Genomic DNA, 115,343 nt, shown 5'->3' on the forward strand with positions numbered 1-115,343 from the left:
TCGGCTATGTGCCACAACAGCTTTCGATCGAAGGTGCACTCACCGGCCGGCAGAACGTCACCTGGTTCGCCCGCCTGTTCGACGTGCCTCGCCGCGAACGCGCCCAGCGAGTGGAAGAAGTGCTGGCCGCCATGGACCTGCTCGAGGTGGCAGATCGACTGGCCGCCGGCTACTCCGGCGGTATGGTCCGCCGACTGGAACTGGCGCAGGCCCTGGTCAATCGCCCCGCCTTGCTGATTCTCGACGAACCCACCGTCGGCTTGGATCCCATTGCCCGCGACAGCGTGTGGGACCGGGTGCGCGACCTGCGCCACCGCTTCGGCACCACGGTGCTGCTCACCACCCACTACATGGCCGAGGCCGACCTGCTGTGCGACCGAGTCGCGCTGCTGCACAAGGGAAAACTGCAGTCGGTCGGCTCCCCCACCGAACTCAAGGCCGCCCTCGGCCCCGACGCCACCCTCGAAGACGTCTTCCGCCATCACGGCGCCGCCCTCGACGAGGACTCGACCACCGAAGGAGGGCTGCGTGGTGTCCGAAGCACCCGTCGAACCGCTCAACGTGCAGGCTGACTATCCGCCGCTGCGCCTGGCCCCGCACGGCCTCGGCCGACTGCGCACTCTCGGCTCCCGGATCAACACCTTCGCACTGGTCGAACTGCAGAAGCTGCGCCACGACCGCACCGAACTCGTCACGCGCGCAGTACAACCCGCGCTCTGGATGCTGATCTTCGGCACCACCTTCGCCCGCCTGCACACCATCCCCACCGGGAACATGCCCTACCTGGACTTCCTCGCCCCGGGCATCATCGCGCAGTCGGCCCTGTTCATCGCGATCTTCTACGGCATCATGCTGATCTGGGACCGCGACGCGGGCATCCTCAACAAACTGATGGTCACCCCCACGCCCCGAGCCGCGCTCATCACCGGCAAATGCTTCGCCGCCGGAGTACGCGCGGTTTCTCAGGTGCTGATCATCGTGGTGCTGGCGCTGGTCATGGGCGTGCACATGACGATGAACCCGCTGAAGCTGTTCGCCGCGATAGTGGCCGTGCTACTCGGCGCATCGTTCTTCGCATGCCTGTCGATGACCATCGCGGGCTTGGTCGTGAAACGCGACCGCCTGATGGGCATCGGCCAAGCGATCACCATGCCACTCTTCTTCGCCTCCAACGCTCTCTACCCACTGGACCTGATGCCCAGCTGGCTGCGCGTCATCAGCCACATCAACCCGCTCAGCTACGAAGTCGACGCCCTGCGTGGACTATTGGTCGGCGGCACCTACCACCTCTGGACCGACATGGGCGTTCTCGTCTTCGCCGCCGTCCTCGGAATCGCCTGCGCCTCGGCGCTTCTCGGTCGACTTACTCGATAGTCGTCCAACGGGCACCTTGACCGGTCTTGTACCGGACGACTCTTCGCAGTACTGTCCAGACACATGTCCAGCAGATATGTGGACAGGCTTGCGGAGAGGATTTCCCTGATGACACTGGTCAAGCCGCAGCGAGTGTCCGGCGGAGCGGATGAGCACGGGCACCTCGAGGAGTTCCGCACCGATCCGATCGCACTGATGCGACGCGTCCGCGCCGAATGCGGCGACATCGGAACCTTCGAACTCGCCGGACACGATGTCGTCCTGCTGTCGGGCGCGGAGGCCAACGAGTTCTTCTTCCGAGCCGGCGACGACGATCTCGACCAGGGCGCGGCCTACCCGTTCATGACACCGATCTTCGGCGAAGGCGTGGTCTTCGACGCGAGCCCGAAACGCCGAAAAGAGATGCTGCACAACCAAGCTCTGCGCGCCGACGCCATGCGCGGGCACGCCGCGACCATCGCCGCCGAGGTGGACCGGATGCTGGCCAGCTGGGACGACGAGGGCGACATCGACCTACTCGAGTTCTTCGCCGAGCTGACCATCTACACCTCCTCGGCCTGCCTCATCGGCGTGAAGTTCCGCAACGAGCTCGACGCTCGATTCGCGCAGCTCTACCACGAACTCGAACAGGGCACCGACGCACTGGCCTACGTCGATCCCTACGCGCCGATTGAGAGCTTCCGCCGCCGCGATGAAGCCCGCGAGCAACTCGTCGAACTGGTGCAATCGATCATGGCGAGCCGTGCGGCAAATCCGCTGTCCGGCAAGGACTCTCGCGATATGCTCGACATCCTGATCTCGGTCCGCGACGAGACCGGCGCACCACGCTTCTCGGCGAGCGAGATCACCGGCATCTTCATCTCGATGATGTTCGCCGGACACCACACCACCTCGGGCACCGCGGCATGGACGACCATCGAACTACTGCGACACCCTGACGTATTGCGCACGGTGGTCACCGAACTCGACGAGCTCTACGCCGACGGTTCGGAAGTCAGCCACAACGCCTTGCGTCAGATCCCGAATCTCGAAGCGGCACTGAAGGAATCCCTGCGCCTGCACCCGCCGCTGATCATCCTGATGCGCATCGCCCGGGACGAATTCGAGGTGTGCGGGCACCGCATCGCACCCGGCGACATGGTGGCGGCGACGCCCGCGATCTCCAACCGCATCCCCGAGGACTTCCCCGACCCGGACGCCTTCGAGCCGAGCCGCTACCTCGATCCGCGGCAGGAAGACATCATCAACCGCTGGACCTGGATTCCCTTCGGCGCGGGCCGCCACCGCTGCGTCGGCGCGCCGTTCGCGCTCATGCAACTGAAAGCCATCTTCTCGATCCTGTTGCGGGACTGGGAATTCGAGCTGTCCCAGCCGTCGGACACCTACCGCAACGACCACTCCAAGATGGTGGTGCAGCTGCAGCAGCCATGCCGTGTCCGCTACCGCCGACGCTCAGCTCATGGCTGAGTGAGGAAATTCGCGATGAGCGTGCTCGCCAGCTCCGGCATCCCGTTGTTCTGCCGTTCCGCGGCGGTGACCACGTCGTAGTGCCGGTAGCCGGGAATGATTTTGGCGTTGGCGGGCAGCAGGCCGCCGTAGCCCGCGTTCTGCAGGGGCGAGTCGCCCGAGAGCAAGGTGAGGTTGCGCCTGGCCGAGGGCGTGCTCTGCCAGCGGTCGCCGTGCAGCAGGAAGTTCAGGATGCCGCCGCTGCGGTTCTGCAACTGCCGCAGCTCACCGTCGCGCCCGAGCCCGAGCGCGAAGATCGTGTCGGTGATGATGCGCAGCGGGGTGTACTCCTCGAAGAAGTCGGTGGGCTGCCCGCCGGGGTTCATCGCCCGCGCGAACTCGCGCACGTCGGTGACCTCGTGGTCGCGGTCGGTCGGCTGGCCGCGCACCGGATCGATGCCGTCGATCGTGGACGCGGGCATCTGGTCGTAGTTCTTCCAGCCGCACAGCTGGTTGTGGTCGACCGGGGTGTAGTTCTGGCCGTAGCCGACCCGCAGCGGAATGATGAACAGCGTCGGCCCGAGGACCGGCACCGAAGCGAGCCCGTTGGGAATCGGGTAGGTCTTGCCGACCGTCGGGCAGTCGTAATATCCCAGCCCCGCCTGCAGGACATATTCCGCCGAGTTCTGGTCGAACAGCATGCCGAGTGCCGCGGTGTTGGTGAGCCGGAAATCGCGCGGCAGATTCTGGCCGGTGAACAGATCCAGATAGTCCTTGCCGTAGAACGCCCGCATCCACGGTTCGGTCCGCAGATCCGCGGGCACCAGGGTCTTCAGATCGCTTTCGCCGTCCGGGTTCTGGTCCGCGGCCATGCCCGCCAGCTGATAGGCGTTCATGATCTCACTCGCCGCGAGCACCGGCCATTGCGCGACACCGAGGCCGTTCTTCAATAACCAGTCCACGCCGTTCTTCACCGCGCCACCCACGGCGGAGAAGAACATGTCCAGCGGCGGCGCGCCCGCGAAACCGGCGGGGTCGGTCATGGCGAAGCCGTCTTCGGGGATGATGCCGCCACCGCACAGGTTGAAGCCCGCGTCCTCGGTGGTGGCCGCGTTCTGGTCGAAATCCCACGCCATCATCGGCCCGGTCAGGAACGCCCCCAACGAGTGACCGCCGCAGAAACTCTTGGTCCGGCTGCCGGGATCAGGCAGCAAATACTCGATGACCACCCGCCAGTCGTCCATGGTCAGCGCCAAGCCGTACTCGCCGAGATAGTTCAAATCCTGCGGCGTTTGATAGTGGTAGGACTTGCCATCGATCGCCTTACCACCGAAGTAGTAGTCCGCAGCGACGTGATAGTCCCCCGCCTTGTCCGCGGCGTCCCACCCCGTGCGATCCTCAGCGCAGTTCGCCCGGCGATCCAACGATATGTATTCGACGAACTTGCCGGTCGCCGCGGCCTTCCGAACCACCTGCGGGGCTTGCGGATTCATGTTCGCCGCACCCGAGAAGGTGCCGGGCTGCACAGTCAGCACCGCATCCGCGTCGGAGCTGCGCTCCGGCCCCTTCTTGGACCGATACCGCACAAACGAAATCCAGTCGCAGGCTTCCGGATGCGCCATGGTGGAGTACGGACTCGGATAGTGCAGCCGGACATACGTGGCCTCGACATCGTCGCCGAGCGCCGGATCACTGACCGGGCTGACCTCCGTGCGATCCGCCCCCGCCGAAACCGCCGGTGCGGCAGTCGATACCGGGACCAGTATGCCCGCCACTGTCGCGGCGACCGCCAGGATCACCGACCAGCGCAGACCATCCCGGACAGCGCGTCCCCAGCGGAGATGGGCAATCGAAGCCACGATTCGGCTCCCTTCGTCTGTCCGAATGGCGCGATCGCAGCTCAGTACTGCCGACCGCTTCGTCGATGACGAGCACACCATTCGCACAGAACAGCCACCATTGACATATGCGAGAAGATTCGCGATCGGCACTAGTGCACGTGCACGGCGGCCGAGAGGAGCGGGTTGATCACCTGAGCGCAGCCGCTCCTGATGGGTGTGTGGCCCGCCCAGCAGGGTCGAACTCCACTGGGCGGGCCACTTCCCCGTTCACCCAGGGACGCCGCCACGTCCGCTTGGGCCGGGACGATCTTAACCCGTCCGAGGCCCCGTGGCGGGGAGGTCGGTGTCGGTGTGCAGGGCGCGGAAGACCCGGTGGAGGTCAGCCTTGTCTTCGAAGCCGATGCCCGGAGTGTCGGTGAGTCGCAGGCGGCTGTGTTCGATGACGGCGGCGTCGGCGAAGCCGCCGGTGGGCTGGAACTCGCCGGGATAGGACTCGTTGCCGCCGAGGCGCAGGGCCGCGGCGATGTGCAGCGAGAACTGGTGGCCGCCGTGCGGGATGCAGCGGCGGGCGGACCAGCCGTGCTGGCGCAGCATGTCCTGGATCCGGAGGTATTCGACGAGGCCGTAGCCGAGGACGGGGTCGAACTGGAGATAGTCACGGTCGGGGCGCATGCCCGCGTAGCGGATGAGGTTGCGGGCGTCCTGCCGGGAGAAGAGGTTCTCGCCGGTGGCCAGCGGGCCCGGGTAGCGCTCGGAAAGCGTTGCGTGCAAGGCGAAGTCGAGCGGGTCGCCGGGTTCTTCGTACCAGAACAGGCCGTACGGCGCGAGGGCTCGGCCGTACTCCAGCGCGGCGTCGAGGTCGAATCGGCCGTTGGCGTCCACGGCCAATCGCGATCCGTCGCCGTCGAGTACGTCGAGCACCGCCTCGACCCGTTTGACGTCGTCGGCCAGGCTCGCGCCGCCGATCTTCATCTTCACCACGTCGTAGCCCTGGTCGAGGAAGCCACGCATCTCGTCCTGGAGCTGGGTCAGCCCCTTGGCCGGTGCGTAGTATCCGCCTGCGGCATAGACGAATACGTCGTCGTCCGGTGCGCCGAGATCGTAGTGCCGGGTGAGCCATTGATAGAGCGGCAGTCCGGCGAGCTTGGCGGCGAGATCGAACAGCGCCATATCGACCACGCCGACGGCGACCGATCGTTCCCCGTGCCCGCCCGGTTTCTCGTTGCGCAGCATGATGTTCCACGCTCGAGCGGGATCAATGGCGGCACCGTCGTCGGTCAGCAGTTCGTCGGCCTCGGCTCGCAGCAGGCGCGGAATGATGCGGCGGCGCAGGATCTCCCCCGCGCTGTAGCGACCATTGGAATTGAAGCCGTAGCCGACGACCGGCTCGCCGTCTCTGATCACGTCGCTGACGACCGCGACGATCGAACAGTCCATCGCACTGAAATCGATGAACGCGTTGCTCATCGAGGAACTGATCGGCACAACACCCTCGTGGATAGCGACGATTCGTGGCATTACTTCTCTCCTACTGTGGTTTTCGGGCGGGTCAGCCCGATGGTGCGGGCGGCGAGTTCGCGATCGAGGCCGTCGGGTTCCCACCGCGCGATGACGACGGTCGCGACCGCATTGCCGAGGACATTGGTGAGCGCGCGCATCAGCGACAGGAAGCGGTCGACCGAGAGCACGAGCGCGAGTCCGGCGACGGGCACCAAACTGGTCGCCGCCACCGTGTTGGCCAGCGTGATGAAGGCCGAACCACTCACTCCGGCAGTGCCTTTGGACAGCACCAGGAAGATCAGGAACAGTCCGAGCTGGTCACCGAAGCTGAGCGGGATGCCGTACACCTGACCGATGAAGACCACGCAGATAGGCACCACCACCGCCACCCCGTCCAGATTGAACGAAAACCCGGTCGGCACCACCAGACCGATCACGCTGCGGCGGCAACCGACCTGCTCCAAGCGCTGCATCAGTTGCGGCAGCACGGCTTCCGAGGACGAGGTGCCGAGCACCACCGCGAACTCCTTGCGCAGCACCTTGATCAGCCGCCACAGCGAGAAGCCCGCGAGCAGCGAGACACCGCCGAGCACCACGACCACGAACGCCAGCAACGCGACCGCGGACACTGCGACCAGCTTCATCAGTGCGGTAAGGGTTTCCGGCCCGTACTTGCCGACCGTCGCGGCCACCGCACCGAACGTGCCGATCGGCGCGAGCAGCATGATCATGCCGATCATCCGGAAGAACACGTCGCTGAGCTTCGCGCAGCCGTCCACGATCGGTTGCGAGATCCGATCCGGCATCCGGAGCAACGCGACGGCGAAGAGCACCGCGAAGATCAGCACCTGGATGATGCTGCCGGTGGCGAACGCGTTGACGGCGTTGTCCGGCACCATCTTCGAGAGGAATTCGCCGAACGAGTTGTGGTCGGCGCCGCCGGTCACATAGGTGGACAGGTCACCGGAGGCGTGGGCCGGCGGCGCGACACCCGAGCCGGGCCGGAACAGGTTCACCGCGAGCAGGCCGAGCAGCATGCCCACCGTCGTGACGATCTCGAAGTAGATCAGCGCCCGCGCCGCGATCCGGCCCACCGCCTTCATCCCGCCGGTGGCGACGATCCCGGTCACCATCACCAAGAACACGATGGGCGCGATGAGCATTTGAATCAGCGCGATGAACGCCTTCGCGATCGGCTGCATGGCGGCCGCCGCATCCGGCGCGACGATGCCGAATATCGCAGCGACAATCGCTGCGACGAGCACCTGGAAACTAGTGTTGGTGGCCAGTCTGCGCCACCGTGGATGAGGCACAGTCGACTCTGACGTGGCCTCAATTGCCGTGTCGCTCATGGGAATCGCCGCGCATCAATGGTCGCGCACAAGGGTGTCGCGCAGAGCCGCGCGATCGACCGTCAGGCCTAGACCAGGCCGGTCCGGCACGGTGATCCGGCCGTTCACCGGTTTCGGCGCGTCCGGGAACAGCAGTTCGCCGACCTGCACCATGCCGAGATGCCATTCGAGGATCCAGCCGTTCATCAACCCGGCCAGGGTGTGCAGGTTGAACAGCGGCCAGCCGCCGCCGTGGGCCAGCGGCAGGTTGTAGATCTGCGCGAGATGGGCGGCCTTGCGCGCCTCGGTGAAGCCACCGCAGTAGCAGACATTGGGCTGCAGGATGTCCACGGCTTGCTTTTCGACCAGTTCGCGCAGCCGCCACCGATGTCCCTCCATCTGCCCTGCGGCCAGCGGAATCCTGGTGTGCCTGCGCAGATCCGCCATCGCGCGGGCGTCGTTCTGGTGCAACGGTTCCTCGAACCAGGTCAGGTTCGCGTCTTCGACGGCGCGGCACAGGCAGGCGGCCTCGGTGGGCGTGAACAGGTAGTTGGCGTCGATCATCAAGTCGATGTCGGGGCCGACCGCGTCGCGGACCGCGTGAATGCGCGCCGCGTCCTCGCGCCAGCCGCCCTCATCCACCGCCACCACCAGCTTCAGCGCGGTGACGCCTTGATCCAACTGCAGTTGGGCTGCGGCGCAGAGGGTTTCGCGGTCGTACTGCGGAAAGCCGAACGTCACGTATACCGGCACCTCGGTGCGCGCGCCACCGAGCAGGCTGGCGACCGAACGCCCCGCCGCCTTGCCGTTGATGTCCCACAGCGCGATGTCCAGCAGCGACAGGGCGCTGGACACCACGCCGGTCATGGTGCGCGGGTTCAGTTTTCGCCACACCCGCTGATGGATCGCCTCCAGCTCACGCGGATCCATATCGACCACGACGGGCAGGAAGTGCTGCTCCAGCGCGACGACCACGGCTCTGGCCAGGAAGTGACCGGTCAGGGCGACACCGGTCAGGCCCTCGTCGGTTTCGACCTCGCAGAACACGAACTCGCGTTGTTCCTCGCGGCCGTAGCCGCTGACCCGTTCGCTCAGTAGTGGCACATCGATCGAGGTGGTGTGCACGCTGGCCCGGATGTCTTTGATTCTCATTTCCGTCCTCCTTTGTTCGCTCGGGACGGTGGATCGAGTCTGCGCGCGCGAATCGTCAACTGTCAACGATTTGCAATTGACGATTGACTATGCGAAACTGCGGAGCTGTTGACTGGGTGTGGGCAAGGGAGACGGTGATGACCGAACAGGCACAGGCGATGACCGCGCTGCAACGCCGGGTGGCCGAACATCAGTCCAGTTCGCTCCTGCAGGTCATCGCCGAGGAACTCGAGCAGCTGATCATCGCGGGCGCCCTCACCGGCGGCGACCGGATCAACGAGTCGTCGCTCGCCGCCCGGCTCGGCGTCAGCCGCGGCCCGGTGCGCGAGGCGCTGCGCCAACTGGAACGCGGCAAGCTCGTCGAATTCCGCACCAACAGAGGCATGTTCGTCCGCGAGGTCTCCGTCGCCGAAGCCGCCCAGCTCTACGACATCCGCGCCAGCCTGTTCGGCCTGGCCGGTCGCCTGGCCGCCGAACGCATCACCCCCGACCAGCTCACCGAGCTACGCGCAAAGGTCGACCGACTCCAAGCCGCCGTCCCCACCGTCGACGACTACTACCCCCGCAACGTCGACCTGCACCGCACCCTCGTCGCCCTCTCGGACAACCCCCGCCTGGCCGACCTCTACGACGACGTCTCCAAAGAACTCCACCTCTTCCGCCGCCACGGCCTCGAATCCGACACCGCCCGCACCATCTCCAACCACCAGCACACCGAAATCCTCGACACCATCGCAGCGGGCGACCACGCGACCGCCGGACGACTGATGGAGGCGCACATCCTTTCCGGCAAGGAGCGCATGCTCGCCGCACTGCACGACTGAGCGGCTATCCGCCGCGGGAGTCCGGCGCCGCCGTCGGTGCAGGCAATGCCGCGTCGATGACGCGAACGATGTCGCCGACAGTCCAGCACGAGAGCAGTTGGTGCACGGTCAACCGGACACCGAGGCGTTCCTCGATGGCGACGATTCCGATCGCGACCGCCACCGAATCGAACCCCAGATCGCCGATCAGGATCGCCTCGGGCTCGGGCCGCCGGATGTCCATGCCGAGGTCGGTCTCGAAGATATCGAGCACGATGGGCAGCGTCTGATCGGACACAGTCCGAGCGTATCGGCGGCCGCCGCGCGGGTCTTGCATCGAACGATCGGACCGCGCTCAACGAACGGCGAGGTGGCCTGCACAGATCAACTTTCGGCCGAAGAGCGGATCGCCTCGCGGAAAATAGACTCGCCGCCATGATGACGAGTACGCCGCGGGTTCTGGTGGTCGGCGGCGGCATCGCGGGCCTGACGCTCGCTGCGGCGTTGCGGTGCAACGGTATCGAGCCGACGGTCGTGGAGCGGGTCGCGCGCTACGGCGACGTCGGGTACGTCATCACGCTGTGGCCGATGGGCCGCCTGGTGGTGGACCACCTCGGCTTGGGCCGGCGTTTCGACGCGCTCACCGTGCCGATCAACACCTACTCGACGCACGTCGACGGCGGTAGACAACTGCGGGACTTCGACTTTCGCGGCCGACTCGGCGACGGGGTCCCGCGCGCGCTGAGACGGTCCGAGCTGATCGAGTTGCTCGGATCCTATGCCGGGGGCACCGACGTGCGGATGGGCCGGACGGTGGCGGGAATCGAGCAGGACGGTCGCGTCGTCGTCGTCCGTTTCGATGACGGGCGGATCGCCGAATACGATGTGGTGGTCGGCGCCGACGGCATCGATTCGGGCATACGCGGACTGGTCGCGGGCGACGTGCCGATGCACCGCACGGGGCTTCGGCTGTGGACCTGGTGGACGCGGGGCAGCGGTGTCGCACCCGACGAATCACACGAATTCTGGGGTACGGCACGGTATTTCGGCTACAACCCGACGACCGGCTCGGTCGGCTGCGCGGCCGCCCTACCCGCCTCGGGCGCCCCGACGACCCCGCGCCAGCTCCGCGACCGCCTCTATGGTGTTGCGGGCCCGATGGATTGGATGATCGACACACTCGACGGCATCGACCGGGTCGGCAGCTTCGACCTCGACGATCTACGGCTGCCGAGCTGGCTGTTCGGCCGGGTAGTGCTGCTCGGCGACGCGGGCGCGGCCTTCCTGCCGACCGCGGGCGTCGGCGCCTCGATGGCGATGGAATCCGCACTGGTGCTGGCCGAGGAGCTGTCGAAGGTGGATGCCGCGCAAGTACCGGATGCGTTGCAGCGGTATGTGCAGCGCCGCCGAACCCGAGTCGACGCGGTGCAGAACCGGTCGCGGTGGCTGATTCCGGTGATGCTGCGCCGGACCAGGTTCGGCACCGCCCTGCGCAACGCGATGATGCGTGCGATGCCCGAGAACATGGTGATCTCCGAGATCACGCGCTGGAATCCGTGAGCCGGGTCAGCTCGACACCAGCGACAGCTCCGCCCCGTCCAACAGAAGGCCGCGCAGGCAGTCGGCGAATTCCGGAAGGGCGCAGGGCAATACCCGAGGATCGGCAACCAGACCAACGGTCAGCTGGTCGCGCATGATCAACGTGGTGACCATGAGCTCGTCGGCCATCAGCGGCGACAGCGGCAGCGTGGCGGTCACCGCACGACCGAATACGGTGTAGCGCAACGCGAATCCCGGTGTGATGCTCACGCTGAGCTGACAGGTGTCGCGCACCATCCGCGCCATCAGGCGGGTCTGCGCCCGCCACGGCAGGTATTGCAGATCAACACCCGCCGAAGCCAGCGCGCGGGCCTGGGCCACCGGATCGATGGCGCTCAGTCGTTCCCGCACCGCCCTGACCCGATCGGCCATCCGCGCACCCGACATATCGACATCGAGGAACGCCGACCCGGTGGCATTGCCGGTGTGCCGCAGTTCCTGGTCGAAGGTGACAGGCAGCATGATCCGCAGATCACTCTCCGGAACCCGCTGCGTCACCTGACGATACGCTTCGGCGACGGTCGCGAGGAGGTACTCGGTGCTCGACCCGGCGGCGTTCGCCGCGTGCTGCCGTAACCGCCGCACCGGAACCGAGAACGTGATGACCTGACGGACGCATTCCCGCGGCGGGAAGGGCAGTACCCGCCCACCCTGGCGCACCGAGCGCGCCGCGCGATACTGCCTGGGTACCTCGGTGCAGGTCCGCCAGGTGAGCGCCCTGGTGAACGGAAACCGTTGCGCGGTAACGAATCTGTCGTAGTCCGTCGCGCCGACGGTATCGACGATCAGCGCGGCGAAGCCCGGCGCGGCCAGTCCGTCGCTCAGGCAGTGATGCACTCGAAGCAGCACCGTCTGGCCGCCACGGTCCGTCTCGTCGACGAGGGTGATGTCCCACAGCGGCGCGGTGCGGGTCATCGGAGTCGCCATCAGCCGCTCGATCACGCGCAGCAGCCCGCTCCGGTCCGCCACCGCGGCCTCGTGTACTCGTTGGCCCGGATCCACTTCCGCACCAAGGAATCTCGGGCGCCGACGGAGGCGATCAGGCAGGCGCCACCGATACATCTCGTGCTCGCGAGCACGCTCGGCCACCCGGGCTCGCAACTGCTCGATGGTGATCGGATCACCCGGTTCGAGCCGGAGTCCGAGCATCCAGTGCATCGGGTGCCCGATGCTGTCGAGGCGCAGATGGATACAATCCAACTCGCTCAACCGATTCCGGCGCTTCATGAGCCGAGCTCCCCCGGATAGCCGAAGTACCGCACCGTCGGCGCCGACTCGCCCCGGCCGATCGATTTCGCGAGCACCCTGCTCGGCCCGACCTCGACCAGCCGCGCACAACCGAGTCGGGTCAAGGTGCGAAGGACGTCGGTCCACCGCACCGGCGCGGTCAGTTGCCGTTCGGCCAGTTCTCGCCACCGCTCGGCGGTGAACAGCCCCGCGTCCACATTCGCGACCACCTCGACGCCGGTCGACCGGAATTCGACCTCGTCCAGGGCCTGGCGCAGCAGCGGTGCCGCGGCCGCCATGAGCGGGGTGTGGAACGCGCCGCCGACGGGGATTCGCACGACCTTCAGCCGGGCCTTCCTGGCCTGCTCGGCCACCGCGTCGACCCCATCGACGGTGCCGGACACGACGACTTGCCGCGGCCCGTTCATGTTGGCCACCCAGACCTGAGCACCACCGGAACGCACTGCGGCGGTGAGCTGTTCGACGATGTCGCTGCTCGCGCCGAGGATCGCGGCCATCGTCCCTGGCCGCTGCCGGGTGGCCGCGCGCATCGCCGCACCGCGCGCCGCGACCAGTCGCGCACCGGCTCGCGGCGTCAGCGCGCCCGCGGCCACCAGCGCCGTGTACTCCCCCAGGCTGTGCCCGGCACACGCGAGCACCCCGTCGACCATCCGATGCTCGATCAGGTAGTCCATCGCCATCAGCGACATCGTGAAGATCGACAACTGCGCCGAATCAGTGCTCCGCAACCGCTGTTCGCCGGTGCGCAACACCAGCTCGGCGAGGTCATATCCGGTCCATTCGGAGACGTCGCAGACGATCCGCCACTGCGGCGTATCTCGCCATCGTTCGCCCATGGCGGGTCGCTGCGCGCCTTGACCCGGGAAGATCAATGCACATCCGGTCGGCTCGCCGGACCGGGCCCGTACCGCCACCCAGTCGTCGCTCTCGAGCACTGTTTGAGCGTATCGCCCGCCGCGGCACCGGTATTCGGTCAGACGTTGAGATCACTTCACCGAACGCACGATGATCCGCGCTGGTCACGTCGATACGCTCGCGGTAGCTCGAAACACGAGGCCGGAGAGGCAACCGTGGACGAAACCGCAGTGACCACCCGCCCTTCACCGGATGGCGACCGAAAAGCATTAGCCGAGTTGAGCTTCGAGCAGACGGTGCCACGTTCCCTGGTGCATCGCGCCGCGGTCAACGAGGTATTCCTCACGGACTCGGCCGTCATCGGCAAACGCGAATGGGCGGTGGCGGCCATGCTCCCCCGCAGCCACATGCTGTTCAACGACGGCGGCAATCCGGACTACCTGGACACCATCGCCATCATGGAGGTCACCCGGCAGGTGACCGAGTATGTGGCACACCAGTTCGTCAATGTGCCGGACAACCAGTTCCTGGTCTTCCGCGACATGCGGATCGATGTCTTCGCGCCGGAGTGGTTGCGCGCCGGTCCGGATCCGGCCCGCGTGCTGACCATCGTCAACGCGCGCACGTCCGAGCGACTGGCGCAGCATCCGGTGACCATCATTGTCGACGGCCACGAGTGCGGCCGGGCGGGCGGGCGCTGGCTGCCGTTGCCGTTGCACTACTACGAGTACATTCGCGAACGGGCCCGGCAGAAGACCATGAAGCTCGGCCCGGAGCCCGCGCGTCCGGTCGACCCCGCCGCCCTGCTCGCCCCGGGCCAGGCCGGCCGGCACCATCCGCGAAATATCCTGCTCGCCAACGGCATTGCGACCGGCGCGGCGGGCATGACCTTCCTGCTGACCTTCGACCCGGCCCATCCCGTGTTCTTCGACCATCCGATGGATCACGTGCCGGGCATGTTGATGCTGGAGGCGGCCAGGCAGGCTTGCTTGGCGACGCTGGCCGAACACCGCGACACCGACCCGCGCCGGGCCCTGATCGTCGGCTGCGACGTCGATTTCGGCAATTTCTGTGAGCCGGACCTGCGTACCGACTGCCATGCCGCGATCGCCGATTCCGGCGCGGCGGGTCCGAGCACGCGACATCGCGTTCGGGTCGCGTTCGAGCAGGCGGGCGAGTCGCTCGGCGCCATCACCCTCGAGGTACTCGACGAATCCGGTTCGGGCTGACGGGAGAACCACGTGACGACACCGGAACGCGTCGCGGTGGTCGGGGCCGGAGTCTCCGGTATCGCGGCCGCGCTGACGCTGCATCGCGCGGGCTGCGTGGTCGAGATACTGGAGGTCGAGGATCGGCTCGGTGGCCGCCTCGGTTTCGCCGTACTCGGCGATCGCGAAGTGATGCTCGGCGGCAAGAACATCGGGCGCGCCTACGCCCACTTCCGGTCCTTGCTGGAGGTGCTCGGCGGCACCGGATACGAACCCTTCGGCATCAATACCTCCCGGATCGTCGCGGGCCGGCTCGTCAGCCTCGACAGCGACAACCGCGCGGAGACGATGAACGGCATTCTGCGGATGTGTGATTGGCGGGACCTGGCCAAGCTCGACAGCATCGCCCGGAAGGTGAAGGCTGCGGACGCGGCCCGATTCCTCGGCTCCGATCTGGCCAGAAAGCTGGGCCGCCACGACGATCGGCCTCTGTCCGGCCATTTCGGCAGGCGCACCACCACTAACTTCCTTCGCCCGATCACGGTCAGGATGAACGGCGCCGAGCCGGACGAGGCGTATTACGGCAACTTCGCCACCAATATCGGGATGCTGATCGACAAGTTCGACCAGCCGACCGCCGGTCTGCCGGCACTACTCGGCCGCATCGCCGAACTCATCGAAATCCGTTACCGCACTGCGGTTACCGGCATCAGTCAGGTTCACGATGGAGTCGCCCTCGACCTCGTCGACGCGGCAGGCCGATCGCGGCAGGAACGCTACGACGCAGTCGCCGTGTGCACCCCCGCCTACGCGGCCGCGCCGCTGCTCGCACCGCTGTCGGAAACACTGGCGAGCCTGGTGCGTTCGGTGCGCTACTTCCCCGCCACCGTCGCAGTGGTGCGTTACGCGCACGACGTCTTCGCCGCCGATGTCCGCGCCATCGCCCTGGACGATCAACCGTGCAGCAACGCGGGCAGCTACGGCAAGGAGACGCGAAACGTTGTCCGATATACCTTTTCGGGCCGACACGGCCGCTTGACCGATCCCGCCGAAGCGGACGTGCTCGACCTGGTCACCGACACCGAAGAACAGCTGCGCGCCCACCTCGGGGTAGTGCGGCAGCCGAGAACCGCGGTGGCGGTGCGTCATTGGCCACGCGCCTACTGCGGCTACCTGCCGCACTACGGCGACTTCCTCGACGCATTGCGCGCGGCGGCCGCGCCCTACGCCGGTATCGCCCTGGGCGGCGACTATCTCTTCGGTGGCTCGATCGAGGCCTGCTGCCGCTCCGGCGAAGCCGCGGCGGCGGCGTTGCTTTCGGCGACGGTGCCGCGGGGAGCCATTCGGTGAGAATCCTGATCGTCGGCGGCGGGATCGCCGGGCTCACCCTCGCGGCGCGCTTACGCCAACGCGGACTGCGCCCCACCGTCATCGACACGATCAGCAGCTACAGCCGGGCCGGACACGCGATCACGGTGTGGCCGACCGGCAGTCGGGTCCTGCACGGCCTCGGCCTGTGGAATTCGTTCATCGACATGAGCGCGCCGTTGCGGCGCTACGTCGTGCACGGTCGCGACGGCGCGATACTGCGTAGCTTCGACCTCGAGCGCCTCGACGCGTGCAACGGACCGCCCCGCGCGGCACCCCGCGCCGAACTGCTGGCCATGCTGGAGTCGGCGAACGGCGGAACACCGGTCGATCTCGAGACCGAAGTGGACCGGATGCGCCAGATCGGCTCGACCGTGCGGGTCCGGTTCGACGACGGCCGGGAGCGCGACTTCGACCTGGTCGTCGGCGCGGACGGCATGCGCTCCCGAACGCGCGGGCAGGCCGAGCTGGACACCGCCGAACACCGGTTCGGTTGGCGCATCTGGTGGTGGTGGGCGCGCTGCGGCATCACCCCACCGGGCGAACTGCATGAAATGTGGGGGCTGCGGCGGATCATGTCCGCGTATCCGACGCAGGATCGGGTCGCCTGCTTCGTGGCGATCGCCGGCGCGTTCGACAGCGCGGCACCCGATCCGGCGACCAGGCAGTGGCCGCCGGGCGACCCACGCCGCACCGACGAGTGCTGGATCCTGCGCACCCTGCCGGACGCCGACCGGGTCGAATGCTCGGACCTGGTGGAAGTCACTGTACCCCAGTGGATTCGGGGTCGGATTGTGCTACTCGGCGACGCCGCCGCCGGGCTGGTGCCGAGCACGGGTATCGGCGCGTCGCTCGCGATGGAGTCGGCGGCGGTGCTCGACGACGAACTGGTGCGCGTCGATACCGCGCACATCGACATCGCCCTGACCCGGTTCGCTCGCCGCCGCATGCCGCGGGTCGATGCGGAGCAGCACCGCGCCAGGGTGTTCGGCGATGTCATGATGCTCGAATCCCCGATCGCACGGCACCTTCGCGACCTCGGCCTTCGATATTTCCCGACGCCGGTGATCTGCCGCGAACTCAACCGCTGGACCAGCATTCCGATGTGAAACCGAGGGAGTACCGATGAACACGCAGCTGGACGATATCCCCGGACTGTTCCGGTGCGAAACGGTCGCACGCACCGACGCGACCAACCAGCTGCTCACGCTGACCCGGCAGTTGCGCGGCGCCGCCACCGACAGCGAGGTGTACACGGTGCATCAGCACGTCGACTGTCCGCCCGCCATGCTCTACGACTATCTGCTCGATATTCGCAGCGTCGCGGAATTCACCTACAGCATGCGTAATTTCCGGCCGGACGGCGCGGACGGCCGGTATGTCGGCGAGGACGCGACCGACCCGGAAACCAAGATCCACCTGCGCATCAGCGGCAATCGCGAGGTCGGCACCGTCGATTATGAGTCCGCGTTCGATCAGGGCGACGATCTGTGGATGGTGTTCTGCGGTCGAGTGCTGTCCGCCCAACGGGTGCAACACCGTAGCGGAGCGCTGGTGTCGTGGACGATTTGGCGCCATCCCTACTACGCCAAGAATCCGTACCCCCATCTGTCCCCGCGCCGCGGCCGGGTGTGGCCCGGGTCGTTCTGGCCGCTCTTCCACGCGTGCGACGTGCTGGAACTGCGCAATATGCAACGGATCCTCGAACATCGCGTGCGGACGCAGACGACGCTCGCCGCCGGGCGGTGACCCGGCATGACCGATATCTACGGTGCGGCGGCGGAGTTCTACGATATCGCGGGCCGGCCGTACTGGAAGCCGCGCTCGGCCGCGCTGACGCGGGCCATGTCGCCTGCCGCACAGACGAATTCGCCGATCGTGGATGTCGGAGCCGGCACCGGTCTGGTCGCCGAGATCATCGGCGCCGCGCTGCCGGGAGTCCCGATCATCGCGATCGAACCCTCCCCGGCCATGCGAGCCGCACTCGCCTGCCGGGTGCTGGCGAGTGCGCTGGCGCCGCGGGTGACCATCGTCGCGGGCACCCTCGAGGACACCACCCTGCCCGACCGAATCGGCGGCCTGGTCGCGTGCGGGGTGCTCGGCTATCTCACCCCTGACGATCGGCATCGGCTGTGGCGACTGCTCGCTGACCGGTTGGCCCCGGGCTGCCGCGCGGTCGTGGACGCCGCGCCGTTTCCCGCGACTCGAACGGTCCGGCCGATCCGGGTCGGTGTCGCGAGATTCGGTGTGCGACAACACGAGATCTGGCTGAGCTCACGGCCCGCCGATATCGCGGGGCGGATCGAATTGACCACCCGGTGTCGAGTGTTGCAGGACGGGCGGACGGTGCGGGAGACAGTCGGCACGGTGCAGTGGTGGGCCCTGGATATGCGGACCATCGCCGACGAGGCCGCCGAGGCGGGTCTCGTGTGCCGCCGCGCCGGATGGGACCTCGCGACAGTGTCCGCCGCCCCGACGGCGTCTCTCGATACTCAGCGGAGCAACGCGGCGACCTCCACCAAGTGTTGAGCCAGGTGTGACCATTCGGCCGAGGAAACAAGGCCGTACCCAAGGATATCGTCGTCTCAGACGGAGCCGGTTCTCCCCGGAACATCTTCCTCCCCGGCCCGTTCCCGAAGTGGCGACGCGAGGAGTGTCATGCCGAATCAGATTGCGTCGGAAATAGATTCGACATTCTGGCACGGATTCACCAATATGCGCGGTTTTCGCAGGCGCGGCATCAGTATCGCCTCGGCCGAGGGCGTGTGGGTGGTGGACACCGAAGGCAACACCTATCTCAACGCATTCGGCGGACTGTGCAATTTGAGCCTCGGCGGCGCCCATCCGGAAATCATCGAGGCCATCCGCGAGCAGGCGGGCAAGCTGCTGTACTTCCCCATCGAGCGCGCGACCCATCAGGCCGCCGACGAATACGCGCGCCGCCTTGCCACGGTGACCCCCGACGGCATGAACACCGTGTTCTACGCGTCCACCGGATCGGAGGCCAACGAAACCATCATCAAGATGATGCGCCAGTATCAACGCCTCCGTTTCGGCGCGGACACCGGCAAGCTCGGCGTGATCGCGCTGGACCGGGCCTACCACGGAGTTACCTACGGCGCACTGAGCGCAACCGGCTCCGCGTTTCGCCGGTTCCGCAAACAGTTCGAGCCGCTGGTGCCGGGATTCCACCACGCGCCATCGCCCTACGCGTATCGATGCGAATCCGGTTGCGCCGGAACGTGTACCCTCGCCTGCGCCGACGCCGTCGAGACGATGGTCGACCGACTCGGCGCGGCGAACATCGCGGGTGTGCTCGTCGAACCGGCGCTCGGAGTCGGCGGCGCCATCGTGCCGACCCGTGAGTATCACGAGCGACTGCGCGACATCTGCGACAGCAACGACCTGCTGCTCGCCTACGACGAGGTGATCACCGGATTCGGCAGGCTGGGCGAATGGTTCGGCGCCGACTACTTCGGCGTGCGACCGGATTTCATGGCACTGTCCAAGGGGATCAACAGCGGCTACCTGCCGTTCGGCGCCGTCGTCGTACACGACGCCGTGTACCGCGAATTCCTGTCCGCGGTAGACGGTTTCATCGCCACCGGCAGCACAACCAACGGAAACCCGCTGTGCTGTGCCTCGGCGCTGGCCACCCTCGACATCATGGCGCGCGACGGCATCGTCGATCAGGTGCGCCAGACCGGCAAGTACATGTTCGACAAATTCGCGAACCTGCGCGAGCATCCGATCGTCGGCGATATCCGCGGCGCGGGACTGCTGATGGGCATCGAGCTCGTCAAGGACCGAACCACCAAAGAGCCTATCCCGCAGCAGCAATGGCAGGTGATCGAGGACCGGCTCGCACTGAGCGGGCTGATCATCGGCAGCCAGGGCGCCGAGGGCCTGGGCGGCACCATCGGCATCGTCCCGCCGCTCACCATCACGACCGACGAGGTCGACGAGCTCTACCGACGCCTCGACGGCGTGCTCGCCAGGTACTCCCGGCTCACCGCCAAGGGCTGAAACCCGTTACCGCAGAAAGAAACCCACCATGTACACCGATCCGAGGAGGAACGCCGTGGGGTCCATGCTGAGTTCGCACGAACTCGACGACATCGTACGCAGCGCGGTCGCTTTGGCGCTCGCCGTCGAACTCGACGACGTGACGCCGGACAAGTTGCTGATCCCGGAGCTCGGCGCGGAATCGATCGACTTCCTCGACATCACGTTCCGGCTCGAACAGTTCCTGCCGATCTCCGTGCCGCGCGACGACCTGAACGAACAGGCCGAGGACGTATTCGGCGCCGGGGCGGCGGTCGACACGCTCCGCAGGCTGACCCCGCTCGGCGCCTACCTGGTGCGCGAACGCCTGCTCGGGGTCGACCTGAGCAAGGTCGAACCCGGGATGCGCGTCGAGGACGTCGCCGCGCTCTGGACCGTGCACACCTGGGGCGGCCTGTGCCAGCGACTGCTCGACACCATCCCGGCGCAGTGCCAGGTCTGCGGCGGCGGCCGCACCTTCGTACGCAACGAGGACGGCGAGTTCCATGCCGAATGTGACAGGTGCGCAACCGAACTCACCGCGATTCCGGGCGACGAGCTGAACCAGATCTGGTTCGAGGAGATCCGGGATCTCGACGAGGTCGCGCGACTACTCGAGCAGAGCCGCGCGCAAGCCGCCGCAGCCGAGGCCGCGACCGCCCAGGCGGGCGAGCCCGCGACCGTCGACGCCGTCGCGGAGTGACCGGTGTTCGGCGAGGCGCGCCAACGGCGGGTGGTCATCACGGCGGCGGAGATGGTGACGCCGCTCGGCGGCGACGCCGAGACGACCTTCCGTGGCCTCGTCGACGGTCGCTCTGGCGTGCGCACCACCTCACGATTCGACGCGTCCGGACTCGGCTCGCAGGTGGCCGGCGAGGTCGATGACGGGTTTCTCGCCGCGGCGACGTCGGCGGGGTACCTCGCGGGTTTCGAGGAGTTGTCGAGCACGGCGCCACGCGCGGTTCAACTGGGTCTGGCGGCCGGTACCGCAGCGAATCACCGTGCCGGGCTTACCGATACGCCCGCGGAGCGGTTCGGGGTGTGTGTCGGCACCTCCGGACAGATGTACGACATCGGCGCACTGGACGGGCTCATCCACAGCAGGCAACTCGCCACCGGCACAGCGGGTCCCGGCCGGGAGTTCGTCGGCCTGCTCGCCGCGCAACGCCACAGCATGCGCAAGAACGCCAGCGCGGCGGCGCTGGCCAATGCCTGCGGCGCGGCCGGGCCGACCATGACGGTCTCGGCCACCTGCGCATCGGGCACCCAGGCGATCGGCGAGGCCACCCTCTGGATCCGGGAGGGCGACGCCGACGTGGTGCTGGCCGGTGGCTGCGATTCGCTGCTCAGCTTCCTCGGGATCTCGTCGTTCGACCTGCTCACCGCGCTGGCCACCCGGTTCAACGACCGGCCTGCCTCGGCAAGTCGCCCGTTCGACCGCAGGCGCTGCGGCTTCGTGATGGGCGAGGGGGCCGCCTTCGTCGTGCTGGAGGAGCTCGAGCACGCGCTGCGGCGCGGCCGCGAGCCGCTCGCCGAGGTGGCCGGGTACGGCGCGTCCTGCGACGCCTACCGCATCACCGACAGTCCCCCGCACGGCGAGGGCGCCGTGCTCGCGATGTCGGGCGCGCTCGTCGACGGCGGGCTGTCGGCCGAGGACATCGACTACATCAGCGCGCACGGCACCTCGACGCTGATCAACGATCGCGCCGAAACACGCGCCGTGCACAAGGTTTTCGGCGACCGGGCGACCTCGATACCGATCAGCTCGCAGAAGTCGATGATCGGTCACACGATCGCCGCCGCCGGCGCGATCGAATGCGTCACCTGCCTGTACGTGCTCCGCACCGGCCTGATTCCGCCCACCATCAACTACGAATACCCGGACCCGGACTGCGATCTGGACTATGTGCCGAATACGGCGCGCGCGCAACAGGTTCGAGTCGCCATGAGCAACTCGTTCGGTTTCGGCGGCCAGAACGCGAGCATCGTGCTGCGGCGCTGGCCCGGCCCCGCGGACGGTAACGGTCATGCGTGAACGCGTGGTGGTGACCGGTCTCGGCGCGGTGTCCGCGCTGGGCAATGATCCACGGACACAATGGAACGCACTGCTGCGCGGGGAATCCGGCGTCGCCCCGCTGCACGGCCTCGCCGAAGACATCGCGCTGACCGCCGGTGCCGACCGGCCGCTCGCCGGAGGCCGGGTACACGGCATCGACCCATGGGACTGGATCACCGACCGTAAGGCCGCGCGGGCCATGCGGCTGCACACGCACATGGCGTTCGCCGCGACCGGACAGGCCATGACCTCGGCGAAGATACACCGGGGCAACGTGGACGCCGACGCGACCGGAATCACGCTCGGCGTCACCATGATCGACTACGACATCGCCGATCTGGAACTGGCCGCACGGCGGTCACTGCACGATGCGACCGGCTTCGACATCGACCGATTCTGCCGCACCGGGTGGCGCGCCATCTCCCCCATGGTGTCGATCGTGATGCTCAACAACGCGACGCTCTGCCAGATCGCCATGCAGTACGGCCTGCACGGACCGAACGCTTCGTTCAGCCCGTTCGGCGAGGCGGGCGGGCAGGCCATCGGCGCCGCGCTGCGCATGCTGCAGGAGGGCGACGCCGAGGTCATGCTGGCGGGCGGGGTCAGCCCGCGACTCAATCTGTCCGCGCTGCAACGCATGCTCTACCTCGGCATCGTCGCGGAGACCACCGATCCGGCGGCCCGGTCGTGCCGGCCGTTCGATCGGGACCGCACCGGGACCGTGCCCGGCGAGGGCGCGGCCGTGCTGGTGCTGGAGACGCTCTCGCACGCCAGAGCCCGAGGTGCGCACATCCTCGCCGAGGTACTCGGTCACGGCGCCGCGGTGGGCATTCCGCCTGGGCGGCAACCACATCCACCGCGCGAGGCCATCGAACACTCGCTCGCCGCGGCGCTCGACGACGCCGCGGTGACGCCGGATCAGCTCAGTTGCGTGTATGCCGACGCGCCAGGACTACCGACCGGCGACGCGGTCGAAGCGGCCGCGCTCTACGCCGTACTCGGCAGCCGCGCGGCCGATGTCCCCGTGACCTCCGTCAAGGGCGCCACCGGCCACCTGCTGGCGGCCGCGCTGCCGCTACACAGCGTCTTCGCGGTGCACAGCCTGGTCGAACACTGTGTACCGCCGATCACCAATCTTCGTCATCCCGAACCGCTTTCGGGCCTGAATCTCGGGTACGCCGGGCCGCGCCGGATCGATACCGGCCATGCCGTCGCGTGTCTCGCCGCCGGGTTCCGCGGGCAGAGCGAGTGCGTCGTATTCGGCGAGTTCGAGGCGAAGGGAACCTGATGCGATTCCTGCTCTACGACCGGGTGCTCGACGCGACCAAAGGCGAATCCATGATCGCGGTGAAGCAGGTCTCGCTCACCGAGGACCATTTGGCCGCGGGCTACGCGGGCCGCAGGCTGCTCAGCGGTTCGCTGCTGCTCGAGTCGATGGCTCAGGTGGCAGGCTGGCTGGTCCATCTGAGCACCGATTTCACCGTCTCCGCCTTCCTGTGCCTCATCGATCGGGCCGAGATCGTCGGCGAACTCGCGCCGGGCCGGGCGATGCGGGTCGAGGCCAGGATGCTCGGTCTGAGCAAGCGCTGGGCGCAGCTCAGCTGCGCGGCATATGACGAGACAACGCCCATCGCCCGCATCGCCCGACTGAACTACGTCCTGCAGGACATCCGCGACCCGGCCGAGGTCGCGGCCGAGGAGAACCGATTCCGCTACTACTCGGGCTGGCCGCTCGAGCGGATCCGCGCGGTACCGACCGGGCCGGTGACCCGGTGAACCGCGTGGTGGTGACCGGCCTCGGCGCGGTGACCCCGATCGGGCTCGGCCACCGCCGATTCTGGGACAATCTGGTCGCGGGCACCTCGGGCGAGGCGCCGATCACGCTGTTCGACGCGTCCGCGCTACCGACCAGGATCGCCGCCGAGGTCGCCGAATTCGACGTGCACGACTACTGGGACGGCCCCTTTCCGGCTGAGCTGCGCGGCGACCGGCAGGCCCGCTTCGCGCTCGCGGCCTGCGCCATGGCACTGGCCGACAGCGGCCTGACCCGGGCGGGCGCGCCGATCGCGGTGACCTCGGCCGACCGCGTCGGCCTGGTGCTCGGCGCGGGGCTCGGCATCGTCGGCATGCACGACATCGCCCGGCATCTCGACGCCGACGGCCGATTCCGCCTGCCCGCCCCGCTGGCCGACGCGACCACGATCGATCCGGTGTCGCTGATCCGCGACCCACAGGACCTGGTGATCGGGCTATTGGCCGGACATCTCGGCGTTCGGGGACCGACCACGGTGATCACCTCGGCCTGCGCTGCGGGCGCGCACGCCATCGGCACCGCGTTCCGGCTGCTGCGGCGCGGCGGCATCGACGTCGCGCTGTGCGGCGCAATGGATTCCATGATCAACCCGCTCGGCATGGCAGGCCTGGTCGCGCTCGGCGCGCCGTCCACCGACAATCTGCCCGGCCGAACCGGCCGGCCGTTCGACGCGACCCGGACGGGTTTCGTGGTCGGCGAGGGCGCGGGCATGGTGGTGCTGGAGACCGAGGCACACGCCCGCCGCCGGTCGGCGCCGTGGTACGCGGAGGTCGCCGGATTCGGCAGATCCCTTGACGCGCACCGGTTCACCGAGCCGCATCCGGACGGCGCGGGCGCCGCGCTGGCGATGCGCGCCGCCATGGCCGACGCGCGGGTGACCCCGGCTCAGGTCGGACTGGTCAATGCGCACGGCACCGCGACCATCCTCAACGATCGGGTGGAGACCACCGCCATCAAACACGTCTTCGGCAGTGCGGCAGCGCAACTCGCGATCACCGCGAACAAGTCGATGACCGGCCACCTGATCGCCGCCTGCGGTGCCGTGGAATTCATCAGCACCGTGCTGAGCGTGCACACCGCCACCGTGCCGCCGACGGTCAACTATCGCCACCGCGATGCCGAATGCGATCTCGACTACGTGCCGGGCACGGCACGACACCTGCCGGTGGAGGTCGCGCTGACCAACTCGTTCGGCCTCGGCGGGCAGAACGGCAGCCTGGTGGTGCGCCGCGCCACCGACGACGCGATGACACCAGTCTGAGGATGGGATCGGCGCATATGCACGTGTTACTGGTGAACCCCGACGTCCGGGACAAGAGCGTGATCTACGGCAACCGCATGCTCAATCCAGTTCCGGTCAACCTCGCCTATCGCGCGGCCATCACCTCGGTCGAGCACCGGGTCACCGTGATCGACGAAAACTCCACGCCCATCACCGATTTCGCCGCATTCACGGATGTCGACCTGGTCGCCGTCACCTCGAAGTTCTTCGGCGAGCGCCGGACCGGCGAACTGGTCCGCGGTTTCGCCGGTCTGGGGACACCGGTCGTTATCGACGGATACTTTCCCAGCTACGACCCCGACGCCGAGCGCATCGGGGCCGCCGCGATCATTCTCGGCGAGGTCGAGCAGGTATGGCCGCAGGTCCTCGCCGATGCCGAGCGCGCACACCTGCGCCCGCGCTATTTCGGCGGTCCCGTCGACCTGGCGACCCTGCCCCGGTACGGTCCCGAACACCTACCGCCGCACGACTATGTCTTTCCGGTCGAGGCCACCAGGGGGTGCCCGTTCTCGTGCAACTTCTGCATCGAGACCCGCTACCACCACGAGGAGTTCCGCACCCGCCCGATCGATCAGGTGCTCGCCCAGATCGACACGCGCACCGGTGATTTCGTGCAGTTCTCGGATATCAACATCGTGGGCAACCCGCGCTATGCGCGGACGCTGTTCGCGGAGTTGGAACCGCTACGGGTGCTGTGGGGTAGTCAGGCGACGATAACCATCGCCCAGCGGGCGTCGCTGGCGGAGGCGGCCGGGCGGGCGGGCTGCATGCTCGTGTTCCTCGGTCTGGAATCCGTTCGCCCGGAGAACCTGATCTCCTCGGACAAGGGCTGGAGCCGCCCCACCGACTATCGCGCGCACATCGCCCGCCTGCACGACGCGGGCATCGGGGTGATCGGCTCGTTCGTCTTCGGTTTCGCGGGCGATACGCCGGACGTGTTCGAACGGACCTTGGAGTTCGTCGTCGAGAACGAGATCGAGATCGCCCATTTCAACCCGCTCGGCAGCGGACCGGGAGTTCCACTGTACGAAGAACATCGGCGCGCAGGACGCATGATCGACCCGGGCCCGGGCGGGCCTTCGCACCTGCGCGCCTCGGTGGCACCGGTGTCGATGACCGTCGGGCAGCTCGAAGACGGCCTCGAATACCTTTACACCAGTACCTATTCCCGCGCGCTGACCAGGCAACGACTACGCCGCTACACCGCTGACCACGCACTGCCCGGCCCGCAGTCCGCCGCGAAGAAGCGAGCCGTCATCGGCCTCAATCTGGCCTATCGGCGCGCTGTGGAGCGACACTATGGATCGGCCGTCGGCGTCGGTATTCAGGGTGACTCGGAGCGACGGTCGTGACCGCCGCAACCAGGCTCGCCGCGACTTCGCTGCTGCTGCCTGCGATCTCGGGCCCGACGACGATGACGGTCGGTGTCGATATCGCGGCGGTCGGGCGGGTGCGCGCACTGCTCGCCGCCGGCAACACGTTCGCCGAGCAGGTGTTCCAGCCGGCGGAGATCTCCTACTGCGCCGGATTCCGCGATCCGGCACCACATTTCGCCGCCCGGTTCAGTGCCAAGGAAGCCACCCTGAAGGCGCTGCAGGTCGGCCTCGGATTGCCACCGGCGCTGCGGCGGCTGCGCGATATCGAGGTCTGCCGGTCGACCGGAGTACCACAACTACTCCTGCACAACCGGCTGGTGACACTCGCGCGGCGGCTCGGCATCAGCGGTGCCGCAGTGTCATTGAGCCACGATGGCGAATACGCCGTCGCCTACGTGCTGCTGGCCACCGAGGCGGTGCGCGGATGAACAGGCTCGCTGACTCCGTCGCACTGGTGACCGGCGCCGCAGGTGCGTTCGGGACGGCCATTGCCACCCGATACGCCGAGGAGGGTGCGTCGCTGGTGCTGACCGATGTCGACGAGACCCGGCTGCAGGCAACGGTCAAGGCGGTCGAAGCCGTTGCCGCCGTACCGATTTCCGCGTATGTCGCCGACCTCACCGAACCCACCGTCGTCCTGCGACTGTTCGAGCACACCGACGAGACCTTCGGCCGCATCGACATCCTGATCAACAATGCGGGCGCCGCGCTGCGCTCGCCGCTGGTCTTCCACAACGACGCCGACTGGCACCGGATGCTCCAGGTCAACCTCGATACCGTCTTCTATTGCAGCAGACAGGCGGTGCGCCGGATGCTGCCGCGGCGCAGCGGCCGGATCGTCAATGTCGCGTCGGCCCTCGGCTTGACCGGCGGCGCCGACGAGGTCGCGTACGCGACCGCGAAGGCGGCGGTGATCGGCTTCACCCGCAGCGTCGCCCAGGAGGTCGGCCGGCGTGGCCTCTGCGTCAACGCCATCTGTCCCACGCTGGCCGACAGCGGCGTCAGCCGGGAGTATTTCGGCGGCTTCGACGTCGATATCCAGGCGGTCGCCGGTTATCTCGCCCGGCGTGCGGCGATGCCGCGTCCGATCGTGCCCGACGATGTCGCCGCTATCGCGGTCTTTCTCGGCGCACGAGAAAGCACGTACCTCAACGGGCAGGCCATCCTGGTCGGCGGAGTGGGATAGGAGTACCCGTGCGGTTCCTCATGGTTGACGCGATCACCGAGCTGGACGCCGGCCGCCGCGCCGTCGGCGTGAAGAATGCCGCGATGAGCGAGGACTACTTCGCCGATCACTTTCCCCAGCAGCCGGTGCTGCCCGGCGTGCTGGTCCTGGAGGCGATGACTCAGCTGGCGCGCTGGCTGGTGATCACCGGCAGCGACTTCGGCACGACCGTGGTACTGAGCGCGGTGCAGCACAGCAAGTTCATCGACTTCGCGGTGCCCGGTGATCGGCTGACCATCGAGGTGGCCAAGCTGGACGGGGGTGCCACGCCGGACCCGTTGGCAGAGCTGGACTTTCGCGGCATCGCACAGGCGCACGGGCGCAAGATCGCCATCGCCACCTTCCGCTGCCGCAGCTACCCGCTCGCCGAGTTCGAGGATCCCGAGAGCACCCGGCGGCACTATCAGGTGCTGCGACTCAACGGCACGAAAGTGAACGGGAAATGAGGCGCCGCGTCGTCGCGGTCGGCGCGGGCATACTGTCCTGTCTCGGCACCGACTATCGCGCGCAATGGCGGCGAATTCTGGCTGCCGAGACCGGATTACGGCGCCGAGACGGCGAAGGTCCGCCGGAGCACGGCTATTTCGGCGCGGTCGACGACACCGAGCACGCCGTCGCACCCGCCGACCGCAAGCACCTCAAACGCCTCACCAGAGCGTCCCGGCTCGGCGTGTTCGCGGCCGATCTTGCGGTGGCCGACGCGGGTCCGGTCTTCCGTGCCGCGGCGGCCCCGCGGCGCGGAATCTATATCGGCTCCAACGAGAACGAGGATGAGCAGAACTACCTCGAGCGGTTCGCCCCGGTATTGGCCACCGCGCGGCGCGCGGACGGCACCCTCGACTACGAACGACTCGGCTATGCGGCATTGCACCGCGCCAAGCCGGATTTCCTGCTGTCCGGACTGCCCAACGCGGCACTGTGCCAGATCACCATCCGGCATGAGATCTGCGGCGCGAACAGCACTTTGGTCGACGGTTCGGCGATGGGTCTCTGCGCGGTCGGCCGGGCCTTCCGCGCCGTCCGGGACGGTCGGGTCGATGTCGCGGTGTGCGGCGGAACCGATGCGGGCGCTGACGAATTCGCGCGACTCGCGTTACACGAATTCGGGCTGACCTCGGCCTGCGTGGCCGGTGCGCGCTCGGTCCGGCCCTATGACCGGGACCGCGACGGATATATCTGCGCGGAGGGCGCCGCCGCGCTCGTCCTCGCCGACCTCGACCTGGCCCGCGCCAACGACGCGAATGTCCTTGCCGAGATCGTCGGTTTCGGTGCGGCCACCGATAGCGGCAGGCCGCTCGCTCCCGACCCCGAGGGCAGCGGCGTCCGCGGCGCGATCACGCGCGCCGTCGCGGACGCCGACCTCGATCCAGGACAGCTCGGCTACGTCTACGGTCACGGCGACGCCACCGCGGCAGGCGATCGCTCGGAAATGCGCGGCATCGCGGAAACTCTTGCGCGCCACCGACGTATGTGGCTCACCGGGACCAAGGCCGCCACCGGTCACATGGGTCCGGCCACCGACGTCGCCGAGGCGGCATTCGCCTGCCTGAGCGTGCGCGACGGCGTCATCCCGCCGACGCTCAACCTCGGTCGGCTCGATAGTTGCGCCCGCGAGGTCGACGTCGTCTCGGCGCGGCCCCGCGCACTGAGCGCTCGGTACGCAGTCACGCTCAGCCGGAATGTGGACGGTCCCGAAGTCGCCGCGTTGGTGCTCGGCGCACCGTAGCAAGAGAGGTGAGGTGCCATGTCAGCGGATCTTGCGGGACGCTCCGTCCTGGTCACCGGCGGTTCCCGGGGCATCGGCCGGGCGATCGCGCTGGAATTCGCCGATCGCGGCTCGGACGTGATCCTGACCTACTGGCGCAGGCGCTCCGCCGCCCGCGACGTCGTCACCGAGATCGAACGCAAGGGCAGGCGGGCGCTGGCGCTGCGCGTCGATGTCGGCGAAAGAGACCAGCTGAAAAGGCTTTTCGCGGACATCGAAGAACAGTGGGGCGCGGTGGACTTCTACGTCAACAACGCCGCGTCGGCCATCATGAAACCACTGTTCGCGCTGGAGACTCCGCACTGGCGCTACACCCTCGACACCAACATCACCGCCGCGTTGTTCGGCTGCCGCGCGGCATATGAGCTGATGCCGGACGGGCGCGGCGCCATCGTGCTGCTGTCGAGCATGGGGAGCCGCCGCTATCTCCCCAGCTACGGCGGCCTCGGCGTGTGCAAGGCGGCGATCGAATCGATGGGCCGATACCTGGCCGTCGAACTCGCGCCCGGGGTCAACGTGAACACCGTCTGCGGCGGACTCATCGAGACCGAGTCGGTCCGGGCGCTCGCGGGTGCGCCGGAGTGGCTGCGCCAAGCCGCCGAAACCGGTCCGATGCGGCGGATCGGGCGGCCCGAGGATCTCGCCAAGGTCGTCGCGTTCCTGTGCACCGACGACGCGAGCTGGATCAGGGGCCAGACCATCGTGGTCGACGGTGGCGCCTCGCTGACGTCCGGATAGCCAACGACGAGAAGGGATTCGGGATGCGCACCGTCATCGAGGAAACCCGGGAGATCTACGATCTGACCCACCGCCAGATCACGCTCACGCCCGCCGGTCAGGCCATGATGGCCTATCTCTGGCAAGACTGGGGCGGCTACGTCGGCCAGCTGAGCTGGACGACCAGAGATCAGCTGCGCGGGCTGACGCGGGTCAGCGCGTTGGCGCCGCGAACGATGGGTCTCGATCTGTGTTGCGGCACCGGCGGAATCGCCCGCTATCTGGCCGAGAGCACCGGCTGCGCGATGACGGGCATCGATTACTCCGAGCCTGCGATAGCCATCGCCCGGCGCGCCGCGACCGCCGTCGATCCGCCGATCCGATTCGATCATGGCGATGCCCGCGAACTGCCTTACGCCGCCGCGACATTCGACGCCGTGATAAGCGTGGACAGCCTCGTCATCGTGCCCGATCGCCATCGGGTCATCGCCGAATGCGCCAGGGTGCTGAAACCCGGCGGGCGCCTCGTCTTCACCGACGAGGTGCTGACCGGCGCTTTCCCACGGGACGCGGAGACGTTGCGCGCCTTGTCCGTCTACGGTCGCCTGTTCCCCCAGACGCCATCCGGATATCGGCGACTATTGATACACGCCGGTTTCGTCGACATCGACATCCGAGACAGCACGGCGATGTTCGTCGCGATCAACCGGCGCTGGGCCGAATCATATCGGCGGTTCGAGGCGCAGGGGCGAGAGGTGCTCGGCGACAAGCTTTTCGATGATGGTCTGGCCTTCTTCGAGACTCTCGGCGAGCAAGGGGCAGCGGGTCGGCTCGGGCAGGTCCGGGTACTCGCCACCCGCGGGCCCGGGTAGCCGATGTTGCACTCCGCAGGCCGCGCCCGGCGCGAGCACCGCACGGCCACCATCCCCGACGCATCCGCACTCGCTGTGCTGCAGGGTGTTTCGAAGACATTCGGCAGCGCGGACACCGCCGTGCACGCGCTGGCACCGTTCGACCTGACCATCGCCACCGGCGAATTGCTCGTGGTACTCGGCCCTTCGGGATCGGGCAAGACCACGCTGCTGAACATTGTCGGCGGCATCGAATCCCCTACCACCGGTTCGATCAGCATCGACGGCCGCGCGCTCACCGGCCTCGACGCGAAGGGAATGTCCGTATTGCGCCGGGAATCACTGAGCTTCGTCTACCAGTTCTTCAACCTCGTGCCGACCCTCACCGCCTACGAAAACATCGCCGTACTCGCCGAATTGACCGGCGGCTCAGTCCGTACCCGGGTGGCCGAAGTACTCGGCGAGGTCGGACTGACCGAGTGCGCGGACCGCTTTCCGGCCCAGCTGTCCGGCGGCCAGCAGCAGCGCGTCGCGATCGCGCGGGCACTGGTGAACCGGCCGCGGTTGCTGCTGTGCGACGAACCAACGGGCGCACTCGATCTGGACACCGGGCGCAGCGTACTCGCCCTCTTGCAGGAACTGTGTCACCGCGACGATCGCGCCGTCGTGCTTGTCACCCACAACCAGGCCATCGCCGCCATCGCCGACCGGGTGCTGCGCATGCGCTCCGGTCACATCGTCGAGGACGTGCGTCAAGGCACACCGCTGGCGGCGAGCGAGGTCTCCTGGTGAACCGGCATCCGACATTGCGGCGGAAACTGTTGCGCGACATCCGAACCCAATGGCCGCAGTTCGCCGCGCAGACGATGATCATCGTGCTCGGCGTGGCACTGTTCACCGCGTCCTACGGCGCGTACCGAAACCTGACCGCCTCCTATGACGGAACGTTCGAGACGCAACGGTCCGCCGATGTCTGGGTGACCGGCGGCGATTCGACCGCCATCGCGGCCGGGACACGCGCGGTGCCCGGCGTCGCCGACGCCATCGTGCGCAGGCAGGCCGACGTGCCGCTGCGCGTCGGCGCGGACAAGCTCCGCGGCCGGATCGTCGGCATTCCGCCGGACCACCCACCCGAGATCAACGCACCGGCCATCCTGTCCGGACACTATCCGGCCGCGAACGAAGTCCTGGTCGAACACCACCTGGCCGACCACTTCCGATTGCGCGCCGGCGCAACGCTTTCGGTGCTCGGTGCCGACGGCTGGCGCGACGTGCCGATCGCAGGAGTGGTGTCCTCGGCCGAGTACCTGTGGCCCGCCCGCAGCCGACTGGACATGTTCCCGCTGCCCGACAACTTCGGCGTGATCTTCGCCGCCGAACCATTGGCCACCGCGGTCACGCCCGGCGCGACCGATCAAACCCTGATCCGATTCGCCGGAACGCCCGGCCCGGCGGTGAACCAGATTCGGGATATCGCGAACAGTCACGGTGCGCAGGAGATACTCGATCGCACCGACCAGCCGTCGAACTGGTTGCTGCGCTTGGACATCAATGCCTTCGGTCGCCTCGCCTACCTGTTTCCGCTGCTGTTCCTCAGCGTCGCAGGACTGGTGGCCTACCTCCTGCTGAACCGGCGAGTGCGGACCGATCGGCCGGTGATCGGCGTGCTGCTGGCCGGCGGAATGGACCGCGCGACGATCCTGTGGCATTACCTGCAGTACGGGATCGTGGCGGGGCTCACCGGCTCACTCGGCGGAATCCTGCTCGGGCTGGCCGGATCCGGCGCGCTGAGCAGTGTCTACCTGCGGGCGATCGACCTGCCGCAGTCGGCGGCGGTCGTCGAGGTCTTGCCGATCACCCTCGTCGGCGGGCTGGCCTTCGGCGTCGCGGCGGGCACGCTCGGCGCACTCGCACCGGCGCTGCTCGCGTTCCGTACTCCGCCCGCAGCGGCGATGCGCGGGCCCGCACCACCCGGTCCCGGCCGAATCAGCCTGCCGGAAAAGGTGATTCCAGCACTGGGCCGGCTCCCGGCCCGGTGGCTGCTCGTGCTGCGCAACATCGGCCGCAGTCCGCGCCGCACCTGGAGCACGGTACTCGGCACGGCCTTGTCGCTGCTGGTCATCCTCACCTCCTGGACGATGCTCGACACCATGACCGCGGCCTTGGACGTGTCCTTCCATCAGGTGCAAACCGCTGACGCGCGAGTCGATTTCACCACTCCTGCCGACCAGAGCCGCCTGACCGAGCTGACTCGCGCCGAGGGGGTGGTGGCCGCCGAGCCGATGGTGCAACTGCCTGTCACCATGACCGCAGGCGGACACACCTATTCGACCGCACTCATCGCATTGCCCCGCGCCACCACGATGCACGGACTTCGCCCCGTCGCCGGTTCCACGGTGTCCGGGTCCGCCGACGGGATGCTGGTCGGCAAGGGCATCCGGAACATGCTGCGCGTCAACAGCGGCGACACCGTCGAGGTGAAAGTGCCCGGCGTGCAGGCTGTTCGGGTGCCGATCGAGGGCGTGCTCGATGAGCCGATCGGCAGCTTCGCCTACCTTTCGATCGAACAACTCGACGGGCTGGCGGGTGCACCGCTGCCGGTCAGTTCGGCGCTGCTGCGATTCGCGCCGGGCACCGATCCCGGCCAGCTCAAGCGCGAGCTGACCAGCCGCCCCGGCGTCGCGGCCTACGAGGATCTGGCCGAGCTGAACCGGCTGATCGACCGCTACGCCAACCTGTTCTTCGTATTCGTCGGCGTGATGCTGGCATTGGGCAGTGCGATGGCTTTCGCGATCATCTTCACCACGATGTCGATCAACATCGTCGAGCGGCGCCGCGAGGTCGGCGTGCTGCGGGCGGGCGGTATGCCGCCCGGGATGGTCGCGCGGCTGATCACCGGTGAGAATCTGCTGATCACGCTGCTCGGTGTCGGGCCGGGCCTGGTGCTCGGGGTGCTCGGTGGCCGCAGCTTCCTGTCCACCTACACCAATGACCAGTTCCAGCTCGACCTCGTCGTCCGTCCGGACACGCTGGGCATCGCGGCGCTGGCGGTCCTTGCCGTCGCGACCGTGTCGCTGCTACCGGGGCTGCGCGCCGTTCGCGGCCTCGACCTCGCCGCGATCATGCGCGAACGATCCGATTGAGCGGGAGGTGTGCTGATGGACCACGCCGCGTTCGTCACCGGCGGCAACCGCGGCATCGGTCTCGCCATCGCCCGCGAACTCGCGGGCCGCGGCAAACCGGTGGCGGTGTCGGTGCGTTCGGGTGCGCCGCCCGACGGATTGTTCGGTGTGGCATGCGATGTCACCGACGAGCGACAGGTCGACCTCGCCTTCGCGACGATCGAGCGGCGGCTCGGCCCCGTCGACGTGCTGATCGCCAACGCGGGCATCACGAAAGACGTGCTGCTGGCGTCGATGACCGAGACCGACTTCGCCTCCGTGCTGGACACCAACCTGGTCGGCACGTTCCGGGTGATCAACCGGGCCGCCAAGACCATGATTCGACAGCGGCGCGGCCGGATCATCCTGGTGTCGTCGGTGACAGCGCTGCTCGGTTCGGCGGGGCAGACGAACTACGCGGCGTCCAAGGCGGGCCTGATCGGCTTGGCGCGCTCCCTCGTGCGCGAGCTCGGCGCCCGCAACATCACCGTCAACGTCGTCGCGCCGGGATTCGTGGACACCGATATGACGGCTTCGCTGACACCTCAGTGGCGGGCCGAGGTTACCAGGAAGATTCCGCTCGGCCGCATCGCCGGTGCCGCCGAGATCGCGCGGGTGGTGGGCTTTCTCGCCAGCGATGACGCGGGTTACATCACCGGCGCGGTGATTCCGGTGGACGGCGGGCTCGGCATGGGCCACTGACGACCGCGGCGCACGCCGTTGGCCTGTTGCGGCGCGTGCGCCTGCCCGTTGTCCGCGCCACCGTCGAGCAGCGCGATCAAGCCGGTCTCGTAGGCCACCGCGACGGCCTGCCCACGCGTCCCGACCGCCAGTTTCTGCAGGACATGATGCACGTGGCTGCGCACGGTCGTCGCCGAAACCGACAGCTGCCGTGCGATTTCCGCATTGGAGCGGCCGTGCGCGAGCAGCCCGAGGACTTCGGCCTCGCGACGAGTCAGGCTGCCTGCCACTTGAATATCCAGATTCCGGGTGACGCTGGACGCCACGACATGGTCCAGCCCTCCGACGATCTGTGGCGGAACCACCAGCCGATTACCCACTGCGACAACCCGAATGGCGCACAGCAGCTCGAACGGCGAGCAGCCCGAGGACAGCAGGGCGCGCACGCCGGTCCGGACGAGCTTGACGGCGCGAGCCACGTCCTCCTCCGTCATGACCATGATGACCTTCGAGGCCGCGACAATCTCCGCGAGGCGATGTTTTCCCTCTACCGCGCCGACGAGCAGGACGACATCGGGTGCGTGCGCTTTGATGGCACCGAGCAGGCTGTGCCCGCCGGCGACGTCGTCGACGACATCAATATCCGGCTCGCGATCGAATTGCACGCACAAACCCGAACGCATCAAGGCGCTGTCCGCACAGACCACCAGCCGAATGCTCGCCGATCTGTGCGCCGACATGCCCGTTCCTCGGCACTCACTCACCGATCCGAGGATCGGTGCCGTGACGGGTTCGGTAATCGGGCCGCGAGCGTGCGGGGCACGCCATTCCGCGTGATCAGTTCCATTGCGTGACAAAACATCTCACGCTCCTATCGGTCCCAGCGAATGCTCACCAGGGTAGCACGTTAATGATGCATGACTGCGCAGTTTCATCCGGAATACATTGTGCAAATCAACGATTCTTCATGTGCACACTGTCGATTTGCATTAGCCTCGTTGGAACCAATTTCAATCAAGCGTTCTATCCTTTCGGTCGCCATAGGTCTCACGTACCCGAAGCAGTGCGGCGGCAATTTCGCGCCCTGCGGTTCCCACTAATGAGCTCAGCGTCGTGCGATCCACCGTCCAGCGCGGCAGCTGCTCGAGAAACTCGCCGACCTCGGCCATGGTCGTGATCAACTCGGCTGCCCCGGCGCCTGCCGTGCTCGGCGCGATACGCATTTGCAAAGTAATTGCGCCACAACGTTTTCCGATAAGCCTGGCGACCACCGCCTCCGCGTAATTCTGCACCGACGGTCTCGGTCGCGCGCCGATCGCGCGCGGCGAAAGCACCAATCTGCCGAGCAATCCGGTCCGCCGATACTCCGCGAACAGTGGTGAGCGCACCGCCCGGCGCAACATTGCGTCCATGGCCGCCTCGATATCGGCCGCGCCGCGCCGATCGTGTTCGGCGGCGTCGATCGCCATGCGGGCGAGCGCCGCCGCCATATCGTTGCGGTAGTGCGTGCGCAGCCAATACGCCATATCAGGCGCCGCGCGCGACATCCGCTCGAAGACCTCGGCCGAGATCAGCGCCGCCCCGATCGGGACTAGCGCATCGCTGAGCGCCTTGGACAGCGCCACCAGATCCGGCCGCAAGCCGCGACCGGTACAGGTCAGGAAGTTGTCGATATCGCAGCGCCAGAAACCGGTGAATATCTCGTCGACACCGACCAGGAAACCGGCGGCCGCACGCCGCTGCTCGATTTCGTCGAGTATCGATTGCGGTATCTCGACACAGTCGTAACCTTGCACGACTTCCAGCCAGACGAGGGCGATGTCGTCGCGCCGCAGGGTTCGTCGCAGGCCGTCGATATCGTCGAGGTCGACCTCGATCACGTCGACCGGATACGGGCTGAAGGCATGCTGATCACGGTCGCGGAAGAACGAACTCGTCCGGCTCACCGCGAGCGACATCGGTCCTTTACCGGAATAGTTTCCCCGACAGGTGATTACCGTTGCGCGACCGGGCCGACAGCACAGGGCAGCCAGTATCGCATTGTCGACCGCGCTCTGCCCGCTCACCGCGGGCAGCATGATCGGCAATCCGGTCAGCTGCGCCAACTTCGCTTCCAGCCTGGGCGTTTCGTCGCCGACCGTACCCGCCGTCAGTATCGCGTCGGGCGACTGCACATTGTGCCCACGAAATGCGGGACCGGTACCGGACGCAAGGTCGATATAGGTGCGCTCGCCGAGCCGATACGTGACACCGTCGGCTTGGTCGAAGGTCAAATTGATGGCCGCCAGATCGATCGCCCGAGTCTGCCAGGTGTTGCTGTGCATGCGCAGTCGCGCACTGCGCACCACGCGGCTGCGCCGCATCCGCGCTATCGCCGCACGCTCGTGGCGATCCGTCGGCCGCCAGCGCATCAAGGTCTCGGACAACATGTGCATGGCCAGCCCGTTGCCGCCGAAGGTCGACACGTGCGCGATGCTGTCCATCGTGTTGTTCCACAGCGCGAACATCTCGCGGGTGAACGACACAGTGCCACAGGGCATCTCATTCCCCGCCGTAACCTCGCCCAGAAACACCAGATCGGCCACGGCCACCGCGCCACGCAGGGTATCGAGTGCGCCCTCGTCGCCGAGCAGGCCCAAGGCCACCACCGCGCCGTGCTCGCGGGCAACGCCGAGCGCGGCCCACATCGGAGCCACCACCTCCGGCGCGAGACCGTCGGCGACCACGACATACGATTCCCAGCCCGCATCGAGCCGATCCGAAAATTCCTCGACGGTATCGACAATCACCAAGCCGTCCGCGACCACCTCTTGCAGCCCCGGAACCGCGTGCCCGAATGCGTACCGCGCGGTCCCCGTCGGATCGAGCATCAGGATGCGGCAGGCCCCCTTGCTCGCACCACGATTGTGCCGGTTACGCAGGTACTTCAGCACCGTCCCCAGCGCCTCGACCCCAGAATTCACAAACACCGAATGCCACGCGGCCCCACTGGAATCGCCGCAACTGAACATCCGATGCAACAGATACGCCGCAACAGCACCATCCGGCGGAACATACGTACTCGCCAACACCATGTTCGGCGACTTCGCCGCCACCCGCTCGGCCAATACAGCACGCACCCGCTCATGGTTACCGACAAATGCAGCCAGAACTTTCGGCCGCGCCCACCGCGAGTCTTCCGGAGCCACCTCAGTCGGCATCGCCACGCTCCTTGCTGAAACTCGAAAGATTGTGGCGGTTCAGGCGAAAAGCCACCAGCCCTTATCCGGGGCATGCTCGAGTCACGTCAGGATAGCGTCGGCAACACCGACTGATCATCGGTCGAACGCTGATATGAATATCAACGCTTGTCGGAGCAGCATTTCGCTCGGCAGCATTTCGCTCAGCTGAGCGGGACGTCGAGGATGGCCTTCTTGTGGCTGAAGGTTTCCAGGGAGTGGCGGCCGTGGTAGTGGCCCGTGCCGCTGGCGCCGACGCCGCCGAAGGGGAGGTCGGAGTTGCGGAGTTGGGCCATGGGGAGGCCGAAGGAGATTCCGCCGGAGGTTGTTTCGGTGGTCAGGCGTTCTCTGGTGGTGTTGGAGTCGGTGAAGGCGTAGAGGGCGAGGGGTTTGTCGCGGTCGTTGATGAAATCGATGGCGTGGGTGAGGTCTTCGACGAGGACGATGGGCAGGATGGGTCCGAAGATTTCCTGTTGCATGACCGGGGAATCCGGTGCCACATCGGTCAATACCGTTGGTGCGATGTAGTTCTGGGCGCGGTCGTGCTCGCCGCCGGTGACCAGGCGGCCGGAATCCAGCAGTGCGACAAGGCGGTCGAAGTGGCGTTGGCTGACGATCCGGCCGTAGTGCGGCGAGGTCGCGGGATCCGAGCCGAACCGCTTCGCGATGGCCGAGGGCAGGGCCGTCTCCAGGGCGGTGGCGGTGGCGGGGTCGGTGAGCACGTAATCGGGTGCGACACAGGTCTGTCCGGCGTTGGAGAACTTGGCTGAGGCCAACCGGGTCGCTGTTTCGGTGAGGTCGGCGTCGCGGTCGACGAATGCCGGGGACTTGCCGCCGAGTTCGAGGGTGACGGGGGTGAGATGCTCGGCGGCGGCGGTCATCACGACGCGCCCGACGGTGCCGCCACCGGTGAAGAAGATGTGGTCGAACCGTTGGGCGAGCAGCGCGGTCGTCTCGGCCACACCGCCCTCGACCACAACGAGGGTGTCGGCATCGAAATATTGCGGCAGCAGCCGAGCGAACAGCGCCGAGGTCGCCTGCGCGATATCGCTGGGCTTGGCCAGCACGGTGTTGCCGCCCGCCAAGGCGCCCGCGATGGGCGCGAGCAGCAGTTGCACCGGATAGTTCCAGGTGCCGATGACCAGCACCACCCCGAGCGGGTCGTATCGAGTGCTCGCGGTGGTCCCGTCGGGATATCCGTAGCCCGCCGTCGGGACCGGTTCGGGAGTCAGCCACGACTCCAGGTGACCCAGCAGATGGTCGATCTCCCGGACCACGAAGTCGATTTCGTAGTCGTAGCACTCCTTTTCGGGCTTGTGCAGATCGGCATACAACGCAGCGGCGATATCAGGCCCGCACTCGGTCAGCAACGCACGCAACTGCCGGAGTTGCCGGGTGCGCCAGCCCAGTGGCCGGGTCAGCCCCGCGCGGACCGGAACGCGAAGACGGGTCACGAGATCGGTCGGGTTCATGGATGCGGGCTTCCTTTCGGACACCCGGACGCCGCACCGCGATCGACGGTCGCCGAGCGAACCTCGATGGAGAAATGAGCCGAACAAGTCGCTACCAGTGTGCCCGTGCCCCAGCGACACGGTCTATACAACGTTGGTATTGATCGGCTATCGAGGCGTCAGTCCGCATCCACCTCACCTTCGAGGATCAGAGCGTGAGGTGCGGCGAGGCAGGCGGCCCAGTAGTCCTCGCCGTACTCGGCGAGGCCTGCCGCGGACACGGTAGGTGCCGTCCAGCGCAAGTTGACGAATCCGCTTGCCCTCGCGGCGATTTCATACGCTTGGCGGGACCACCAGTATGCGGTCACGCTGAACTGCGCACCATCGGGCATCGTGCCGCCCATCGTGACCGGCGCGCCTTCGCGGTCGGCGTCCTGAGTGATGGTGAATCCGTAGCGTGCGAAATAGTCGCGGCCGAGTCCGTAGTCCGGGTTCAGTGTCATGGCGACTATCCGGCCGGAGTCGTGCAGTGCCGCACGGGCGGTCGCGAAGAACCCGGCGAGTTCGGTCGGCGTGGTCGCGTAGCACAGCACGTACACGGCGGTGACGAGGTCGAATCGGTTGTCCAGCAGGGGATCACCTGCGGCGGCCGGATGCGCGGCGTCGCGGAGAAAGTACTCGAGCGTCGCCGGACCGGCGCTGGATTCCGCCCGCGCGGTGGCCAGCATCCCCTCCGAAATGTCCACGCCCGCAACCGATGCGGCCCCAGCCTCGGCGTAGCGGCGAGCGTAGAGCCCGGACCCGCAGCCGAGGTCGAGCACGTCGAGTCCGGTCACATCGCCCACTACCCGATGCATCGAGTAGCGCTCCAGATGTTCCCGGAACGGCAGTTCCGTCGCGGAACGCTGGTAGATGTCGCCGAGAGTGTCGAACACAGACATGACGGTCTCCTGTTCTGCGCGAATACTATTCGGCGGATCAGGCCTGCGGCACTATGCCACGGCACTCCGCTCAAGTGGATTCTCCTGGACCACAGCACTATTGAGCAGTTCCGCGAATGCACCGAACACTTCACCGACGGCACCCGCGGCGGCCGGGGAGACGGCCTCCAGATTGAGGAATCCGTGAATGAGTCCGGGATAGTCCAACATTGTGACCGGAACGCCCGCGGCGGTGAGCGCGTGCGCGTAGGCGAGGCACTCGTCGTGCACCGGATCGAACTCGGCGGTCGCGATCACGGCCGGGGCGAGGCCGGTGAAGTCCGTCGCCAGCAGCGGCGAGGCGGGCGCGCGATCGCAGGCTGTCGGATCACTGGAGAGATACAGCTTGGCGAAGTCGGCCGCCTCGCCCGGCGCCATCACGTCGCCGGTCACGTAGACGCTGTACGACGGGTAGTTGACGCGGTGGGACAGATCGAGACTGGGATAGGCGAGCAACTGCCCGGCCAGTGGCCTGCCCTCGTCCCGAAAACCGAGAGCCACCCCCGCCGCCAGGTTTGCCCCCGAACTGTCCCCGGCCACCGCGAGATTCGCGCCACCGTACTCATCGATGTGGTCGGCGATCCACCGCGTCACGGCCAGGCAGTCCTCGTGTGCGGCGGGGTACAGATGTTCCGGCGCGAGCCGATAGCCGACGCTGACCACCACCGCACCCAGGTCCCGGCACAGCCGCCGAGCGACCTCGTCGTGGGTGTCCAGATCGCCGTAAACGAAGGCGCCACCGTGGCAGTAGGCGACGGTCGGCACCCGTCTGGTAGCTCTCGGCCGGTAGACCCGCACCGGCACACCGGCCAGATTGTCGTCACCGATCGAACTGACCTGAAGCGGCGGGTTCGGCGACATGGCAAGCGCCAGTAGCGCATTGCGGGCCCGCTTCTCGGCGATGGTCAGCTCCCTGGCCGGCTTCGGCACGGCCGCCAGCTGCTCGACGAGGATTTCGATGGCTGGATCCAACGGCATGACGGTCCCCTTCAGTTCGGATAGGAGCGTTCGGGTTGACTGCCGGTAATCCATTGATCCGGACCGCGGACCACGCGGTCGTCGACGTACCCGATGATCGGCGTAACCACCGGCGCAGGCCGGAATTCGCGAGCTCTCGTCGGCCGATCGGCCTGCGGCAGTGGGGCTCTGGGGAGATCGAGGGTGACGTGCACGAACTTGCCGTCCGCGACGACATAGTGTGCGGCGAAGGTGGTCGTTCTGACCTGCCCCGGCGCCAATGGCCCGGACGCCAACCGTTTCACGGCCTCCAGCGCCACCAAGGTCTCGCGGACCCGTGCGTAGATGTCACGACCGTTCGCACTGACCCGGAGGCCGTCGACGATCATGATTTCGAGCAGGCCGACATGAGTGGACTGCAACCAGTGCAGGGTGTCCGCCGCGCCACGGGTGAAGTTCACCCCGTAGATGTCGATCCGAACATTCTCGTGGTAGTAGCTGTCCACCACGTCGCGATAGTTACCGGAGTTGTACAGCTCTACGTATCGCGCGAACTCGTCTTCGTTCATCAGTCCGACCTCTTCTGGAGAGTGGAGCGATCTACCGAAACGGAATACCGAAACTAAGCGATTGCTTACCTCTAAGCGCTTGCTTAGTTTGCCCTGGAGTTGCCATACTCGTCAATAAAGGAGGCCTATGACCGACACCACACATTCCTCGGCCAACCCCAAGGACCGCTTGCTCGCCTCCGCGATCGACGCGTTCGGCATCAAGGGCTACCACGGCACCACCACCCGCGACATCGCCGCGGGCGCAGGCATGAGCCCTGCCGCGGTGTACGTGCACCACAAGTCGAAGGAAGACCTGCTCTACCTGATCGCACTCGAGGGCCACCAATGCACGGCCCGCGCGTTCGCCGAGCAGATCGCGGCGACCGACGATCCGGTTCAGCAGCTCACCGGGCTGGTCCGCAGCTTCGTGCTCGACTACGCGGTGAACCACACGCTCGCGCGCATCGTCAGCTACGAACTGGGCTCACTCGAACCGGAACATCGCGCAGAGATCCTCGCGATCCGGCGCGAGGTGCTCACCATGGTTCGCGGGGTACTGCACGCCGGCAACGCGAGCGGCGTGTTCGACGCCGTCGACGCCGACATGACCTCCATCGCCGTGCTCTCCCTCGGCATCGACGTCGCGCGCTGGTTCCGCGACAACGGACGCTTCACCCCCGAAGACATCGCCGACCACTACGCCTACCTCGCCCTCCGCATGGTCGGCGGCACTGCCGGACAATAGATTCAGCCGGCGGTACGTACCCGTACCGCCGGCACGTTCATCCGATCAATGCGGACTCAGGCCGCCGATTCCGCTGTCTCGCGGAGCTTTTCGAGCCAGACGTGCATGGAGTTGGCCAGCCCGTCGCGCTGATTGTCGAGGTCGGCCCGGACCGGGTCGCCATCCCAGGACATGGTGCTGTGCACGAGGGTGCCGTCGTCGTCGGCCTCGAAGGTCCACAGGTGGATGCCGGTGATGCCGTGCTGGGACCCGCCCCAGAGGATGCGGTGCGGGGCATCGACGGCATAGATGGTGGACTCGATGCCGATCCGCGGGGTGTGCCAGTGGAAGGTCGAGCCCGGCTTCAGCGGTTCGTCCATGGTGGCCTCGGTGATGTCGGTGCGCCAGGTGGTCCAGGCGCCGATAGCGGTGTGCAGGGCCCAGACCCGCTCGATCGGCGCGCCGATGCGGATGCTCTGCTCGACGACGACCGCGGCGTCGGTGTCGGGGTGTTCGGGGTAGTCCATGTCAGTTCTCCTCAGGCGGAATGGGAATCGGGAACGAATTGAGCGGGCCGGCCATGCCGTACCGGTCGAGGTTTTTCCGGATATTCCGGATGCACGGTGCTCTCACAGGCGAGTGCGCACAGTGATGACCGCTCGAATGCGGCCCGACTGTCATGAATTCTCTTGCGGGCCCGTGGAATTCAGAACATCCAACAATTACGCTAATTCAGCCGTGAAACCTGGTCAACGGATTGCCACTAGGCCGATGGTCGCAAAATAGGCGATGGGATCGAAGGACGGATAAGCGTTGTTACCGCAGTAGCCGGACCGCGCGAATAGGTGCCTGCGCTGCGACCGCCACACAGTCGGCAAGTCGGACACACAGCCGACCAATCCAAACCGGCTGGATTGCTTGGGATTACAGTCTCCGGAGTGACCGCCGCCAACTTAGCCGACCCCGCCCACCGGGCCACCGCAGCCGCAATCGCCGTCGATCTCATCACGGCCATCCATAACGGTCACTACCAACCAGGGGACAGACTTCCCTCGCAATCTCAACTAATGACCACCTACGGCGTCTCCATGGCCACCGCGGCAGCGGCCTTGCGCAAACTCCGCGAGCACGGTCTCACCACCACCCAGCCCGGTCGCGGCGTCTACCTCGCCACCACCATCCCGCACGGACAATTCACCCAAACCACTACCGACACCGGCGAACTCAGCACACCCGACGGCGAACACTTATCGAGCGACGACAGCACGCCGCAGCGCTGGCAACAGCGCTACACCGACATCACCACGCTCTACCACGCGGCCAGCCATCTCAGCACGCTCGCCCAGCGCACCGAACAGTCGAACGACACCAGGAATCCTCTGCGCAATCTGCACCCCGCCGTGCTGCAGACGCTGGCGCACACCCTCACCAGCACCGCGCACCACATCATCAATCACGGCCCGACGCCGACCACTCACGTCACCATCACCGCCGCGCACCACATTCTCGGCCACGAGGGGCGACGGCAGAACTGAGCCGCCCCGGCCCGCTCAGATCGGTGAGTAGTTCGGACCGTCCCGCAGGGCGATCTCCCGGCAGTGCGGGATCGAATCGATGAGAGTGCCCGCTCCTTGGCGCAGCAGATCGGATCCGACGAAGAAGCCGAGCGCGAGCGGCTCGTCCGGCACGCCCCAGTGGTGCGAGTCGAGCCAGCGCGCGCCGTCCAGATCGAACACCTTGCCGTGCAAGGAAAGTCGTCCGGACGGATCGGTCGTGCACAGACCGGCGATCGGCGAGTTGCAGTGCCCCTGCAAGGCGTGCAACATGGCGCGCTCGGCGTCCGCCTGCCGGTGCGTGTCGGGGTCGTCGAGCATCGCGGCCAGTTCGACCAGCTCGACATCGTCCGTCCGGCAGACCAGGGCGATGGTCGCGGCGCCGATCGGCGGGCACATCACCACGATCGGCAGCACCTCCGCGATCCGATGGCCCAGCTCGACGCGGTGCAGGCCCGACACCGCCGCGATCAGCGCGTCGAAATGCCCCTCGTCGAGCCGCGCCAACCGGGTATTGACGTTGCCACGCAACGGTTTCACGCGCAGATAGGGATAGTGCAGGCGCAGCTGCGCGGTGCGCCGGACGGAGCTGGTGCCGACCACAGCCCCCTCCGGCAACTCCGCGAGCCGCGCGCCGCTGCGGGTGACCACCGCATCGTGCACATCACCGCGCGGCGGAAACGCGGCGAACGACAGCCCGGCGGCGAGCGGGACGTCGCCGGGGATGTCCTTGAGACAGTGCACCGCGAGGTCGGCCCGTCCCTCGCACAGCGCGTCGTCGATCTCTTTCACGAACGCGCCCTTGCCGCCTAGCCGAGCCAGGTCGCCCATCCACCGGTCCCCCGCGGCGGTGACCGTGACCAGTTCCGTTGCGGCCCCGAGCTTTGCCAGGTGGTCGGCCACGTGCGCGGCCTGCACGAGGGCCATCGGACTCGACCGAGTGGCGATCCGGATGATGCGCGACATGTGCCGGACCTACCGCTGCCAGGTCCGGGCGCCGATGACCAGACCCGAGTCCCAGTTGAGCAGCGTCACGTGCATGCCCTCCTGGGTGGGGATCTCGGCCAGGAACTGGCCGACCCTGGTCGGCTGCCCGGCCGACCACATCGGCTGCGGAAGCAGATCGTCGCCGATGAACAGTCCGCCGGGCAGCAGCAACTTGAGCAGGTCGTCGCGGCGGCGGAACTTGCCGGGCCGGCAGTCGGCGAAGACCAGGTCGAACCCGGACCCGGTGTAATCGTCGAGCCAGCTGTCGGCGTCGGTGGTGTGCACGGCAATTCGAGCGTCGTCGCCGAGTACACCGCGGGCCAGCGCGGCGATCGGGCGGTCGGCCTCGACCGTGATCAGCTGCGAGTTGATGGTCATCCCGGACAGCAGCCAGGCGGACCCGACGCCGACACCGGTGCCGAGCTCGAGCACCCGCCCGTTCGGTTTGGACGCGGCGAGGGTGCGCAGCAGCGCGCCGGTCCGGTTGGTGCACGACATCACGAAACCCGCGTCGGCGGCGGCCTTCTGGGCCTGCACCACCAGCGGCGGCACCACGGAGGGTTCATCGTTCATGGCTGTCCTCCAGAGCTCGGGCCAGGCGCAGCGCGCCGTAGGTCAGGATCAGGTCCGCGCCCGCGCGTTTGAGCGCCCGCGCGTATTCGAGTTGCACGGCGATCGGCGCCGACGCGAAGAGCTGGTCCTCACCGGAGACGCTGAACGCGGTCAGCGGCATCCTGGTCATGCCGCGCAGCTGGGTGAGCAGATCGATGGCGGTCATCGCGGGCTGCACCAGCAAACCGTCGGCACCCTCGTAGATCCAGCGGACGGCCTGGTCGAGCGCTTGGCCGGGCTGGCAGGCGTCGATCTGGAAGCCGCGGCGGTTGCCGCGGCCAGGATCGGTGTTCATCGTCGACTTGTAGACACCGAACAGCGCGGAATCGAAGATCACCGACGGCGTCACGCTCACGTCGGTGAACCCGGCCTCGTCGAGCTCGAACCGGATCGCCTGCACCGAGCCGTCGAGCACGGCCGCCGGGCCGACCATGTCGGCACCGGCCTGCGCGTGCAACACCGACATGCGTGCCATCAGTTCGTAGGTGCCGATGATGTCGGTGTGCCCGCGCGAATCGAGCAGCACACATTCACCGGTGTCGGTCCAGGCGCAGCCACACACCTCGGTGGCGATCACCATGTCCGGCACGGTGTTTCGGATGGACTGGATCGCGTCCACCATCATGTTGTCGGGTTTCAACGCGTCGGCGGCGTCGAGGGTCTTGTGCTCGCCGTAGACGAGCACCCGGCAGGCCCGCACGCCTGCCGCGTTCAATTCCTCGGCGTAGTCGGCGATCCCGGAGACCGGCACCGCGCCGGGCAGGTACCGGTAGCGGGCCAGGTCGCGGTGGTCGGGCTGCACCAGGATCGGCGCGACCAGATCGGCGGGGGTGAGCAGGTCGCGGTGCAGTAGCTTGCGCATCCGCGATCGGGCGCGCAGCGGGTTGACGCCGGTCACGTCCAGCCTGCGGCGGACGGGGGTGATGGTGGGGCTCTCGGCCTTGGTCATCAGTGGTCGCCCAGCCCGACCACGAGGTGCCGGGGAAAGCCTTCCGGCCCACGCACGAGTTGGCCTTCCGGTCCCGGCAGCGGCCACGGATCGCGCAGGAACAGCTGCCGCACCGACTCGGCGACCGTGGCCGCGCCGAGGCCCCACCCCACACAGTTGTGGTGGCCGAGGCCGAAGTGCAGCTGGTAGATGTGCGGCGGCCGGTCCAGGCGGAAGGCCATCGGATCGGCCACGTGATCCTCGTCGGACATCGCCGATTCGAGGGCAACCAGCACCAAGCTGCCCTCGGGGATGGTGGTCTCCCGAGCCGTGCCCGCCGCCACGGTGTACTCGCTGCCGGTCACCCGGGAAACCATCTTGAAGAACGGGTTCAGCCGCAGCGCTTCCCACACATACGGGTCGAATTGCTTCGGATCCTGCGCGACGTCTTGCAGCGGCAGCTCCGGGCGGCGCAGCAACTGCTCCACCAAGTGCGTGGCCGAACTCATGCCGTTCTCCACGAAGCCGAGCAGAATCCCGCCGAGGTTGATCGCCGCCCGCTCGTCGTCCATGTCGAGGCCCGAACCGATGCTGGTGTTCTGCAGCCTGGTCAGCAGATCGCGGTGTGGCACAGTCACTCCCGCGCGCCGCTGGGCCACCAGGTCGCGCAGGCAGCCCATCAATTCGCCGCCGGCGTGCTCGGTCGCCTTGCGCATCTCCGGGTCATTGCCGAAGTTGGTCACCATGTCCGCGAGAATCGGCCGCACCCAGGCCGACAGGTCGTTCGGGTCGGCCCCGCGGAAACCGAGGTATTCCAGGCACATTCGGATGATCACCTTCCGGACGAACCCGGTGGCGACATCGATGCGGCGGGTCGGCCAGGCCTCGTCCAGGGCTTCGGCGGCGAAGCGGCCCGCCACCTCCCTGAGCCGGGGCAGATCCTCCGGGGCGAGCATCACCTGCAGCATCCCGCGTTCGCGCCAGTTGATGACTTCCCCGTCGGAAGCCAGGATGTGGCGTCCACCCAACGCGGTGGCCAACGCGGGGTCGTAGCGGACGTTGAAAATCTCATGGCGCAGCAGCACTTCGGTCACGTCGGCATATCGGGTCACTACGGTGAACGCCGGCGTCACCAGGATCGGCCGATGGGCGCGGAGCTCGGCGAACAGCTCCTGCGAGTCGCTGAGGAACCATTTCTGTAGCAGTTCCACCTGTCCCATCGGACCGGCGGCGTCGTACTGTTCCAGATAACCGCCTGCGATCGTCTCGGTTGTCGTCATTGGATCAACCTCCATCTAGTTGTTGGTGCGGTATGCGGTTGGTCGTTCAGGAAAGGCGACGCGGGGCGAACGCGAAAGCCGCTGCGGGAACTGCGATCCCGTGGCTGCGCAGCTGCTGCGCCCGGGTGAGCACGGCGGCGCCTTCGAGCAGATTCCGGGCGATCTGGACGACGGAGCGGTCGGCCGGGTCGGACAGGAAACCCGAGCCGGTCCACTGGTTGAACGCGCCCATCGCCGGCCCGCACCAGATCTGGTAGTCGCCGCGGCGGGTGTCGTCGCCGCGGATCGCCCACCGGCTGGACATGCCCAGATACCAGCGGAACACCAGGGCCATCCGGTGCTGTTCGTCGCGTTCGGCCCGGGCCACCTGGGCCGGCTCCCGCTCCTGCCAGAAGGCGCGGGTACCGGCCCACACTTCATCGAAAGAGGTTCGGAACAAATCTTTTTCGACCTTGGCGCGGAGCTGCGCCGGGACCTCCGCCCACGCGGCGTGATTCGAATAGATCTGATGCAGACGCTCGGCGCGAAAGGGGAACATGGTGCCGCGACGCAGTACCTGCAGCTTGATCCCCAACTCGAACATGTCCGCCGCGGGCGCCATCGCCACATCGGCCACCCCGGCCCCGGCGAGCATGCGTTTGCCGTCGGCGGAGAGGCCGGACTCGATCGCGGATTGGTTGATGGAGCCGGTCAGCACGTAGGCGGCGCCGAGGGCGAACGCGGCCGCCACCGCGCCGGGGGTGCCGAGACCACCCGCCGCGCCGACCCGGATCGGCCGGTCGTACCGGTGACGGCGAGAAATGGTGTCGCGCAACGTGAGAATGACCGGGAGCATCGCGGTCAGCGGACGGTTGTCGGTGTGGCCGCCGCTGTCGGCCTCCACGGTGATGTCCTCGGCGACCGGCACCTGGGCGGCGAGTTCGGTCTCCTCGGGGGTCAGCTGTCCGCGCTCGACCAACTCCCGCAACAACTCCGCGGGCGCGGGAGCCATGAAATGCGCGGCCACCTCGGGCCGGGACACCTTCGCGAAAACACTGCGCGGGCGGTGAATTCGGCCGTGCGCGTCCGTGGTCAGTCCCTTCGCCGCGATGCGCACCACCGCGGGGGTGAGCTCCATGAACGCCGAAAGAGACACCGCCGGTACGTTGTTCGCAATCAGCAGGTCGGCCACCGCGTCTTCGGTGGCGGGCTCGGCGGGTGAATGGATGAGGTTCACCCCCCAGTTGGCCCGGCCGGGCAGGGCCGAAACCAGTTCCGCGACAGCGGCGGCCACTCGACCGGGCGAGAGTCCGGCGGCGCCGAAGAAGCCCATCATGTCCGCTCGCGCCATCGCGATGACCATGGCGGTCGTCGCGATGCCATTGGCCATTTCCCCTGCGACATAAGGAAAGCGGACGCCGTGCGCGTCGCCGAAGGAACGATCGCCGAGCCGTTCCGGGTAGAGCGGCGGCAGCAGACCGACGACCGAATACGGGCCGGTTCCCGGTTCCACCACGCCGCCGCTGCCGACACCGATCGCCGACCCGCGGTCGCCGGTGAGCAGGTAGAGCGGCTGACGGATGCGCGCCGCGAAGGCGGCTATCCCCGGCCCGCGGAATACCGGCGGTTCGCCCTCGGAGTGCCACGTCAGCGTCGCACCCTCGGTCCAGCGCGTTCGGGGCAGCACTTCAGGTTCCATGCGCACGGCCTTAACTGTCGGCGTCCGAACGGAATATCCGTCCGCAACCAATTCTTGGGCAGCACGATCGCCGATTCCATGAGAAGAAAGTAATAGGACCGGACCGGTACACAATGGATCCGAAGGTTGCAGTGCCCGAGTATTGACCGACTCGACCGGCCTTGTCCAGACTGAATGCGTTACCGGTGTTCGACATCCGACCCGAGAAGGAATTCATGTCCGCAGGTCACAGCCTTGCCCAACGGCTCGACTGCCAGCTGGGAAATTATCCGAAATTCATCGAGAGGGTTCTACTCACTATTCGCCGGTCGATCCCGTCGAACCTGCACCATCGATTCGACAGAATCGTGGCGAGTAGCCCCGCTGCGGCTATTGCCATGGTCGTTTTATCTGCCGCTCTCCCCTTTCTGGGGATAGTGCTCGTTTCCGGCAAGAAGCGAACGGCCTGTTCCACGAAGAGAAACACGGAGGTATGAGAATGAAAGCCCGGAGCATCGCCACCGATGGCGCCGCGAACCGCCTGCGGTACCTAGCACTGACGAACGGCAAGCCGGTATGGGATCTGGCCCAGCGCTACGCGCCGGTGCGGGAGGGTCTCAACACCTATCTCATCGATCACGCGATCCGCGAGATGCCGCCGCGGCCAGAGCCGTTGAGCACCATGGCGCCGTACACCTCCTGGTCGTCGCTGAACGACCGCACCTACAGCGGGCGGCACCTGCCGCCGATCGATGACGCGGAGACCGGCAGGCCGCCGGTCAAGGCGACCGAGAGCCTGTTCACCCGCGCGGGCGGGATGATCCCGTGCCGCCGCTCGACGGTCATGCTGGCCTATTTCGCGCAGTGGTTCACCGACGGCTTTCTGCGCAGCGACAGTCACGTACCGCCGGACCCGCGCAAGAATTCGTCCAACCACAGCATCGACCTGAATCAGTTGTACGGACTCACGGATGAGGCGACGGCGCAGTTGCGCAGTCACGAGGCCGGCCGGCTCAAGAGCCAGTCCATCAATGGCGGTGAGTACCCGCCGTATCTGTGCGAGAACGGGAAGATCAAGGCCGAGTTCTCGGCGCTGGGTGTGGTGCACTGGAACGAGCTCACCAAGGGCCAGCGCGACACTTTGTTCGCCACCGGCAGCGATCGCGGCAACAGTCAGATCGGCTTCACCATGCTCACCGTGTTGTTCCTGCGTGAGCACAATCGGCTGGCGCGGCTGCTGGCCGACGAACACCCGGACTGGGACGACGAACGGCTGTTCCAGACGACCCGCAATATTCTCATCGTGGTGCTGCTCAAGCTGGTGCTGGAGGAGTACATCAACCACATCACGCCGTACCATTTCCAGTTCAAACTGACCCCGCGGCTGAGCAACGATGTGGCGGATTCGCCGTGGCAGCGACAGAACTGGGCCTCGGTGGAATTCAATCTGGTTTACCGGTGGCACAGTCTCATTCCGTCCATTCTCACCGTCGGCGGGCGCGAGCTGCCCGTGACACAGACGCTGTACGCGGGCCCACTGCTGCCCAAGGCCGGTCTCGGCCGGACGTTCGAAGAGGCCTCACGGCAGGGCGCCGGCCAGATCGGGCTGTTCAATACCGACCCCTCGCTGGTCCCCACCGACCTGGCCAGCATCACCCGCTCCCGGCAGCTGCGGCTCGCGCCGTACAACGCCTACCGCAAGCACCTGAAGATGCGCCCGATCCACGACTTCCGGCAGCTCTCCAGCGACCCGAAGGTGTACAGCGCGGTCCGCGACCTGTACCGCAGCGTGGACGACATCGACCTCTACGTCGGGCTTTTCGCCGAGGAACGCGGCTCCGACGTGGCCATCCTCGGGCCACTGCTCACCAAGATCATCGCGATCGACGCGTTCTCCCAGGCGCTCACCAATCCCCTTGTCGCGCCACGCATCCTGAACCAGGAGACGTTCACCGAGATCGGCATGGAGGTCATCGACACCACCCGGACACTGTCGGATGTGTTGCACCGCAATGTTCCCGAGGATCCCCAACCCCGGCTGGTGACCATGACCCGCCAGGACGTCCAATGACCGTGGCCGAAAAGGCGCAGACGCTGATCGCGGACGCCGCGACCCTCCAGGAGTGCGCCACCCGACTGGAGGAACTGGGCACCCGCCTGCAGGGATCGGTCGGCGTCTCGTCCGAGTTCTGCGCCTTCATGACCACGTACGCGGCCCGTTGCCGAACTGCCGCAAAGGATCTCGAACTGATCGTGGCGCGGCTGACCGGCACGGCCTCGGCCGGTCAGCACGCGGCGGCCGGGGCGGTGCCGATGCCGCCCGGTGTGCAGACCCTGCTGCAGTACTCGCAGATGGCCGTGAGCAGGCTCCCCATCCCCGGCAAATCGTTCATCGTCGGCCGCCCGCCCGACTCGGATCAACACTGAACAGTTAGCCGTCGCCAATGGCACCGCATCGACTGCGGTGCCATTGGCGCGTGGCCGCACGGTCGACGTATTCCGATCCAAGGTCCCCGTCATAACGAATAGGTGGACAGGCGATCCGCCGACCGGCGGGTCCACCTCGAAGGATGGGAGAAACATGCGTTTCGATTCGGCCGTGGCCAGGACGGCGCGCGGTGCGGCGTTGGCCGCGATCGTGCTGACCGCCGGTGTCGGTACCGCGGGCGCGTCCCCGACTACCGACTCCGAGCTGTCGAAACCGGTCGTTGTGTGCACCGACGCGGAGGAGGCGGCCGGCGCGACGGGCAACACCGCCGACGACGCCACCGCACAGCAGTGCCATGCAACTCGCGCCAAGAGTATGGCCGTTCGACTCTGTGTCCAGAATGGCGTGGTTGCCGAGGCGAAGAAGGAGGAGCTGTCCCCGGACGTGAAAAAAGCCGACAACGACATATGTAAAAAGGCGGTGGCCCGCGCCGACGCGGCCGCTGCGGCGACGAGTGCGGCCGGCGCGATCGGCGCCGCCTCCGGAGATGCCACCGACGACTACGAATCCGCTGAAATCGACGCCATGGTCGTCAAATACGAGCAGGCTGTCGCGGACGCCAAAACTCCCGAGGACCTCGTCTGGGCCACCAGCTATGCGGCCAATGCCGCCATGCTGGCCGCCGAGAGCGCCGGGGCACGGGACGTGCAGAAGAACCAAGCGGCCGACGCGGCCGAGCGCAGGGCGGTCGAGGCGTTGAAGAAGGACGGCTGGAAACCTCCGCAGGGCTGATCAGCTCGTCGACCAGGTTGAGACTGGATCGACGTCGTTGTCGGTCCAGGCTCGGTCCGGGCGTCGTTGCCCGGTGGCCGATCAGCGGATGGGATAGTCCCACTCGCGGACGGTCACACTGTCGTCGGACACTTCGGTGTGCACGAAATAGAGCTCGCCGGAACGGTTTCGGATCTGGGCCGAGCGCAGATCCGCGGCGGGCACGACCTGTCCGGGATGGACCGCGGCGCGTTGCGCCACGTGGTCGCGCACGGCTACCTCGATGAGCCTGCGCATTTCGGTGCAGTCGGCGGGCAGGTCGTACAGATCCGCGACCGCGTTGGGGAACCAGTCGAGGCTTTCCAGTTCCAGTAGCGTGAGATGCGTTGTGCCGTCGTGGAATGTCGACAGGCCGAAGCCGGGGACGTGCTGCCGATCGCGCAGGAAGGCGGTCCGCTCGTCGAGCGACGGCCGAGCCAGCGGGCCCATCGGCAGCAGCAACTCCACCAGCCGGAAGCACACCAGCGGTCGATCGGCCGACGAAATACGGACGTCGAACATGGGCAGCATGTCGTTGTCGCCGTCGAAGCCGGCGAAGCGCGCGTCCACCCGGAGCAGGCCGGTGTCGGGGAGCGGGTCGTAGAAGTCGGCGGTGGCCACTCGATAGGGGAACCCGACCTGGCCGGGATCGATCCGGTCCGACCACAGCCACAGCTCGGCGTGCGGAACGACGTGGATCGCCGCGTCCAACAACCCGGGGTGCAGGTGGCCGCGCGGTACACCGCCGCGGCCGGCGTCCAGGATGCCGGACGCGCCGAGCTGACCTTCGCGCAGCTCGGTCAGATACTGGAAGGCCTTGCCGTGGAACACTCTTCCGCGCGCGTAAGGCAGCTCGGTGGGCCGCAGCGAGGTCAGCGGCAGTAGCGTCGGCGGCTGCGGTGGTGGAGTGCCGACGAGGGCCGTCCCCGTCGCGACGGTCACGTCGTCGGTGGATCCCTCCCGTCGGCACCGGAGTTCGATGTGGATGGAGTTGTCTGGTGCGGCAGTCACTTTCGTGCTCAACCGGACCGGCCGATCGATCAGGAGCCATTCGCGGACCCGGACGTCACGCAGGCCGGTGACGGGCTTGCCGCTGTGTTCGGTGGCGGCGCCGGCGATCCGGTCGAGAATCGACATCATCGGCAGGGCCGGCGCAGTCCAGATCGGGCGGTGGTCGGCGAGCCAGGTGTCGACCGCGGGGTCGAGCACCTCCTCCTCCGAAATGGTATTGGTGCCACCGGTTTCGGCCGCGACGATGCGCATGGCGAGGTTCGTCGCGTGGTAGATCCGGCGGCCGTCCACCCAGAGCCAAGCGTCCGCGACCGCGAACGGGCCGCGGTCATCGACACCTACCTCGACGACCTCCAGCTCGACCGTGACGACGCCGTCCTCGGGAACGACCTGCCCGCGGAACTTCCAGGTCACCGGATGTTCGTCCATCCTGGTCTCGAAGTGCGGCTCGGCGAGCCCGGCCGCCATCCCCCTGCCGATCAGGTAGCACTGGAGCAGCTGCAGCATGGCCTCGAGGCCGAGTGAGCCGGGCTGTACCGGGTCCTGGAAGAAGTGCGCGCGAAAGTACCAGTCATCCGGACGAACCGTCTTCTCGGCGCGAAGTCTGCCGAGTCCGGCCCGGCCGCCTTCGGGCCAGTAGCCGGTGATCCGGTCCAGCATCAGCAGCATCGAGCCCGCCAGTCGCGGTGGACCGGCCAGCAGGCTGTCCAGCTCGACCGTGGTGGCGGGCGGCAGCTGAGTTTGCTCGTGGTCGGCGGGCGGCAGTCCCGGTTGCTCGGCGAACGCGCCCGGCGGGAAGAACCCGAAGACGCAGTGCAACTGGGCAACTCGGCGATCGTCGGCGAACACCGTCAGCTCGAACGAGTCGATGATCATGTCCTCGGTCCGCGAGCGGCGGACCAGTTCGAGTTCGGTCCGCAGCACCCGGGTGGCCGAGGTGATCGCCCCGTCCAGGGTGCCGTGTCCGTCGAGATTGCGGAACAGGAGCTCCTCGGTGCCGGGTCCGGAGTCGCCGGTGTAGAGCGCGAGCCAGCCGCATGGTTGCAGCGCGACCTCGAGCAGCACGCAGCACGGCATCGCGTGGTCGCCGTTCTCCGACCAGTACCAGGCCGTGGCCGGGACGTCGTATTCGACGGTCATCGTGCTGCCTACCGCGTCGCCGGGCAGGCGGGCGAGGTCGGTGATCCTGGTCATGAAATGGTAAGGCGGACCGGGCAATCGGGCGGTTCGGGTCGCGCCGTCCAGGCCTGCGAGCCGGGCACCCATCATGTCGCTGGGGCGGCCCCACGCGCACGCGAGCAGCGACGCGTAGCCGAGCTCGGCGTCGGCGGCCACGGCGACGGTCTTGCTCTCCCGATGACCGGCCAGTCCGCCGAGGCTCGACAGTGGCACCGGCGCACCGGTCTGCTGCACGGCGGGCGGCCCGAGGTGCCGCCAGTGGTCGAGCGGCCAGTCCGGCACCAGCCGAAGGGCAAGGCCCGCAACATGAAACGCCTTCACCCCGTCGACGCTGCAGAGCAGGTCGGCGGTCACAGTGGGGTGCGGGCCGGCCGTGGCGTGATCGACGAACAGCTCGTACACAAGGATCTGGCTGGCCGGAGTGGCCTGGCCGCGGCAGCGCATCTGGTAGCACTGATCCGGCACGGTTTCGAAGCGCCAGCCGTCTTTGTCGAGCGTGTACCCCAGTGCGGTGAGGTAGAACGCCATCGTCTGCAGGCAGCCTTCGAGCATCAAGGTTCCCGGCATGCACGGGTCATTCGCGAAGTGCCCCTTGAAGAACCAGCTATCCGGTGTGATCGGCAGCTCGGCGCGTAAGTAGCCGCGGCCGTGCGGCCCACCATTGCGATCGAATTCGGTTACGGTCTGGAACATTTCGAGGCCGGGATGCATCAGGCGCGGCGTGCGCACGTGCGCACCGGCTTTCGCCCACTGGGGACCGAAGCAGTCGGCGAGTCGACCTGCGGAGAAAGCGGCCACGTCGTCCGGTCCGAACGGACGCGGCTCGCTGCGCACGACCGGCGGATCAGACGGCGGCACCGGCGCAGCGAGATCGGCGGTACGCCACAGCACTCCCTTGGCGTCGCCCAACTCCGCGTCGGTGAAGAATCCCGCCTGGCCGTCCCGAACACTCAGCCGCAGTTCACCATTCACCCAGCAGTCGTAGTGAAAGAAGAACAGCCGAACCCCGTCGTGTTCGGCGTGGCCATCGATGGTGATCTTGAAGGTGAGCGTCTCACCGGGGACGGCCGGCCGGCCGTGGTAGGTCGGCGTCATGCCGAGCAGCCGATAGACCCGCTCCCCGTCGTTCCGCAGATCGACCCCGAGCCAGCTGATCAGCAGCAGATCCGCCTGCCCCGCCTCGATCATGATGCCGCCCGGCATCTGCCCGGCCGGGTCGAGATACCAGGAATCCAGCCGCACATCGGTCTGGGTCCAAATGCTGCCGGTGCCCATGGAACCCGGCGTCGCGTCGATGCGCAGGACGCGGTCGGCGAGCAGCATGGGCGGCGCGGGCATTCTGGTCTGCCGACGATGGCCGTCCTGCGCGGCGAACATGGGCCCGAACACGGCCGAGATGGGACCGGTGGCCAGGAACTCCAAATCGCTGCGGTCGAATGCCGTGTCTCGAAATGCCCCATGCGGTAACGGATCAGCGGCACTACGACCGAGCAGCTCGATCGCTGATTCTCGGTGACTGAGGAACCGGTGCTGGAAATCGTGTTGGAGGGCAAGGAAATCGCGATGGGCCCGGCTGACAGTCTCGTGGTGGACGACCAGGGCCGCGCCGAGCGCAGCACCCGACCGACCGGATGATCGTGGCAGCACGGTGACGCGCTCGGCACGTGTGGGCAGTGCCGGGTCCGCCCCGGTGAGCTCCGAATGAGCTTGTTCGAGAACGTGATCGGCGACGGCGGACGGTTCGGGGGCCGTCCGCTCAGCCGACTCGGGCAGCCGGATGGCCGGTGGATGCGCGGCGAACCGCAACAGCCTGCCCTCCTCGACGCTGCCCTCCTGATAGCACTCCGCCAATCGCGCATACAGGGCTTCGTCGTCGACTTCCACACCGGCGGCGATCAACTCGGCCACGCACCTGGTCAACTGGTGCACTCCCGACCGACCTGTCTTGTCCAACGCGACCGCGAGGTGCTCTCGATCGCCCAGTGTCTGTCCGATCCAGTCGGTACACACGCCCTGCGGTCCGTGCTCGATGAAGATCCGGACGCCGTCCGCCCAGGCGCGCTCGACTGTCCCGCGAAAGTCCACCCCGTGCACCGCGTGCGCGAGACTCGCGTCGGCGGCCGCGTCGGCGTCGGCGGTGAACCAGTCCGCTCTACCGCAACTGTAGAACCGGACGCCGGGCACCGACGCGGTCGGCCGCAGATGGAGGCTGCGCCACTCGTCCTGCACCTCCGCGAGCAGTGGTGCGTGCACCGCGAGGTCGTAGTCCAGTGGCAGCGCGTATTCCGTGTCGAGTCGCGCGAGCACCCGGGTGCAGGCCGTCGTTTCGCCGCCGATCGCGCAGGAGAAGGGCGAGTTGACGGCCATCAGATAGACCGCGGGCTCGTCTTCCAGTACCTGCCGCACCCGATCCGGTTCCACCGCAACGACATAGCCCGACCATCGCTTGCCTTCGATGCCTTCGCGCTCCCATACCCGGCGGACGGCGTCGAACTCCCCGGCGAGTTCCGTGGTGAACAACGGCGATTCCCGAAGGTCTTCGATCAGCGCCGCCAGGTCGTGCCACGCGCCGAGTGCGGTGAGCGCCGTGCTCTCCCCCGACGAATAGCCGAGTGCCGCATGCGGAGTGACGCCGAGGACGTATCGGGTGAGGTGAGTATGCAGATGGCTGAGGTAGGCCGCCCCGCAGATCCGCAGCACCGCGTCGTTGGGCCTGGCATCGCCGTCGTACACCCACGAGATCGCGTCGACCAGCGGCGGACACTGGGCAATCAGCTCGGCCACCGGCTGCGGAAAGGCAAGGCCGAGTTCACGTCCCATCCCTGCATAGGCGGCCGCGCCGCCGGTGTAGACGAAGGCGATCTCACCGTGGACGGGTGTCTCTCGAAACACCGCCCAGTTCGGCTGCGGCGCTCCCCCGCACAGCCACCGGGCCGCCTGCCCGGTGCGCTCGGCAAGCTGCTGCTGATCCGTGGCGAGCACGACCAAACGAGCTGGGCCGGAACGGGATCGATGACCTCGCTGGACCGCCTCGATGACGTCGGCTCGGTTCGCGCCGGAGAACACGTACGGTCGAGGCGCCGGTTCGGCAAGCCAGCCCGCGGCATCGCCGGCTCGCAGGCTGGTCCGAACCGGCGCCGCTCCGATCGGGTCCGTCGTCACCCGCGCGCCCGTGCCCGCGAGCCAAGGGCGGGCCGACGCGGCGAGGGACGGCCGGGCCCGATGATGCAGGGCCAGCACCGCGGCGGCCACGGACACCAGCCCGCTGGCCGCGTGTGCGGACCCGAAAAGAGCGGACATCTCGGTGCCGAACTCCGGTGCCGCGGCGTTGTCCGGCCCGAGGATCGCCAAGACCGGTTCGCCGTCGCGCCGGGCATGGTCGAGGTTCTTCAGGGCGAGCACCACGGCGGCGTCCCCGGGTTCGCGGCCGAGCGCGTCCATGGCGGCGCGGTGCACCGGTTCGTCGGACAGGTCGACGGCGCCGACCAGTGCGGCATCGGCCTCGCCCGCCCGAATGGCCCGGGCGGCCACGTCCAGAGCCACCGGCCCGGAGGCCTCCTCGGCGGAGATCGCGAAGCTCGGGCCGGAAAGGTCCAGCTGCCAACTGATTCGGTTGGCCACCATGTTGGCGAGGCAGCCGAGCACGGCGGCGGCATCGAGCGGCGGCACGATCGAGTCCGCCGACTCGGGCTCGATGCCTGGCATGCCCGCCTGCACGCGCCAGCGCAGGTTGAAGCGCGCCACCTCCGGATCGCAACCCATGCCGACCAGGACGAGGGTTCGGTCGCCGACCAACCGAATCCCTCGTGCCGCCTCGCGCGCCGCCTCCAGGACCAGCAACTGCTGGGCTTGTGCCGCATCGAGATCGGCGGGCGGAAAACGCAGTTCGTCGAGTTCCACGTCGACGGTCTCCCTGGTCGCGGCCCCTATGCCGGTCAGCAGCGCCCTGGTGAAATCGGCGGTGTTTCGACCATCACCGACCCTGGCGCCGATCGCGACAACGGCCACCTGCGGCGCGGCCGGCCTACTGCCGCGTGGCTTCCGCAACGCGGCGGCCAGGTCGTCGGGACCATCCGTCCAGGAGTCCACGATCAGGTGGGCGTTGTTTCCGCCGAAGCCGAACGCGCTGATCGCAGCCCGGCGCGGTCCCGGCCACGGCTCGTTCGCGCGCAGCACCCGCAGCGGAGTTCCGGCCAGCGCACGCAGCGGCTGCTCCACCCCCGGCGTCTGGGGCCGCACCCCGGCCTCGATCGCGCCGAGCATCTTGAGCAGACCCGCGGCGCCCGCCACCGTCATCAGGTGACCGAAGTTCGCCTTGGCCGAGCCGATCGGAAGATCGTCCGAGTCAGCGAAAACGCGCGCGTTGCTTCGTACTTCGGTCGTATCACCGATCGCCGTCCCGGTCGCGTGACACTCCAGCAAGGACACTGTTTCCGGCGCGAAGCCCGCGGTGGCATAGGCCTGCCGCAGCGCTCGTTCCTGGCCCGCCTGATTGGGGACGAGCAGCCCGTCGCGCCGCCCGTCGTTGCCGACGCCGATCCCGCGCAGCACACCGAGGATCGGCACGCCGCGCTTGACGGCGTCGCGCAGGCGCATCAGCGCCACTATCCCCGCGCCCTCGGCGGGGACGAGGCCGTCCGCGTCGGTGTTGAAGGGACGTGATCTGCCGGTGGGACTGAGTGCCGACAGCGCGGTGAATCCGATGTGCACAAACAGATCGTCGGCACTGTTCACCGCACCCGCCAGCATCAGATCCGCAGTGCCGTCGTGCAGCCGATCGCACGCCAGCTTCACCGCGTACAGCGATGACGCGCAGGCGGCGTCCAGCGCGAACGCACCCGCGCCGAGGCCGAGCGCGCGGGCCATCAGGTGGGTGGTCAAACCAGGCCAGCACCGGCCACGCGGTCCGGCCGCGAATTCGCTGCCCAGCCAGATACTTTCGGCATAGCTCGCCATCGTGACGCTCGGCAGTGTGAGGTTGCCGAGCACTAGTCCGCACCGGTCGAGCTCCGGCACACCCTCGCCCGCTTCGCGCAGCGCCTGCCTTGCCGAATCGAGGCCCCACCGGAAACCGGGGTCCAGGGTGTTCAGCTCGTCAGGTGCCAGCGCGAAGCCGTTCGGGTCGAAGGTCTCGTCGAATCCCGTGACGTAGCCGCCGATTTCATGCAGGGCTAAGTCGGTACTCGACGTCAGCACCGATGCAGGAGGCACCCGCCACCTACCGGCGGGAGCGGTGGCCAGGCTGGTCCGACCGGCAATCACCAACTCCCACAGGGCCGCTGGTGACAGCGCGCCGGGCAGCACACAGCCGCGGCCGACGACCGCGATGGGAGTAGCGGGAAACAGCGACATCGATGTACCTCCAGATCAGTTGCGGCGATTAACGGGGACGTGCGACCAACTGCAGCCCGGAGAACTCGGCGACGGTCGTGCCGTCCGCCCTGGCCAGCACGGCGTCACATACGGCATCGGCATCGTTGACGGCGACCGCGCGCACCACACAGCGCAGCGGCTCGTCGGTGGGTGCGGCCGGATGGAATCGGCACTCGCGGACGGCCATCGGCAGCGTCGTCGCGCCGAGCGCCTGCTCGGCCCAGAGCACCGCGAGCTGGAACACGCCGTCCACGGCGGCCGGGTCGATCCGCCACGGCTCGCTGGGCCAGCCGAGCTGGCGTACCCCCACGACCGTGCCGATGGCCGTTGCCGCCGTTGCTCCTTCGATGTCGGTGATCGCTTGGAAGCGTGGTCCATGGAACAACGCGGCGCCTCCGTACGCGGTGGCGCGGTCCACCGGGATGAGTCCGGAACTGCTGTCGCCGAGGTGTGGTGCCCGCGGCATGGTCTCGGCGTCCGGGAACACCGTTGCGCGACAATGATGTTCGCCGTATTGACCGGCCAGCTCGAACGACGGGGTCTCCCCCGCCGTCCGGCGAGTGCGGACGACGAAGGTGGCGCGACCTGAATCCGGCACGGTGGCCTTCGCGAGCACCTGCACGTTCTGGGCTACCAGGACGCGCTCCGACAGACCCGCGTCGGCGTCGACCGCGGCCCGCAGAAACCAGTCGAGCATCATCGCCAACGGGACGACCCGGCGTCCGACGATCACGTGGTCGCCCAGCTGCGGGTGGGACGAGTCACTCACCACGATCTCCGCGGTGTGCTCCGCCGGATCAGGATCGATGGCAGCGGCGTCGCCCGCGGCCAGAAGCACACGGACGTCCGGCGAACCCGAGGTCAGCTCCGCAACGAAAGCCTGTGCCCCTGCCGCCAATTCGATCAGCTCGACGTTGCGCTGCCGGAATTGCCCGGCGAGCTCGGGTCCCACCATCCCGCCCTGCCACGGCCCCCACGCCAGTGATTTCACCACGATCCCTTGATCTTTCGCCCGCCACCCGGACGCCAAGTGCTCCAGGATCCGGTTGGCCATGGCGTAGTCACACTGGCCGGGATTGCCGTAACTGGCCACCACGGAGGAGAAGACACAGATGAGCCGCACCGGATCGGCCCGGAGCTGTTCACACAGCTGCCCGAACCCCTCGGCCTTGATCCCCATGACCTGGTCGAACTGCCGGTCGGTCTTGTCCGCGACCAGCCGGTCGGCCAGCACACCCGCGCCGTGCACCAGGCCGGTGATCGGGCCCCACTTCGCGCGGACCTCGGTCAGCGCCGCGCGCACAGCGGCTGGATCGGTGATGTCCGCGGTCAGGTAGCAGGCCGGCGAGCCCGCTGCCTCGAGTGCCGCCACATTCCGGCGTATCTCCCGGACGGCCAGCACCCGGCGCACCTCCTTGTCGATATCCGCCGGGTTCGGGCGTCGGCTGCTCTGCCGGGTACGGGCGATAAGTGCCTGGCGCACACCGGATTCGCCCTCGGCGTTGCGTAGATCGGACGGCTCAACCGTCAGAGCCGTCCGCCCGATCAAGGCCAGCCGCGGTCGGCGGGCGCCGGCCAGCGCCAGGACGCAGGCCGCCGTCACCCCGCGGCCACCGCCCGTCACGACGATCACCGAATCCGAGTCGATCGTCTCGTCGATCCGTCCCGGCGCCAGCGGATTCGGCCGCAGCCGCAGCTGGCTCCTGGTGCCGTCGCCGCGCAACGCCACCTCCGGCGCGGAGCCACCGCCTAGCAGCTCGGCCGCCAACGCCGCGGCGACCTCGGTCGAATTGCGTCCCGCGCCTTCGCAATCGATCGCCTTCACGGTCGCGGCGGGCCACTCCCTGGCACAGGTGCGGGCCAGTGCCGCGAGGCCACCCGCCCAGCCGCGCCGGGCCGAGGTGCCGCTGATCCCGAAGTCGCCGCCGGTGTCCTGCACGGTGACGAAGGTGCCGCCCTTGGCCGTCATGCGCGGCGCCACTGCTCGGGCACACCGAAACGCCTCGCGCGCCAACTGAATACCGTCTTTCCCGGTGGTGATCCGGCGGAGTCCGCCGAGGAAGACGACGGTGTCCAGCAGACCGACGGTCTCCGCGTCGGCGTCGGTGTAGAGCACCGCGGTCACGCCCGCGTCCCGCAGCTTGGCGATCAACGCCGTCGCGACGCCGCCGCCGTCGTCGGTGACGGCGACGGTGCCGCGCAGCAAGCCCGGGAGCACCAGGCCGGGCGAGGTGACCGGGACGAGTTGCGGTGTCAGCCGCGTCAGGCCGGAGGATGGTTCGCCCTCCTCGTCGTCGTGCCCGTTGCTCTCGTCCCGGTGCCGCGACGGGTTGGCCTGCTCCCGGGCCGCTTCCGGCCTGCGCAGGTAGCCGGAGATCTCCCCCATGGTGCGCAGCCGAGCCAACTCGGCGGGATCCAGCTTCGGCAGGCCGGGCACGCGCTGGCGGAGGGTCGAGAGGATCTGCACCCGCTTGATCGAGTCGACGCCGAGGTCGTGTTCGAGATCCATGTCGGTACCGAGCATGTCGACCGGATAACCGGTCAGCTCGGCCATGATGGCGAGCAGCGTTTCCTCGATGTCTGCCGAGGCGGCTGCTTCTGTCGGTGCCGGAGCGACGGCCACCGCGACCGTTGGCGCGTCCGCGGGTGGGGCTGTCTGTGGCGGTGGGGCCGCGTGCCCATTGCCGATGGCGTGCTCGGGCGTCGCATGGACGGTCGGCATCGGCAGTGCGACAGGCAAATTCCGTGATTCGCGGACGGGGATCGAGCTGAAGCCGGCGGCAGGCGCGCCACTCAGCGCGGTGATCATGCCGTTGAGGGTGGCCTCGCTGGTCCGCAGGTAAGCGACATGGCCGTCGGCCAGTGCACGCTGATACGACGAATGCACCTCGCTGGTCTGCCGCTGGATTTCTTGCAGCGCCCCAAGCCATTCGGTGGGCTCGGCCGCACGCCGCGGCGGCCCGATCTCGGCGGCGTGGCCGGCCGGTGGCACGACCACGCCGGTCGTGGTGCGGATCGAATCGTCGTGATCAGTCGGCATCGGGGTCTCCAGTTCGTCGGCATCGGGCGGATGGGGCAAGCTCTCGTCGGTCGGCCGCACCGGGATGACGTCTTCCGGTGGCGGATAGGGCTTTCCGTATTGCGTGCCGAGGAGCTCGACCGTCAGCCGGTGCTGCTCGATCGGCGCGGTCGGCACGGGCGTAACTCGCAGCGGCGCACCGTCGACGGCCACGCCGTGCACGGCCAGCTCGGCGAGTGCGTGCTGGAATGCGGTGACGCCGTCCTGCCCCTTACGGTCCAGCGCTACCGCGACATGCGCGCGGGGACCGAGGATCCGGTGCACCAGGCCGGTCAGCGCGGCACCCGCGCCGAACTCGACGAACGTGCGCGCCCCCGCGTCGTACATGGCCTCGATCTGGTCGGCGAAGCGCACCGGCGAGCTGAGCTGGCGGACCAGCCGCGCCCGGATCTCCTGGTGGTCGGCGGGATACCTTGCCGCGTCGCTGTTTCCGTACACGGGCAACTCAGGGGCGGTGATCTCCAGTGCGTCCAGGAACGCCTGCAGTTGCTTGCCCGCCGGTTTCACCAGCGGACTGTGGAAGCCGGTCGAGGTGTTCAGCCGGACCGCGGTGACGCCGCGGTCCCCTGCCCGATGTTCCAGCCCGGCGAGGGCGTCGTGGGTACCCGACACCACCGTCTGGTCCGGACCGTTCAGGTTGGCCACCCACAGCCCGGAGGCCTCGCCGATCAGGGTGGCGGCCAGCGCGGCGTCGCCGCCGAGCATCAGCATGCCGCCGAGCTTGCCGCCCGCGTCGCGCATCAATTCGCCGCGCGTCCTGGCCAGCCGCACCAGCGCCTGGAGGTCGAAGCAGCCTGCCGCGTGCAGCGCGGTCAGTTCGCCGAAGCTGTGCCCGCCCAGCAGATCCGCGCGCAGACCGACCGCTTCGGCCAGCCGCAGCTGGGCCGCGCACTGCACGGCCAGCGCGGGCTGCGCCCACTCGGTCGCGCGCAGGTCATCCTCCAATCGCTGTCGGTCTTCCGCGTCGAAAACCGGGCAGGGAAAGACGATCTCGTGGATGGCCCGGTCGGCGAACCGCAGGTCGGCCGTCTCGTCCCAGGCCGCAAGGGCTTCCGGATAGGCCATCGCCAGATCGGCACCCATGCCGGTGTATTGGGCGCCCTGGCCGGAGAAGAGGAACGCCACCTTGCCCGGCGTCGCCGGACCGGTCCGGTACTGGATGCCCGAATGGCTGAAGGGTTCGGCGGAGTCGGTGGTGAGTCGCTGCGCGGCCTGCTCGGCGAGTTCGTCCAGTTGGTCCTGGCCGCCGACGATCGCCAGTCGCAGCGGGTCCGACGCACGGAAGCCGGCCCGGGAACCGGCCCGCAGCCGGTCGACGAGTTCTTCTCCCGACCCCGCGCTCAGCAAGGCGAGTTCGGTCGACAACGGATACATCCGCTCCGCCGCGCGACCACCTCGCGCGGGAACGTACTCCTCCACCGTGACGTGAAAGTTGCTGCCGCCGAAGCCGAAGCTGGACACCGACGCCCGGCGTGGATGGTCGGAGCCTCTGACCCACGGGCGCTTCTCGGTGTTGAGATAGAGCGGGCCGTCCTCGAGGTGGAGCTCCGGGTTCGGGCGGTCGACCTTGATGGTCGGCGGCAGCACTCGATGCTGCACCGCCAGGACGGCTTTCAGCAGGCTCACCGCGCCCGCCGCCGACTTGGTGTGCCCGAACTGTGATTTCGCCGATCCGACCGCGCACCACCGGCGGCCCGGCGGCCCGGCCTCCGCGAAAACCCCGGACAGCGCGGCCATCTCGGCCAGGTCCCCGGCCTTGGTGCCGGTGCCGTGTGCCTCGACCAGTTCCACAGTGGCTGGCGAGTACCCGGCCATGTCGTAGGTCCGCTGCAGCGCACGCGCCTGGCCTTCAGGTACTGGAGCGTAGATCGCTGTGCCCTGACCGTCCGACGAACTTCCCATCCCGCGCAGCACCGCGTAGATCCGATCACCGTCCCGCTCGGCGTCAGCCAGCCGTTTCAGGGCGAACATGGCCAAGCCCTCGCCGAGCATGGTCCCGTCGGCTCGATCGGAGAACGGGCGGCAATCCCCCGACGGCGACAACGCCGGCGTCTTGCTGAAACACAGGTACATCGTGATGTGGTTGAGCGTGTCCACCCCACCGACCAGCATCAAATCGGTACGGCCCAGCGCCAACTCGGCCACCGCCGCCGACAGCGCCGCGAGCGAGCTGGCACACGCCGCGTCGGTCGTGCAGTTGATGCCGTGCAGGTCGAGCCGGTTCGCGATCCGGCCGGCCACCACGTTGCTGAGCAAGCCGGGAAACGTCGCCTCCTGCCACGGGGTGTAGTTGCCGGCGATCCGATCACAGATCTGCTCGGCCTCGTTATCGGGAACACCACTGTCGCGCAGCGCCTTACGCCACACCGGCCGCTGCAGTCGGCACGCCATATGCAGCAGCAGTTCCAGCGCTCCGGTGCCAATGATCACGCCGGTCCGGTCGCGCACGGCCGCAGGCAGTTCGCCGCCGCCGGCCGCGTCTCGCAGCGCGCGCTCGGCCACCGGCAGCGCCAGCAGTTGCGCAACGTCGGTAGCGGGCAGCGTGGTGGGCGGGGTGCCGTAAGCCAGCGGGTCGTAGCTGGTCGGCGACAAAAAGGCACCGCGTCGCGCATAGGTCTTATCCGACGTCTTCGGGTCGGGGTCGTAGTAGTCGTCGAGCAGCCAATGGCTGGGTGGGACGTCCGTCATCAAGTCTCGACCGGCCAGTACGTCTCGCCAGAAACCGGCAACATCGACCGAGCCCGGCATCAGCGAGCTGACGCCGGTCACCGCGATGGCGAGACGGTGGGGCGTCGGTCCGTGCGGCCCCTTGTCTTTTATAGGAACATTCTTCACGATTTGCAACATAACCACTTGGAAGCACACCTGAACAATACGAAAAATGACCCGGGCCGAACGATGTAGACTGCAACTTATCTAGCTATCTAGCTATCCCAAATAGCTTCCGCTCGGCGTGTTGTGCATTTAGAATCAGTCCAGTACGCATCGGGATGACTGCTATTTCAGGGTTAATTCGCCAAGATTGTCGATCATGATTGCGCCGCATTAGTGCCGTAATAGTGTTAGCAATTACGTCGTGATAGCGCGTTAGCAAGTCATATCTACTGCATGATCCGTCTTAGCGCCCCCTCCACCCTATGGTGCAGTCCCGGAACTGGAGGAGAGTGCCGCAATGTCAGCTTCGCGCGATCCCATCGAGCTCAGTGCCACAACCATCGAGCTAGCCCGAGAGGCGTCCAGTCAATTGGCCAAACTGATCGACATCATCAAGAAGCTGGAGGAATCCGCCAGCGACCACAGACTAGATCAGATGGTGCAGATATCACATAGACCAGGAGTCGGTGTCGGCGAACGTTCCGCACCACATCCTCGACTGCACATAGAACTTCCCGATATGGGGCTGACCAAACGGGAGCAGCAGGTGCTCCGGCTACTTATCGAAGGGCTCACCAATCGACTCATCGCCCGAACACTCGGCATCGCCGAGGCAACCGTCAAAAATCACCTGCATTCGATCTTCATGAAGCTCAAGGTGACCGGCCGGGCGCAGGTCATCGCGATGATATTGAGCGGGCGGGCCACGCCGGCGCCTACCGAAGGTCGTTGAAGCCGTCGGCCAGACAACTCATGAAAGCGGGAAGGTCCGTGACCGAGGCTGCGTCCACCGTGACACCCACCGAGGCTCCCGACCGCCGGGAGATCATGATCGCGGTGACGGCGCAGCCCGGTACCGGGCCGAAACACCAGAAGTCCTCGATGGCCGCGCCGGACAGATAGAAGCCGCGGTCGAAGACCGGGATCTGGCTCAGCTGCAGATCGAAACTCAGCCCGATCCGCCGGGCCACCTCGAGCACCACGGGCGTGGGCAGCCGATTGAGCAGGGTCGTCACGATATCCAGGCCGCTGTGATCGAAGGCCGCGTTCGCCTCCGCGAGTACCCGGTGCACGCCGGCCAGCCGGGCCAGCGGATCCTTCTCGGCCAGCGGCGCGGCCACCCGCACCCCACCGAACCGGTTGCCCGCCATCGGCCGGTTACCGCGCACCCGCAGCGGCATCGCCACCGAAAGTGTCTCGGGCGCAGCGCCATACAGCTCGTGGTAGCGGCGCAGCCCGCCGAGCATCGCGGTGAGGAAGACATCGTTGATGGTGGCCCCCGCGCTACTCGCGGCGGCGCGGAGCCCGTCGACCGGCACCGCGAGCAGGTCGAGTTGTCGTCTGGTGCCGCGTCCGCTCAGCAGCGGCGACAGCGGACCGACCGGGCGGGGCGCCAGCTCGACGATCGTGCGCAGCATTCGACTGAGCTCCACGACGGCGTGCTGCGGCCGGGTCGCTGCCCGCAGCACCTCCTCGGCCAGCCGGACCAGCCCCGCGGACACCACATCGGACCCCAAAGGCGAAGGGAGAACCGACAATACCGAGGAATGCGGCGGCACCGGAGGCACCGGCGGCTGAGGTTTGTCGCGCCGCGGCGCACGCTGACGGCTGAGCAAGGAGGTCAGCCAGCTGACCGCGGCCTGACCGTCGGCCATGCTGTGATGGAACCGAAGCAGCCAGGCCGCCGCACAGGTCTTGCCCTCCCAGTGCAGTCCCTCGACGAGCACGCTCTCCCACAGCGGTCGATTCGGGTCGAACGGCGCCGTCGCCATGGCCTCGGCGAGGTCGAGCAGCTCACGGCGGCCCGCGGGCTCGGGCAGTCGCACCCGTCGAACATGATGGGCCAGTTCGAATTCCGGGTCGGCGGTCCACACCGGCGACGCGGGCGCCAGCAGCGGCGTCACCGGTCGCTCGCGCAGCCGGGGCACCATCCGGGTGGCCCAGTCGTGGCCCGCGAGCAGCCGGTCCCAGTCGGGTACCTCGTCGAGCAGGAACAACCCGATCAGTGGCGCGCGCAGCCGGGGGTCGGCCTCGCAGCGCCACATCAGGGCGTCGAGCGCGTTCAACTGCCGGGGAAGGTTCCAGGCGCCCGCACCGAACTGCTCCGAAAGTCTCATGATCGTCGCTCCTCAGGAGATGGGATGGTCGGGCTGCGGGACACCGACGAGCGTCTCCAGGTAGCGCCGGCGGACCCCCTCGATCCGCTCGTCCAGCTCGCGGATCGGCCAGTCGGTCACATCGATGGGTGCATGGACGACGACGTCGATCCGGCCCGCCCGCACCGTCCAGGCGTTGCGGGCCATGTGCTGTCCCGCGTTGCGAATGACGATGGGCACCACCGGAACTCCGCCCTTGCGGGCCAGCAGGAAGCCGCCCTTCTTGAACGGACCCGGCATCGGAGTCCGCGACCGGGTGCCCTCCGGCGCGACCGCCAGCGAGAGCCCACGAGACAGACAATCCAGCGCGGGCTCCAGGAAATCCGGTGACAGCAGCTTGGCGTCCCGGTCGATGAACATGACGTCCATCAGCTTGCCCAGCTGGGACAGGCCGGGCGTCGCGGCCAACTCGGCTTTGGCGAAACCGGTGTAGTCCTGGCCGAGGAGTTTGACCATGATCGCCAGATCGAGCGGGCTCTGATGGTTGAACAGGAACACGGCGGGCCTGCGGGCCCGCAGGTGCCCGGCACCCTGCACGCGCAACCGGATGCCGGCCAGGCCCAGGTAGGTGTCGCTGGCCAGCAGCACGCCGAGTTCGGCCGCGCGGCGCGGATCGGCACCGAGGAGACCTACGCACAGTCCGGTGCCCACGCCCACGACGAGCCCACCGTAGGCGGCGACCGTGCGCACGGTGGTCAATCCGGCCGACGCGTGCTCCGTATCCGGTTGCAGCACATCCCACTTCCGTTCGACGGCCAGTGTGGCGAGCCGGTCCCCCGGGCCGACAGCGCAGGGCTTGCCGACCGTCTCCAGGAACGGAACGTCATCGACGGTGTCGGCGTAGGCATAGCTGGCCGCGAGGTCGATATCGTGCGACTCGCTGAATGCCCGCACCGCAGCGGCTTTCGCCGGGCCGTACAGCAGCGGGCCGGTCAACTGCCCGGTGACCACACCGTCGACGACCTCCAGGTCGGTGCACAGCACGTCATCGATGCCTAGTTCCTTTGCCATGGGTGCGAGTTGGTATCGCGTTGCGGCCGAGACCAATACGATCGTGTGGCCGTTGCGGCGATGTGCCTGCAGCAACGCCCACAGGCCGGTGCGCAGCCGCCCGGCGAGGATGTCGGTGAAGACGCGTTCGCCGAGCTGCCGCAGTTCCGTTTCCCGGTGACCCGCACACAGGCGCAGGGCCAGCCGGTACGCCGACGGGATATCGTCGGCGGCATCCCCGCGCAGCCACGCAGGCGCGAGCCACCGGGCCAAAGGGAGCCCGGTGTCGAGCATTTCGCGCAGCACTGCCGCGGCGGAGACGCCGGGGCGACCGAGCCGATCGGCCAGCATCGCGGGCAACATCGGCAGCACGGCGGGCAGGAACGCGGTGATCGATTGCCCGTCCACCAGTGTCCCGTCGAAGTCGAAGAAGGCGGCGATCCGCGGGCCCGCCTGTCCGCGCAACACGCCGTCGACATGCGCGTCAAAGACGTTCATCCAACCCCCTCAGCAGGCCGGGCACGGTATCGGACCTGGCGAGATGGACGAGCTGGTCGAGCAGCGCCGACAGTTCGTCCGCGAAGGCCGAACGTGCCTGCGCCGCATCGGGTTCGGATTCCAGCAGGCCCGCCGCGGCGGCCGCGGCCAGCGCGGCCCGGCACAGCTCACGCGAGACCGACTCCGGCCAGTGCACCGTGCTCATGTCGATACCGGCGAACACCTCGGTACACGACCAGCGTCGCCGATCCCGCAGCGGGTCGGGAGTATCCCTGAGCCACACCGCGACTCGGTGATAGGCCTCCAGCACCGGGCCGAGCAGCCGGGGCGCGAGCAGGAACGCCTGATTGCCGAGGCTGGCCGAGATCGGGTCCGCCGGCCGTCGCGCCCGCACCAGGTCGGCCACTTCGCCGCCCACTACTTCTGCGTATTCCACCGGCTCGGGGAGCACAAAGACGTGTTTCAGCAAGTCCCGCAGGCGAATTGCCCGGGCTCCCGGGTCGACCGCGTCCTCGGCGGCCAGCAGAGCCAGCTCGGCGATCGCCCGCATGATCAACCAGTGACTGCCGGAATACCGGTAGTAGGCAGCGATGTGGTGCTGCTCCGCGCCGATTCGGTAGCCGGGCTGGAAGTTTCCCTCGACCTCGGTGAGCACACCCGCGCGGACGAGCCGGTCGAGGACGGTCTGCAGGCCGCGCGGGCCGCGGACTCGGTCCTTGCCCGCCACCGGGATTCGCCGATTCGCGGCGAACGCCAGCAGTGGTTCGAGAGCACGGCTGATCTGCCGCAGGCTCTGCGGGCCCCGTTCCCCTTCGGCCAGCACCAAAGTCAGCGCCGACTCCACGGTCAGTGGTGTCGCGCCGGCGAGTTGGTGCGCAAGCTCGTGCGTGATCATCTCCACCGCGGCCCAGTCACCGGCGTTACCGGCGAACGCCAATTGCTGTCGCAGCGAGAGGGGTTCGCCGAAGACCAGCCGTGCGGTGCCGCCGCGCGCGACGCGGTTGGCCCGGTAGTAGCGCAGCAGCCAGGACAACCCCTCGGGTCGCTTGGGTCCGCCCCGATCCTCGTCCACCAGCGTTCGCGCTTCCGGCAGCACGTCGTAGGTGATCGAGACCGGCACCAGATACAGGTCATCGATGCGTGCATCGTGGAAGGCGTTCACCAGGATTCGCAGCAGACCGGGCCGAATCCGGCGCAACCGACCGGTCCGGGTCCGACCCGCTTCGGGGTACCACTCCAGATGTGCGCATTGCTCCAGCAGGTGGGCCAGGTACGCGCGCACCGCGAAGTGGTAGGTCGGATCGCGGCCGAAGTCCCGCTTGATGAAGATCGTGCCCGCGCGGCGGCCCAGCGCGCCCAACGGCCAGAAGGACAGGTTCTCCCCCGCGAGCCGATAGGTGCGCGGCAGGCCCGCGCTGCGCAGAATCCGTTCCAGCAGAACGGAATCCGCGTACGAGCGGTGCGCGGGCAGGAACACCATCGGGTAGCGGCCGCTGAGCTCCCATACCTCCGTGAGACCAGTGACGTCGTGTTCGAGCCGCCAGGCGGTGCCGGTGAACGGATAGAGCAGCAGGTCCAGCAACCGTCGCGCCCACTCCGGGCCGCCGATGCCCTCGGCGACCAGGCCTTGCACGTCATCGGCCAGTCGCCGTTCGGCAGCGCCGCTGGGCAGCTTCGACCGGATCGAGAGCCGCAGCACCTCCGCGCTGCCGGCCCAGCGGTCGAGGATGCCGGCGGCGATCCGGGCCCGGCGGCGGCTCATGCGCTACGCCCGCACATCAATTCGGGCGCCACCTGCGCGGGCTCGGCGAGCGGGATCGCCGAGAGCACGAACTCGGTCGAGGCGGCGGCCACGTCGACGCGGACGCAGGCCGTCACCGCGTCCGGGTGCGGTTGCTGCACCAGCCACGGCCCGTACTGCTCGCCGAGCTCGGGCAGTGAACTCTCCATCCAGGCCAGGAGATCGCCGACCCACTGAATCATCGAGACCACCGCGCATACGGCATCTGCCACCACCATCCTCGCCGACGAACTCGTCATGTATTTGATCAAGGAAATCCCCCGGAAAGCGCTTCTCCACCGTATCGACGAATTCACCAGGGCGCCTTGGTGAATTCGATCCACGACCGAAGTAATTCCTAGAACAATGGGACCGGTTGTAGTCCGTTGACTACCGCGCGGAAATCGAATTAGCGTGGCTGCTGGATTATCTGATTCCCTCAGGCCAGGAGATATGCCATGAAAACTGGCAAGATATCGGCTGCTCGTTCGAACGGCCGAGCCGTCCGTGGGCGACCTCCGCGATTCATCTCGCCACACGAGCGGGAACATGACGACGATATCCAGCGGCTGAAAGCGGCCGCCCTGGAACTCGTGCAGATCGCCGAAAGCGTGCGGGACATCTCCCAGCGGGCCACCGCGCTCGTCGGCCAGCCACCGCCGCTGCGCGCGCCGCAAGCCGGGATCGCGGTGGCCTACGGATTACTCGGCACACTGACGAATCGGCAGGGTCTCGGCTTCGCCTTCACCGGCGGGCTGGTGGGCGCGCTCACCGCCACGCTGGGCGGAGTATTCGGGCAGACCAGCCTGGCGGTGCAGATCATGGTGAGCTCGCTGAGCCTGCGGTTGGCGGCGCTGAAGCTGGTTCATCCCGAGCTCACCGAGGACCCGAAGCTGGTGCGTTTCATCGATGCCGCGTTCGCGGGCAACGAGATCGAGACCATCGACGCGCTGCAGGTGCTGTTCAAGGATCGCGGCGCGGTGACGGGGTTGAGCGGCATCGCGCCGATGTTCGCGGAGATCCTCAGCGTGAAGGCGTTGCAGGACAAGAATCCGTTCAACGACGCGTCGGCGTGGGGGGTGGCGTCGGGGAAGGCGGCACCCACCACCGGACTGCTGCTCGGCGTCTCCACCAAGGTGATGACCAGGTTCGACCGCGGCGCGGGCGGGGCCAGGCCGATCGAGGCCGGACCGCATGTGGCGAGCGCGCTGGCCGACGAGGGGTCGTTGTTCGGATTCCTCAGCAATATCGTGCTTTTGGGCAACGACGGACGCATCGTGATTCAGACGATCGCGGGAAAAGACGGAGTCGAAAGGTACGCCATTCAGGTGCCGGGCATGCGGCCGGGGCGGGCACGCAACGAATCACCGCAGGACCTGGTCGGCGCGTTCAGTGCCACCTTGAAGAACGAATCCACCTACAGCGGTGCGCTGCACAGCGCGATCGACCAGTACGGCATCCCCGACGGCGCGGAAGTCGCGCTCATCGGGCACAGCGCGGGCGGCCCCGCCGTCATGAACCTCACGCAGGAGGCGGAGTTCTGCCGCCGCTTCAAGGTCACCCACGCCATCGCGGTGGGTTCGCCGGTGCAGCACAAACATCCGGTCGATCCAGAGACGTGGGTCGCCGCCATCGCCAACCAGCACGACATCGTCCCGTCACTGGACGGGGTCGGCGCGGGCAGCTGCTTCGACCTGCATCCGGACTGGTGCTCCGTGAGCTACACCGAAGCGGCACACCAGTTTCCCGAATGTCATAGCCCCGCGCACTATCTGCACGATCTCGAACATCTGCTGCCGGAGGCGATGGCGTACATGGAGGAGCAGCTCACGCCGTACCACGGCGAGGTGACCAGGACCCAGCTCTACCAAACCTATGACCAGCCACCACGTCCGGTCGGCTATCCGTTCCTCACCGTGGCGTCGCAGACCGTCGACACCACCTCCGGCCCGGTGCAGTTGCCGGTGATCTGCCGCGACGGTCGCGGCCTGATCGCCTTTTTCGCCGCCGACGCGAAAGCCGCAGCCGCCCTGCCGGATAGCCGGGATCTGGGCAGGTTGGTGCCGATCGGCCCCGGCCGGGTGCTGGCGGCGCTGCTGGCGATCGACCAGCGCGACGGCAGCCTCGCGCCGTTCCGCTGCCTGGCCGCGGGTCTGGTGGTGCCCGGCCCGTGGAAGTCGGGCTGGAGCACGCTCACCGAGCTGATCGGCCGGGCCGACCAGGGCGGCATCGGCTTTCGCCCGCTCGGCATGATGGTCTCCACCGACGAGGCCGACGACCTCAACCGGGAGGTGTGGGGCTATCCGTCGGTGCGCGCCGATGTGTCGGTGGCGGTGGGACCGCTGCGGACCTCGGTCGCCGCCTACGCCGAGGACGGGCAGATCCTCGGCATGTCCGGCCTGCTCGGTCCCGGAATGCCCTACCCGGCCCGCGATTTGGTGTTCTACTCGCGACTCGACCGGACCGTGCAGCGGTCGCAGATGGACATCAAGGGCCGGATCTGGGCGCATGCGGCGACGACCGCCCGCCTGAAGGTCGGCCCGTCGCAGGAGCCGATCGCCTCGCGGTTGCGCGAGTTGGGGCTGCACGGCGCACGGCCGCTGTTCTGCCTGTCCACCCGAGGATTTCAGTCCCGGATCGGTGCGGGCGCCGCACTCACCACCTGACCCGACAAGGGCATTGAGGAGACATGATGCGTGGGGATTCCATTCTCGATCTGTTCGCCGCCGATCGGGCGGTCCGGCCGGATCGACCGTTGTTCACCTTTGTGGACAAGGCAGGCAACGACGACGTCGTCTTGACGCCGAATTCCTTGGCGGCCGACGCGAATCGGGTGCGCCGACTGCTCGACAGCGCGGGATTCGTGCCAGGGGACCGGGCCGTGCTGGCCTACCCGCACGGGCCGGAATTCATTGTGGCGCTTGTGGGTTGCCTGATGGCGGGCGTGGTGCCCGCGCCGGTGCTGCCGCCCGTCCCCGGCGGCGGCCGCGGCAACGAGGCGGGTTTCCTTGCCGCGGTGCGGGACTGCCAGGCGCGGGCGGTGCTCACCTGCGGCAGTTACGACGAGCTGCGCAAGATGGCCGTCGCCAGTGGCGCATTGACCCGCGGCGGGCTGCGCTGGCCCGAGGTGCCCTGGTACGCGACCGATCAGACAGACTCCGGCCCCGGTCCGGACAGGCCGTGGTACTCCCCCGCCACCAGTGACGAGCGGGCGATCCTGCAGTACACCTCGGGGTCCACCGGCACGCCGCGCGGTGTGGTGATGACGCATCGCAGTCTGCGCGCCGAGGTCGATTCGAACATCCGCGACTACGGCATGGGCCCGGACACCGTCGGCGTCTCCTGGCTGCCGCACTACCACGATTTCGGCCTCATCGCGGTGATCCTGAACGGGCTGAGCGGCAGCGGGCACATGTATCTGATCTCGCCGCTGGACTTCATCCGGTCGCCGGCGATCTGGTTCGAGACGATGTCGCGGGTCGGTGCCACCGGCACGCCCGCGCCGAACTTCGCCCTCGATCTTTCGGTGCGCCGCACCACCGCGGAGCAGCGGCGGGCCTGGGATCTCAGCCGGGTGAATCTGGTCATGTCCGCCGGGGAACCCATCCTGCCGCGCACTGTCGATCGCTTCTACGCCGAGTTCGCCGTCACCGGCCTGCGCCCGGAGTCGTTCTGCCCGACCTATGGCTTGGCGGAGGCAGCGCTCAGCGTAAGTTCCTGGGGCCGAAGCAGACTCACCGTGGACGCGGACGCGTTGGCCGAGGGCCGGGTGGTTCCGCTCGATCCGGTCGACGGCCCCGCGGTCCGGCGGGCCACCACCTTCTTCGGCTGCGGCCGGATCACCAAGCCCGACTCGCGCGTTCGCATCGTCGATCCGGAGACCCACCTGCCGTGCCTGCCGGACCGGGTGGGCGAGATCTGGGTGGACTCCCCTACCAAGGGCGCCGGGTATCTCGGCCGCCCGACCGAGACCGCGGAAATCTTCTACGCCAAGGTCGCCGACGAGCACGATCCTCGCGGCTACCTGCGCACCGGCGACATGGGCTTCTTCGCCGACAGCGAACTGTTCATCACCGGCAGGCTCAAGGACGTGATCATCGTGCGCGGCCGCAACTACCACGCCGAGGATCTGGAAGAGAGTGTGCGCCAGTGTCATCCGCGCATCCGGCCCGGCGGGATAGCGGCCTTCTCGGTCGCCGCGCCGGACGGCACGGCCGAGCAGCTGGTGGTGTTCGCGGAGACCAGCGCCGAGTCCGCAGGCGGCGAACTGACCACCGAGATCGCCGACGCGATTCGCAAATGCCTGCGCCTGGACCACCAGATATCGTGCGACGCAGTCGTTGTCGGTGGACCGGGTTTGGTTGCCAAGACGACCAGCGGCAAGGTTCGACGCCGGGCCTGCCGGTCGATGTTTGTGGCCGGGGAGGTTCCGGGGACAACCGTGGTGGCCGCCGGGTTCCAGCCGTCGGCCGCCACGTGATGCGACTACCTCGCCGGATCGGCCAGTAGTTCGGCGAGCCGCCCGATGCTGTCCTCCATGCGGAAATCCACCTCCGTCACATCGAGGTCGAGTTCCTCTTGGAGGACAACGGCGAGTTCGACCAGGGCCACCGAGTCCAGGTCGAGGTCGGCGAATGTCAGCTCGGGTTTTATCCGATCCCGGGGAATGGCGAAATGCCGGCTGATCACGGTGAAAATCGCGTCTCGCACCGATGTTTCTCGGTCCATTGTCGTACTCCTCGCGGTCGGTGCGCCTGCGGATAATCTGCGCATAGTTGGATCTTTGCAAGACCCCGCCGAATAGACGAGAGGAGTAAAGGACTGAACCGAAAGTAGCTCTATTCCACCATTACTCACCGGAGGCGCACTTATGACAGTTCTCAACGCTGCCAGGATTTCCGTGGCCACGGCGTCGATTCTCGTTGTGCTCGGCTATCTCGGTCCGCGCGTGTACGACCTCGTCGCCACGCCCTATCGGCTCGATCGCGCGGTGGTGTCGGCGCACCATTACAACCCGGCGCTGCACGAGATCGTCGATCATGAGCAGGCGACGGTGGCGGCGCTCGAGCCGTTGGACAACGCACACCGGGCGTTGACAAGCGTGCTCGGCGTCGATGCGGTGGTCGCCGCGCAGCTCGACTCGTTGATAGCGCAGATCACCAACGATCTCCAGGGCATCCTCGAGCACGCGGGGACGAACGTCACCGTCCTGGTCGCGGCGCTGAACACGCTGACCGCCGAGATCACCGGTCTGCGCGGACCGTCGGACGGTGCGACGACCGCACTGGCCGGCAACCGCGCCACCCTGGCCGCCATCCTCGACAATGCCCGCGGCACCGCGGATTCCGTTCATCGCGCGCGGGTGGCCGCGGCGAGCGCCGCCGCTGATCTCGGCGGAAAGTAGGAGCCAGTGATCTTCTTCGGACGACCCGGCGGCCCGGCCCGGCTGGTGCTGTCGATCGTGACCGTCGGCGTGCTCGGCCTGCTCATCTTCGTCATGACCACTCTGAATATCCGGCTCGACCATCAACAGCGCGTCAACGAGACCAGCATCGGTGCCTCCCAGCGCGTCGTCGACGTCAACGACAAGCTGACCGGCCAGCTGCGGCAACTCACCGAGCTGACCCATACCGCGCAGAGCGCGCTCGACGCCACGACCGCGCTCGGCCCGCTACTCGCCCGGCTGCACAACGTGATCACGCCCGCCGCAAGGCAATTGGGCTCGAGCGCCGATGGGGCGCAGCACACGAAGGCGCAGCTGACCGATATCCACGACATTCTCGGCGAGGTACAGAACACCATCGTGCCGCTCGTCTCGTCGGCCGAAGGATTCGGCGATCAGGGCAAGCAGCTGCTCGCCGTCCTGCGGGGACTGGTCGGCGATCTGCAGGCCTCGGTGGCCGCGGCACAAACCATCAATCGGATGCTTCCGCTGCCCGGCTGAAGTCCCGGACCCGACCGTCGATTGGAAACCTGATGATGCCCAACGACATACACCTACTCGACACCACCGCGCTGCCCGCGCCCGGTGACTACTCCGTCGCGACCGAATGGGTGGGCCGTCTCGCCGCCGTCCTGGCCGCGGTGCTGCTCGCGCTGGTCCTGGTGTCCATTCAGAAGGGACTCGACGTCCAGCACAGCTCCCGCACCATTGTGCGCAACTTCCACGACACCAATAGCTACTTCACCGAACGGGCCGATCTCACCGCACCGGCAACCGCCCGGCGGCAGATCGAACAGCTCAAAACCGTACTCACCGAGCTGAATACGGCCGCTGCCGCCGATGCGAACCAGCTCGCCGACGTGCTGCCCGACATGCGGTCACTGCTCACCGCAGGGCAGGACGACGCGAGCATCGCGAACCAACTGCAGACGATCGCGCAGACTCTACAAGGTGCCGCAGCATCGATCCATCGCATCGCGGCGGACGCGAACTCGACGGTGACCGCAGTCAACGACCAGCTGACGGCGGCGATCGGCCTGGTCGACCAGTTGAACGCCGAATTGGGCCGCACCGCCCGCAAACTCGCGCCGATACCCGAGCAAGGCGGGTTCATTCCGGCACCCGGAGGTGCCCGATGATCACCGGGCGGGTGTTCCTGTTGACCGTGTTGCTGTTCGGCGTCGCACCGGCCGTGATCCTCGCCCTCGTCAACGGCTTCCTGCCCGCGCCACGCGATGTCAGCGATCCGCTGGGCCGACCGTCTGCCCTGAGCAATGAACTCATCGACTCCGCAGGACAATTCGACACGCTCACCGCGTCACTCACGCCCAAACACGCCCAACTCGCCGCTGGTGCACAGACTTTCGTACCACTCGCGAGTGACCTGCAGCAGCTGACCGACAAGGCCGGGGAGTTCTCCGGACTCGCGATCGGCGTCGGCAAATCCACCTCGACGATGGTCTCGATCGCCGGGCCGCTGCCCGATCTCCTGAATCACGTTGCCGGTCGGGTCGATCAAGCCGGACCGACCGTCGCCGCCCTGTCGACCTCGGTGGGTTCGGTGACGACACAACTGGAGTCGGTCCATCACGGGCTGCTGACCATCCAGATCACCCTCGGCTCCCTCGGCACGAAAGCCACCACGCTCGCGGCCACTCTGGCCACCATCCAGGAAGAAGCCGGCCACGTCTCGGAGTTCGGCCCCTTGCTGGCCATCATCGGCCCGCTGGTCAACGGGGCCGGGCCGAATTGACCTCCGCGAGAGAGATTCCCATGCTCCGTCTGTCCTGGGCACTCGCCCTGTCGTTTACCTTCTCGGCGCTCGTCGGAATTCTGATCCTGACGCGAGACCTGAGCATCACCAACGACCTCTTCAAAGATGGTGTCGCGCAGGCGAAAACCATCGATCACACCACCGATGACGCGGTCCAGGGCGTGGCGAATCTCGGTCCGGCCGACGCCGCGATCAACCAGAGCATGCCCGAGGTGGTCGGCGTGATCGATTCCCTCACCCGCGCCGACCACACCCTCGGCACCCTCGCCGACCAACTCCAAGCCTTGGCGGCGGCGCTGACGTCGGTCGATGCGCCGCTCGCCGGCATCATCCAGGTCGGTGGCGCGGCCGGTGACCAGGCCGACAAGGCGGCCGATCAGGCGGCGCGGATCGGCGACACACTAGGGCAGGCCGACGCGCATGCGCAGCTGCTCGGGCAGCGGCTGGACCAGACGCTCAGCCTCAGCGCAACCATCGATTCGAAGCTTCGGATTGCCCTGTTGCTGCCGAAAGTTGGTGGCTAGCAGTCCATTCGTGACTCGAGCCGTTGACCAGAACCCGCACTCGGCGAGGTAGGCCGCGACGCGCCGACCGGCCGCCGGAATCATGTTTCAGACCGGTCGGTACGGTACGAATAAGGTTCCGACGCGGAGGAGCTCTCGATGGACGGATTCCGGTCCCAAGCAGATCGCGCGGTCGAGTCACTGGCCGGGCGAGACGACGTCGCCCTCATCCACAACGAGCGCACGCTGACCGGGGCCGAGCTGGCCGACCTCGTCTATCGGCTGGCCGGTGCCCTGCGTGCCGCCGGAGTGGCCGCCGGTCGCCTCGTGGCGATCCATGCCGCGAACAATCCCGAGGTCGTCGCGGTGCGCATGGCAACTCACCTGCTCGGGGCGTGCAGTGCGGTCTTTCCGACCCACGCGACCGACGAACTCGTCTCGTTCACCGCAGCGGACCTGCTGGTCACCGCGCCGCGCTTCGCCAGGGCAGGCGCCTACAGTCTCGGCCCGGCCCCCGGCTGCCTCGATCTGCTCGCCCTCGCGGACTCCATGCCCGGCACACCGATCCACGGCCAGGCCTCGCCCGACGATCTGTGCTTCATCGTGTTCAGCGGCGGCACCACCGGCACCCCGAAGGGTAGCTGCCACACCTACGCCGACCACAGCTCATTCGTCGGCACGGCGAGCGAACCGCGACCACGCCTGCTGGTCGTCACGCCGCTCGCCTACCTGGCACAGACCCTCGTCGACAGCGCACTGGTGGCGGGCGGCCAGGTCGTCCTGCTGGACTCCCCCACGCCCTTCGACCCCGCCGTCATCCTCACCGCGATCGAACAACATCGCATCACGAACCTCTTCCTCGTCGAACCCCAACTATTCGCTCTCGCAACACATCCCGATCTGGCCGCGCACGACATATCCAGCATGCGGCGCCTATTCCACCTTGGCGCGTCCGCACCCGCCGCCGCCCGCCGCATCGCGCTGAATCGACTGGGCCCGATCCTCTGCCACGGCTACGGCAGCAGCGAAACCGGGCTCATCGCCATCCTCGAACCCGCCGAATACACCCGCGAACTAGCTGACACCGCCGGAAAACCGTTGCCCAACAGCCGGATACGCTTCACCAACACGAACGGAACTTCCGGCGATATCGCCGTCGCCGGGCCGGGCGTCGCCGTCGGCTACTGGCGCCGCGCCGACCTCGACGCGACCATCGCCGACGGCTGGCTCGCCACCGGCGACGTCGGCTTCCTCGACGACAACGGCTACCTGCACATCCTCGGCCGACGCCGCGACATGATCGACGGCATCTTCCCCGCCCAGGTCGAAAACCTGCTCTACCAATGCCCCGAGGTCCGTCTCACATCGGCTTTCCCTGGCGCAGAAGGGTTTTGCGCCGTCGTCGTGCCCGAACCTGGAGCCACCGTTGATCCAGCGAAACTGGCCGCCGACGCATCCACCGCGCTCGGCGTACCCCTCACCGTCACCCTCGCCGATCACGTCCCGCTGACCGAGCAAGGCAAGCCCGACCAGCAGGCGATGCGCGCGATCTAACGCGGCGGACCACGACTGTGGCCACACCAAAAGTTGCATAGACCAGCTCACCGTTCGACGGCCACACTGATCAGGAATCAACTGATCCGTGGCGTAAAACCAACGCCGCGTGGCAGTTTCGGCCTCGACAAAGGAGCACACCGTGAGCGCGGAGTCCCACATCAAGACGGTCCAGACCCTCTATGCCGCCTTCGTCCAGGGTGACATACCGGGCGTCCTGGCCACCCTCGGCGACGACATCGACTGGGCCAGCGAAACCACCTCCACCGTGGCCCCCTGGTACGGCGTCCGCCACGGCAAAGACGCCGTCTCGTCCTATCTCCAGCAACTCGCCGAAACATTGGAGATCACCGACTTCACCCCCGTCCGCTACGCCGTCACCGACTCCGACGTCCTCACCGTCGTCCATTTCCACGCCACCAACCGCGCCACCCACCGCCAGGTAACCATGAACCTGCACCACCAATTCACCCTCCACGACGACCATATCGTCTACTTCCGCGGCACCGAAGACACCGCCCAAGTCGAGGCCACCTTCCAACCGGCCTGACAGCGCGCCGCACTAGGCGAAGGTGACATTCCGACGCCGATACCGATATCTGTTGCGAGCGTTCGGATTATGACCAGCGGCCGGATCGCCGCGTGAAAACACCACCAGCACAGTCGATTCAAGCGACAATGGGAGTTGTTCTTCGGTGGGGCCCGATTTCCGACAATCCGGGCCCCACAACGGGAGTTCGCGCCCGCCCGGGTCCGGCCCCGCTGCTACAAACCTGACGATCCACGACCGACAGATCTCGGTCAGCGAGAAGGACAGTTCCATGGCAGATTCTGCGAAGAATCAGAAGTTCAACACCCTCTTCGACTGGTTCGACCAAGGCCAAGATGGCTACCTCTCCGAATCCGACTTCCACCAGATGGCCATCCTCTTCACCGCGCTACCCGGCGGTGACGCCCCGGAAAACGCGAAGGCACTACACGATGCCTTCGACAAATGGTGGAGCCTACTGCTGGCCGGTGGTGACAGTGACGGCGACGGAAAGCTCGACCGCCAAGAATTCATCACCGTCATGCAGTCCAGCGTCACCACCCCGGAAAACTTCGAAACCGCGGTACTCGCCATAGCCGACGCCTTCATGCGCATCGTCGACACCAACAACGACGGCACGCTCAGCTTCGACGAGTACGTCCGCATGTACGACAGCCTCGGTGTCGACCCGGCCCACTCCAGCGACGCCTTCCGCCGCCTGGACCGCGACGGCGACGGATCCCTCAGCTACGACGAATTCCGAACCGCTATCACCGAGTTCTACCTCAGCGACGACGAAAACGCGCCCGGCAACTGGCTTTTGGGACCACCCCACTGACAGTTTCACTTCCGGCCCCGGCAGTAACCCTGCCGGGGCCGGAAACGTCAGACGAGCCAGGACTTCCCGCCGGGGTAGTCGTCGAAATCGTCGGGCCAGTCGGATGGGCCGACAATCGACGGATCAGCGCGTGCGGAAATATGCGAATCTGGCTGCGTTACCGGGATTTCCGGGGACCACTTCCAAATGAACCGGTCCGAGGTCCGCAACTCCTCGAGCTCAGGCGGCAACGGCCGTGCGAGCGCCTCGATGTCCGACCATCGGCACTCACCGTTCTGCACCCGGATCGCATAGGCGACAAGTTCCGGCGATGCCCCCGGTCGCGCCGCCAGCAGTCGCATGAATTCTTCGTCGATCTCGGTCGGCTCGTCCAGAAACGCTTGCAGATCGAAGTTGTCCAGCCGAATCCGCGCCGTCCGCAGATCGTCCACCGCGTCCATCAAGCCGCGGTAGGCGGCCTCGACCGCCGGATCGGCGTTCGGGTCGGGGCCGGACCCGTGTAGCGGCCTCATGCGTTGTCCCATGGCTGCGTGCCGGCGCCCACGTCGTAGTCGGTGGGCCGGTTGTTGGTCTGGCTGAGGTCGGCTGCTTTGCGCGCATCGTTCAGGATGTCGGCGGCCTTGACGCCCTTGGCGAACGGCTCGACCAGCTCCTCGAACTTCTGATTCCCCTTGTCCTGCGCGGCCTTCACCGGATCCTTGATGACCTCGAGGAACTTCTTGGTCGCGTCGACGAGCTTCTGGATCTTATCCACCAGGGTCAGCGCGTCGCTCACGATTTTCGCCAATTTGATGGCCAGTTCGGTGATTTGGGCGGTCCAACCCACCACCGGAATCTTCTTGAAAGCAAACTTGAAGACATCCGTGATGCCGTCGATCTTGACTTGACTCTCGAGCAGTTCCCAGAGCCATTTCAGCACTGAGCGGACCGCGTCGCGGATCTCGTCGGAGACCTTGCCGAGCGCCTCGCCGAGGATCCGCCCGGTCGGACCCTCCCACTGCATCGCCGCGATCTGCTTGCTCGCCCAGTCGTTGAACGACAGCGCGGCCTTGCCGTTCCAATGCGGGTCGAGGCGTTTGACGCCCGATTCGAGATTCTTCCCGCAGTTCTCCATCGCCTCGCCGGCGATCTTGTACGCCTCACCGATCCGCCGAATCTCGGTCCAGTTTCCGGGAATTGGCTTGAGCGCCTCACCGAGCGGGTCGTACTCCCGGCCGACGCTCTTGGTAAGGCGTTTCACGGTGTCGTTGACGGCGCCGAGCGGCGGCGCCACATCGCCGATCAGTGCGATCAGTTCCTCTTTGTTGCCGGACGGCGCATCGAGTTTCACCTCCTGCGGCTTCGGATACTGCGCGGCCGATTCGTAGGGACTCGTCGCGCCGACCGCCTCCTTGTCGGAGTAGACCGGTACCGACTGATCGCCGGTGGCCAGCAGATTGGTTTTGTGCCGGTTCAGCGCCTCATAGGTCTGCCGGTCTTTGTCGTGGTAAAGCCACGCCGCGTTGTTCAGTTCGAGGGCGGTGTCGGCGGTCACCGTGCCGATGCTCAGCATGCGCTGCCGGGTCAGCTCCGCGAAGGACTTCAACGGATCGAGCAGGTCATCGATGATGATCGCGCTGACCCACTCCGCAGGCGGCCCTTCCTTCTGGATGAACTCGGACGCATGCCACGCGTCTTTGCCGATGTCGGTCATCAATTTGCTCAGTCCGGCGATTTCCGACGGTGTCGCCTCGAACTGTTCACCCATGTATCTCCGCCCTATCCCCTAGCCGGTTTTGCGTATCGACCGCACGATCGAATCGATGTCTTCCTGCTTCAATGCGTTCTTCAGGTCGATGTGACGTTCCACGACGAAGACCGCCACTTCCGCGCTCGCGTAGCCCGGTGTGGCGATGACGTCGAACTCCGCCGAGTCGGGCTCGCACGATGCTCGCTTCGGGATGCTGGAGATCGCGGCGGTGTAGCGCACGGCAGGCCTGCCGCTGATCTCGAACTCGATTGGTCCGCGAATCTCGACCGCCGGCCGTCCCCCGGCCTTGGCGTCGCTGAACAACCGCGCGGCCTTGTCGATCTCTTGCCGCGCGGCCGACCCGACGTCGATACCGTTGCGTCCGGTGACGCCGACATAGGCAAGCTTCGAGGTGTCGATCTCCGGGCAATAGCCGACTCGGTACCTGCTCACCGCCGCATAGGTGGCGATCGTTGCCTGCCCGGACTCGTCGACATAGCCGAGTACCGTCTCGTTGCTCGCCAGCCAGTCGGTCCCGGACGGCACCGCATAAGTGAGCCCGTATCGAGTCGGCACGGGCTGGGGCATTCCGTTCGGCGCGGGAGTCATCGACGGCGGAAATTCCAGGTATGGAAATCCCGGCGGCAGGGCCGGCTCGACCGGGCCTGCGTTGCGTGGTGGGGGTCGCCACGCGGACGCTGTGCTCGCCACCGAGTCCTGATTGTCCAGATTCGGATTCCCGGTCTGCGTGACGTACACCACGAAGCCCGCGGCGAAGCCGACCGCCAGGACAATGCGCACCAGCCGAATTCGCCAGCTCACCGGACCGCGGCGAACGAGATCGCGCAGGAACGGGCCGACGCGATGCCACTGATCCCACCCCAAAGTTCCCCTCCTACTGCAAATCGTTGGCAACGATAACATCGCCGTCGAGGCCGCCCCCGGCGTATGTCCCCGCTCCCGATACAGTCGGGTCAGCATCGTGCCGACGCGAGCGAGCGGCCGACGATTCATCGACCGGGTAGCTGCCCGGCACGATAGGGGGGCGATCCGAACGTGATCCAGCGACAGAGTTCATCGACAGCGGGCAGGTCATCGCGGCTCAGCCGTTGTACGCGGACCGTGGCGACCGGGTTGGGGCTCCTGAGCACCATTGGTGCGCTTGCCGCTTGTTCCTCCGCTGAGCAGAGCGCCGCAACGCCCACCACCGCGGTGGCGAGTCCGGCGTCTTCGACGCCTGCGGCCCAGCCGGTGCCTGGGATCAAGGTGGCGGTCCCGCCCGCCGCCGATCAGGTCGTGCCGCGGCTCGTCGCGTTCGATCCGTGTTTCCGGGTGCGCGATTCGCTCATCGATCGAGTCGGATTCGATCCGGGGAGTCGCGAACGGTATGTCGCCGAAGTGACGTCCATGACGACGTTGACCCATATCGGCTGTACTTTCCGCAGGGTTGCGCTGGTCGACGGGGTCGAGGCATTCACCGGATCCCTCTCCATTACGACGAACACCGACAAGGTCGCGGAGTTCGGCGACAGCAAGCGGAACCAGGTGATCGGCACCGATCCGATCAATGGTCGACCCGCCGTTGTCTACCGATCGCCGGCGGCCATTCCCACCTGCGACGCCGCCGTCGAAGCACCGGACGGCACCCTGCTGATCTCGCTGACCGTTCCGCCCGCACCCGTCCCGGTTCCCGAGGCGTGCAGCCAGATTCGAGAGATAGCGACCGTCATCGCGTCGGCATTGGACGGCTGAGGGGCGGGTCCATCTGATTCACGCCAGTTCGTTGTCGGGACCGAGCACGATGCGCGGCGAACGGGTCGGGTCCAGCCAGCGCAGGACGCGGAGCAGGTCGGTTCGGGCGAGGGTGACGCAGCCGGAGGTGTCGCCGGATCCGTTGACGTGCAGGAAGATCGCGCTGCCCGCGCCGGGGACGGCCGGCACGTTGTAGGCGATGAACGCGAGGTAGTCGTATGCCGGAGTGACCTGCCACAACGCCTCGCTCGCGCCGCCGGGATCGGTACCGTGCTGGAAGGTGTTGTAGCCGACGGTCGATGGGTTCCCGTTCCACCAATCACCTTCGGTGAGCTGATGATACGGGTAGCGCGTCCCTGGATCTGGGGCGTTGCCGTACATGGTGTCTCCGAAGCCGTACACGCCGGACGGTGTCGACGGCACCGACTCCCGGTGGTGGTCGCTGAAGCCTTGTTCGCCGATTCTGGCTACCATCGCGGGGAACGCGGGATGCCAAGCGCCGTCGAGTTTTTCGAATGTTTCCACGGTCGCGTAAGTGGTTGCGGCGGTGGGCGCGTGCACGATCACCGCCTGGCCGGTGGCCGCCGGAAGAGCGCGCAGCACCGGCGTGAGATCGGGGCCGCCACATACCGAACTCGTGGCCGCGACGACGCCCGAGACCAGCAGCCCGATGACGCACTGGGTGGCGGTCATGGCGTCAGATCCAGGCGCCGACGGCGAGGAACGCGCAGACCAGCACGAACAGGATGCCCATCAGTGGGACAACGAACCGCGCGTAACGGTCGTAGCGCACCTTCGCCAGGGCAATACCGCCGGTGACCACCGCCGTGGTCGGGGTGACCAGGTTGGCCCAGCCGGACGCCGACTGCCATGCGGTAACCACCAGGGAGCGCGGCACATTCGCGAAATCGGCCAGCGGCGCCATGATCGGCATGACGAGGGTGGCGTGGCCGGAACTGGACGGAATCAGGAAGCCCAGTGGGATATTCACCAGAAACACCGCGACCGCGAACAGCGCCGACGAGGTGCCGGTCACCACGCCTTCCAGCGCATGCAGTGCAGTGCTGGTGATTTCGCTGTTGTTCATGATGACGGTCACGCCACGAGCCAGCACGATCACGATGCCCGCACCGACAAAGTCGCCGAAGCCCTTTCCGATCGCCTCGGACATCTTGTTCTCCCCCAGCCCGCCGACGAGCCCGATCAGCACCGCGCCGACCAGGAACAGCGCGGTGAGTTCGGGGAAGTACCAATCCAATTCCCACCCGAACCGCGCGGCCTCGGGTCCGTTGATCACCTCGGCCCACGGAATGATCGCGAAGATCATGAACGCGAAGGTGAGCGCGACCAGCCAGAGCACCGCGGCCTGCCTGCGGGTCATCGGGTCCGGCGCGTGATCCTCGGCGCGCACGTCGCGATCACCGGGTTGCCAACCCGACCAAGACTTTTCGGGATCACGCTGGACTCGTCGCGCGTACCAGAGCACGTATCCGACGGTCACCGCGGTGAGCACCACCAGCATGGCGATGCGCAGCAGAATGCCGTCGCCGATGGGCACACCGGCGGCCGAGGACGCGGTGCCGGTCGCGAACGGGTTGACGGTCGAACACAGCATGCCGATGCCCGCCCCGCAGATGATCGCGCCGACCGCCGTCATCCGGTCGTAGCCGAGCGCCAAGGTCAACGGCACCAATAGCGCGTAGAAGCCGAGGGTTTCCTCCGCGAATCCCTCCACCGTGCCCGCGATCGCGAACACCACCATGACGCCGACGATCAGCAGCGCGGACCGGCTGCGCAGCCGATAGGCCAGCTGCCCGATACCGCTGTCGAGCGCGCCGGTGGCGAAGGCGACGGTGATGAACGCGCCGACCGCCAGCACGAACAGGAATACCGCCGCCGCGCCGTAGAGGTTGCCGGACAGGTCGGGACCCACCTGTCCGGTCTTGGTGTCCTGAATTCCGTAGAGCCCGTTGATCGGTGAGAGGAACAGGTCACGCAGCCGCGCGCCGAAGTTCTTGGCGTCCTCGACGCGATGGTAGGTCCCGGCGATCGGGCGGCCCTTGTCGTCGGTGCTGTAGGTGCCAGGCGGAATGATGAATGCCGCGAGCCAAACCAGCAGCGCGACACCGGCGAGGATCGTGTAGGTCGAGGGAAAGAACCACTTCTTGCGCGAAGGCTCGGATTCTGGTGCAGCCGTTGCTGTTTCAGCGTTGCTCATCGGCGAAACCCGGCGGCGAAGAGGGTGAAGAATTCGGCTTCGGCGAGCGCGACGTTCTCGATCTCACTCAGCAGCACCCGCTCGTTGAACCCGTGCAGGTTGCACTTGGCGTCCTCGGCACCGAGCAGCAGCACCTCGGCATCCGGATTGGCCGCGGCCAACGCGTTCGTGAGCGGAATGGAGCCGCCCATCGCGGAGTCGACCGCGTCGGCACCCCACGCTTTCTTCATCGCCGCACGCATTGCCGTATAGGCCGGACCGGTTGTCGCGGCGGCGAACCCGCGCCCGACGTCACCGCCGGTGACCTCGAGTTCGATACCGAAAGGCTTGACCTTACGCAGGTGTTCGATCACAGCCCGCTGCCCTTCGGCCGGGTCCTGTTCCGGATGAACGCGCACATTGAGATAAGCCCGCGCATGCGGAACAACCGCGGACGCAGCAGATTTCACCGGCGGCGCGTCGAGGCCGATCACCGTGATCGCGGGCCCGTACCAGATCCGCTCTCCGATCGGGCCGGTGCCGAGCAGCGGCATTCCCGGTGCCATGCCGGTGATTTCGGCGAATTCCGCGTCGGTGTAGTTCGCGCCGGTCCACGTGTCACGACGCAAGCCCTCGACGGCGACGTTGCCGTCGGCGTCGTGCAAGGTCGTCAGCGCGGCCATCAACGCGAGCAATGCGTCCGGCGCAGCACCGCCGAATTGACCGGAATGGACCGGAGCGTCGAGCGTGCGAACCTCGACGAACACATCGGCGACGCCGCGCAGCGCGGTGGTCAGCGTCGGGGTCCCCGCGCGAATATTGCCCGCATCACAGATCAGCAGGGCGTCGGCCTGAAACAGGTCAGGTTGCTCGGCCGGATAGTCGTCGAACGCCGACCCATATTCCTCCTGCCCTTCGATGACAACGATGATCCCAACCGGCGGCTTGCCACCGTGCGCCCGAAGTGCGCCGATATGCGCGACCACGTTCGCCTTACAGTCGGCGGCACCACGCCCATAGATCGCCCCGTCCCGCTCGACCGGCGTGAACGGCGTTGTATCCCAAAGCTTTTCGTCACCCGACGGCTGGACGTCGTAATGCCCGTACAGCAGCACAGTCGGCGCGCCCGGCGGGGCTGGGATGCGCCCGTAGACGACCGGAGCGGTATCGGGCAGCCGCAGCACCCGAATGTCATCGACCCCGGATTTTCGCAACTCATCGGCAACACGATCATGCGCGCGCTGCACGTTCTCGGCGGGATAGTCGGGAAAAGCGATGGACGGGATCGAAATCAACTCTTTGAGCACATCCGTGAGCTCCGGCAGCAGATCACCGACGATCACACGCAGGTCACCGCGCTGGTTCATGCCGCACATGGAACCACTCATCACCCCCGCTTCAGCAAAGCCTCGGCGATGTTTACCCAACAGAGACCGAAGAGGCGGTTCGCTCAGGTCGGTAATGTCTGTCCGGTGACCGACGCTAGCGACCTGATGCGGATGTATCTGGTTGATCCAGACCAGCCTTTCCCATCTGTCGAGCTCGCGGATCCGTCCGGACTGGTCGCGTTGGGCGGGGATCTATCGCCAGAGCGGCTGCTGGGCGCCTATTCCGCGGGCATCTTTCCCTGGTACGACCCCGGCGAAATGATCCATTGGTATTGCCCGGACCCGCGGACCATTCTGGTGCCGACCGACCTGCGGGTGAGCAAGTCCTATCGCCGATCTGTCAGCAACGCCGACTACGCGGTGACGATGGATCGTGCCTTCGCCGAGGTGATGTCGAATTGCGCCGGACCGCGTGCCAAGGAGACCGGAACCTGGATCGGCGCCGACATGCTGGCCGCCTACCTGCGCCTACACCAACTCGGTCACGCGCACTCAGTCGAGGTATGGCGCGACGGCGACCTTGTCGGCGGCCTCTACGGCGTCGCCTGCGGCCGCTCCTTCGCCGGCGAGTCCATGTTCTCCCGCGCCCGCGACACCTCCAAGGTCGCGCTGTATTGGCTCTGTACCCAGCTGGCCGCCTGGGATTTCGCCCTCATCGACTGCCAGGTCGCCTCCAGTCACCTCACCTCACTCGGCGCCATCGACCTCCCCCGCACCGACTATCTGCATCTACACACCCGATCCACCGCCCGCCCCGGCCTCCCCGGCCCCTGGCAGTTCGAGATCCCAGTCCCCAACTCCCCCAACCACTTACCGGCGTGAACGATCCGGCAGAAACAGCCGGCTGGTGTTCATGAGGCGCCGAACAGTCGGCGGACGTCGGTTACCTTCGCTACTTCGGGGTCGCTGATCTCGAAGTATTCGGCGGGTGAAACATGGTGGGCAGAAGCGATGACGGCGGCGGGCACGGATTGGATCTTTGTGTTCAATGCCCGCACATTGCCGTTGTATAACCGCCGCGCCGCGGCGATGCGGTCTTCGATATCGGCCAGGTCGTTTTGCAACGCTTGGTAGTTTCGCACGGTGCCCATGGTGGGGTACTGCTCGGCGAGTGCCCGCAAGCTGCCCAATGCCGTGGTGAGCGCGTTTTCCGCGGTCGCAACCTCCGAGACGTCTGTGGCCCGGTGTCCCTGAGAGGGTGCCGACGTGCCGGCGACGTGTGCGCGATTGCGTGCCTCGACTAACGCTGTCAAACTTCCACCTTCGAAGGCCGCCGCCTGCTCGACCGTTGCGACCAGATTCGGCACCAGGTCGTGGCGGCGTTGCAGTTCGACGCCGACCTGCTGCCAAGATTCGGCCACCAGGTTCCGCAACCGCACAAAATCGTTGTATACCGCGAAGTACCAGAGGATCACGATCACCGTTCCCGCCAGGGCTACGAGGATACCGACGGTGCTGCTCATGCCACATTCCTTTCCGAAGCGGTCGCTGTCGCAGTCCCGTCGGACCACACAAACCGCGGGATGCCTTCAGCGATTACCCGCATCGAGTCGAAGACCGCGGCGATCTCCCAGGGACGATTGCCGAGCGTGGTCACGCCGACCAAGCGATTCCCGGCGATCTCGAATTTGGTCAGCAGCACCGCTGGTTCGCGTCGGCCGAGGCCGATCAGCCGGTCGATGGTACGCGGGGTGAAAACCGCATGCGCGAAAGCCGGATTCGAGCAGTACACCGCGAATTTGTCGTTGAAGTCGGCGGATTCGAACTCCACCCGGGTGCCGGCGGTGGTGTCGAAGTTCGGGCCCATCGTCAACCGGGGCAGTGCCGTGGGAAGTTCCAGAACGAAAACATTCCGGTAGTGGGTGCTCACGTTGATTTTGTTGTTGTTGAGCCAGGTGAGATGGAAGAAGCTCGCCGGGTAGGCGCCGACGCTGCCTTCCATAGCGTCCCGAACCCGCATGCGCCGCGCCCGGCGGATGGTGAACGGCGGGAAGTTCCACTCCGGTACCGCCCAGCCGGCCGCACGTTGATAGCTGAACCCGTGTTGCTCGGCCCATCGCGCGGTCCACCGTTTCCGGAACGCCTTGACGATCAGCCCCGAGGGCAGGAAGGCCAGAAACGGCGTTGCGGGCAACAGTATCCACGAGATCGGTCTCCCGTGATCGCGCCACCAGATGCCCTGCACGATTACCAGCACCACGAACGTAATGAACGTCAACGTGTTGAGAAAGCGAGGCCGCGCCCAGATCGGACCCCTCGCACTCTGATCATCGGCCATGCCACCCACTGCTTCTCCTCGTGTCACACCGCGGGCGCGGATGCCTCAATGATCTTCACGAGACTTGCGATGTCCTTATGAACGGCTGATGGTCGAGTCCCAGGCCCAATACGGTTACCGGGTCAGACAACTCGGCAAACGTCTGCTTCCTTCGAGGTTTGCGCCGCGACCTTCGCGTCGTGCTTGGTCCGTGCCACCGTGCTGATCGCGACGAGCGCGACGATCCCCACCACGCCGGCGAAGGTGCTCGTCGACGGGGTGAGCCGCTGGTCGGGCAGTTGCAGGAAGAACGCGAACAGCGGCGAGAGCGTCAGCAGGATCGACGCGGTGATCGGCTCGGTGTGTTTGATGCCGACCTGCAACAGGTACAGCGGCACCGCGACGCCGACCACCGCGATCATCAGCGACGGGAGGAACGCCGCCCGCACGCCCGGATGTTCGTTGATCGCGACCAGCGTCCAGGTCACAGCCAGCATCAGGAAGAACCGCACCGCCAGCACCGACTGCGGCTTCAGGTTCGCCTCGCTCAGCCGCTTGGAGTAGATCACGTTCGTCACCGAGCCCAGCCCGGTGAGCAGCGTGAGCGCGATACCGATGGCGGTGTCCATAGTGGACCGTTCGCCGACTGCGCTGCGTCCGGTGAACGAGCCCCAGACCAGCAGCGCGATCATCACGCCGATGAACAGCGAGATGACGACCTCGGTGCGCAGCACCTTCGTCCCGGGCCGCAGCACGGGGCTGACCAGCACGGTCAGCAGTGGGCCGAGCGCGAGCCCCACCACGTTCACGATCGCCGGTTCGAGGAACTTCAGCGCGTACAGCATCGACAGCCAGGTCACGGCGGTCGTCACGTTGATCATGATCACGTCGTAGCGGTTGTCCCGCAGCGGACGCAGCGCCGCCGCCGGGCCGCGCCGGATCAGGTCGCCGCCGAGGAAGAACACGGCGGCGAGGGTGAACGAGATCGCCGCGACCGTCGCCGGGTCGTGCGCCTGAAACTGGTTGCCCGCGAAGACGTCGAGTGCCGCAGTGAGCAACGCGAAGCCGGTCAGGGGCAGAAACCCCTGAGTCAGCAGCGTCCGGGGAGTTTCGGTCATACCCACACGATTCGAAATAGATTGGGAGCCAGTGCTATTAGTGATCCGTCCGCATTATGCCGACCCCGGCGCAGTTCTCGGTCCCGCCGGAACCGACCTCGATCCGGATGGTCCGCTCACCGCCGCCGACCTGGACGGCGCGCAGCAGGTGCGAACCAGCGGCGTGCGGCGTCCACGTGGCGAGAACGCCACCGTCGACGCTGGCCTCGCTCGCGCTCGGCGGATCGAACTCGCCGTCCTGGCTGTCGTAGAAACTGAGGTAGGCGCCGGGCTCGGTCGTCACTCGCGCGATGTAGGTGCAGCCCGCGACGAAGACTCCCGGATCCCAGGGCGCCGTCACCTCGAAGGCTGTGATCTCGGCGGACGCGGCGGGCGCGGTCAGCACCAGTGTGGCCACCATCGCACCCATCATCGACATCGCAGATTTGTGCGATCGGAGCATGCAGAGTCCTTTCGAGGCACAGCGAACGTAGACCGCCCCAGAGCTTATCGATCGGAGCGCACTGCTGGGAGCACCATTTATAGGGGCTGCCTTGTGTGGCTCCGATGCCACCGCGCAGGTCCAGCCCACCTGCACCACTATCGATTACGCGCTCGCGACGCCCACCCAGCCGTACTCCACCGGCCGACTGCGACTCAGTGAGAACACACTGAACTGCCGCGACCCGGGCTGATCGCGCGCTTGACCGGGCTGTGTACCTGATGCCGCAGGTCACAGGGACGGCCGGTGGTCACATGTCGTACGGTTTGATCAGCACGCGGTGCTGAGCGTTCTCCATGACGGCCTGGAAGGGTTCCTCATGATCGACGATCAAGCCGACCTCGCACGGCACAACCTGCCATTCGACGACAATCTGTGGGACGCGGTCGCGGTGGCGTTCGAGCGGCATACCGGACGGCGGGCGGCGATCGCCGCGAACGGTGTCGGGTTCATCCTGATCGCCGTGCAGCTGGCCGTGCTCAGCATTCCGTGGAGCGGCGGGCATTCGCATTTCCGGCATGACGCCGTCGTGGTCAGCACGTTCGGGTTGGTGTACTTCACCCTCGCGGTGCTCATCGGTATCCGCCGGGGCGAGCGTCGTGCCGATCGGGCGTTCGGCTGGGTGCGCCAGCGGCGGGCGCCGACCGCTGAAGAACGGTCGCTGACGCTGGGCTTCCCCTCGGCCGAGGCGATCGACGAGTTCGGCGGCTGGTTCCTCGGGGCGATCCTGATCGCGGTCGTGCACGCGGTGCTGCAGTATCCGGTGCTGTACACGATGCGGGTCGGCATCATCATCGCGCTCGGCGGCCTGACCAGCGGTGCCCTGTCGTATCTGCTGCTGGAACGGGTCGCCCGGCCGGTGCTGCGCATCGTCCTGGACGGCGAGGCACCGCCGGCCGGTGCCGTGCTCGGACTGCGCGGGCGGCTGATCCTGTCCTGGTTACTCAGCGGCGCCGTGCCCGTGGTGCTGCTCGGCACCGCGGCGCTCGGCCTGACGCCCGCGGAGCGAACCTGGTTACCGGTGTCGCTGTCCGTGCTCGCCGCGTTGAGCGTCGTCGCGGGTCTCGCCTTCACCGCCGCGATGGCCTGGTCGCTGGTCGAGCCGGTGATCGGCTTGCAGGCCGCGCAACGACGGGTGCAAAACGGCGACCTGACCGCGCAGATCCCGGTCGATTACGGCGGCGAGGTGGGCCAACTCCAGGCCGGGTTCAACCACATGGTCGAGGGCATGCGCGAACGGGAACGGTTGCATGACCTGTTCGGCCGTCATGTCGGCACCGAGGTCGCCCGCTTCGCGCTGACCGGCGACGTGCGCGTCGGCGGCGAGCGGCGCCCGGCCAGCGTGTTGTTCGTCGACTTGATCGGGTCGACCGCGCTGGCCGAGCGGCTGGCGCCGGAAGCGATGGTGACGATGCTCAACGACATGTTCGCGGCAGTCGTGGGCTGCGTCGGTGCCGAGGGCGGTTGGGTGAACAAGTTCGAGGGCGATGCCGCACTGTGCGTATTCGGCCCACCCGACAACACCATCGGGCACGCCGCCGCGGTCCTGCGCGCCGCACGATCGCTGCGGACCGCACTGGCCGCGCTCGCCGAGCATTATCCCGAACTCGACGCCGCGATCGGAGTGTCGAGCGGTGTTGTCGTGGCGGGCAATATCGGCGCCGAGCATCGCTACGAGTACACCGTGATCGGCGACCCGGTGAACGTGGCCGCCCGCCTCACCGAACAAGCCAAGTTGGTGCCCGAGCGGATCCTGGTCGCCTACGACACGATCGCCGATGCGGCCGACGAGGCCCAGTGGTGGCAGCCGCACAACACGCTGATGCTGCGCGGCCGCTCCACACCGACCAAGACCTTCGCTCCCGTCCCGGTCAACGACCCGACGGGGGCGCGGGCCTGAGCTGCTCGAGAGTTGCCGGGAGCTCGTACTCGGCGAGTACCCGCTGGACCAGTTCGGTGAGCTGCTCGGCGTCGACCAGCTTCGGGGCGTGAAACCCGTTGACGCGCAACGTCATTTCCCCACCGGATTCGAAGAGCGACACGTACAGATTGCCGCCGCGTTCGGTCACGACGGTGCGCGAGCCGAGGCTCTGATTCACCAGGCCGAGCCTGATCGTCGAGGCCGGGCCGCCGTCGACGCGCAGCATCGCCGGGTCGATTTCGCCGAGATTGGAACACACCGAGACGGTCGCGTCAGCGGCGACCTTGCGCACCAGCACCGCGAACAACCGGCGCGGTAGCGCTATTGCGAGCGGAATCAACGGTGGGGCAGGCTGTCCCACGGCCGCACGCAACTTCTCCTTCATCAGCGCGCGCAACGGTGCCAAGTCGGTGAGCATTCCGTCCCGGAGGTCCACCTCGAAATCAATGGAGGACAAGGCATTCGCGCGACGATCCGCCTCGGTGCGGGTGCTCACCGGCATCATCATCCTGGCCCGGCCCTGGTCGTCGGTGCGACCGATCTCGGTGGCGATGGCCGCGGTCACCGCGACCGCCAGCGTGGTTGCGGAGCCGCCGCGAGTGCGGGCGGCCGCATGCCACAGTGCCGCCGGAACCGTCGCGTCGACCGACGGCAGATGGAAGTTCGGGTCTTCCTCGGTACTTCCTTTGGCTTCGCCGCGCTTGGCAACCATCATCTGCACCGCCAGGCCGACGGCCTGCACCAGCACTCGGCCGCGACGCGCGGCATCGCGAAAATCACCGGACAGCAAACGCATTCGCCCGAATTCATCCGACCTATAGTCCAGGTCGAAGGACTTTCCCGCGACCGCCTCCACAATCGCGTCGCAGAAGGCGCGACCATCGGCGATAGTGTGCGAAGCCAACAGTGAAACGGCGCTTTCACCGTTATCGCAGGCGGTCACGGCCAACCGCCACGCCGGACCGCCGAAGGTCCGCAATTCCGCACGGCCTTGCTCGGCGATCCACGTCTCCAGCTCACCACGCGGAATGGGCGCCTCGGTCACCTCGACCGGACCGAATTCGGCTCGCGCACTCCACCGGTCACCCGCGGCCGGAATCGTCGCGGCCGCGACCACCCGCCCCAACCTGCCGTCCTGCAACGCGGCGTGAAAGTCCGTAAGTCCGGCCATATCCACCGGACGGTCGTAGCGCCAGACCGCCTGTATCGCCAAGGTCCCACCCAGCGCGGAATGCCCCCGCGCACTGACACAATCTATGTCGCCCAGTCGGTACGCCATCGTAAATCTCCCTCGAGTTGCCGCAGCAGCTACAGCGATGCCGAGCTGCCCGGCCGGACATAGCATCCGGTCGGGCAACCCTGCGGTCAACTCTGTATCGGAAGGGCGGCCCGCTCTGTATCACCTCGATTGAGTGAGGTCGTAAACCGTGCTGTCACCAACTGTGATGGCAGTGAAATTAGTTTTCACCCAGGCGGTGATTTCGCTTGAGCTGCCCTCGGATTCGTGGTCCGGACCGTGTCCCGCGGCGTCGTCGGCGATGAAGTACTCGAGGGCGCCGTTCGCGACGTACTGCTGGAACTGTGCCAGGGTCGGCGAGTTGTCACTGCCGGTGAATCCGCCGATCGCCATGATCGATGTGCCGGTGGCGAGTTCGAGGCTACCTGCGGTGTGTGCACCGATAGTTGCTGCGGCCCAGCGACCGGTGGAGTTCTTCAGCAGTTCCTGCAACGCCGTGTTGTTGTTCGAGACCGAGCTGCCCGGCCCACCGCCGTCGTGATCGCCTGCCCGATCGGTGGTCTCGGCGTCGGACGTTGTCGCCGGCGTTTCGCCTGGCCCTCCCTCACCTGGGCCTCCCCCACCTGGGCCTCCTGCACCTGGCCCGCCGCCGAATCCGCCGTCTGCGACCGGGCCGGAACTCGGAATGGAGCCGGTGTGTGGCGTCGCCACGGTATCGAGCGCGTAGGCGGTCTGGCCCGCCAGTCCGAACAACATTCCAGCGAGCGCGACGGCGGCCGTGAACCTGCCCAGTCGGTGCGCACCGAACACGACGATCGCGGCTACCACTGCCGAGCCGATCAGCACGATCCAGCGCAGCGCCGGATACCAGTCAGGAGTGCGGTCCAGCAGAACGAAATTCCACACACCAGTAGTCACGGACATAACGCCGAGCACGAGGCGGGTAAGCATCGACTGCTTGCCGCGCCACAACTCGACCACCGTGATCCCCACTAGCGCGGCGATGGCAGGCGCGAGGGCGACGGTGTAGTACGGATGAATCGTGCCCTGCATGAAGCTGAACACGATACCTGTCACGAAAAGCCAACCGCCCCACAGCAACAGGGCCGCACGACCGCGCCCGACCCGGGGACTGCGGCGGGTGAACCACAATCCTGCCACCAGACCGATCAGTGCCGCAGGCAGAAGCCAGGAGATCTCGGTGCCCATCGAGGCACCGAACAGGCGGGTGATTCCGGTACTTCCCCCGAATGCGGTGCCGCCACCTCCGCCACCACCACCGTTGCCCGAACCACCGAGCACCCGGCCCAGCCCGTTGTAACCGAGGGCGAGATCGAGCAGGCTGTTGTCGGTCGAACCGCCGATAAAGGGGCGGGAATCACTGGGCCACAGACTCACCAGAACGACAAACCAGCCACCCGAAACCACCAGTGCGACAACGGCTCCGAGCAGCTTTCCGATCCGACGCCACAGACTGATCGGAGCCGCCACTAGGAAAACCAGCCCGAACGCGGGCAGCACCAGGAACGCCTGCAACATCTTGGTCAAGAACCCCAACCCGACCGCGACACCCGCCAGCGCAAGCCAACGCCCACTACCGTTCTCGGTCGCGCGGACCGTGCAATACGCCGCCGCGACAAGCAGCAGCACCAGCAGCGCATCCGGATTGTTGAACCGAAACATCAGCGCCGCAACAGGAGTCAGCGCCAGCACCACACCGGCGAGCAACCCGGCGGCCGGACCACTCCACCGCCGCACCGCGCCGTACAGCAACCCGACTGAAGCCACTCCCATCAACGCCTGCGGCAACAGCATCGAGAACGAGCTGAAGCCAAAAACCCTGCCGGACAAGCCCATCACCCACAGCGACGCGGGCGGCTTGTCGACGGTGATGGCATTGCCCGCGTCCAGCGAACCGAACAGCAGGGCCTTCCAGCTCTGCGTGCCCGCCTGCACCGCGGCCGCGTAGAAGTCGTTGGCCCAACCGGATCGGCTCAACCCCCACAGATACAGAACGGACGTCACCGCCAGCAGCAGCCACAGCCCGGGGCGCGCCCATCTCGGCTGCGCAGGCGAGCCGTACAACAGCCGGGTCACTCGCGATTCATCGTCGGCCGAGCCGTGCATTACGGACGGCACAGCATCGAACGCCGTGTGCGGTCTCGAGGTAGCAGTAGACATCTCACGATCGTCGTCGGGCGGTGTGGGTCGGATCTTTGCGTGAGCTGTGCGTTCCCTGTGCACCGGAGGCGACGCCCGACCCTCGCAGCCGTTCATAGCTGACGCATAGCTTCGCCCCATCTCGGGCAAACATCGGGCCTCGACGATTGCCGTGTCGGCCCGGTGGGCCGGCGGTCTCGAAGCCGAGATCCGACACGAGGAGGAACCCGTATGAGAATCAAGTCGAAGCTGGCGAAGACCGCGCTGGCCACAGGTCTGGCCATCGGCGTGCTCGGCATCGGCGCCGGTGTGGCGAGCGCTGATCCCGGCCACGATCAGCAGCCGGGCCACGGGCAGGACCAGCATCCGGGCCCTGGTTCGCAGCCCGGCCCGCAGCCAGGTCCGAGCCCGCAGCCTGCCGGCCATGGCTTCTGGCTCTTCGGTCAATGGATCCCGCTGCCCTGATCCTCGAACCGGTGAAAGTCCCTATGTCCTTCGGACGTAGGGACTTTCACCTATTCGGCTAGGAAACATCACCGGGCAGGCGGACGGTGAACACAGTATCGCCGGGGACGCTGACCACCGCGAGCTCGCCACCGTGGGCTTTGATTACCGCGTCGGCGATCGCCAGGCCGAGCCCGGTGCTCCCGGCCCGCCGCGAGCGGGACGAATCGCCGCGCGTGAAGCGCTCGAAGATCGCCGGTTGCAGGGCCGCCGGGATCCCTGGGCCGTTGTCACGCACCCGCCACTGTGCGCCGGAGCCGTCGCGTGCCAGCGAGACGGTGACGACGGTGCCTGCGCCGGTGTGCGTGCGCGCGTTGGCAAGCAGATTGCCGATTACCTGATGCAGTCGCACCGCGTCGCCGGTGATCAGCACCGGCTCATCGGGCAGGTCGAGATCCCAGCGATGGTCCGGGCCCGCTATGTGCGCGTCGCTTACCGCGTCGATGGTGAGCCGGGACAGGTCGACCGGCTCGTGTTCCAGCGGACGTCCTGAGTCCAGGCGGGCCAGCAGAAACATGTCCTCGACCAGTGCGCTCATCCGGTGCGCGGCCGCGTCGACCCGGCTCAGCGCATCGATCTCGCCGGGCGGTTCGCGCCGATCACGTTGTGCCAGTTCGGTATAGCCGCGGATGGCGGCGAGCGGGGTGCGCAGTTCGTGACTGGCGTCGGCCAGGAATTGGCGCACGCGGGTCTCGCTGTCGTGCCGCGCCGACAGCGCCCCGGCGATGTGCTCGAGCATCCGGTTGACCGCCGCGCCGAGCTGACCGACTTCGGTCCGCGGCTCGGCGTCGATCGAAACCCGTACCGGCAGTGTCACTTCCCCGCGATCCAACTGCAGATCGGCCACCTGGGACGCGGTGGCCGCGACGCGGTCCAAGGGCAGGAGTGCGCGGCGAATGAGCCAGATGCCCGCGGTGATCGCGATCAGCACAGCGGTCGCGATAGCTGCCAGCAGAATGCCCACCACCCACGCCAGGGTCGCGTCGACCGAGGCCAGCGGAAGTGCGGTGACCACGGTCGTGCCCCGCCAGGTCGGGTCCGCGACCACGCGATAGTGGCCCTGTCCGTCGATGCTCAGCGATCTCGGCTTGCCGTCCGCGACGACCGTGGCGAGCTGCTGGCGTGCGGCATCCGACAGCACGGACTCCGTGCCGTCCGAGCCGATTTTCCCTGCGGCGGTGACGGTTCCGTGGTCGACGGCCGCGCCGATCGCATCCGGCTGGATGCCGCGCCGGTCCAGGAAGTCCGGACCTGGACCTGGATTCGCCGGTCCATCAGGCGGTGGCGACCGGACGCCGCCGGGCGGGACGCCGAGACTGGGCCCACCACCCGCGCCGCCGACCGAGTGATTCTGCGCGATGACCAACTCTGCGTCCAGCTGGTGCACCAGAAACTGTTGCAGCGCAAACACTGTCGCGGCGCCGATGCCGACGACCACGGTCGCGAGCAGCAGCGACTGCCCGACCAGCAGGCGCGCACGCAGCGACCAGCGGCGCGGTGACCACCGGCGCCGCGGCTCAGTCCGCGGGCTTGAGGACATATCCGGAACCGCGCAGGGTGTGGATCATCGGTGCCCGCCCGCTGTCGATCTTCTTGCGCAGATACGACACGTACAGCTCGACGATGTTGGAGCGGCCGCCGAAGTCGTAGCTCCACACGCGATCCAGGATCAGCGACTTGCTCAGCACCCGTCTCGGGTTGTGCACGAACAAGCGCAACAACTCGAATTCGGTGGAGGTCAACGTGATCGGCTCGCCGCCCCGCAGCACCTCATAGGTGTCCTCATCCAGCACCAGATCGCCGACCACGATCCGAGCGCCGCTGTCCGGCGCGCTCACCCCCGTGCGCCGCAGCAGCGCGCGCAACCGCAAGATCAGCTCTTCGATGCTGAACGGCTTGGTGACGTAATCGTCGCCGCCGGCGGTCAACCCGGCGATGCGATCCTCCACGGCGTCCTTCGCCGTAAGCAACAGCACCGGCAGTTGCGGCATCCGCTCCCGCAACTTCGCAAGCACCTCGAGTCCCGTCATATCCGGCAGCATCACATCAAGCACCACCACATCCGGACGAGTCTCGCGCCCGATGATCACCGCACTGCGCCCGTCACTCGCCGAACTGACCTCCCACCCCTCATACCGCAGCGCCATCGACAACATCTCCGCCAACATCGGCTCGTCATCAACCACCAGCACCTGAACCGAACTACCGTCCGCCCGGCGCATAGCGATCCGCTCGGTCGGGCTGGTAGCAGTCGTCGGCGGCATCCCCCCATCGTGAACCGACCAGCTACGCCCCCGCTGTGTCCCAGCTGTGCGGTTCGTGTGAGCGTCAGGCGGTTACGGAGCTCCCGCACATCGCAACACCGGCACCGGCGCACCCTCGCCTCGGGCCACCCAAAACCGACGGCGAGTCCACCCCGACGCTGGTGTACGGAGATTCCGCCGAGAGCTGATCGCGGACTGGCTAAGGTGCGGTTGGTGACGACATCGAATTCCTCGCCTCCGTCAGCCGCTGGAGTGTTGCCTGTTGAGCAGTATGTGGCGGGCTTGGCGCGCAAGCGGATGGCGGCCGGGGTGTTGTTTCGAGACAGCACGAACCGGGTGCTGTTAGTGCAGCCATCTTACAAGCCGAACTTCGAGATTCCTGGCGGTGCGGTGGAAGCGGATGAGGCTCCCTGGGCGGCGGCGAAACGCGAAGTGCGGGAGGAGATCGGCTGGGATCGGCCTCTTGGGCGGCTCCTGGTGGTCGATTATGTACGTCCGCAGGATTCCCGCCCGGAAGGGGTGGTCTTCGTCTTCGACGGCGGAATGCTCAGCGAGGGCGACGTGGCCGCAATGGTGTTCGCCGAGTCCGAGATCTTGTCCGCGGACTTCCACGCGATCGAGGAAGCCCGCGGCAAGGTGAAGCCGTTGTTGGCAGCCCGGCTCGAGGCAGCGCTCGAAGCAGTTCGGCTGGGCGTCACCGTGAATTGCGAGCAGGGCCGCCGAGTCACTTGACCGCCGTCCCCGCGGCCGACCGGTTACGCCGATGCAGACAACGCCGCGAGTGATCGAGACCCAGTTTCCGTCGCTGTATTCGAGTGCGTGGTGTGCTGCTTGCCAGCGGCCCGATAGAGGCTGTCGTGGATGCCATCGGCGTACAGCAGCCCATTGAGGTCCCGGCGCACCTTGGCCACGTGGCTATCAGACTGGAAGCCCCGCGCGCCGAGCAGCAACGTCAGCTCAGAGGTGGTCTGGTTGGCCGTGTCGATTCCGTGCGCCTTCATGACCGCGCTCCAGCGCTCGGCGTGCTCGTGTCCGACCTCTGCCTTGCGGTCAGCGAGGACGGTACCCAGGAGCGCGGTGACGAGCCGAGCGTGTGCGCGCCCGACCGTGACCAACGCCGAGTCCCATAGCCGCGCCACCTCCCCGGAGATGTAGCGATTCGCTAGGTTCGCGACTACCTCGTCGAACACCGCCGCCGCACCCCCCAAGGCTGTGGCCGCCACCAGCGGCCGGTAGCCCGCGAAGTGCTTGCGTAGCAATGCCATCGCGTCTCCATGTAGGATATCGTCGGAGCGAACCGGTACGCAGTCGAGGTCGAGGATTCCCCAGGACCAGCCAGCGAGGCCGGTTGGCTGAATGGGTTGACGATGCAGTCCGGGCTCGGCGGCATCCACAGTGGCTGCAGCGAGTCTTCCATCCGGGGCGCGGAAGAACACCACGAATACCGAGGCCTCGGTAAGGCGGCTGATCCAGGTCTTGCGGCCGGAGATCAACCAGGTGCCGTCGCGTGTGGTGACGGCACACGTTCGTGCGGCTGCTGGTCGGGAACCGCCGTGCGGTTCGGTCATGGCAATTCCGGCGAGTTCGCCGGTGCGCAGCCGGGGTATCCATCGTTGCCGCGTTGCCGGACTGCCGTGGCGTGCGATCAGGGCACCGTGCCCGAGACCGGTAGCGTCGCGGAGATCGATATCTCGGTAGCCGCACGCAAACTGTGCCAGCAACGCGAAAAGCGCTGGGTGCCTATCGGTGTCGAGTTGACCGCGGGCAGCCAACTCGACTCGAATGCTGCGCAACCGATCGCTGCGTAGCGGGCCAGCAGGCAGCTGCGGGCCGATCGGGAAGGAACCGAGGACGTCGTCCAACTCGGCCTCTAATAACGCGAGGCGTTCCCAGTCGATCCGATCGGCGGGGTCGAGCACCGCCCGCAGTGGTTGCAGCCAGGTACTGATCGCCGTGGTGGGCGTCGTGGTGTTCATCGGGCCCGACCCTGCACTCGTGCCGGGTGACCATATGCCATGGCACCGGGAGGAATGTCGTGAGTGACCAGCGAACCAGCTCCGACAAGCGCATAGTCGCCGATCCGGACTGCGGCCATGATGACCGAACCACTGCCGACTCTGGCGGCGGTACCGAATTGCGGTGCTACCAGCTGTGGTTCGCGGTCCGGGTGTCGCCAGGTCAAGGTCTTGTCGTTGATCGTGCGGACCCCGGCACCCAGGAATACACGGTCGGCCAGCACCGAAGAGCTGGTGATGTGTGAACCTGGCGAGCAGCGCACGTCGTCGCCGATGCGGGTGTCACGTTCGACGACCAGATGATGGCCGAGCTGGGTCTGTGCGCCCACCTGCACGCCGGTGCGTAGCAGCGTGTGATGCCCGACCACGGTCTGGACCCCGACACGGACATCGGCGTACACCACCGCCCCCGACCGAATGACGCTTCCGACACCGATCACCGTGCAGTCGCCGGCCCCGGAATAGGTTCGCCCGACCGCGTATCCGAGCTCAGGTTTACCCACGACGGCATGCTCCTCTACCCGAGCGTGCTCGGCCAGTGTGCTGCCGCCGTGAACGATCGCGAACGCACCGATCACCGCGCCGCGGCCGACCACAACCGGCCGCACCGTACCTAGCTCATCGACCGGCATGAAGACCGCAAACCTGCTGATCTGCGCGTTCCCGTCGATCTGGAGTAGCCCGGCACGATCGAGTTCGATCGCGGTCATCTCGCGCGGGAGAACAGAATTCGTCGCTGAGGGTGTCATGGATGTAGTCATCGCTGTGCCTCCACTGCGGCAGGGACGGTTGAGTTGTCGCAGCCTCTCCAGGACACGGGAACCTATCCGCGTAAACCAGAGACTTTGCCGGACATGACATCCCGTTTGCAGACAATGCAAATCAGCCGGTACCAGCGTTGTTCGGGCCGTAGGATCGATAGCCCGGCCTGAATAGGAACGCAGGCATGGACCGGACCGACACGATCTGGGACACCGCCGCCGTCCGCGCCGCGATCGGCACCGGCGAGTGCGGCGCGATTGTCCGTGCCGTCCGGCGAGCCAACAACCTCACCCTCGCCGACCTCGCCGAACTCTGCAACTACTCGGTCTCGACGTTGTCGCGCTTGGAACGAGGCAAACAGCAACTCAGCGACGTTCGAGTCCTGCGCAGTCTTGCCGACGCACTCGGTATCCCTGCGCAGCTACTCGGATTGTCCGACACGATCACACTGCCAGTGCACATGGGCCACCAGGCAGCTATGGTCGGCGTCAACCCAGCGTCGGACGAGGAGACCGATCCTATGCGGCGTCGCACGCTACTGACCGGGCTGACCAGTCTCGCGGGTGCAGCTGCTCTCGGCGCACCCGAACTCCCCATGGCCACCGCACTGCCGCTTGGACAACTCGAACAAGTACTACTGCTCCCACCAGCTGATGGCATTCCGATCGACCTGCCTCGCCTGGCGCAAGAGCTGCACACCGCCCGCGCCGCATTCGACCTCGGCCGCTACACCGAGGTCGCCACCCGGCTGCCGGGCCTACTGACCACCACTTTCGCAACCCTCGAAGAGGCCAATGGGGACAGCATCGCGGCGTCCAATGTCCTACTCAGCCAGGCTTACTCCCTCGCCTCGAGACTGATGGTCAAACTCAGCCACGATCAACTGGCCTGGACCACCGCCGACCGCGCCGTGCACACCGCATACGCCAGCGACGACATACTCGCCCAAGCAGCAGCCCGGCGCGTCTGGGCCATCGTGCTCCGCCGTGCAGGACACTCAACCACCGCCCACCAGCTCATCATCAACACCGCCACCGCGCTCCAGCCCCACCTAGCTCGCGGCGTCCCGTACCTCACGGCGTACGGCTTCTTGCTGTCCACCGCCGCCTACACCGCCGCCGTCGACGGCGATCGTCACACCGCACAATCACTGATTGGCGAGGCCATCGACACCGCGACCAGGCTGGATGGCACCCAAGGCACATCGCCCACCTCTTTCGGCCCGATGTCAGTCGATTTGTACCGGATCAGCATGGCCAGAGTCCTTGGCGACTCCGGAACCGCCATCGAAGCAGCGAAGCGAATCAACCCCGCGGACATCCCGAAACCGGAAAGCCAAGCACGCTACTGGTCCGACGTTGCTCGCGCGTTCCATCAGTGGGGCAAACCCGAAGACTGCTACCGAGCGCTGCTGGCCGCCGAACACGCCGCACCTGACGAAGTCCGCTACCGCAAGCCGATACAACAGATCACCACCAGCCTGCTCCGCAATCCGGCCGCACGAGCGATGCCTGGTCTACAAGCCTTCGCCAAGCGCACCGGCGCCACCTCTGTCCCGACAAGTAATCATTGACCCAGGTGCAGGAGATCCTCCCGGGCTCCACCCACCCTGCCGCTCTGCTACGACCACCCGGTGCGGACCGAAGGGTAGGCCAACGCTCCTGGCACGATGTTGTCGCCGCGGCCATCATGGCTGGGTGTCTTCGTTTCGCTTGGTCGAACCGCCGCTGTTCACTCGTCTGCGGGATGCCGCCAAGGTGTTGATAGCCGGGGCGGGCGGGGGATTCGACGTGTATGGTGGCATCCCGCTCGCCATTGCGCTGGAAGGGCTCGGCAAGACGGTGCACTTGGCGAACCTGTCGTTCAGCGACCTGGGCAGAACCCCGCTCGACGATTGGCTCGCGCCGGGAGTGGCCGCTGTGCACCCTGAGACCGACGGCAACGATGACTACTTCCCGGAACGCACTCTGGCCCGCTGGTTGGCGAGTGCCGGTCGCGAACCAATTGTGTACGCCTTCCCCAAGTCCGGTGTTCGACCCTTGCGGGCTGCCTATCGCGCGCTCATCGATCATCTTGACGCGGACGCGTTGGTGCTCGTCGACGGTGGCACCGATATTCTGCTCCGCGGCGATGAAGCCGAACTTGGTACGCCGCACGAGGACATGACCAGCCTCGCGGCCGTGGCGGGTCTGGACGACATCACCCGCGTCGTGGTGTCGGTCGGGTTCGGTATCGACGCTTACCACGGTGTCTGTCATGCCCACGTACTGGAGAATCTTGCTGCGCTGCAACGCCAGAACGCATTCCTCGGCGCGTTCTCCATCCCGCCCGACAGCCGAGAAGCAGCGGCGTATCTCGCCGCTGTCAGCCACTGCCTGGCCGAAACTCCGTTGCGTCCCAGCATCGTTCACTCTCAGATCGCGGATGCGTTGCGCGGCGAGTTCGGCGATATCCACGCCACCGACCGCACCTACGGCACAGAGTTGTTCGTGAACCCACTGATGGCGATGTACCTGTCGGTCGACCTTCCCGCCCTCGCCCGCACAGTCGAATACCTACCGCTGCTCGAGCCGACCGACGATGCTTACGAGGTGGTCCGAGTCATCGAAGCGCACCTGGCAGACCGCCCAAAACCGCGCCCGCACAGCGTCATCCCACACTGATCAACCGCGTTGATCGCCCGGCGTGTACGGGATGTTGAGTGCGTTGTTTTCGTCCACGCGGATGGGGCGGCCGAGTTGCGGGAAGGCTCGTTGGGCGCAGGCGGGGCGTTCACATACTTTGCAGCCTGGGCCGATCGGGATGGCGGTGCCGGGGTCATCGATCGGAAGTCCGTGGGAGTAAACGAGTTTGTGCGCGTAGCTGAGGTCGCAGCCGAGGCCGATGGCGAAGTCGCGTTTGGGTGAGAGGTAGCCGGGGGTGCTTTCGTCGGTGGTGCGGGCCAGCCACAGGTAGCGGCGGCCGTCGGGCATCTGAGCGATCTGGGTTCGGATGCGGCCCGGTGTCGCGAACGCCTCGTGCACCACCCACAGCGGGCAGCTGCCGCCGACGCGGGAGAAGTGAAAGGCGGTGGCGGACTGGCGTTTCGAGATATTTCCTGCCCGGTCGGTGCGGACGAACAAGAACGGCACACCGCGTCGGCCGGGCCGTTGCAGGGTGGACAACCGGTGGCTGACGGTTTCGAAACCGACCTCGAATTTCGTCGACAGCAGGTCGATGTCGTAGCGCAGCGCCTCGGCGGCATCGTGAAACGCGGTGTAGGGCAGGATCAATGCGCCGGCGAAGTAGTTGGCCAGCCCGACCCGCAGCAGGCCGCGCGATTGCGCGGCCAGCGAATCGGCCCGCGCGATGATCGCGTCGATGGTGTCGGCCTGGGTGAGGAACGCCAGTTGGGTCGCGAGCTGGAATGCGCGTTGCCCGGCCGAGAGTCTGCGCGCGAGGGTGAGAATTCGGGTGGCGGGGTCGAAAGTGCGTTTCGGGCCGGGTTGATCGGGATCATCGGTGCGGATCGCGACCGCGATGTCGTGTTCCTCCCGCAGCAACCGGGTCAACTGCAGATCCAAGCCACCGAGCGTGAATCCGCGACGGGTGAACAGTTCCTCTGCGGCGGCATCCAGATCCGGGATGTGGTTGCGATGGTCGTAGAAGAAATCGCGCACATCCTCATACGGCATGCCGGTGCCCGCTTCGTGCGCATGCGGGTCGATACCGGCGGAGACACGTTCGAGCTGTTCGGTGGCACCGCGCAACCGGCGGTGCATGCCGACCAGCACCCGCGCCGCGGCGGGGATGCGGGAAACAAGTTCATCGATCTCGGTGGTCGTGATGGTCGCCCCGTCGGGATCCTCGGCGAAGACCTCCTGCAGATCGGCGAGCAGCCGCGCGTCGGTGTCGGCGGCGAAGAACTGCATGTCCAGATCGAAGGTCGAGTTGAGTCGCAGCAGCACCGGCACGGTCAACGGCCGCTGGTCGTTTTCCAGCTGATTGATGTAACTGACCGACAGCCCGAGCGTGCTGGCCATCCCGGTCTGGGTCAGCCCCCGCTGCTCACGCAGCGCGCGCATTCGGCCGCCCGCATACATCTTCTGCATAACTCGAAATCTAGCACCGTCGTCTTACACAACTTTCACAAATTCACCGGTCGTCTTCCACAAATATAGGCATTTGCGAGGTGTTTCCGCAGCGAACCGCAGTGTGTAGCGTGCGAAATATGAAGAATCATCTCGTTCGCACCCACCGGTCCGCCGAGCACTTCCCGCGCGAAGAACACCTCGCGTGGCGCATCGCCGAGGTCGCCACCGACGCGGTCGAGGTGGCGCCGGAAACGGCGGAGATGATCATCAACCGGATCATCGACAACGCCTCGGTCGCGGCGGCCTCGCTCACCCGGCGCCCGGTCGCCAATGCCCGCGCCCAAGCGCAGGCGCACCCCTACCAACCGGGCGCGGCCGTATTCGGTGTCGGCGGCAGCTACTCCCCCGAGTGGGCCGCCTGGGCCAACGGCGTCGCGGTGCGTGAACTCGATTTCCACGACACCTTCCTGGCCGCCGAATACTCCCACCCCGGCGACAACATCCCGCCGATCCTGGCCGTCGCGCAGCACGCCGGGCGCACCGGCCGGGACCTGATCCGCGGCCTGGCCACCGGCTACGAGATCCAGATCGATCTGGTGCGCGCGATCTGCCTGCACGAGCACAAGATCGACCACGTCGCCCACCTCGGCCCCGCTGCCGCCGCGGGCATTGGTACGTTGCTCGGCCTCGACGCCGAGACCATCTACCAGGCCGTCGGCCAGGCACTGCACACCACGACCGCGACCAGGCAGTCCCGCAAGGGCGAGATCTCCAGTTGGAAGGCCTACGCGCCGGCGTTCGCGGGCAAGATGGCCGTCGAGGCGGTCGATCGGGCGCTGCGCGGCGAGGGTGCGCCGTCGCCGATCTGGGAGGGCGAGGACGGGGTGATCGCCTGGCTGCTCGGCGGTCCGGACAAGGAATACTCGGTCCCGCTGCCCGGCCCCGGCGAGCCCAAGCGGGCCATCCTGGACTCCCACACCAAGGAACATTCCGCGGAGTACCAGAGCCAGGCGCCGATCGACCTGGCCCGCCGGATGCGCGACCAGATCGGCGATCTCGACCAGATCGCCTCGATCGTGCTGTACACCAGCCATCACACCCACGTCGTCATCGGCACCGGCTCCGGCGACCCGCAGAAGTTCGATCCGACGGCCTCGCGCGAGACCCTGGACCACTCGGTGATGTACATCTTCGCGGTTGCGCTGCAGGACGGAACTTGGCACCACGAACGGTCTTACGCGCCCGAGCGCGCGCAGCGATCCGACACCGTCGAGCTGTGGCGCAAGATCTCCACCGCCGAGGATCCCGAGTGGACCCGGCGCTACCACTCCACCGATCCCGCCGAGAAAGCGTTCGGCGCACGGGCCGAGGTCACGCTGAAGAGTGGTGAGGTGATCGTCGACGAGCTCGCGATCGCCGACGCGCATCCGCTCGGAGCGCGTCCGTTCGCCCGCGAGCAGTACATTGCGAAGTTCCGCACCCTGGCCGAAGGCGTCGTCGCACCGGCCGAGCAGGATCGCTTCCTCGACGTCGCACAGCGCACCGCCGAGCTGAGTGCCGCTGAGCTGTCCCAGCTTTCGTTCACCGTTTCCGATGAGGTCCTCGCACGGGCACCGCAGCTGCCGAAGGGGTTGTTCTGATGCCGGGCCTGATCGCTGCGGAGACTTCAGCCGCCGACAAGCGCGTGGCGTTCCGCGCGGGTTTGGCTTCGGGTTCGATTCAGCGGTTCCCCGGTGCGTTCAATCCGTTGGTGGCCAAGCTGATTCAGGAGATCGGGTTCGAGGGTGTGTATGTCTCCGGCGCGGTGGTTTCGGCCGATCTCGCGCTGCCCGATATCGGGCTCACCACGCTCACCGAGGTTTCTGAGCGGGGGCAGCAGATCGCGCGGGTCACCGAATTGCCGACGCTCATCGACGCCGACACCGGGTTCGGCGAGCCGATGAGCGCCGCGCGCACCGTGACCGTCCTGGAGGACGCCGGGATCGCGGGTTGTCACTTCGAGGACCAGGTCAATCCGAAGCGCTGCGGGCATCTCGACGGCAAGGCCGTGGTGCCGACCGCGGAGATGGTGCGCAGGCTGCGCGCGGCCGTAACCGCAAGGCGAGACCCCAATTTCGTGATCTGCGCGCGCACCGACGCGGCCGGGATCGAAGGGATCGACGCCGCCATCGAACGCGCCAAGGCGTATGCCGATGCCGGAGCGGATCTGATCTTCACCGAAGCCCTGGTCGGCGCGAAGGATTTCGCGAAGTTCCGGGCTGCCGTCTCGATTCCGTTGCTGGCGAACATGACCGAGTTCGGCAAGTCCGAGCTGCTGTCGGCCAAGACGTTGGAGTCGGTCGGGTACAACGCGGTCATCTACCCGGTTTCCACACTGCGCCTGGCGATGTGGGCCGCCGAGAACGGTCTGCGCGAGATTTTCGCCGAGGGGACCCAGGCCGGTCTGATTGATCGGATGCAGCCGCGCAGCAGGCTGTACGAACTGCTGCAGTACGAGCGCTACAACGAATTCGATTCCGATGTCTTCAATTTCAGCCTGGGAAGAGACCAGTGATGACCGAGACTGCTATACCTACTATCTACAAAGGGCTCGCGGGGGTTGTTGTGGACACCACCGCGGTGTCCAAGGTGGTTCCGGAAACCAACTCGCTGACCTACCGCGGCTATGCCGTGCAGGATCTGGCCGAGCACTGCAGTTTCGAGCAGGTCGCCTATCTGCTCTGGCACAGCGAGTTGCCCAATGACGCTCAGCTGGAACGGTTCTGCCAGCAGGAGCGGGCCGCGCGCCGCGCCGATCGATCGCTGCTGTCGCTGGTGACGAAGATGCCCGACAACTGCCATCCGATGGATGTCGTGCGCACAGCCATCAGCTACCTCGGTGCCGAAGACCCCGCCGAGGAGGACAACAGCCCGGCCGCCAACCGCGCCAAGGCTTTACGGATGATGGCGGTGCTGCCGACCATCGTCGCCGCCGACCACCGCCGCCGCCACGGCCAGGACCCGATCGCCCCGCACTCGCACCTCGGCTTCGCCGAGAACTTCCTGAACATGTGCTTCGGCAAGATCCCGTCCCGCGAACTGGTGAAAGCCTTCGAGGTATCCCTGATCCTCTACGCCGAGCACAGTTTCAACGCCTCGACCTTCGCCGCCCGCGTCGTCACCTCGACCATGTCCGACATCTACAGCGCGGTCACCGCCGCCATCGGCGCCCTCAAAGGCCCGCTGCACGGCGGCGCCAACGAGGCGGTCATGCACGACATGATCGAGATCAACGACCCCGCCCTGGCCGAGGAGTGGCTGCGCAACAAGCTCGCCAAGAAGGAAAAGGTGATGGGCTTCGGCCACCGCGTCTACAAGAACGGTGACTCCCGAGTACCAACAATGAAGAACGCCTTCATCGACATCGCCGACGCCACCGGCGGCCACAAATGGGTCCGAATGTACGAAATCCTCGAACGAACCATGAACGACGCCACCACCATCAAACCCAACCTCGACTTCCCCACCGGCCCCGCCTACTACCTCCTAGGCTTCGACATAGAAGTCTTCACCCCCATCTTCGTCATGAGCCGAATCACCGGCTGGACCGCCCACATAATCGAACAATCCGAATCCAACGCCCTAATCCGCCCCCTAAGCGAATACATCGGCGTCCCCCAACGCTCCATCGTCGCCTGACGGTTTGTCGCCGCGCGTGAATTGTGTGGCTGCGCACGGAATTGCTGGCAGTTTCGTGCGCGGCGGGCCGAATCGTGCGCGGGGTCGGGTTCTGGCGTGATCATCTGGCCGAGCGCCAGTCTCGTCCGCGCGCCGGCACCCGGCCGTAGCCGATCCACGACCAGTCGTTGCAGCATCAGCCCGTACCGGGGCGCGTCGCGGATGCCTTCGACAATCACGACACGTCCACTCGCGAGACCTCTCACTGTTGGGTGTGGGCCTCGGCCGGTGAGGCGTCGACCATGGTCTGGTGAAACTGCCACGCGTCGGCGACGATGTCGGCCAAGTCGGAACGTTGGGGTTTCCAGCCGAGTTCGCGGTGTGCTTTCTCGCTGGATGCGATACATACCGCCGGGTCACCGGGTCGACGTCCTTCGACATGTACGGGGAAGTCGGCTCCGGTGACGGACCGGACGGTGTCGAGCACTTGCCGGTTCGAATGTCCTTGCCCGTTACCAAGATTGAAGATGTCGTGGCGGCCGGGCTCGACGGCGTCGAGTGCGAGCAGGTGCGCCGCGGCGAGATCCGATACGTGAACGTAGTCGCGGATGCAGGTGCCGTCCGGCGTCGGGTAGTCGGTGCCGAAGAGAGTGAAGGCATCTCGTTGCCCACCGGCGGCTTGGAGCAGGATCGGGATGAGGTGTGATTCCGGGTCATGACGTTCGCCCAGGTGCGCGCCGTCGGTGGTGTGGACGGCTCCGGAAGCATTGAAATAGCGCAGGGTTGCCGCTCCGAGGATGTCCGAGGCTCCGCATTCGCCTGCGATGAGTTGATCGACGGTGGCTTTGGTTGCGGCGTAAGGGTTTTTGGGTCGGACCTCGGCGGTCTCATCGAACGCCGTCGTGCCGTCGCCGGTGTACATCGAGCCAGTCGAGGAGAAGATCAGCCGTGGCACGCCGGCCGTTCGAATCGCGCGGAGCAAGGTGAGGGAGCCTTCGATGTTGTTGTGCCAGTACTTTTCTGGGTTGCGTACTGATTCGGCGACTTCGATGCTGGCCGCGAAGTGCAGCACTCCGTCGAATCCGGCATCGGCGGTGAGGATGTCAGCGACTTGGTGCACCGACATCTCGTGGAACCGCGCGGCGGTAGGCAGGTTGAACGCGAAGCCCGTGGAGAGGTTGTCGAGAATCTCGACCTCGTGTCCGGCCTCGACGAGCTGGTGGGCGACGACTGAGCCGATGTATCCGGCGCCGCCGGTAACGAGCAGCTTCACAGGGGCGAGTCCTCCTTGGTTGCAGTGCTGTTCAAACCATGGCGGCGGCGACTATAACCCCGATCCGTGACCGGCCCGCACCGTCACAGCAGGCGTCACCGATCGCGTCATGGTTATCGCAGTCAGCTACTGAGTGCGCGTCTGGTCCGTTGGGCTGAACTTTGACGGTTGGCTAGGCTCGGTTCCCATGGCCGTCTACCTCGTCACCGGTGCCGCCGGTTTCATCGGTGCCAACTACGTTCATCGGTTGCTCGAGTGGGAGCCGGATGCGCATGTGATCGCGGTCGACTACATCGGGTTTGCCGGGAATGTGGCGAATCTGGATGCTGTGATCGATCGGATTGTGTTCGAGCAGGCCGACATTGCCGATTTGCAGGTCATGGAGGCCCTCTATCGAGCGCATCGGCCGGACTATGTGGTCAACTTTGCGGCGGAGTCGCACAACGATCGGGCGATCGTCGGGCCGTCGGCGTTCATGCGCAGCAATGCTTTAGGTGCGCAGGTGATGGCGGAGTACAGTCGGTTGGTGCCGGTGCAGCGAGGAAAGCTGGGTGGCGGATAATGGCGAATCAAAATGATATCGAATCTCGAAGGCTCACCAAATATGAAGATATTATCCGCAGATTCATCTCAGGTGATATAACCGCACCGAGGTTCGAATCGGAATATCTCTTAGCTTTCAAATCAGAGGAGACCCATCTCCGAACTGACGATTTCAACCTCCTGGATTCACTGTTCGCTGATGTCGATGACTATGTTTCTGACCCGCAGCTACGGTCCGAAGCCGGTGGACTGGACGATGAACAACTACGTCAACGCGCTACCGCAACCTACGACCGCCTGTTCGGGGCCGACAACTCCGAGTAACCGAAACCGAAAAATAGGTTATGTTCAGTGTCCGAATCCTTGACTGAAGCTCGAGAGGTTGCGCGCGCCGATCCCCGATTGCGTTGACATGAAAGACGAATCGTGCACAGTCAGCTAGCGGGTGGTAACTGCGTCCGTTGGCTAAGCTCGGTTCCCATGGCCGTCTACCTTGTCACAGGTGCCGCTGGCTTCATCGGCGCCAACTATGTTCACCGGTTGCTCGAGTGGGAGGCCGTTGATTGGAGTCGGGTCGCGCCTGTGCGGAAGGTGATCGAGGCTTGAACATCGATGAGGCTGGGCTGAAAGTTGTTCGGTACGACGCAGCGGAAGCGCTTCGATGGGGTGATGAGATCAAGGCGATCTATATCGCCGCGCATCGCTCGCAACTGGGTAACCCTTGGTACAGCCCGGGGAAGTTTTGGGAACGGATCGAGCAGTTGTACGCGCCGGTCCCCGGTTTCGAGTTGGTCGCCTGCCTGCGGGATGACCGGATGGTCGGCTACGCGTTCGGCACGCCGTACCCGCGACCACGGGAGGTTAGAGCCAAGGCGATGCATGTCTTTCCTGAGCTCGCTGCCGAAGCCGCGGATGCGCCGGTCTACATCTTCCGCGAGTTCTCCGTCCATCCAGACCATAAGGGTCAGGGCTACGCACGGATGATCCACCACGCGTCGCTGTCCCAACGTCCCGAACGGCTCGCATACCTACTCGTGCGAGTCGGCAACTCGGCCAGATCACTCTATGAAAAGTGGGGTTGGCAGGTGATCGGGCGAGTCCAACCGTTTGCCGACTTGCCGGTGATGGATGAGATGGTGAAACAACTGCCCTGAACCCGACTGGAGTTCATTCTGCGGCAATGGGATTCGCGACGGTCAGGTCTACATCCGCGCTCCCGGGGGGTCGCGAGATCGCGAAATGCTGCCGTCGACGGAGAAACACCAGATATGTTTTAGTGAATGGCATTGCCGCGTTACCGAAGTAACCCTTCAGCATGCAAAGTGTAAGTGTCGCTTAATGTTCGTGAAGGTGCGCTAATCCTTGTGGCCGGAATTGGGCGGGCGACTTAAACTCTCAGACCCGACGGTATTCGACGGAAAGTAGCCGATGGGTAAGCACAGCGCACCACGAAAGCCCGACGTTCCGATGCGGTTGGCGATGGTGTCGACGGCCGCGCTGCTCACTGCGCTGGTCACTGCCGACCGGAACTCGGAGCGCAGCGAGCCGACCGCCGGCCGCGGCCTGACCACCGTGGGCGAGCCGAGTGGCCCGTTCTTC

100 protein-coding genes (2 of these 100 cut by a window edge) are annotated in these 115,343 nt (G+C 66.8%); 56 read left to right on the plus strand and 44 right to left on the minus strand.

What is annotated here, in order from left to right:
* The 3 genes from ACFWF1_RS25965 to ACFWF1_RS25975 form a co-directional block, all read left to right on the plus strand.
* Positions 1 to 572: the 3' portion of an ATP-binding cassette domain-containing protein gene (locus tag ACFWF1_RS25965; protein WP_379287612.1), read on the plus strand. It extends 265 nt beyond the left edge of the window; the window shows 572 of its 837 coding nt (coding positions 266-837); its start codon lies off the left edge, out of view; the stop codon is at positions 570 to 572.
* Positions 532 to 1,374, plus strand: coding sequence for an ABC transporter permease (locus ACFWF1_RS25970; RefSeq protein WP_379287614.1), 843 nt, complete (start codon positions 532 to 534; stop codon positions 1,372 to 1,374). The genes ACFWF1_RS25965 and ACFWF1_RS25970 overlap by 41 nt, the downstream gene beginning before the upstream one ends.
* Positions 1,375 to 1,482: 108 nt before the next feature.
* Positions 1,483 to 2,841: a cytochrome P450 gene (locus ACFWF1_RS25975; RefSeq protein WP_379287615.1), complete on the plus strand. Its 1,359-nt coding sequence runs from the start codon at positions 1,483 to 1,485 to the stop codon at positions 2,839 to 2,841.
* Here the strand turns inward: ACFWF1_RS25975 and ACFWF1_RS25980 are convergent.
* From ACFWF1_RS25980 to ACFWF1_RS25995, 4 genes are all read right to left on the minus strand, one after another.
* Positions 2,832 to 4,679: a hypothetical protein gene (locus ACFWF1_RS25980; protein WP_379287616.1), complete on the minus strand. Its 1,848-nt coding sequence runs from the start codon at positions 4,677 to 4,679 to the stop codon at positions 2,832 to 2,834. The two genes, ACFWF1_RS25975 and ACFWF1_RS25980, sit on opposite strands and share 10 nt — an antisense overlap.
* A 291-nt stretch (positions 4,680 to 4,970) precedes the next feature.
* Positions 4,971 to 6,179 (minus strand): mandelate racemase/muconate lactonizing enzyme family protein, encoded by a 1,209-nt coding sequence (locus ACFWF1_RS25985; RefSeq protein WP_379287618.1) that lies wholly within the window; start codon positions 6,177 to 6,179, stop codon positions 4,971 to 4,973.
* Positions 6,179 to 7,474, minus strand: a complete 1,296-nt coding sequence (locus tag ACFWF1_RS25990) for a cation:dicarboxylate symporter family transporter (protein WP_379322223.1) — start codon at positions 7,472 to 7,474, stop codon at positions 6,179 to 6,181. Before ACFWF1_RS25990 ends, ACFWF1_RS25985 begins: the two co-directional genes overlap by 1 nt.
* 54 nt (positions 7,475 to 7,528) lie before the next feature.
* Positions 7,529 to 8,644, minus strand: a complete 1,116-nt coding sequence (locus tag ACFWF1_RS25995; RefSeq protein WP_379287622.1) for a mandelate racemase/muconate lactonizing enzyme family protein — start codon at positions 8,642 to 8,644, stop codon at positions 7,529 to 7,531.
* A gap of 137 nt (positions 8,645 to 8,781) precedes the next feature.
* Here ACFWF1_RS25995 and ACFWF1_RS26000 point away from each other — a divergent pair, with 137 nt between their 5' ends.
* Entirely contained in the window at positions 8,782 to 9,468 is a 687-nt protein-coding gene (locus ACFWF1_RS26000) for an FCD domain-containing protein (protein WP_379287623.1), read from the plus strand.
* A 4-nt stretch (positions 9,469 to 9,472) separates the two neighbouring features.
* On the opposite strand, the gene ACFWF1_RS26005 is transcribed toward ACFWF1_RS26000, so the two are convergent.
* The gene (locus ACFWF1_RS26005; protein ID WP_379287625.1) at positions 9,473 to 9,745 is read right to left on the minus strand and encodes an acyl carrier protein; all 273 of its coding nucleotides are present in this window, start codon (positions 9,743 to 9,745) and stop codon (positions 9,473 to 9,475) included.
* Between the two features lie 137 nt (positions 9,746 to 9,882).
* Here ACFWF1_RS26005 and ACFWF1_RS26010 point away from each other — a divergent pair, with 137 nt between their 5' ends.
* Entirely contained in the window at positions 9,883 to 11,007 is a 1,125-nt protein-coding gene (locus tag ACFWF1_RS26010) for an FAD-dependent oxidoreductase (protein ID WP_379287626.1), read from the plus strand.
* Between the two features lie 6 nt (positions 11,008 to 11,013).
* Here ACFWF1_RS26010 and ACFWF1_RS26015 read toward each other — a convergent pair whose 3' ends face one another.
* Positions 11,014 to 12,273, minus strand: a complete 1,260-nt coding sequence (locus ACFWF1_RS26015) for a wax ester/triacylglycerol synthase domain-containing protein (RefSeq protein WP_379287628.1) — start codon at positions 12,271 to 12,273, stop codon at positions 11,014 to 11,016.
* Positions 12,270 to 13,229, minus strand: a complete 960-nt coding sequence (locus ACFWF1_RS26020; RefSeq protein WP_379287630.1) for an ACP S-malonyltransferase — start codon at positions 13,227 to 13,229, stop codon at positions 12,270 to 12,272. Before ACFWF1_RS26020 ends, ACFWF1_RS26015 begins: the two co-directional genes overlap by 4 nt.
* Positions 13,230 to 13,364: 135 nt before the next feature.
* Here ACFWF1_RS26020 and ACFWF1_RS26025 point away from each other — a divergent pair, with 135 nt between their 5' ends.
* The 21 genes from ACFWF1_RS26025 to fabG all read left to right on the plus strand — a co-directional run bounded on the left by ACFWF1_RS26025 (position 13,365) and on the right by fabG (position 34,717).
* Entirely contained in the window at positions 13,365 to 14,378 is a 1,014-nt protein-coding gene (locus ACFWF1_RS26025) for an AfsA-related hotdog domain-containing protein (RefSeq protein WP_379287632.1), read from the plus strand.
* A 12-nt stretch (positions 14,379 to 14,390) separates the two neighbouring features.
* Positions 14,391 to 15,707 carry an FAD-dependent oxidoreductase gene (locus ACFWF1_RS26030; RefSeq protein ID WP_379287634.1) on the plus strand — a complete coding sequence of 439 codons (1,317 nt, stop codon included), beginning with the start codon at positions 14,391 to 14,393 and terminating at the stop codon, positions 15,705 to 15,707.
* Entirely contained in the window at positions 15,704 to 16,834 is a 1,131-nt protein-coding gene (locus ACFWF1_RS26035) for an FAD-dependent oxidoreductase (protein WP_379287636.1), read from the plus strand. Before ACFWF1_RS26030 ends, ACFWF1_RS26035 begins: the two co-directional genes overlap by 4 nt.
* Before the next feature lie 16 nt (positions 16,835 to 16,850).
* On the plus strand, positions 16,851 to 17,474 hold the full coding sequence (locus ACFWF1_RS26040; RefSeq protein ID WP_379287638.1) for an SRPBCC family protein: 624 nt from the start codon (positions 16,851 to 16,853) through the stop codon (positions 17,472 to 17,474).
* A gap of 6 nt (positions 17,475 to 17,480) precedes the next feature.
* A complete protein-coding gene (locus tag ACFWF1_RS26045; RefSeq protein ID WP_379287640.1) occupies positions 17,481 to 18,254 on the plus strand; it encodes a class I SAM-dependent methyltransferase in 774 nt (257 codons plus the stop codon).
* A 129-nt stretch (positions 18,255 to 18,383) separates the two neighbouring features.
* Positions 18,384 to 19,751 carry an aspartate aminotransferase family protein gene (locus tag ACFWF1_RS26050; protein WP_379287641.1) on the plus strand — a complete coding sequence of 456 codons (1,368 nt, stop codon included), beginning with the start codon at positions 18,384 to 18,386 and terminating at the stop codon, positions 19,749 to 19,751.
* Between the two features lie 64 nt (positions 19,752 to 19,815).
* Complete coding sequence (locus ACFWF1_RS26055; protein ID WP_379287872.1) at positions 19,816 to 20,472, plus strand: acyl carrier protein; 657 nt, start codon at positions 19,816 to 19,818, stop codon at positions 20,470 to 20,472.
* Positions 20,473 to 20,475: 3 nt separating this feature from the next.
* Positions 20,476 to 21,804: a beta-ketoacyl-[acyl-carrier-protein] synthase family protein gene (locus ACFWF1_RS26060; protein ID WP_379287643.1), complete on the plus strand. Its 1,329-nt coding sequence runs from the start codon at positions 20,476 to 20,478 to the stop codon at positions 21,802 to 21,804.
* Positions 21,797 to 23,113 (plus strand): beta-ketoacyl-[acyl-carrier-protein] synthase family protein, encoded by a 1,317-nt coding sequence (locus ACFWF1_RS26065; protein ID WP_379287645.1) that lies wholly within the window; start codon positions 21,797 to 21,799, stop codon positions 23,111 to 23,113. Before ACFWF1_RS26060 ends, ACFWF1_RS26065 begins: the two co-directional genes overlap by 8 nt.
* Positions 23,113 to 23,601 (plus strand): hypothetical protein, encoded by a 489-nt coding sequence (locus ACFWF1_RS26070; protein WP_379287647.1) that lies wholly within the window; start codon positions 23,113 to 23,115, stop codon positions 23,599 to 23,601. Before ACFWF1_RS26065 ends, ACFWF1_RS26070 begins: the two co-directional genes overlap by 1 nt.
* Entirely contained in the window at positions 23,598 to 24,899 is a 1,302-nt protein-coding gene (locus ACFWF1_RS26075; protein ID WP_379287649.1) for a beta-ketoacyl-[acyl-carrier-protein] synthase family protein, read from the plus strand. Before ACFWF1_RS26070 ends, ACFWF1_RS26075 begins: the two co-directional genes overlap by 4 nt.
* Positions 24,900 to 24,916: 17 nt before the next feature.
* Entirely contained in the window at positions 24,917 to 26,272 is a 1,356-nt protein-coding gene (locus tag ACFWF1_RS26080) for a B12-binding domain-containing radical SAM protein (RefSeq protein WP_379287651.1), read from the plus strand.
* Complete coding sequence (gene acpS, locus ACFWF1_RS26085) at positions 26,269 to 26,724, plus strand: holo-ACP synthase (RefSeq protein WP_379287652.1); 456 nt, start codon at positions 26,269 to 26,271, stop codon at positions 26,722 to 26,724. Before ACFWF1_RS26080 ends, acpS begins: the two co-directional genes overlap by 4 nt.
* On the plus strand, positions 26,721 to 27,482 hold the full coding sequence (locus ACFWF1_RS26090; RefSeq protein WP_379287654.1) for an SDR family NAD(P)-dependent oxidoreductase: 762 nt from the start codon (positions 26,721 to 26,723) through the stop codon (positions 27,480 to 27,482). The genes acpS and ACFWF1_RS26090 overlap by 4 nt, the downstream gene beginning before the upstream one ends.
* A gap of 8 nt (positions 27,483 to 27,490) precedes the next feature.
* Positions 27,491 to 27,967, plus strand: a complete 477-nt coding sequence (locus ACFWF1_RS26095) for a 3-hydroxyacyl-ACP dehydratase FabZ family protein (RefSeq protein ID WP_379287655.1) — start codon at positions 27,491 to 27,493, stop codon at positions 27,965 to 27,967.
* Positions 27,964 to 29,247: a beta-ketoacyl-[acyl-carrier-protein] synthase family protein gene (locus ACFWF1_RS26100; protein WP_379287657.1), complete on the plus strand. Its 1,284-nt coding sequence runs from the start codon at positions 27,964 to 27,966 to the stop codon at positions 29,245 to 29,247. The genes ACFWF1_RS26095 and ACFWF1_RS26100 overlap by 4 nt, the downstream gene beginning before the upstream one ends.
* 18 nt (positions 29,248 to 29,265) lie before the next feature.
* Positions 29,266 to 30,024 carry an SDR family oxidoreductase gene (locus ACFWF1_RS26105; RefSeq protein ID WP_379287658.1) on the plus strand — a complete coding sequence of 253 codons (759 nt, stop codon included), beginning with the start codon at positions 29,266 to 29,268 and terminating at the stop codon, positions 30,022 to 30,024.
* A 23-nt stretch (positions 30,025 to 30,047) separates the two neighbouring features.
* Entirely contained in the window at positions 30,048 to 30,875 is an 828-nt protein-coding gene (locus ACFWF1_RS26110) for a methyltransferase domain-containing protein (protein WP_379287660.1), read from the plus strand.
* A gap of 3 nt (positions 30,876 to 30,878) precedes the next feature.
* The gene (locus ACFWF1_RS26115) at positions 30,879 to 31,646 is read left to right on the plus strand and encodes an ABC transporter ATP-binding protein (RefSeq protein WP_379287662.1); all 768 of its coding nucleotides are present in this window, start codon (positions 30,879 to 30,881) and stop codon (positions 31,644 to 31,646) included.
* Positions 31,643 to 33,997, plus strand: a complete 2,355-nt coding sequence (locus tag ACFWF1_RS26120; RefSeq protein WP_379287664.1) for an FtsX-like permease family protein — start codon at positions 31,643 to 31,645, stop codon at positions 33,995 to 33,997. Before ACFWF1_RS26115 ends, ACFWF1_RS26120 begins: the two co-directional genes overlap by 4 nt.
* Before the next feature lie 15 nt (positions 33,998 to 34,012).
* Positions 34,013 to 34,717 carry a 3-oxoacyl-ACP reductase FabG gene (gene fabG, locus ACFWF1_RS26125; RefSeq protein ID WP_379287666.1) on the plus strand — a complete coding sequence of 235 codons (705 nt, stop codon included), beginning with the start codon at positions 34,013 to 34,015 and terminating at the stop codon, positions 34,715 to 34,717.
* Here fabG and ACFWF1_RS26130 read toward each other — a convergent pair.
* The 6 genes from ACFWF1_RS26130 to ACFWF1_RS26155 form a co-directional block, all read right to left on the minus strand.
* A complete protein-coding gene (locus ACFWF1_RS26130) occupies positions 34,663 to 35,436 on the minus strand; it encodes a response regulator transcription factor (protein WP_379287668.1) in 774 nt (257 codons plus the stop codon). The two genes, fabG and ACFWF1_RS26130, sit on opposite strands and share 55 nt — an antisense overlap.
* Positions 35,437 to 35,706: 270 nt before the next feature.
* Positions 35,707 to 37,815: an aminotransferase class III-fold pyridoxal phosphate-dependent enzyme gene (locus ACFWF1_RS26135; protein ID WP_379287670.1), complete on the minus strand. Its 2,109-nt coding sequence runs from the start codon at positions 37,813 to 37,815 to the stop codon at positions 35,707 to 35,709.
* 263 nt (positions 37,816 to 38,078) lie between these two features.
* On the minus strand, positions 38,079 to 39,386 hold the full coding sequence (locus ACFWF1_RS26140) for an aldehyde dehydrogenase family protein (RefSeq protein ID WP_379287672.1): 1,308 nt from the start codon (positions 39,384 to 39,386) through the stop codon (positions 38,079 to 38,081).
* A gap of 158 nt (positions 39,387 to 39,544) precedes the next feature.
* Complete coding sequence (locus ACFWF1_RS26145) at positions 39,545 to 40,330, minus strand: class I SAM-dependent methyltransferase (RefSeq protein WP_379287874.1); 786 nt, start codon at positions 40,328 to 40,330, stop codon at positions 39,545 to 39,547.
* A gap of 27 nt (positions 40,331 to 40,357) precedes the next feature.
* Positions 40,358 to 41,323: an alpha/beta hydrolase gene (locus ACFWF1_RS26150; protein WP_379287673.1), complete on the minus strand. Its 966-nt coding sequence runs from the start codon at positions 41,321 to 41,323 to the stop codon at positions 40,358 to 40,360.
* Positions 41,324 to 41,334: 11 nt separating this feature from the next.
* Positions 41,335 to 41,871 (minus strand): hypothetical protein, encoded by a 537-nt coding sequence (locus tag ACFWF1_RS26155; RefSeq protein WP_379287675.1) that lies wholly within the window; start codon positions 41,869 to 41,871, stop codon positions 41,335 to 41,337.
* 127 nt (positions 41,872 to 41,998) lie between these two features.
* Between ACFWF1_RS26155 and ACFWF1_RS26160 the strand changes: the two genes are divergently transcribed.
* Entirely contained in the window at positions 41,999 to 42,598 is a 600-nt protein-coding gene (locus tag ACFWF1_RS26160) for a TetR family transcriptional regulator (protein WP_379287677.1), read from the plus strand.
* A 56-nt stretch (positions 42,599 to 42,654) separates the two neighbouring features.
* Here ACFWF1_RS26160 and ACFWF1_RS26165 read toward each other — a convergent pair whose 3' ends face one another.
* On the minus strand, positions 42,655 to 43,104 hold the full coding sequence (locus ACFWF1_RS26165; RefSeq protein ID WP_379287679.1) for an SRPBCC family protein: 450 nt from the start codon (positions 43,102 to 43,104) through the stop codon (positions 42,655 to 42,657).
* Between the two features lie 411 nt (positions 43,105 to 43,515).
* Here ACFWF1_RS26165 and ACFWF1_RS26170 point away from each other — a divergent pair, with 411 nt between their 5' ends.
* Positions 43,516 to 44,112, plus strand: a complete 597-nt coding sequence (locus tag ACFWF1_RS26170) for a winged helix-turn-helix domain-containing protein (RefSeq protein WP_379287681.1) — start codon at positions 43,516 to 43,518, stop codon at positions 44,110 to 44,112.
* 15 nt (positions 44,113 to 44,127) lie between these two features.
* Here ACFWF1_RS26170 and hemC read toward each other — a convergent pair whose 3' ends face one another.
* From hemC to ACFWF1_RS26195, 5 genes are read right to left on the minus strand one after another with little or no spacing between them, the layout of a single operon-like run.
* Positions 44,128 to 45,096, minus strand: coding sequence for a hydroxymethylbilane synthase (gene hemC / locus ACFWF1_RS26175; RefSeq protein ID WP_379287682.1), 969 nt, complete (start codon positions 45,094 to 45,096; stop codon positions 44,128 to 44,130).
* 9 nt (positions 45,097 to 45,105) lie between these two features.
* Positions 45,106 to 45,690 (minus strand): O-methyltransferase, encoded by a 585-nt coding sequence (locus ACFWF1_RS26180; RefSeq protein WP_379287683.1) that lies wholly within the window; start codon positions 45,688 to 45,690, stop codon positions 45,106 to 45,108.
* Positions 45,680 to 46,678 carry a hypothetical protein gene (locus tag ACFWF1_RS26185; protein WP_379287684.1) on the minus strand — a complete coding sequence of 333 codons (999 nt, stop codon included), beginning with the start codon at positions 46,676 to 46,678 and terminating at the stop codon, positions 45,680 to 45,682. Before ACFWF1_RS26185 ends, ACFWF1_RS26180 begins: the two co-directional genes overlap by 11 nt.
* A complete protein-coding gene (locus ACFWF1_RS26190) occupies positions 46,678 to 47,937 on the minus strand; it encodes a cytochrome P450 (protein ID WP_379287693.1) in 1,260 nt (419 codons plus the stop codon). The genes ACFWF1_RS26185 and ACFWF1_RS26190 overlap by 1 nt, the downstream gene beginning before the upstream one ends.
* 46 nt (positions 47,938 to 47,983) lie before the next feature.
* Complete coding sequence (locus ACFWF1_RS26195; RefSeq protein ID WP_379287875.1) at positions 47,984 to 49,615, minus strand: PfaD family polyunsaturated fatty acid/polyketide biosynthesis protein; 1,632 nt, start codon at positions 49,613 to 49,615, stop codon at positions 47,984 to 47,986.
* 478 nt (positions 49,616 to 50,093) lie between these two features.
* On the opposite strand from ACFWF1_RS26195, the gene ACFWF1_RS26200 reads away from it, so the two are divergent.
* From ACFWF1_RS26200 to ACFWF1_RS26210, 3 genes are all read left to right on the plus strand, one after another.
* Positions 50,094 to 51,665, plus strand: coding sequence for a peroxidase family protein (locus ACFWF1_RS26200; protein ID WP_379287695.1), 1,572 nt, complete (start codon positions 50,094 to 50,096; stop codon positions 51,663 to 51,665).
* Positions 51,662 to 52,021, plus strand: coding sequence for a hypothetical protein (locus ACFWF1_RS26205; protein WP_379287697.1), 360 nt, complete (start codon positions 51,662 to 51,664; stop codon positions 52,019 to 52,021). The genes ACFWF1_RS26200 and ACFWF1_RS26205 overlap by 4 nt, the downstream gene beginning before the upstream one ends.
* Before the next feature lie 154 nt (positions 52,022 to 52,175).
* Positions 52,176 to 52,814 (plus strand): hypothetical protein, encoded by a 639-nt coding sequence (locus tag ACFWF1_RS26210; RefSeq protein WP_379287699.1) that lies wholly within the window; start codon positions 52,176 to 52,178, stop codon positions 52,812 to 52,814.
* Between the two features lie 81 nt (positions 52,815 to 52,895).
* Here the strand turns inward: ACFWF1_RS26210 and ACFWF1_RS26215 are convergent, their stop codons facing one another.
* Entirely contained in the window at positions 52,896 to 60,374 is a 7,479-nt protein-coding gene (locus ACFWF1_RS26215; RefSeq protein ID WP_379287701.1) for a beta-ketoacyl synthase N-terminal-like domain-containing protein, read from the minus strand.
* A gap of 28 nt (positions 60,375 to 60,402) precedes the next feature.
* Positions 60,403 to 66,309 (minus strand): SDR family oxidoreductase, encoded by a 5,907-nt coding sequence (locus ACFWF1_RS26220; protein ID WP_379287703.1) that lies wholly within the window; start codon positions 66,307 to 66,309, stop codon positions 60,403 to 60,405.
* Between the two features lie 337 nt (positions 66,310 to 66,646).
* Here ACFWF1_RS26220 and ACFWF1_RS26225 point away from each other — a divergent pair, with 337 nt between their 5' ends.
* Positions 66,647 to 67,081 carry a LuxR C-terminal-related transcriptional regulator gene (locus ACFWF1_RS26225; RefSeq protein ID WP_379287704.1) on the plus strand — a complete coding sequence of 145 codons (435 nt, stop codon included), beginning with the start codon at positions 66,647 to 66,649 and terminating at the stop codon, positions 67,079 to 67,081.
* Here ACFWF1_RS26225 and ACFWF1_RS26230 read toward each other — a convergent pair.
* From ACFWF1_RS26230 to ACFWF1_RS26245, 4 genes are read right to left on the minus strand one after another with little or no spacing between them, the layout of a single operon-like run.
* On the minus strand, positions 67,065 to 68,465 hold the full coding sequence (locus ACFWF1_RS26230) for a wax ester/triacylglycerol synthase domain-containing protein (RefSeq protein WP_379287706.1): 1,401 nt from the start codon (positions 68,463 to 68,465) through the stop codon (positions 67,065 to 67,067). The genes ACFWF1_RS26225 and ACFWF1_RS26230 overlap by 17 nt on opposite strands.
* 12 nt (positions 68,466 to 68,477) lie before the next feature.
* Positions 68,478 to 69,992: an HAD-IB family hydrolase gene (locus tag ACFWF1_RS26235; protein WP_379287708.1), complete on the minus strand. Its 1,515-nt coding sequence runs from the start codon at positions 69,990 to 69,992 to the stop codon at positions 68,478 to 68,480.
* Complete coding sequence (locus tag ACFWF1_RS26240) at positions 69,979 to 71,754, minus strand: 1-acyl-sn-glycerol-3-phosphate acyltransferase (protein ID WP_379287710.1); 1,776 nt, start codon at positions 71,752 to 71,754, stop codon at positions 69,979 to 69,981. Before ACFWF1_RS26240 ends, ACFWF1_RS26235 begins: the two co-directional genes overlap by 14 nt.
* Positions 71,751 to 72,005 (minus strand): hypothetical protein, encoded by a 255-nt coding sequence (locus ACFWF1_RS26245; RefSeq protein WP_379287711.1) that lies wholly within the window; start codon positions 72,003 to 72,005, stop codon positions 71,751 to 71,753. The genes ACFWF1_RS26240 and ACFWF1_RS26245 overlap by 4 nt, the downstream gene beginning before the upstream one ends.
* Before the next feature lie 225 nt (positions 72,006 to 72,230).
* On the opposite strand from ACFWF1_RS26245, the gene ACFWF1_RS26250 reads away from it, so the two are divergent.
* Positions 72,231 to 74,438: a hypothetical protein gene (locus ACFWF1_RS26250; protein WP_379287713.1), complete on the plus strand. Its 2,208-nt coding sequence runs from the start codon at positions 72,231 to 72,233 to the stop codon at positions 74,436 to 74,438.
* A 26-nt stretch (positions 74,439 to 74,464) separates the two neighbouring features.
* Positions 74,465 to 76,252 carry a fatty acyl-AMP ligase gene (locus ACFWF1_RS26255; protein ID WP_379287714.1) on the plus strand — a complete coding sequence of 596 codons (1,788 nt, stop codon included), beginning with the start codon at positions 74,465 to 74,467 and terminating at the stop codon, positions 76,250 to 76,252.
* A 5-nt stretch (positions 76,253 to 76,257) separates the two neighbouring features.
* Here ACFWF1_RS26255 and ACFWF1_RS26260 read toward each other — a convergent pair whose 3' ends face one another.
* Complete coding sequence (locus tag ACFWF1_RS26260) at positions 76,258 to 76,500, minus strand: acyl carrier protein (RefSeq protein WP_379287716.1); 243 nt, start codon at positions 76,498 to 76,500, stop codon at positions 76,258 to 76,260.
* A gap of 142 nt (positions 76,501 to 76,642) precedes the next feature.
* Here ACFWF1_RS26260 and ACFWF1_RS26265 point away from each other — a divergent pair, with 142 nt between their 5' ends.
* From ACFWF1_RS26265 to ACFWF1_RS26300, 8 genes are all read left to right on the plus strand, one after another.
* Positions 76,643 to 77,176, plus strand: coding sequence for a hypothetical protein (locus ACFWF1_RS26265; protein WP_379287718.1), 534 nt, complete (start codon positions 76,643 to 76,645; stop codon positions 77,174 to 77,176).
* A 6-nt stretch (positions 77,177 to 77,182) separates the two neighbouring features.
* Positions 77,183 to 77,716 (plus strand): hypothetical protein, encoded by a 534-nt coding sequence (locus ACFWF1_RS26270; protein WP_379287720.1) that lies wholly within the window; start codon positions 77,183 to 77,185, stop codon positions 77,714 to 77,716.
* 35 nt (positions 77,717 to 77,751) lie between these two features.
* Complete coding sequence (locus ACFWF1_RS26275) at positions 77,752 to 78,354, plus strand: hypothetical protein (protein WP_379287722.1); 603 nt, start codon at positions 77,752 to 77,754, stop codon at positions 78,352 to 78,354.
* A complete protein-coding gene (locus ACFWF1_RS26280) occupies positions 78,351 to 78,968 on the plus strand; it encodes a hypothetical protein (protein WP_379287724.1) in 618 nt (205 codons plus the stop codon). The genes ACFWF1_RS26275 and ACFWF1_RS26280 overlap by 4 nt, the downstream gene beginning before the upstream one ends.
* Before the next feature lie 20 nt (positions 78,969 to 78,988).
* A complete protein-coding gene (locus ACFWF1_RS26285; RefSeq protein ID WP_379287726.1) occupies positions 78,989 to 79,513 on the plus strand; it encodes a hypothetical protein in 525 nt (174 codons plus the stop codon).
* A 138-nt stretch (positions 79,514 to 79,651) separates the two neighbouring features.
* Positions 79,652 to 81,046, plus strand: coding sequence for a class I adenylate-forming enzyme family protein (locus tag ACFWF1_RS26290; protein ID WP_379287728.1), 1,395 nt, complete (start codon positions 79,652 to 79,654; stop codon positions 81,044 to 81,046).
* Positions 81,047 to 81,188: 142 nt separating this feature from the next.
* On the plus strand, positions 81,189 to 81,596 hold the full coding sequence (locus ACFWF1_RS26295) for a nuclear transport factor 2 family protein (protein WP_379287730.1): 408 nt from the start codon (positions 81,189 to 81,191) through the stop codon (positions 81,594 to 81,596).
* A 271-nt stretch (positions 81,597 to 81,867) separates the two neighbouring features.
* A complete protein-coding gene (locus ACFWF1_RS26300; RefSeq protein ID WP_379287731.1) occupies positions 81,868 to 82,413 on the plus strand; it encodes an EF-hand domain-containing protein in 546 nt (181 codons plus the stop codon).
* A 47-nt stretch (positions 82,414 to 82,460) separates the two neighbouring features.
* On the opposite strand, the gene ACFWF1_RS26305 is transcribed toward ACFWF1_RS26300, so the two are convergent.
* The 3 genes from ACFWF1_RS26305 to ACFWF1_RS26315 are packed head-to-tail and all read right to left on the minus strand — an operon-like array spanning position 82,461 to position 85,027.
* Complete coding sequence (locus ACFWF1_RS26305; RefSeq protein ID WP_379287733.1) at positions 82,461 to 82,925, minus strand: hypothetical protein; 465 nt, start codon at positions 82,923 to 82,925, stop codon at positions 82,461 to 82,463.
* Positions 82,922 to 84,160, minus strand: a complete 1,239-nt coding sequence (locus ACFWF1_RS26310) for a hypothetical protein (RefSeq protein ID WP_379287734.1) — start codon at positions 84,158 to 84,160, stop codon at positions 82,922 to 82,924. Before ACFWF1_RS26310 ends, ACFWF1_RS26305 begins: the two co-directional genes overlap by 4 nt.
* Before the next feature lie 18 nt (positions 84,161 to 84,178).
* Positions 84,179 to 85,027 carry a hypothetical protein gene (locus tag ACFWF1_RS26315; protein ID WP_379287736.1) on the minus strand — a complete coding sequence of 283 codons (849 nt, stop codon included), beginning with the start codon at positions 85,025 to 85,027 and terminating at the stop codon, positions 84,179 to 84,181.
* Positions 85,028 to 85,264: 237 nt separating this feature from the next.
* Between ACFWF1_RS26315 and ACFWF1_RS26320 the strand changes: the two genes are divergently transcribed.
* Positions 85,265 to 85,894, plus strand: a complete 630-nt coding sequence (locus ACFWF1_RS26320; RefSeq protein ID WP_379287738.1) for a DUF3558 domain-containing protein — start codon at positions 85,265 to 85,267, stop codon at positions 85,892 to 85,894.
* A gap of 18 nt (positions 85,895 to 85,912) precedes the next feature.
* On the opposite strand, the gene ACFWF1_RS26325 is transcribed toward ACFWF1_RS26320, so the two are convergent.
* The 3 genes from ACFWF1_RS26325 to ACFWF1_RS26335 are packed head-to-tail and all read right to left on the minus strand — an operon-like array spanning position 85,913 to position 89,458.
* A complete protein-coding gene (locus ACFWF1_RS26325; protein WP_379287740.1) occupies positions 85,913 to 86,587 on the minus strand; it encodes a L,D-transpeptidase in 675 nt (224 codons plus the stop codon).
* Positions 86,588 to 86,591: 4 nt separating this feature from the next.
* Positions 86,592 to 88,112, minus strand: a complete 1,521-nt coding sequence (locus tag ACFWF1_RS26330) for a YfcC family protein (protein ID WP_379287742.1) — start codon at positions 88,110 to 88,112, stop codon at positions 86,592 to 86,594.
* The gene (locus ACFWF1_RS26335; protein WP_379287743.1) at positions 88,109 to 89,458 is read right to left on the minus strand and encodes a M20/M25/M40 family metallo-hydrolase; all 1,350 of its coding nucleotides are present in this window, start codon (positions 89,456 to 89,458) and stop codon (positions 88,109 to 88,111) included. Before ACFWF1_RS26335 ends, ACFWF1_RS26330 begins: the two co-directional genes overlap by 4 nt.
* A gap of 105 nt (positions 89,459 to 89,563) precedes the next feature.
* Here ACFWF1_RS26335 and aat point away from each other — a divergent pair, with 105 nt between their 5' ends.
* Positions 89,564 to 90,301, plus strand: coding sequence for a leucyl/phenylalanyl-tRNA--protein transferase (gene aat, locus ACFWF1_RS26340; protein WP_379287745.1), 738 nt, complete (start codon positions 89,564 to 89,566; stop codon positions 90,299 to 90,301).
* 29 nt (positions 90,302 to 90,330) lie between these two features.
* Here aat and ACFWF1_RS26345 read toward each other — a convergent pair whose 3' ends face one another.
* The 4 genes from ACFWF1_RS26345 to ACFWF1_RS26360 form a co-directional block, all read right to left on the minus strand.
* Positions 90,331 to 90,942 (minus strand): LemA family protein, encoded by a 612-nt coding sequence (locus ACFWF1_RS26345; protein ID WP_379287747.1) that lies wholly within the window; start codon positions 90,940 to 90,942, stop codon positions 90,331 to 90,333.
* The gene (locus ACFWF1_RS26350; RefSeq protein WP_379287749.1) at positions 90,939 to 91,697 is read right to left on the minus strand and encodes a DUF3137 domain-containing protein; all 759 of its coding nucleotides are present in this window, start codon (positions 91,695 to 91,697) and stop codon (positions 90,939 to 90,941) included. The genes ACFWF1_RS26345 and ACFWF1_RS26350 overlap by 4 nt, the downstream gene beginning before the upstream one ends.
* Before the next feature lie 182 nt (positions 91,698 to 91,879).
* On the minus strand, positions 91,880 to 92,854 hold the full coding sequence (locus ACFWF1_RS26355; RefSeq protein WP_379287750.1) for an EamA family transporter: 975 nt from the start codon (positions 92,852 to 92,854) through the stop codon (positions 91,880 to 91,882).
* A 37-nt stretch (positions 92,855 to 92,891) separates the two neighbouring features.
* The gene (locus tag ACFWF1_RS26360; RefSeq protein ID WP_379287752.1) at positions 92,892 to 93,272 is read right to left on the minus strand and encodes a hypothetical protein; all 381 of its coding nucleotides are present in this window, start codon (positions 93,270 to 93,272) and stop codon (positions 92,892 to 92,894) included.
* Positions 93,273 to 93,654: 382 nt separating this feature from the next.
* On the opposite strand from ACFWF1_RS26360, the gene ACFWF1_RS26365 reads away from it, so the two are divergent.
* The gene (locus ACFWF1_RS26365; RefSeq protein ID WP_379287754.1) at positions 93,655 to 95,235 is read left to right on the plus strand and encodes an adenylate/guanylate cyclase domain-containing protein; all 1,581 of its coding nucleotides are present in this window, start codon (positions 93,655 to 93,657) and stop codon (positions 95,233 to 95,235) included.
* Here the strand turns inward: ACFWF1_RS26365 and ACFWF1_RS26370 are convergent.
* Together ACFWF1_RS26370 and ACFWF1_RS26375 are read right to left on the minus strand one after the other, a co-directional pair.
* On the minus strand, positions 95,207 to 96,535 hold the full coding sequence (locus ACFWF1_RS26370) for a hypothetical protein (RefSeq protein WP_379287756.1): 1,329 nt from the start codon (positions 96,533 to 96,535) through the stop codon (positions 95,207 to 95,209). The genes ACFWF1_RS26365 and ACFWF1_RS26370 overlap by 29 nt on opposite strands.
* Positions 96,536 to 96,655: 120 nt before the next feature.
* Positions 96,656 to 98,620: an ArnT family glycosyltransferase gene (locus ACFWF1_RS26375; protein WP_379287889.1), complete on the minus strand. Its 1,965-nt coding sequence runs from the start codon at positions 98,618 to 98,620 to the stop codon at positions 96,656 to 96,658.
* 264 nt (positions 98,621 to 98,884) lie between these two features.
* Here ACFWF1_RS26375 and ACFWF1_RS26380 point away from each other — a divergent pair, with 264 nt between their 5' ends.
* Positions 98,885 to 99,118, plus strand: coding sequence for a hypothetical protein (locus ACFWF1_RS26380; protein WP_379287758.1), 234 nt, complete (start codon positions 98,885 to 98,887; stop codon positions 99,116 to 99,118).
* A gap of 58 nt (positions 99,119 to 99,176) precedes the next feature.
* Here the strand turns inward: ACFWF1_RS26380 and ACFWF1_RS26385 are convergent, their stop codons facing one another.
* Together ACFWF1_RS26385 and ACFWF1_RS26390 are read right to left on the minus strand one after the other, a co-directional pair.
* Positions 99,177 to 100,697 carry a sensor histidine kinase gene (locus ACFWF1_RS26385; RefSeq protein ID WP_379287760.1) on the minus strand — a complete coding sequence of 507 codons (1,521 nt, stop codon included), beginning with the start codon at positions 100,695 to 100,697 and terminating at the stop codon, positions 99,177 to 99,179.
* Positions 100,675 to 101,379, minus strand: coding sequence for a response regulator transcription factor (locus tag ACFWF1_RS26390; RefSeq protein ID WP_379287890.1), 705 nt, complete (start codon positions 101,377 to 101,379; stop codon positions 100,675 to 100,677). Before ACFWF1_RS26390 ends, ACFWF1_RS26385 begins: the two co-directional genes overlap by 23 nt.
* A 255-nt stretch (positions 101,380 to 101,634) precedes the next feature.
* Between ACFWF1_RS26390 and ACFWF1_RS26395 the strand changes: the two genes are divergently transcribed.
* Positions 101,635 to 102,153 carry an NUDIX domain-containing protein gene (locus ACFWF1_RS26395; protein ID WP_379287762.1) on the plus strand — a complete coding sequence of 173 codons (519 nt, stop codon included), beginning with the start codon at positions 101,635 to 101,637 and terminating at the stop codon, positions 102,151 to 102,153.
* A 23-nt stretch (positions 102,154 to 102,176) separates the two neighbouring features.
* Here ACFWF1_RS26395 and ACFWF1_RS26400 read toward each other — a convergent pair whose 3' ends face one another.
* Together ACFWF1_RS26400 and ACFWF1_RS26405 are read right to left on the minus strand one after the other, a co-directional pair.
* Positions 102,177 to 103,397, minus strand: a complete 1,221-nt coding sequence (locus ACFWF1_RS26400) for an acyl-CoA dehydrogenase family protein (RefSeq protein ID WP_379287763.1) — start codon at positions 103,395 to 103,397, stop codon at positions 102,177 to 102,179.
* Positions 103,394 to 104,197 carry a hypothetical protein gene (locus ACFWF1_RS26405; RefSeq protein WP_379287765.1) on the minus strand — a complete coding sequence of 268 codons (804 nt, stop codon included), beginning with the start codon at positions 104,195 to 104,197 and terminating at the stop codon, positions 103,394 to 103,396. The genes ACFWF1_RS26400 and ACFWF1_RS26405 overlap by 4 nt, the downstream gene beginning before the upstream one ends.
* 185 nt (positions 104,198 to 104,382) lie before the next feature.
* Between ACFWF1_RS26405 and ACFWF1_RS26410 the strand changes: the two genes are divergently transcribed.
* Both ACFWF1_RS26410 and ACFWF1_RS26415 read left to right on the plus strand, forming a co-directional pair.
* The gene (locus ACFWF1_RS26410) at positions 104,383 to 105,771 is read left to right on the plus strand and encodes a helix-turn-helix domain-containing protein (RefSeq protein ID WP_379287766.1); all 1,389 of its coding nucleotides are present in this window, start codon (positions 104,383 to 104,385) and stop codon (positions 105,769 to 105,771) included.
* Between the two features lie 124 nt (positions 105,772 to 105,895).
* Entirely contained in the window at positions 105,896 to 106,861 is a 966-nt protein-coding gene (locus ACFWF1_RS26415; RefSeq protein ID WP_379287767.1) for a DUF1152 domain-containing protein, read from the plus strand.
* Here the strand turns inward: ACFWF1_RS26415 and ACFWF1_RS26420 are convergent, their stop codons facing one another.
* Positions 106,862 to 108,289, minus strand: coding sequence for a short-chain fatty acyl-CoA regulator family protein (locus ACFWF1_RS26420; RefSeq protein WP_379287768.1), 1,428 nt, complete (start codon positions 108,287 to 108,289; stop codon positions 106,862 to 106,864).
* A gap of 119 nt (positions 108,290 to 108,408) precedes the next feature.
* Here ACFWF1_RS26420 and prpD point away from each other — a divergent pair, with 119 nt between their 5' ends.
* The 3 genes from prpD to ACFWF1_RS26435 are packed head-to-tail and all read left to right on the plus strand — an operon-like array spanning position 108,409 to position 111,949.
* Complete coding sequence (gene prpD, locus ACFWF1_RS26425) at positions 108,409 to 109,911, plus strand: 2-methylcitrate dehydratase PrpD (RefSeq protein ID WP_379287769.1); 1,503 nt, start codon at positions 108,409 to 108,411, stop codon at positions 109,909 to 109,911.
* Positions 109,911 to 110,825 (plus strand): methylisocitrate lyase, encoded by a 915-nt coding sequence (gene prpB / locus ACFWF1_RS26430; protein ID WP_379287771.1) that lies wholly within the window; start codon positions 109,911 to 109,913, stop codon positions 110,823 to 110,825. The genes prpD and prpB overlap by 1 nt, the downstream gene beginning before the upstream one ends.
* Complete coding sequence (locus ACFWF1_RS26435; protein WP_379287773.1) at positions 110,825 to 111,949, plus strand: bifunctional 2-methylcitrate synthase/citrate synthase; 1,125 nt, start codon at positions 110,825 to 110,827, stop codon at positions 111,947 to 111,949. Before prpB ends, ACFWF1_RS26435 begins: the two co-directional genes overlap by 1 nt.
* Positions 111,950 to 112,190: 241 nt before the next feature.
* Here the strand turns inward: ACFWF1_RS26435 and galE are convergent, their stop codons facing one another.
* Positions 112,191 to 113,201, minus strand: coding sequence for a UDP-glucose 4-epimerase GalE (gene galE, locus ACFWF1_RS26440; RefSeq protein ID WP_379287775.1), 1,011 nt, complete (start codon positions 113,199 to 113,201; stop codon positions 112,191 to 112,193).
* Between the two features lie 133 nt (positions 113,202 to 113,334).
* On the opposite strand from galE, the gene ACFWF1_RS26445 reads away from it, so the two are divergent.
* The 4 genes from ACFWF1_RS26445 to ACFWF1_RS26460 form a co-directional block, all read left to right on the plus strand.
* Complete coding sequence (locus tag ACFWF1_RS26445) at positions 113,335 to 113,763, plus strand: GDP-mannose 4,6-dehydratase (protein ID WP_379287777.1); 429 nt, start codon at positions 113,335 to 113,337, stop codon at positions 113,761 to 113,763.
* Positions 113,763 to 114,068: a colicin immunity domain-containing protein gene (locus ACFWF1_RS26450; protein ID WP_379287778.1), complete on the plus strand. Its 306-nt coding sequence runs from the start codon at positions 113,763 to 113,765 to the stop codon at positions 114,066 to 114,068. The genes ACFWF1_RS26445 and ACFWF1_RS26450 overlap by 1 nt, the downstream gene beginning before the upstream one ends.
* Positions 114,069 to 114,346: 278 nt before the next feature.
* A complete protein-coding gene (locus tag ACFWF1_RS26455; RefSeq protein WP_379287780.1) occupies positions 114,347 to 114,898 on the plus strand; it encodes a GNAT family N-acetyltransferase in 552 nt (183 codons plus the stop codon).
* A 274-nt stretch (positions 114,899 to 115,172) separates the two neighbouring features.
* Positions 115,173 to 115,343: the beginning of a hypothetical protein gene (locus ACFWF1_RS26460; protein ID WP_379287781.1), read on the plus strand. It continues 303 nt past the right edge of the window; 171 of the gene's 474 nt are visible here — the first part of the coding sequence; its start codon is at positions 115,173 to 115,175; the stop codon falls past the right edge of the window.

Source organism: Nocardia sp. NPDC060255 (genome assembly GCF_042727395.1).
Classification (GTDB): Bacteria; Actinomycetota; Actinomycetes; order Mycobacteriales; family Mycobacteriaceae; genus Nocardia.

Coding starts and splice junctions, on each gene's coding strand:
- ACFWF1_RS26305 (WP_379287733.1), bottom strand. CDS start 82,925: ATGAGGCCGCTACACGGGTCCGGCCCCGACCCGAACGCCGATCCGGCG.
- ACFWF1_RS26325 (WP_379287740.1), bottom strand. CDS start 86,587: ATGACCGCCACCCAGTGCGTCATCGGGCTGCTGGTCTCGGGCGTCGTC.
- ACFWF1_RS26080 (WP_379287651.1), top strand. CDS start 24,917: ATGCACGTGTTACTGGTGAACCCCGACGTCCGGGACAAGAGCGTGATC.
- ACFWF1_RS26410 (WP_379287766.1), top strand. CDS start 104,383: ATGGACCGGACCGACACGATCTGGGACACCGCCGCCGTCCGCGCCGCG.
- ACFWF1_RS26115 (WP_379287662.1), top strand. CDS start 30,879: ATGTTGCACTCCGCAGGCCGCGCCCGGCGCGAGCACCGCACGGCCACC.
- ACFWF1_RS26100 (WP_379287657.1), top strand. CDS start 27,964: ATGAGGCGCCGCGTCGTCGCGGTCGGCGCGGGCATACTGTCCTGTCTC.
- ACFWF1_RS26355 (WP_379287750.1), bottom strand. CDS start 92,854: ATGACCGAAACTCCCCGGACGCTGCTGACTCAGGGGTTTCTGCCCCTG.
- ACFWF1_RS26420 (WP_379287768.1), bottom strand. CDS start 108,289: ATGCAGAAGATGTATGCGGGCGGCCGAATGCGCGCGCTGCGTGAGCAG.
- ACFWF1_RS26240 (WP_379287710.1), bottom strand. CDS start 71,754: ATGAGCCGCCGCCGGGCCCGGATCGCCGCCGGCATCCTCGACCGCTGG.
- ACFWF1_RS26375 (WP_379287889.1), bottom strand. CDS start 98,620: ATGCACGGCTCGGCCGACGATGAATCGCGAGTGACCCGGCTGTTGTAC.
- ACFWF1_RS26105 (WP_379287658.1), top strand. CDS start 29,266: ATGTCAGCGGATCTTGCGGGACGCTCCGTCCTGGTCACCGGCGGTTCC.
- ACFWF1_RS26210 (WP_379287699.1), top strand. CDS start 52,176: ATGCGTTTCGATTCGGCCGTGGCCAGGACGGCGCGCGGTGCGGCGTTG.
- ACFWF1_RS26050 (WP_379287641.1), top strand. CDS start 18,384: ATGCCGAATCAGATTGCGTCGGAAATAGATTCGACATTCTGGCACGGA.
- ACFWF1_RS26185 (WP_379287684.1), bottom strand. CDS start 46,678: ATGACCAAGGCCGAGAGCCCCACCATCACCCCCGTCCGCCGCAGGCTG.
- ACFWF1_RS26065 (WP_379287645.1), top strand. CDS start 21,797: ATGCGTGAACGCGTGGTGGTGACCGGTCTCGGCGCGGTGTCCGCGCTG.
- ACFWF1_RS26435 (WP_379287773.1), top strand. CDS start 110,825: ATGACCGAGACTGCTATACCTACTATCTACAAAGGGCTCGCGGGGGTT.
- ACFWF1_RS26365 (WP_379287754.1), top strand. CDS start 93,655: ATGATCGACGATCAAGCCGACCTCGCACGGCACAACCTGCCATTCGAC.
- ACFWF1_RS26160 (WP_379287677.1), top strand. CDS start 41,999: ATGACCGACACCACACATTCCTCGGCCAACCCCAAGGACCGCTTGCTC.
- prpB (WP_379287771.1), top strand. CDS start 109,911: ATGCCGGGCCTGATCGCTGCGGAGACTTCAGCCGCCGACAAGCGCGTG.
- ACFWF1_RS26330 (WP_379287742.1), bottom strand. CDS start 88,112: ATGAGCAACGCTGAAACAGCAACGGCTGCACCAGAATCCGAGCCTTCG.
- ACFWF1_RS26310 (WP_379287734.1), bottom strand. CDS start 84,160: ATGGGTGAACAGTTCGAGGCGACACCGTCGGAAATCGCCGGACTGAGC.
- ACFWF1_RS26300 (WP_379287731.1), top strand. CDS start 81,868: ATGGCAGATTCTGCGAAGAATCAGAAGTTCAACACCCTCTTCGACTGG.
- ACFWF1_RS26205 (WP_379287697.1), top strand. CDS start 51,662: ATGACCGTGGCCGAAAAGGCGCAGACGCTGATCGCGGACGCCGCGACC.
- ACFWF1_RS26360 (WP_379287752.1), bottom strand. CDS start 93,272: ATGTCGATGATGGGTGCGATGGTGGCCACACTGGTGCTGACCGCGCCC.
- ACFWF1_RS26250 (WP_379287713.1), top strand. CDS start 72,231: ATGAAAACTGGCAAGATATCGGCTGCTCGTTCGAACGGCCGAGCCGTC.
- ACFWF1_RS26070 (WP_379287647.1), top strand. CDS start 23,113: ATGCGATTCCTGCTCTACGACCGGGTGCTCGACGCGACCAAAGGCGAA.
- ACFWF1_RS26140 (WP_379287672.1), bottom strand. CDS start 39,386: ATGAACCCGACCGATCTCGTGACCCGTCTTCGCGTTCCGGTCCGCGCG.
- ACFWF1_RS26380 (WP_379287758.1), top strand. CDS start 98,885: ATGAGAATCAAGTCGAAGCTGGCGAAGACCGCGCTGGCCACAGGTCTG.
- ACFWF1_RS26280 (WP_379287724.1), top strand. CDS start 78,351: ATGATCACCGGGCGGGTGTTCCTGTTGACCGTGTTGCTGTTCGGCGTC.
- ACFWF1_RS26275 (WP_379287722.1), top strand. CDS start 77,752: ATGCCCAACGACATACACCTACTCGACACCACCGCGCTGCCCGCGCCC.
- ACFWF1_RS26215 (WP_379287701.1), bottom strand. CDS start 60,374: ATGTCGCTGTTTCCCGCTACTCCCATCGCGGTCGTCGGCCGCGGCTGT.
- ACFWF1_RS25985 (WP_379287618.1), bottom strand. CDS start 6,179: ATGCCACGAATCGTCGCTATCCACGAGGGTGTTGTGCCGATCAGTTCC.
- ACFWF1_RS26090 (WP_379287654.1), top strand. CDS start 26,721: ATGAACAGGCTCGCTGACTCCGTCGCACTGGTGACCGGCGCCGCAGGT.
- ACFWF1_RS26385 (WP_379287760.1), bottom strand. CDS start 100,697: ATGTCCTCAAGCCCGCGGACTGAGCCGCGGCGCCGGTGGTCACCGCGC.
- ACFWF1_RS26235 (WP_379287708.1), bottom strand. CDS start 69,992: ATGAACGTCTTTGACGCGCATGTCGACGGCGTGTTGCGCGGACAGGCG.
- ACFWF1_RS26400 (WP_379287763.1), bottom strand. CDS start 103,397: ATGAACACCACGACGCCCACCACGGCGATCAGTACCTGGCTGCAACCA.
- ACFWF1_RS26190 (WP_379287693.1), bottom strand. CDS start 47,937: ATGACGACAACCGAGACGATCGCAGGCGGTTATCTGGAACAGTACGAC.
- ACFWF1_RS26260 (WP_379287716.1), bottom strand. CDS start 76,500: ATGGACCGAGAAACATCGGTGCGAGACGCGATTTTCACCGTGATCAGC.
- ACFWF1_RS26195 (WP_379287875.1), bottom strand. CDS start 49,615: ATGGAACCTGAAGTGCTGCCCCGAACGCGCTGGACCGAGGGTGCGACG.
- ACFWF1_RS26265 (WP_379287718.1), top strand. CDS start 76,643: ATGACAGTTCTCAACGCTGCCAGGATTTCCGTGGCCACGGCGTCGATT.
- ACFWF1_RS25995 (WP_379287622.1), bottom strand. CDS start 8,644: ATGAGAATCAAAGACATCCGGGCCAGCGTGCACACCACCTCGATCGAT.
- prpD (WP_379287769.1), top strand. CDS start 108,409: ATGAAGAATCATCTCGTTCGCACCCACCGGTCCGCCGAGCACTTCCCG.
- ACFWF1_RS26345 (WP_379287747.1), bottom strand. CDS start 90,942: ATGAGCAGCACCGTCGGTATCCTCGTAGCCCTGGCGGGAACGGTGATC.
- hemC (WP_379287682.1), bottom strand. CDS start 45,096: ATGTCGCGCATCATCCGGATCGCCACTCGGTCGAGTCCGATGGCCCTC.
- ACFWF1_RS26405 (WP_379287765.1), bottom strand. CDS start 104,197: ATGACTACATCCATGACACCCTCAGCGACGAATTCTGTTCTCCCGCGC.
- ACFWF1_RS26450 (WP_379287778.1), top strand. CDS start 113,763: ATGGCGAATCAAAATGATATCGAATCTCGAAGGCTCACCAAATATGAA.
- ACFWF1_RS26155 (WP_379287675.1), bottom strand. CDS start 41,871: ATGAACGAAGACGAGTTCGCGCGATACGTAGAGCTGTACAACTCCGGT.
- fabG (WP_379287666.1), top strand. CDS start 34,013: ATGGACCACGCCGCGTTCGTCACCGGCGGCAACCGCGGCATCGGTCTC.
- ACFWF1_RS26335 (WP_379287743.1), bottom strand. CDS start 89,458: ATGAACCAGCGCGGTGACCTGCGTGTGATCGTCGGTGATCTGCTGCCG.
- ACFWF1_RS26165 (WP_379287679.1), bottom strand. CDS start 43,104: ATGGACTACCCCGAACACCCCGACACCGACGCCGCGGTCGTCGTCGAG.
- ACFWF1_RS26110 (WP_379287660.1), top strand. CDS start 30,048: ATGCGCACCGTCATCGAGGAAACCCGGGAGATCTACGATCTGACCCAC.
- ACFWF1_RS25975 (WP_379287615.1), top strand. CDS start 1,483: ATGACACTGGTCAAGCCGCAGCGAGTGTCCGGCGGAGCGGATGAGCAC.
- ACFWF1_RS26015 (WP_379287628.1), bottom strand. CDS start 12,273: ATGAAGCGCCGGAATCGGTTGAGCGAGTTGGATTGTATCCATCTGCGC.
- ACFWF1_RS26230 (WP_379287706.1), bottom strand. CDS start 68,465: ATGAGACTTTCGGAGCAGTTCGGTGCGGGCGCCTGGAACCTTCCCCGG.
- ACFWF1_RS26040 (WP_379287638.1), top strand. CDS start 16,851: ATGAACACGCAGCTGGACGATATCCCCGGACTGTTCCGGTGCGAAACG.
- ACFWF1_RS26255 (WP_379287714.1), top strand. CDS start 74,465: ATGCGTGGGGATTCCATTCTCGATCTGTTCGCCGCCGATCGGGCGGTC.
- ACFWF1_RS26010 (WP_379287626.1), top strand. CDS start 9,883: ATGATGACGAGTACGCCGCGGGTTCTGGTGGTCGGCGGCGGCATCGCG.
- ACFWF1_RS26225 (WP_379287704.1), top strand. CDS start 66,647: ATGTCAGCTTCGCGCGATCCCATCGAGCTCAGTGCCACAACCATCGAG.
- ACFWF1_RS26200 (WP_379287695.1), top strand. CDS start 50,094: ATGAAAGCCCGGAGCATCGCCACCGATGGCGCCGCGAACCGCCTGCGG.
- ACFWF1_RS26150 (WP_379287673.1), bottom strand. CDS start 41,323: ATGCCGTTGGATCCAGCCATCGAAATCCTCGTCGAGCAGCTGGCGGCC.
- ACFWF1_RS26285 (WP_379287726.1), top strand. CDS start 78,989: ATGCTCCGTCTGTCCTGGGCACTCGCCCTGTCGTTTACCTTCTCGGCG.
- ACFWF1_RS26055 (WP_379287872.1), top strand. CDS start 19,816: ATGCTGAGTTCGCACGAACTCGACGACATCGTACGCAGCGCGGTCGCT.
- ACFWF1_RS26130 (WP_379287668.1), bottom strand. CDS start 35,436: ATGTCGGCGCACAGATCGGCGAGCATTCGGCTGGTGGTCTGTGCGGAC.
- ACFWF1_RS26390 (WP_379287890.1), bottom strand. CDS start 101,379: ATGCGCCGGGCGGACGGTAGTTCGGTTCAGGTGCTGGTGGTTGATGAC.
- ACFWF1_RS26370 (WP_379287756.1), bottom strand. CDS start 96,535: ATGGCGTACCGACTGGGCGACATAGATTGTGTCAGTGCGCGGGGGCAT.
- ACFWF1_RS26045 (WP_379287640.1), top strand. CDS start 17,481: ATGACCGATATCTACGGTGCGGCGGCGGAGTTCTACGATATCGCGGGC.
- ACFWF1_RS26180 (WP_379287683.1), bottom strand. CDS start 45,690: ATGAACGATGAACCCTCCGTGGTGCCGCCGCTGGTGGTGCAGGCCCAG.
- ACFWF1_RS26290 (WP_379287728.1), top strand. CDS start 79,652: ATGGACGGATTCCGGTCCCAAGCAGATCGCGCGGTCGAGTCACTGGCC.
- ACFWF1_RS26000 (WP_379287623.1), top strand. CDS start 8,782: ATGACCGAACAGGCACAGGCGATGACCGCGCTGCAACGCCGGGTGGCC.